This window comes from Paraglaciecola sp. QJM3NY_14, from assembly GCF_056173245.1.
Map to the genome: position 1 here is coordinate 2,191,515 of NZ_CM149664.1, position 115,343 is coordinate 2,306,857.

General features: G+C 43.0%; 92 protein-coding genes, 1 tRNA gene and 7 pseudogenes (2 of these 100 cut by a window edge). 62 read left to right on the forward strand and 38 right to left on the reverse strand.

Features of this window, described 5'->3' with window-relative positions; translation table 11 throughout:
* A protein-coding gene (locus tag AC0VYA_RS09220) for a 3-keto-disaccharide hydrolase (protein WP_475490803.1) crosses the window boundary here: on the forward strand, positions 1-515 show its 3' portion. It extends 400 nt beyond the left edge of the window; only the last 515 of its 915 coding nucleotides appear in the window; the start codon falls outside the window, past its left edge; the stop codon is at positions 513-515.
* A gap of 332 nt (positions 516-847) precedes the next feature.
* On the opposite strand, the gene AC0VYA_RS09225 is transcribed toward AC0VYA_RS09220, so the two are convergent.
* From AC0VYA_RS09225 to pedF, 6 genes and pseudogenes are all read right to left on the reverse strand, one after another.
* Positions 848-2,764 (reverse strand): sialate O-acetylesterase, encoded by a 1,917-nt coding sequence (locus tag AC0VYA_RS09225; protein ID WP_475490804.1) that lies wholly within the window; start codon positions 2,762-2,764, stop codon positions 848-850.
* 135 nt (positions 2,765-2,899) lie between these two features.
* Positions 2,900-3,368 (reverse strand): annotated as a pseudogene (locus AC0VYA_RS09230) (DUF3291 domain-containing protein).
* A 70-nt stretch (positions 3,369-3,438) separates the two neighbouring features.
* Positions 3,439-3,729 carry a YciI-like protein gene (locus tag AC0VYA_RS09235; protein ID WP_475490805.1) on the reverse strand — a complete coding sequence of 97 codons (291 nt, stop codon included), beginning with the start codon at positions 3,727-3,729 and terminating at the stop codon, positions 3,439-3,441.
* Positions 3,730-4,038: 309 nt separating this feature from the next.
* Positions 4,039-5,802 carry a PQQ-dependent methanol/ethanol family dehydrogenase gene (locus AC0VYA_RS09240; RefSeq protein ID WP_475490806.1) on the reverse strand — a complete coding sequence of 588 codons (1,764 nt, stop codon included), beginning with the start codon at positions 5,800-5,802 and terminating at the stop codon, positions 4,039-4,041.
* A gap of 197 nt (positions 5,803-5,999) precedes the next feature.
* Positions 6,000-6,884, reverse strand: a complete 885-nt coding sequence (locus AC0VYA_RS09245) for a substrate-binding periplasmic protein (RefSeq protein WP_475490807.1) — start codon at positions 6,882-6,884, stop codon at positions 6,000-6,002.
* Positions 6,871-7,311, reverse strand: coding sequence for a cytochrome c-550 PedF (gene pedF / locus AC0VYA_RS09250; protein ID WP_011574675.1), 441 nt, complete (start codon positions 7,309-7,311; stop codon positions 6,871-6,873). The genes AC0VYA_RS09245 and pedF overlap by 14 nt, the downstream gene beginning before the upstream one ends.
* 299 nt (positions 7,312-7,610) lie before the next feature.
* Between pedF and AC0VYA_RS09255 the strand changes: the two genes are divergently transcribed.
* The 13 genes from AC0VYA_RS09255 (at position 7,611) to AC0VYA_RS09315 (ending at position 22,934) form a co-directional block, all read left to right on the forward strand.
* Entirely contained in the window at positions 7,611-8,828 is a 1,218-nt protein-coding gene (locus tag AC0VYA_RS09255; RefSeq protein WP_475490808.1) for an ABC transporter substrate-binding protein, read from the forward strand.
* Between the two features lie 26 nt (positions 8,829-8,854).
* Positions 8,855-9,844, forward strand: coding sequence for a YVTN family beta-propeller repeat protein (locus tag AC0VYA_RS09260; RefSeq protein WP_475490809.1), 990 nt, complete (start codon positions 8,855-8,857; stop codon positions 9,842-9,844).
* Positions 9,841-10,698 carry an ABC transporter ATP-binding protein gene (locus AC0VYA_RS09265; protein WP_475490810.1) on the forward strand — a complete coding sequence of 286 codons (858 nt, stop codon included), beginning with the start codon at positions 9,841-9,843 and terminating at the stop codon, positions 10,696-10,698. Before AC0VYA_RS09260 ends, AC0VYA_RS09265 begins: the two co-directional genes overlap by 4 nt.
* Positions 10,695-11,471 carry an ABC transporter permease gene (locus AC0VYA_RS09270; protein WP_475490811.1) on the forward strand — a complete coding sequence of 259 codons (777 nt, stop codon included), beginning with the start codon at positions 10,695-10,697 and terminating at the stop codon, positions 11,469-11,471. Before AC0VYA_RS09265 ends, AC0VYA_RS09270 begins: the two co-directional genes overlap by 4 nt.
* Positions 11,472-11,675: 204 nt before the next feature.
* A complete protein-coding gene (locus AC0VYA_RS09275; protein ID WP_475490812.1) occupies positions 11,676-13,988 on the forward strand; it encodes a TonB-dependent receptor in 2,313 nt (770 codons plus the stop codon).
* Positions 13,988-16,333 (forward strand): TonB-dependent receptor, encoded by a 2,346-nt coding sequence (locus tag AC0VYA_RS09280; RefSeq protein ID WP_475490813.1) that lies wholly within the window; start codon positions 13,988-13,990, stop codon positions 16,331-16,333. The genes AC0VYA_RS09275 and AC0VYA_RS09280 overlap by 1 nt, the downstream gene beginning before the upstream one ends.
* Positions 16,334-16,426: 93 nt before the next feature.
* On the forward strand, positions 16,427-17,467 hold the full coding sequence (locus tag AC0VYA_RS09285) for an ABC transporter substrate-binding protein (RefSeq protein WP_475490814.1): 1,041 nt from the start codon (positions 16,427-16,429) through the stop codon (positions 17,465-17,467).
* A 52-nt stretch (positions 17,468-17,519) separates the two neighbouring features.
* Complete coding sequence (locus AC0VYA_RS09290) at positions 17,520-18,290, forward strand: ABC transporter permease (RefSeq protein WP_475491052.1); 771 nt, start codon at positions 17,520-17,522, stop codon at positions 18,288-18,290.
* Positions 18,283-19,023 (forward strand): ABC transporter ATP-binding protein, encoded by a 741-nt coding sequence (locus AC0VYA_RS09295; RefSeq protein WP_475490815.1) that lies wholly within the window; start codon positions 18,283-18,285, stop codon positions 19,021-19,023. Before AC0VYA_RS09290 ends, AC0VYA_RS09295 begins: the two co-directional genes overlap by 8 nt.
* A gap of 35 nt (positions 19,024-19,058) precedes the next feature.
* Positions 19,059-20,441 (forward strand): DUF3422 family protein, encoded by a 1,383-nt coding sequence (locus AC0VYA_RS09300; protein WP_475490816.1) that lies wholly within the window; start codon positions 19,059-19,061, stop codon positions 20,439-20,441.
* A 185-nt stretch (positions 20,442-20,626) separates the two neighbouring features.
* Entirely contained in the window at positions 20,627-21,784 is a 1,158-nt protein-coding gene (locus tag AC0VYA_RS09305) for a porin (protein WP_475490817.1), read from the forward strand.
* Between the two features lie 36 nt (positions 21,785-21,820).
* A complete protein-coding gene (locus AC0VYA_RS09310; RefSeq protein WP_011574687.1) occupies positions 21,821-22,141 on the forward strand; it encodes an EthD family reductase in 321 nt (106 codons plus the stop codon).
* Between the two features lie 136 nt (positions 22,142-22,277).
* Positions 22,278-22,934, forward strand: coding sequence for a response regulator (locus AC0VYA_RS09315; RefSeq protein WP_475490818.1), 657 nt, complete (start codon positions 22,278-22,280; stop codon positions 22,932-22,934).
* On the opposite strand, the gene AC0VYA_RS09320 is transcribed toward AC0VYA_RS09315, so the two are convergent.
* From AC0VYA_RS09320 to AC0VYA_RS09340, 5 genes are all read right to left on the reverse strand, one after another.
* The gene (locus AC0VYA_RS09320; RefSeq protein ID WP_475490819.1) at positions 22,931-25,501 is read right to left on the reverse strand and encodes a hybrid sensor histidine kinase/response regulator; all 2,571 of its coding nucleotides are present in this window, start codon (positions 25,499-25,501) and stop codon (positions 22,931-22,933) included. The genes AC0VYA_RS09315 and AC0VYA_RS09320 overlap by 4 nt on opposite strands.
* Positions 25,498-26,643 carry a nitric oxide-sensing protein NosP gene (nosP, locus tag AC0VYA_RS09325; protein ID WP_475490820.1) on the reverse strand — a complete coding sequence of 382 codons (1,146 nt, stop codon included), beginning with the start codon at positions 26,641-26,643 and terminating at the stop codon, positions 25,498-25,500. The genes AC0VYA_RS09320 and nosP overlap by 4 nt, the downstream gene beginning before the upstream one ends.
* Before the next feature lie 212 nt (positions 26,644-26,855).
* On the reverse strand, positions 26,856-28,934 hold the full coding sequence (locus AC0VYA_RS09330) for a 4Fe-4S binding protein (RefSeq protein ID WP_475490821.1): 2,079 nt from the start codon (positions 28,932-28,934) through the stop codon (positions 26,856-26,858).
* A 66-nt stretch (positions 28,935-29,000) separates the two neighbouring features.
* A complete protein-coding gene (gene exaC / locus AC0VYA_RS09335) occupies positions 29,001-30,521 on the reverse strand; it encodes an acetaldehyde dehydrogenase ExaC (RefSeq protein WP_475490822.1) in 1,521 nt (506 codons plus the stop codon).
* 295 nt (positions 30,522-30,816) lie between these two features.
* Positions 30,817-31,452: an SDR family oxidoreductase gene (locus tag AC0VYA_RS09340; protein WP_475490823.1), complete on the reverse strand. Its 636-nt coding sequence runs from the start codon at positions 31,450-31,452 to the stop codon at positions 30,817-30,819.
* Positions 31,453-31,846: 394 nt separating this feature from the next.
* On the opposite strand from AC0VYA_RS09340, the gene hpf reads away from it, so the two are divergent.
* Entirely contained in the window at positions 31,847-32,203 is a 357-nt protein-coding gene (gene hpf, locus AC0VYA_RS09345; protein WP_006993757.1) for a ribosome hibernation-promoting factor, HPF/YfiA family, read from the forward strand.
* Positions 32,204-32,404: 201 nt separating this feature from the next.
* Positions 32,405-32,635, forward strand: a complete 231-nt coding sequence (locus AC0VYA_RS09350; protein ID WP_011574694.1) for a hypothetical protein — start codon at positions 32,405-32,407, stop codon at positions 32,633-32,635.
* Between the two features lie 107 nt (positions 32,636-32,742).
* Here AC0VYA_RS09350 and AC0VYA_RS09355 read toward each other — a convergent pair whose 3' ends face one another.
* Positions 32,743-33,660 (reverse strand): LysR family transcriptional regulator, encoded by a 918-nt coding sequence (locus tag AC0VYA_RS09355; protein ID WP_011574695.1) that lies wholly within the window; start codon positions 33,658-33,660, stop codon positions 32,743-32,745.
* 237 nt (positions 33,661-33,897) lie between these two features.
* Positions 33,898-35,295: an asparagine--tRNA ligase gene (gene asnS, locus AC0VYA_RS09360; protein WP_011574696.1), complete on the reverse strand. Its 1,398-nt coding sequence runs from the start codon at positions 35,293-35,295 to the stop codon at positions 33,898-33,900.
* A 257-nt stretch (positions 35,296-35,552) separates the two neighbouring features.
* Here asnS and AC0VYA_RS09365 point away from each other — a divergent pair, with 257 nt between their 5' ends.
* Both AC0VYA_RS09365 and AC0VYA_RS09370 read left to right on the forward strand, forming a co-directional pair.
* Positions 35,553-35,939 (forward strand): hypothetical protein, encoded by a 387-nt coding sequence (locus AC0VYA_RS09365; RefSeq protein WP_011574697.1) that lies wholly within the window; start codon positions 35,553-35,555, stop codon positions 35,937-35,939.
* A gap of 189 nt (positions 35,940-36,128) precedes the next feature.
* Positions 36,129-36,440 carry a hypothetical protein gene (locus tag AC0VYA_RS09370; RefSeq protein ID WP_011574698.1) on the forward strand — a complete coding sequence of 104 codons (312 nt, stop codon included), beginning with the start codon at positions 36,129-36,131 and terminating at the stop codon, positions 36,438-36,440.
* 143 nt (positions 36,441-36,583) lie between these two features.
* Here the strand turns inward: AC0VYA_RS09370 and cysK are convergent, their stop codons facing one another.
* Positions 36,584-37,615: a cysteine synthase A gene (cysK, locus tag AC0VYA_RS09375; protein ID WP_475490824.1), complete on the reverse strand. Its 1,032-nt coding sequence runs from the start codon at positions 37,613-37,615 to the stop codon at positions 36,584-36,586.
* A gap of 141 nt (positions 37,616-37,756) precedes the next feature.
* Here cysK and AC0VYA_RS09380 point away from each other — a divergent pair, with 141 nt between their 5' ends.
* The 3 genes from AC0VYA_RS09380 to ggt all read left to right on the forward strand — a co-directional run bounded on the left by AC0VYA_RS09380 (position 37,757) and on the right by ggt (position 41,556).
* Complete coding sequence (locus AC0VYA_RS09380) at positions 37,757-38,209, forward strand: Lrp/AsnC family transcriptional regulator (protein WP_475490825.1); 453 nt, start codon at positions 37,757-37,759, stop codon at positions 38,207-38,209.
* Between the two features lie 165 nt (positions 38,210-38,374).
* Complete coding sequence (locus AC0VYA_RS09385; protein ID WP_011574701.1) at positions 38,375-39,748, forward strand: Na+/H+ antiporter NhaC family protein; 1,374 nt, start codon at positions 38,375-38,377, stop codon at positions 39,746-39,748.
* A 104-nt stretch (positions 39,749-39,852) separates the two neighbouring features.
* Positions 39,853-41,556: a gamma-glutamyltransferase gene (gene ggt, locus AC0VYA_RS09390; protein ID WP_475490826.1), complete on the forward strand. Its 1,704-nt coding sequence runs from the start codon at positions 39,853-39,855 to the stop codon at positions 41,554-41,556.
* Positions 41,557-41,613: 57 nt separating this feature from the next.
* Here the strand turns inward: ggt and lpxH are convergent, their stop codons facing one another.
* Together lpxH and ppiB are read right to left on the reverse strand one after the other, a co-directional pair.
* Positions 41,614-42,387: a UDP-2,3-diacylglucosamine diphosphatase gene (gene lpxH, locus AC0VYA_RS09395; RefSeq protein ID WP_475490827.1), complete on the reverse strand. Its 774-nt coding sequence runs from the start codon at positions 42,385-42,387 to the stop codon at positions 41,614-41,616.
* Between the two features lie 53 nt (positions 42,388-42,440).
* Positions 42,441-42,935, reverse strand: a complete 495-nt coding sequence (gene ppiB, locus AC0VYA_RS09400) for a peptidylprolyl isomerase B (RefSeq protein WP_033187010.1) — start codon at positions 42,933-42,935, stop codon at positions 42,441-42,443.
* Between the two features lie 186 nt (positions 42,936-43,121).
* Between ppiB and cysS the strand changes: the two genes are divergently transcribed.
* Positions 43,122-44,516, forward strand: coding sequence for a cysteine--tRNA ligase (gene cysS, locus AC0VYA_RS09405; protein ID WP_475490828.1), 1,395 nt, complete (start codon positions 43,122-43,124; stop codon positions 44,514-44,516).
* A gap of 464 nt (positions 44,517-44,980) precedes the next feature.
* A complete protein-coding gene (locus AC0VYA_RS09410) occupies positions 44,981-45,625 on the forward strand; it encodes a hypothetical protein (RefSeq protein ID WP_475490829.1) in 645 nt (214 codons plus the stop codon).
* A gap of 64 nt (positions 45,626-45,689) precedes the next feature.
* Here the strand turns inward: AC0VYA_RS09410 and AC0VYA_RS09415 are convergent, their stop codons facing one another.
* Positions 45,690-46,898, reverse strand: coding sequence for an IS4-like element ISPat1 family transposase (locus AC0VYA_RS09415; RefSeq protein WP_475488912.1), 1,209 nt, complete (start codon positions 46,896-46,898; stop codon positions 45,690-45,692).
* A gap of 135 nt (positions 46,899-47,033) precedes the next feature.
* On the opposite strand from AC0VYA_RS09415, the gene AC0VYA_RS09420 reads away from it, so the two are divergent.
* The gene (locus AC0VYA_RS09420; RefSeq protein ID WP_011575428.1) at positions 47,034-47,294 is read left to right on the forward strand and encodes a hypothetical protein; all 261 of its coding nucleotides are present in this window, start codon (positions 47,034-47,036) and stop codon (positions 47,292-47,294) included.
* Positions 47,295-48,098: 804 nt separating this feature from the next.
* On the opposite strand, the pseudogene AC0VYA_RS09425 reads toward AC0VYA_RS09420, so the two are convergent.
* Positions 48,099-49,325: pseudogene (locus AC0VYA_RS09425) on the reverse strand (transposase).
* 294 nt (positions 49,326-49,619) lie between these two features.
* On the opposite strand from AC0VYA_RS09425, the gene AC0VYA_RS09430 reads away from it, so the two are divergent.
* Positions 49,620-49,772, forward strand: coding sequence for a hypothetical protein (locus tag AC0VYA_RS09430; protein ID WP_198136264.1), 153 nt, complete (start codon positions 49,620-49,622; stop codon positions 49,770-49,772).
* A gap of 640 nt (positions 49,773-50,412) precedes the next feature.
* Positions 50,413-50,913: a VOC family protein gene (locus AC0VYA_RS09435; RefSeq protein WP_475490830.1), complete on the forward strand. Its 501-nt coding sequence runs from the start codon at positions 50,413-50,415 to the stop codon at positions 50,911-50,913.
* Positions 50,914-51,170: 257 nt separating this feature from the next.
* On the opposite strand, the gene AC0VYA_RS09440 is transcribed toward AC0VYA_RS09435, so the two are convergent.
* On the reverse strand, positions 51,171-52,832 hold the full coding sequence (locus AC0VYA_RS09440; RefSeq protein ID WP_475490831.1) for a LysM peptidoglycan-binding domain-containing protein: 1,662 nt from the start codon (positions 52,830-52,832) through the stop codon (positions 51,171-51,173).
* Between the two features lie 28 nt (positions 52,833-52,860).
* Positions 52,861-53,634, reverse strand: coding sequence for a hydroxyacylglutathione hydrolase (gloB, locus tag AC0VYA_RS09445; protein ID WP_011574711.1), 774 nt, complete (start codon positions 53,632-53,634; stop codon positions 52,861-52,863).
* A 157-nt stretch (positions 53,635-53,791) separates the two neighbouring features.
* Between gloB and AC0VYA_RS09450 the strand changes: the two genes are divergently transcribed.
* The gene (locus AC0VYA_RS09450) at positions 53,792-54,541 is read left to right on the forward strand and encodes a methyltransferase domain-containing protein (protein WP_475490832.1); all 750 of its coding nucleotides are present in this window, start codon (positions 53,792-53,794) and stop codon (positions 54,539-54,541) included.
* Between the two features lie 96 nt (positions 54,542-54,637).
* On the opposite strand, the gene metG is transcribed toward AC0VYA_RS09450, so the two are convergent.
* Positions 54,638-56,665: a methionine--tRNA ligase gene (gene metG / locus AC0VYA_RS09455; RefSeq protein ID WP_475490833.1), complete on the reverse strand. Its 2,028-nt coding sequence runs from the start codon at positions 56,663-56,665 to the stop codon at positions 54,638-54,640.
* Positions 56,666-56,783: 118 nt separating this feature from the next.
* Between metG and apbC the strand changes: the two genes are divergently transcribed.
* Both apbC and dcd read left to right on the forward strand, forming a co-directional pair.
* The gene (apbC, locus tag AC0VYA_RS09460) at positions 56,784-57,848 is read left to right on the forward strand and encodes an iron-sulfur cluster carrier protein ApbC (protein ID WP_475490834.1); all 1,065 of its coding nucleotides are present in this window, start codon (positions 56,784-56,786) and stop codon (positions 57,846-57,848) included.
* A gap of 105 nt (positions 57,849-57,953) precedes the next feature.
* On the forward strand, positions 57,954-58,553 hold the full coding sequence (gene dcd / locus AC0VYA_RS09465) for a dCTP deaminase (RefSeq protein ID WP_011574715.1): 600 nt from the start codon (positions 57,954-57,956) through the stop codon (positions 58,551-58,553).
* A 97-nt stretch (positions 58,554-58,650) separates the two neighbouring features.
* Here dcd and AC0VYA_RS09470 read toward each other — a convergent pair whose 3' ends face one another.
* Entirely contained in the window at positions 58,651-59,601 is a 951-nt protein-coding gene (locus tag AC0VYA_RS09470) for an AraC family transcriptional regulator (protein WP_475490835.1), read from the reverse strand.
* A gap of 114 nt (positions 59,602-59,715) precedes the next feature.
* On the opposite strand from AC0VYA_RS09470, the gene AC0VYA_RS09475 reads away from it, so the two are divergent.
* The 5 genes from AC0VYA_RS09475 (at position 59,716) to AC0VYA_RS09495 (ending at position 63,172) form a co-directional block, all read left to right on the forward strand.
* Positions 59,716-60,183: a YHS domain-containing (seleno)protein gene (locus AC0VYA_RS09475; RefSeq protein WP_473480233.1), complete on the forward strand. Its 468-nt coding sequence runs from the start codon at positions 59,716-59,718 to the stop codon at positions 60,181-60,183.
* Positions 60,184-60,477: 294 nt separating this feature from the next.
* Positions 60,478-60,630 (forward strand): hypothetical protein, encoded by a 153-nt coding sequence (locus AC0VYA_RS09480; RefSeq protein WP_475490836.1) that lies wholly within the window; start codon positions 60,478-60,480, stop codon positions 60,628-60,630.
* Between the two features lie 131 nt (positions 60,631-60,761).
* Positions 60,762-60,838 (forward strand) — tRNA-Pro (locus tag AC0VYA_RS09485).
* A gap of 247 nt (positions 60,839-61,085) precedes the next feature.
* A complete protein-coding gene (locus AC0VYA_RS09490) occupies positions 61,086-61,487 on the forward strand; it encodes a hypothetical protein (RefSeq protein WP_475490837.1) in 402 nt (133 codons plus the stop codon).
* Positions 61,488-61,870: 383 nt separating this feature from the next.
* Entirely contained in the window at positions 61,871-63,172 is a 1,302-nt protein-coding gene (locus AC0VYA_RS09495) for a hypothetical protein (RefSeq protein WP_475490838.1), read from the forward strand.
* Positions 63,173-63,494: 322 nt separating this feature from the next.
* On the opposite strand, the gene AC0VYA_RS09500 is transcribed toward AC0VYA_RS09495, so the two are convergent.
* Positions 63,495-63,647: a hypothetical protein gene (locus tag AC0VYA_RS09500; protein ID WP_475491111.1), complete on the reverse strand. Its 153-nt coding sequence runs from the start codon at positions 63,645-63,647 to the stop codon at positions 63,495-63,497.
* A gap of 95 nt (positions 63,648-63,742) precedes the next feature.
* Between AC0VYA_RS09500 and AC0VYA_RS09505 the strand changes: the two genes are divergently transcribed.
* From AC0VYA_RS09505 to AC0VYA_RS09515, 3 genes are all read left to right on the forward strand, one after another.
* Positions 63,743-64,573 (forward strand): hypothetical protein, encoded by an 831-nt coding sequence (locus AC0VYA_RS09505; protein ID WP_475490839.1) that lies wholly within the window; start codon positions 63,743-63,745, stop codon positions 64,571-64,573.
* Between the two features lie 93 nt (positions 64,574-64,666).
* Positions 64,667-65,050 (forward strand): hypothetical protein, encoded by a 384-nt coding sequence (locus tag AC0VYA_RS09510; RefSeq protein ID WP_475490840.1) that lies wholly within the window; start codon positions 64,667-64,669, stop codon positions 65,048-65,050.
* A 111-nt stretch (positions 65,051-65,161) separates the two neighbouring features.
* A complete protein-coding gene (locus AC0VYA_RS09515; RefSeq protein WP_475490841.1) occupies positions 65,162-66,019 on the forward strand; it encodes a DUF2971 domain-containing protein in 858 nt (285 codons plus the stop codon).
* A 424-nt stretch (positions 66,020-66,443) separates the two neighbouring features.
* On the opposite strand, the gene AC0VYA_RS09520 is transcribed toward AC0VYA_RS09515, so the two are convergent.
* The gene (locus tag AC0VYA_RS09520; RefSeq protein WP_475490842.1) at positions 66,444-66,749 is read right to left on the reverse strand and encodes a reverse transcriptase domain-containing protein; all 306 of its coding nucleotides are present in this window, start codon (positions 66,747-66,749) and stop codon (positions 66,444-66,446) included.
* Between the two features lie 485 nt (positions 66,750-67,234).
* Between AC0VYA_RS09520 and AC0VYA_RS09525 the strand changes: the two genes are divergently transcribed.
* Positions 67,235-67,513, forward strand: a complete 279-nt coding sequence (locus tag AC0VYA_RS09525) for a hypothetical protein (RefSeq protein ID WP_475490843.1) — start codon at positions 67,235-67,237, stop codon at positions 67,511-67,513.
* Positions 67,514-67,620: 107 nt separating this feature from the next.
* On the forward strand, positions 67,621-68,238 hold the full coding sequence (locus AC0VYA_RS09530; RefSeq protein ID WP_475490844.1) for a hypothetical protein: 618 nt from the start codon (positions 67,621-67,623) through the stop codon (positions 68,236-68,238).
* 267 nt (positions 68,239-68,505) lie between these two features.
* Here AC0VYA_RS09530 and AC0VYA_RS09535 read toward each other — a convergent pair whose 3' ends face one another.
* A complete protein-coding gene (locus AC0VYA_RS09535; protein WP_475490845.1) occupies positions 68,506-69,372 on the reverse strand; it encodes a DUF6236 family protein in 867 nt (288 codons plus the stop codon).
* Between the two features lie 247 nt (positions 69,373-69,619).
* Here AC0VYA_RS09535 and AC0VYA_RS09540 point away from each other — a divergent pair.
* A pseudogene (locus AC0VYA_RS09540) lies at positions 69,620-70,799 on the forward strand (IS3 family transposase).
* 638 nt (positions 70,800-71,437) lie between these two features.
* Here the strand turns inward: AC0VYA_RS09540 and AC0VYA_RS09545 are convergent.
* Positions 71,438-71,839 carry an SOS response-associated peptidase family protein gene (locus AC0VYA_RS09545; RefSeq protein ID WP_475491053.1) on the reverse strand — a complete coding sequence of 134 codons (402 nt, stop codon included), beginning with the start codon at positions 71,837-71,839 and terminating at the stop codon, positions 71,438-71,440.
* Between the two features lie 33 nt (positions 71,840-71,872).
* Positions 71,873-72,139 carry a hypothetical protein gene (locus AC0VYA_RS09550; RefSeq protein ID WP_475490846.1) on the reverse strand — a complete coding sequence of 89 codons (267 nt, stop codon included), beginning with the start codon at positions 72,137-72,139 and terminating at the stop codon, positions 71,873-71,875.
* A gap of 66 nt (positions 72,140-72,205) precedes the next feature.
* Here AC0VYA_RS09550 and AC0VYA_RS09555 point away from each other — a divergent pair, with 66 nt between their 5' ends.
* The 6 genes from AC0VYA_RS09555 to AC0VYA_RS09580 all read left to right on the forward strand — a co-directional run bounded on the left by AC0VYA_RS09555 (position 72,206) and on the right by AC0VYA_RS09580 (position 78,789).
* The gene (locus tag AC0VYA_RS09555) at positions 72,206-72,610 is read left to right on the forward strand and encodes a LexA family protein (protein WP_006991666.1); all 405 of its coding nucleotides are present in this window, start codon (positions 72,206-72,208) and stop codon (positions 72,608-72,610) included.
* The gene (locus AC0VYA_RS09560; protein WP_475490847.1) at positions 72,610-73,875 is read left to right on the forward strand and encodes a Y-family DNA polymerase; all 1,266 of its coding nucleotides are present in this window, start codon (positions 72,610-72,612) and stop codon (positions 73,873-73,875) included. Before AC0VYA_RS09555 ends, AC0VYA_RS09560 begins: the two co-directional genes overlap by 1 nt.
* Positions 73,876-74,986: 1,111 nt before the next feature.
* Entirely contained in the window at positions 74,987-75,901 is a 915-nt protein-coding gene (locus AC0VYA_RS09565) for a hypothetical protein (protein ID WP_475490848.1), read from the forward strand.
* Between the two features lie 583 nt (positions 75,902-76,484).
* Entirely contained in the window at positions 76,485-77,630 is a 1,146-nt protein-coding gene (locus AC0VYA_RS09570) for a RelA/SpoT domain-containing protein (protein WP_475490849.1), read from the forward strand.
* Positions 77,631-78,188: 558 nt separating this feature from the next.
* Positions 78,189-78,596, forward strand: a complete 408-nt coding sequence (locus tag AC0VYA_RS09575) for a hypothetical protein (protein ID WP_475490850.1) — start codon at positions 78,189-78,191, stop codon at positions 78,594-78,596.
* Positions 78,586-78,789: a helix-turn-helix transcriptional regulator gene (locus AC0VYA_RS09580; RefSeq protein ID WP_039986700.1), complete on the forward strand. Its 204-nt coding sequence runs from the start codon at positions 78,586-78,588 to the stop codon at positions 78,787-78,789. The genes AC0VYA_RS09575 and AC0VYA_RS09580 overlap by 11 nt, the downstream gene beginning before the upstream one ends.
* Positions 78,790-80,022: 1,233 nt before the next feature.
* Here the strand turns inward: AC0VYA_RS09580 and AC0VYA_RS09585 are convergent.
* Positions 80,023-80,997, reverse strand: a complete 975-nt coding sequence (locus AC0VYA_RS09585; protein ID WP_475490851.1) for a hypothetical protein — start codon at positions 80,995-80,997, stop codon at positions 80,023-80,025.
* A gap of 666 nt (positions 80,998-81,663) precedes the next feature.
* Here AC0VYA_RS09585 and AC0VYA_RS09590 point away from each other — a divergent pair.
* The 4 genes from AC0VYA_RS09590 to AC0VYA_RS09605 all read left to right on the forward strand — a co-directional run bounded on the left by AC0VYA_RS09590 (position 81,664) and on the right by AC0VYA_RS09605 (position 90,479).
* Positions 81,664-87,525: a DUF4011 domain-containing protein gene (locus AC0VYA_RS09590; RefSeq protein ID WP_475490852.1), complete on the forward strand. Its 5,862-nt coding sequence runs from the start codon at positions 81,664-81,666 to the stop codon at positions 87,523-87,525.
* 1,043 nt (positions 87,526-88,568) lie between these two features.
* Positions 88,569-88,916 carry a hypothetical protein gene (locus AC0VYA_RS09595; RefSeq protein WP_475490853.1) on the forward strand — a complete coding sequence of 116 codons (348 nt, stop codon included), beginning with the start codon at positions 88,569-88,571 and terminating at the stop codon, positions 88,914-88,916.
* 82 nt (positions 88,917-88,998) lie between these two features.
* Positions 88,999-89,211, forward strand: coding sequence for a helix-turn-helix domain-containing protein (locus AC0VYA_RS09600; RefSeq protein ID WP_475490854.1), 213 nt, complete (start codon positions 88,999-89,001; stop codon positions 89,209-89,211).
* Positions 89,211-90,479 (forward strand): site-specific integrase, encoded by a 1,269-nt coding sequence (locus AC0VYA_RS09605; RefSeq protein WP_475490855.1) that lies wholly within the window; start codon positions 89,211-89,213, stop codon positions 90,477-90,479. The genes AC0VYA_RS09600 and AC0VYA_RS09605 overlap by 1 nt, the downstream gene beginning before the upstream one ends.
* A 1,090-nt stretch (positions 90,480-91,569) precedes the next feature.
* Here AC0VYA_RS09605 and AC0VYA_RS09610 read toward each other — a convergent pair.
* Together AC0VYA_RS09610 and AC0VYA_RS09615 are read right to left on the reverse strand one after the other, a co-directional pair.
* Positions 91,570-92,677, reverse strand: a pseudogene (locus tag AC0VYA_RS09610) (transposase).
* A gap of 85 nt (positions 92,678-92,762) precedes the next feature.
* The gene (locus AC0VYA_RS09615; protein WP_475490856.1) at positions 92,763-93,059 is read right to left on the reverse strand and encodes a transposase family protein; all 297 of its coding nucleotides are present in this window, start codon (positions 93,057-93,059) and stop codon (positions 92,763-92,765) included.
* Between the two features lie 247 nt (positions 93,060-93,306).
* Here AC0VYA_RS09615 and AC0VYA_RS09620 point away from each other — a divergent pair, with 247 nt between their 5' ends.
* The 3 genes from AC0VYA_RS09620 (at position 93,307) to AC0VYA_RS09630 (ending at position 95,824) form a co-directional block, all read left to right on the forward strand.
* Positions 93,307-93,771, forward strand: coding sequence for a hypothetical protein (locus AC0VYA_RS09620; RefSeq protein WP_475490857.1), 465 nt, complete (start codon positions 93,307-93,309; stop codon positions 93,769-93,771).
* Positions 93,771-94,403, forward strand: a complete 633-nt coding sequence (locus AC0VYA_RS09625) for a hypothetical protein (RefSeq protein ID WP_475490858.1) — start codon at positions 93,771-93,773, stop codon at positions 94,401-94,403. Before AC0VYA_RS09620 ends, AC0VYA_RS09625 begins: the two co-directional genes overlap by 1 nt.
* A 356-nt stretch (positions 94,404-94,759) precedes the next feature.
* Positions 94,760-95,824: a hypothetical protein gene (locus tag AC0VYA_RS09630; protein WP_475490859.1), complete on the forward strand. Its 1,065-nt coding sequence runs from the start codon at positions 94,760-94,762 to the stop codon at positions 95,822-95,824.
* Positions 95,825-95,869: 45 nt separating this feature from the next.
* On the opposite strand, the pseudogene AC0VYA_RS09635 reads toward AC0VYA_RS09630, so the two are convergent.
* Positions 95,870-95,992, reverse strand: a pseudogene (locus tag AC0VYA_RS09635) (IS30 family transposase); the annotation flags it as partial.
* 233 nt (positions 95,993-96,225) lie between these two features.
* A pseudogene (locus AC0VYA_RS09640) lies at positions 96,226-96,408 on the reverse strand (transposase); the annotation flags it as partial.
* A gap of 613 nt (positions 96,409-97,021) precedes the next feature.
* Between AC0VYA_RS09640 and AC0VYA_RS09645 the strand changes: the two are divergent.
* The gene (locus AC0VYA_RS09645) at positions 97,022-98,206 is read left to right on the forward strand and encodes a hypothetical protein (RefSeq protein ID WP_475490860.1); all 1,185 of its coding nucleotides are present in this window, start codon (positions 97,022-97,024) and stop codon (positions 98,204-98,206) included.
* 23 nt (positions 98,207-98,229) lie between these two features.
* Positions 98,230-99,087: a hypothetical protein gene (locus AC0VYA_RS09650; RefSeq protein WP_475490861.1), complete on the forward strand. Its 858-nt coding sequence runs from the start codon at positions 98,230-98,232 to the stop codon at positions 99,085-99,087.
* A 285-nt stretch (positions 99,088-99,372) separates the two neighbouring features.
* Here the strand turns inward: AC0VYA_RS09650 and AC0VYA_RS09655 are convergent.
* Positions 99,373-99,889 (reverse strand): annotated as a pseudogene (locus AC0VYA_RS09655) (hypothetical protein); the annotation flags it as partial.
* A 114-nt stretch (positions 99,890-100,003) separates the two neighbouring features.
* Here AC0VYA_RS09655 and AC0VYA_RS09660 point away from each other — a divergent pair.
* The 4 genes from AC0VYA_RS09660 to AC0VYA_RS09675 all read left to right on the forward strand — a co-directional run bounded on the left by AC0VYA_RS09660 (position 100,004) and on the right by AC0VYA_RS09675 (position 103,795).
* Complete coding sequence (locus AC0VYA_RS09660; RefSeq protein ID WP_475490862.1) at positions 100,004-101,113, forward strand: serine hydrolase domain-containing protein; 1,110 nt, start codon at positions 100,004-100,006, stop codon at positions 101,111-101,113.
* Positions 101,114-101,613: 500 nt separating this feature from the next.
* A complete protein-coding gene (locus AC0VYA_RS09665) occupies positions 101,614-101,799 on the forward strand; it encodes a hypothetical protein (protein ID WP_475490863.1) in 186 nt (61 codons plus the stop codon).
* A gap of 270 nt (positions 101,800-102,069) precedes the next feature.
* The gene (locus AC0VYA_RS09670; protein ID WP_475490864.1) at positions 102,070-102,399 is read left to right on the forward strand and encodes a thioredoxin family protein; all 330 of its coding nucleotides are present in this window, start codon (positions 102,070-102,072) and stop codon (positions 102,397-102,399) included.
* Positions 102,400-102,463: 64 nt separating this feature from the next.
* A complete protein-coding gene (locus AC0VYA_RS09675; protein WP_475490865.1) occupies positions 102,464-103,795 on the forward strand; it encodes a DUF4932 domain-containing protein in 1,332 nt (443 codons plus the stop codon).
* A 125-nt stretch (positions 103,796-103,920) separates the two neighbouring features.
* On the opposite strand, the gene AC0VYA_RS09680 is transcribed toward AC0VYA_RS09675, so the two are convergent.
* Positions 103,921-104,712 carry an AraC family transcriptional regulator gene (locus AC0VYA_RS09680; protein WP_475490866.1) on the reverse strand — a complete coding sequence of 264 codons (792 nt, stop codon included), beginning with the start codon at positions 104,710-104,712 and terminating at the stop codon, positions 103,921-103,923.
* Positions 104,713-104,952: 240 nt separating this feature from the next.
* Between AC0VYA_RS09680 and AC0VYA_RS09685 the strand changes: the two genes are divergently transcribed.
* The gene (locus AC0VYA_RS09685; protein WP_475490867.1) at positions 104,953-106,272 is read left to right on the forward strand and encodes an MFS transporter; all 1,320 of its coding nucleotides are present in this window, start codon (positions 104,953-104,955) and stop codon (positions 106,270-106,272) included.
* A gap of 277 nt (positions 106,273-106,549) precedes the next feature.
* On the forward strand, positions 106,550-107,926 hold the full coding sequence (locus tag AC0VYA_RS09690; protein WP_011574725.1) for an NAD-dependent succinate-semialdehyde dehydrogenase: 1,377 nt from the start codon (positions 106,550-106,552) through the stop codon (positions 107,924-107,926).
* 207 nt (positions 107,927-108,133) lie between these two features.
* Here AC0VYA_RS09690 and AC0VYA_RS09695 read toward each other — a convergent pair whose 3' ends face one another.
* The 4 genes from AC0VYA_RS09695 to AC0VYA_RS09710 all read right to left on the reverse strand — a co-directional run bounded on the left by AC0VYA_RS09695 (position 108,134) and on the right by AC0VYA_RS09710 (position 114,391).
* Positions 108,134-110,725 (reverse strand): M1 family metallopeptidase, encoded by a 2,592-nt coding sequence (locus AC0VYA_RS09695; protein ID WP_475490868.1) that lies wholly within the window; start codon positions 110,723-110,725, stop codon positions 108,134-108,136.
* 236 nt (positions 110,726-110,961) lie between these two features.
* On the reverse strand, positions 110,962-112,611 hold the full coding sequence (locus AC0VYA_RS09700) for a long-chain-fatty-acid--CoA ligase (protein ID WP_475490869.1): 1,650 nt from the start codon (positions 112,609-112,611) through the stop codon (positions 110,962-110,964).
* Between the two features lie 77 nt (positions 112,612-112,688).
* On the reverse strand, positions 112,689-113,456 hold the full coding sequence (locus tag AC0VYA_RS09705) for a glucose 1-dehydrogenase (RefSeq protein ID WP_473480255.1): 768 nt from the start codon (positions 113,454-113,456) through the stop codon (positions 112,689-112,691).
* Between the two features lie 14 nt (positions 113,457-113,470).
* Positions 113,471-114,391 carry a haloalkane dehalogenase gene (locus tag AC0VYA_RS09710; RefSeq protein ID WP_475490870.1) on the reverse strand — a complete coding sequence of 307 codons (921 nt, stop codon included), beginning with the start codon at positions 114,389-114,391 and terminating at the stop codon, positions 113,471-113,473.
* A gap of 263 nt (positions 114,392-114,654) precedes the next feature.
* On the opposite strand from AC0VYA_RS09710, the gene AC0VYA_RS09715 reads away from it, so the two are divergent.
* A protein-coding gene (locus AC0VYA_RS09715) for a 3-hydroxyacyl-CoA dehydrogenase NAD-binding domain-containing protein (protein ID WP_011574730.1) crosses the window boundary here: on the forward strand, positions 114,655-115,343 show its 5' end (the start). 1,420 nt of this gene lie beyond the right edge of the window; only the first 689 of its 2,109 coding nucleotides appear in the window; its start codon is at positions 114,655-114,657; its stop codon lies beyond the right edge, outside the window.

The following is a 115,343-nucleotide window of genomic DNA, read 5'->3' on the forward strand; positions in this document are numbered from 1 at the left end:
ACCTTAAATTTGACGTGAAATGGGGCGATAAGAAATGGCCGCCCAGAGAAAACTTACCCCGTGATAGCGGTGTATTGTATTTTGCGGTAGGAGAGGCTGGCGCATCGATGAATCACTGGATGCGTAGCCACGAAATGCAAATTCAAGTAGGCGATAGCGGTGATTATCATAGTCTTGATGGTGTTTTAATTGATACTCATTGCGGCGATGCAAATGACGGAGACTGGCATTTCTACCGCTACGATCCGGATATGCCACTGTGTAAAGACATCGCTAACCGTGTATTGAAGTTAGGCGAGTTTGAGAATTCGATCGGCCAGTGGGACTCCATGGAAGTTATTGCAGATGACACTATGGTTATTCATAAAATTAACGGCCACGAGGTGTTTCGTGGTTATCAGTCAAGGCAAGTGATTGATGGGGAACACGTGCCGCTCACAAAAGGAAGAATTGAATTTCAATCAGAGGGAGCAGAAGTCTTTTATCGTGATATTCGCATAAAGCAAAACCCTTAAGCTATTGCATCAAAGCAAGGTCGGCTGCGGTTAAAATCGCAAATTTAGTTTATCAATAAATACCGCTACGTTGATAGCTAAGCAGCATTATTTATCGTCGCTGAGCTTAAAGTTAACTAAGTTTCAGCGATTTGGCGCTTATCGCTTTGTGCTATTTCGATTGAATGCTCTAGTTGTCGGTTATGCAGTGTCAGCGTTTAGCTCAAAAGCGCGCATCCAGTCTTAACTCAGCGCCATCAGTGTCAAGTGCTGTGCCGCATGCCCTAATCATCATCCGAACGCTAAGTCTCAACACTTAATCTTGAACGCTAAATACTTAACAAAACGCAGTGCTATTTTGCGCTGACATCACCTTCAAGCCAGTCGTCTGTTCTAAAGGGCACCGCAGGTAAGTTTTCATTATTTGTAAGGTTGGCAATAGGGTTATTGGCCCAGGCGTAACGCACTGCAACGGGCTTGTTAATCTCTGGGTGAGAAACAATGACAGCTGAGCCTTCAATGTGCGCAAGCGCCTTACGAAATACTTTGTTAGCGCCGGCAATAATAAAGCCTTTTAATGGGGTATTGTCAGTCGTACTCAGTCTTTCAGCGTTGTTAAATTCAAGCTCAACTTTGCCTTGTTTAGCACTTAACCCGACAAAGTCGGGGCCACTTGTCACTAGGCTATGCCCGTATATCTTAAATGCGGCTTGGCGCCACAAACGCTCTGCGACTTGGCGTTTTTGCTTGGGGTGTAAATCGTCAGCACTGCCAACGTCTATCGACACTGCCATCCCGGTATTGGGTATGGATAAGGTTTGTCGCTGGGCATCTCGCAGGTAAGCCCATTTGCTATCAGGCTGCAATTCACTTGGTGGAAGATAAGCGGATATTTGTACGAAAAAGAATGGCAATTCAGGAGCTTGAGCTCGCTCACGCCAGTTAACTATTAAGTTGCTAAAAAGGGTGTGGTAATACTCGTGCTTGTTGATGTTGCTTTCACCTTGATACCACATCACGCCTTGGGTGGTAAAAGGCAGTAATGGGTAGATCATCGCATTGTACACAAAGCCTGGGGTAAAGCTGTAATTGGTCACTTTAGGCATCGGAGCTTCGATGCTGTTATTGCACCGCCAATGTGAAGAGAGGTCGATTTTAGAGCCGTCTATGTCTAAAAATATTTGCCCTTTTTTACCGACAATCACTCGATTATCCCAGTCGCTATTAACACGCAGCGTGATAATGTTTGTGCCTTGTCGCAACAATGCTGTGGGTATAGCGTGAACTGACTCATGGGTCTTCCAGTCTTCGCTCGCTAAGTGTTGGCCGTTAATAAAAATAAAAGCGTTCTGCACGATATCGCCGAAACTTAACGTGATGGGAGAGTCGGGTAGATTAGTCAACGTGAACTCTTTGCGTAGCCAAACGAAATGATGCAATGGCGTTTTGTTGGGCAATTCTATGTTTTGCCAATGGCTATCGTCATAATTTAATCCGTTAGCTTCTTGTCGCTTTGCCCCTTCGAGATCGTTTATCCGTTGCCATTTTTTTACGTTCTTCGCTTTGTTATCAGCAAGTATTTTGGGCCAGTTGTGCTGTGCTTTAACCTTAGCACTCTTTTCGGCATACCCTGGCGTGGCAGCGACAACGTCCAAATCAATCCAAGATTCAGCCGGTGTGCCGCCCCAATTGCTCTCGATAATGCCCACAGCAACATCTTCTTGCTGTTGTAGTTTTCGAGCAAAAAACCAGGCAACCGCGGAAAAATAACCAACGGTGTGGGGCGAAGCGACCTGCCAATGGCTATCAGGTAAGTGCCGCTGTTTAGTGGCAGCAACTGTATCGGGTATATCGAAGAAGCGAATGAGAGGTCGATTGGCCGTAATGATTTCTTGTTGATTGCCAACAACATCTCCTTTTAACTTCCACTCCATGTTGGATTGTCCGCTGGCTATCCATACTTCGCCGTAATACACATCATCTAGGGTTTTTGATTCATCAGCTTCAACTGTTAGCGTAAAAGGCCCGGCTTTTTCGTGCGCTGGCAACACGATTTCCCAATCACCATTGCGATCCGATTGGGTAAGGTAGTGTTGCCCCAATAAACTAACTGTGATTTTTTGGGCTGCAGGTGCTTCGCCCCAAATTCGAACGGGTTTTTCTCGCTGCAATACCATATGGTCTGAGAATAACGGCGATATTGTCAATGCATTGACCTTGCTATTCATGCCTAGATAAAAAAGAAGTCCTAAAAGAATAAGGTGTCTCATTGCCGCTCCGTTATGACGTGAATAGACTCACTGTTGAACTTCTTGGTGTGATATTGCTGTTTTACGGCGAAATAGGCGCCGTTCATTTATGATATTTGCTTCTAAAAATAAAGCGACTAGCGCTAAATCGGATACTTACATGGCATGGTGATTAAGTGAGAGAAATTCATCTTCACTGAATTGACGTTTGAACGTGAATGCACTTGGCGATTCACCGTTATCGCGCAAAAGAGTAAGCTTGCTGATAGCTTCATCAAGGCTGGGCGCATATCCTTGTGGGATCCACCACAACACATAGGTGTCGACGTCACTGTGTTGAAACCACTCTTTTTTACGGCGCATAAAATCTCTGTGATGTGTCTTAAACATAAAAGCCTTTAAGGCATCAATTGATTCCCACACTGACATATTCACAATCATGTTCGGATCATCAAAAGCAGGGATGTGCGTGGCATCTCCGCTGTCATCTTGTAAGCGCCAAATAAAACCTGCGCTTGCCTCTGCTATGGCATTAATAGGCGCTAAATTATTCACAAAATCAGCCATTTCAGGTGCGTCAATTGGGTATTAAAGTGGTGGCAATATTTAATTGGGCTAACGGCATCAGGGTTCCTAGTGAGTAATCGACGTCAAGTTTGTCAGTAACATCAAGTTTTTAGTTTTAAATTCTTGGGTTAGATAGGCTCAATGCCTGCACCTATGACAATCGCCCATTCATTCACATGCCAGTTTTTAACTAGCCCGTGGCGCACATAAGGGTCATTTTTTGCAAACTCTTCGGCGACGTTAGGTGAGGGACCTTCGAATACCAAAGCCGCGCCTAACGTAGGTTCGGTGAGTGCGCCGCCTAAACGCAGCTCACCCCGTTCGCAGGCTGCTTGGGCCAGCTTCAAGTGCTCATCTCGGTACGCTTCACGCCTTTTTAGATAGTCAGGCTCAACATCGTACGTCAGCAGATAATACATCTCGTTCCCTATCCTTTTTATAAATTCGCAGTGTACATCTTAAAGTAGATTTCAACGTACACAGCATAGTTATGAGAAATAGTAGCAAGGAAATAAAGCAGAGTGTGCAAGCAGGTGTCAGTCATTATATAAATAAGGTTAATAGTGAAATGTGCAGATAAAACGTAGCTGCTGTTTACTGGCATTAAAGCGTCGTATGATGCTATCGAGTTGCCAAAAAAAGACCAGCTAGGCTGGTCTTGATTTTTTTGACACTTTCGTTAGCGCTATTTTTAACAGCATAGGAATAACGAGTAGGTCGGTCGCGGACTATTTAGGAAGTTTAAAAGTCCAGACGCTGCCACCTTGGTTAAAGTGTTTAACGCGCTGTGCTACATCACCACCCCAAAGTGGAACGGCGCCCCCCCAGCCAGATAACACTGAAATGTACTGTTCTCCGTCCATTTCCCACGTAACGGGTGAGCCAACTATGCCTGAGCCGGTATTGAACTTGTATTTTATTTCTCCCGTTTTAGCATCAAACGCGAGTAAATAACCTTCAGGGTTACCCATAAACACTAAGTTACCTGCGGTGGCTAAAACGCCTCCCCATAATGGCGCGTAGTTTTGGTAGCGCCACACTTCTTTGCCTGTTTTAGGGTCGATTGCTTTTAATACGCCTATATATCCCTCGTTGATGGGTTTAATAGTAAAACCAGCACCTAGGTAAGCAGCGCCCTTTTTATAGGCGGTAGGTTCATTCCATATGTCCATTTCCCACTCGTTGGATGGTACATAAAACAATTCGGTGTCCTTGCTGTAGGCCATAGGCATCCAGTTTTTAGCACCCAAGAAAGCAGGTGCAGACACCACGGATGTGCCTTGCGTGCCGTCTTTTGACTCCGATGGATCGCCAGGGCGGTTGCTATCCACGAAGATAGGGCGCCCATTTTTGTCTAATCCGGAAGCCCATGTGATTTTATCAGCAAACGGGAAGCCTCGAATGTAATCACCGTTCTCACGATTCAAAACATAGAAGAAGCCGTTTCTATCCGCAGAGCCTGCCGCTTTAATGGTTTTGCCATTTTCTTTGTAATCAAAAGAAATCAGTTCATTTACGCCATCAAAATCCCAACCATCGTGCGGAGTCGATTGAAAGTGCCACACTATTTTACCTGTGTCTGGGTCAATGGCTAAACGAGACGAAGAAAATAAATTGTCACCCGGGCGAAGGTGAGAGTTCCACGGGGCAGGGTTACCTGTGCCGAAGAAGAGTAAATCTACATCAGGATCATAAGTGCCGCCTAACCAAGGCGCAGCGCCACCGGATTTCCATAAATCGCCAGGCCACGTTTGGCCGGGCTTACCACCCGATATGCCGTTCTCGGTTTTCTTTCCATCTTTCCATATGTAACCCATATGGCCTTCAACGGTAGGGCGCTCCCACACGAGTTGGCCATTGACTGCATCGTAAGCACGCACTTTACCGACTACGCCAAATTCACCGCCGGCTACACCAGTAATGATCTTGCCTTTAACGATAATAGGGGCTGCGGTGATAGAGTAACCGGCTTTATAATCTTCGACTTTTTTCTTCCAAACCACTTTACCTGTGTCTTTATTCAAAGCGACTAATTTGGCGTCTAACGTACCGAAAATAACGAGCTCACCATACAGGGCTACACCGCGATTGATCACATCGCAACAGGGCATAATACCGTCAGGCAAACGGGCATCGTATTGCCAAAGTTCGTCACCCGTGTTGGCGTCAATGGCATAAACCCGAGAATACGAACCCGTGACGTACATAACGCCATCTTTAATTAAAGGTTGTGACTCTTGCCCTCGCTGCTTTTCGCCACCTAATGAAAATGCCCAAACGGGACGTATCTCTTGCACCGTGTCGCCGTTAATTTTTGACAGGGGGCTGTAGCGTTGACCTTTAAGGCCCATGCCATACGACACCACATCATCTGTGGTCGCTTGGTCATTTAAAATATCTTTGTCTGTAACGTTTGCGGATACCGCAGGGGACAGTGCAATGGATATGAGCACTGATAATGACAATACTGCTTTCATACCTTTATTGTTCATCGTTATTTCCTCATGAAATTTTAGTTTTTTGCGTGTTTGAATTCAGGGTCTAATTAAGGTCATTGCTGTCTATTTCATATCGTTAAAACGGAACCTTTATTAGGGTAGATGCATAGTATTCTGTGCGTTTAATTGGCTCTATGACTCAGGCGTAGGATATTTATTCATCACTTAGTAGGAGAGCTTAAGGCGTACGTTCAGGGAGAATAATATTCAGGGATTTCATATGTAATCTGGTAATCCTCAAATATCTTTCTCATGGTGCCGTCTTTCGTCATTTGCTCAACAATATCGCCTATGGCATAACCCAACTGGCGATAATCCGCCTTGACGGCCATGCCGATGTCCCACTTTTGTTTGCCAATATTCGGGAAACCGTTTTGTGCCAAAGGATAGCGCTGGTCATTTAAATGGCTTTGGTAGTAACTGATTTGACTGCGCATGCCCATCACTGCATCCACTTCTTTTGCTTGCATTGCTTGTATCGCCAAAGGGATGGTGACAAATTGCTTGCTTCTGTCGCGCATGCGGCCAGCAAAGGCTGACATCAAATAAAACTGAGGGATAGAATCGTTTTCAACGCCTATATCGTGGTATTGGAAAACCGCAATTGTTGGCACAGACTCAATCGCTGATTGGTCAAACATTATCTGCCAAGATTCCACGTGGTAAGGCGCAAACATATGCACTTGGCCGTTCACCAATTCACCTATGTCATCGCGTTTCAAGCTGTATTTTTTATCGTAGGGGACCCGCAGCATTAGGTCTGCCACGGTGCGATCGAGGAAATGCCCCTTCCAGATATTATTACGTAGGTCATCTTCCACGGACTCATCCGCAGTGGCCCATTTTAACTTGAGCTTTACGCCTAGTTGCTGGGCAATATGCTTGGCTATTTCCACATCAATGCCCAGATCTTGGCCGTTTTGTTGAAACGAAAAAGGCACGAAATCGCGATAAACCGCTACCGTGATAAAGTCGGTTTGTATGATGTCATCGAAAGGGCGGGCCAGACTTGTTTGGCAGATAAACAGCGCGTAAGCCGCCCATATAACCCGATGTAAGGTTTTACTGGGTGTCACTGACAGACTCTAACCAGCTGCGAATGGCCCACAATGCTTCTTGATTGAGGTGTTCGGTCATCTTAGGCATGTAAACAGCACCGTTTCGGACAGCCCCATTTTGCACGCGATATACGTACCATTCGTCGCCATCGTAGTCAGGGGCTAGCATGCGTAAATCCGGTGCTATACCACCAGAGACACCGCCTAAGCCATGACATCGCGCACAGTTCTGATTGTAAGCTGATGAGCCAACTCGCAAAATTTCGTCCCGGTCGTGACCTTCTACGTCACGGTACGGATTTGTGTCAGACCATTCTTCGCCTAACTCGGGTATGGTTGAGGTATCAACACTCTGCGGCGTCACAGAGCCATGTGCAGCCAAACCAAAAGAACAAGTCGTTATGGCTGCTATAAAAATGCTGCGGCTTAATGTATGTCTAATCATCACCGTTTATCCTCTTTGTATGTAACTGGTTAGTCATTTAATCAACGAGGGTCAGCTTACCCATCTACGGGGCATTCACACATTGCACTTTAGCTAGATTAAATCTCATCCTTTAGGATGATTTTTAACAAAGTTTCTCAGTGAAAATGCACTTAACTCTTTAAATTCAGATGGTTAGCGGATGTGGCCTAGAATTTCCAACAGGGGTGTTCTTCTATATGCTGATGTTAAAAGTCGTTTTAGCATGAACTGTAGTGTGCAAAGTAGTGTGAAATTTAGCGTAAGGAGAAGAGCGGACTATGAACACGCAAACAAGCCGTTTAAAGAAGCAGAAAATAAGCGTTATTAACCGTCTCACTTGGGTTTTGTCTACGGTTTGTATTTTGCTATGGAATGGCCATTCGGTCGCTAAAAATGTTCCCCTTAGCTATGAGGTGAATTATTTGAAGCTATTGAACGCGCCCGTGGCAACGTTCAGCAATATCAATCTGTTACCTGAAAACAGTGGTTTGCCTGGCGCGCAGTTAGCGGTGGCTGATGCTAACTCAACAGGTAAATTCATTGGTCAATCTTTCACATTATCTCAGTTTGAGTTGCACGCTCCTCAAGAAGTGCTCAAGCGTATTGATCAGCAGTTTAAAAAGGGTGTGTTTGTATTTCTTGTCAGTGCTGACAGCGGTGTGTTTGAAACCATAGACAAATGGGCGAAAAATAAACCTGTGTTGGTGTTTAATGTCAGTGAGCCGGCGGATGATATGCGCCACACCTTGTGTTTGTCATCTGTGTTACACACAGTCCCAAGTTACCGAATGAAGTCAGACGCATTGGCACAATGGCTTGTGGCAAAACGGTTATCTAAAATATTGTTGATCAAAGGCAAGGGAGTGGCCGATGAGCATATAGCATATGCGTTTTCTCTTGCAGCGAAACGTTTTGGATTAAACATTATCGAACAAAAAGTGTGGGACTTTAACACTGACTTGCGCCGCAGTACTCAGCAAGAAATTCCGCTATTTACCCAAACCTCGCGCCCCTATGATGTGGTCTTTGTCGCTGATGCTCATAAGGACTTCGCCGAATTCATTCCTTACAACACATATTTGCCAAGGCCAGTTATCGGTTCAGCCGGGCTAGAAGCACTGGCATGGCATCGAGTGATAGAGCAGTGGGGGGCGGCGCAATTGCAAAGTCGTTTTCGCAAAATGGCGGCAAGAGACATGAATGAATTAGATTTCAGTGCTTATTTGGCAGTGCGAAGTGTCGCTCAAGCGGCCCAGCAAACAGGTTCAGGTAAACCGGCAGAGTTGATTGATTATATTCATTCTGATGACTTTGAATTGGCTGCATATAAAGGGCGTAAGCTCAGCTTTCGTTCATGGAATGGTCAGTTAAGAATGCCTTTGGCGTTGGTGCAACCCAACGCTTTTGTGTCTGAATCGCCCCAAGCGGGCATGCTACATCCCACAAACGAACTTGATACCTTGGGTTTTGATGCACGCGAAATGCGCTGCGAATGAGCCGCCAATATCACCAGAGGTCACATATGAAAAAGAACGTTTTGAATATATCGCTAATGCTGGGGATGTTGCTTGGCTGCAATGTAATCACTTTGGTACACGCCCAAGAACTCGCTTACGTTTCCAATGAAAAGGACAACACGATTTCGGTCATCAATCTTGCACAGCACAAAGTGCTGCGAGAGTTTGACGTTGGTCAACGACCCAGAGGGTTGGTACTGAGCCATGATGGCACTATTGCTTATCTGTGTGCCAGTGATTCTGACAGTATTCAGATCATTGATTTAGTTAATGAAACCGTTATAGGAGACTTACCGTCAGGAGAAGACCCCGAAACCATTGCGCTGCACCCTAATGGCAAAATCATTTATACCTCGAACGAAGATGATGCCCTGCTCACGGTAATTGATATAGCATCGAGACAAGTGATTACACAAATCGATGTGGGTGTAGAGCCCGAGGGGCTAGCTGTCAGCCCCGACGGTAAACTGGTTGTGGTTACCTCGGAAACAACCAATATGGTGCACTGGATAGACACAGAAACCTACGAAAACATCGATAATTCATTAGTCGGCGCACGCCCCAGATCGGCAAAGTTTTCACAAGATGGCAAGCAGCTCTGGGTTAGCTCTGAAATTGGTGGCACCTTGAGCGTGTTTGACGTTAATACCCGTCAGGTTATTCATGAATTTACCTTCGCTATTTCAGGGGTGCATAGGGACAAAGTACAGCCAGTAGGAGTGGAGTTGAGCGGTGACGGAAAAACAGCATTCGTTGCACTGGGCCCAGCCAATCATGTGGCGGTCATTGATGTGCCTAGCATGAATATCGAAGAATATTTACTGGTAGGCAGACGGGTTTGGCAACTGGCGTTTAATCAAGACCAAAGCAAGCTGTTAACCACCAATGGTGTTAGCGGGGATGTGTCGGTAATCGATATTGCAAAGCGTAAGGTCACGCATTCTATCAAAGTAGGGCGTTACCCATGGGGCGTAGTTGTGCGTGGTGCGCAATGAACAAGCCATCAGACGCGAAGCTTAACCCGGTTGGGCAAAAAATTTCGAACAACAACCAACCCAGTCATAAAATAACCCACTCCAGTATCGAGGTGCGAAATTTGTCATACCGCTATGGCAAAAAGCGCGTGCTTGATTGCGTAAATTTAACCCTACCACAGGGTATCAATATTCTGCTTGGACCAAACGGTGCGGGTAAAAGTACCTTATTTTCTTTGCTTACCGGTTTAAAGTCTGCCCCGGGAGCTAACGCAAGCGCCAACAAACGCCTTGCAGACGATGAGGCCAATAGTGACATCAAAGTATGTGGTTTGAGCCTGCAAAGCGCCCGCAAAGACATCATGCGCTCAATGGGAGTGGTGTTTCAACAAAGCACATTGGACCTAGATTTAACCGTTCAACAAAACTTGTTGTACCACGCATCGCTGCACGGTATTTCATCGGCGAATGCTCTGAGTAATATTGGTGACATACTGTTGGGATTATCCCTCAATGATAAGCTGGCTGTGAAAGTCAGAGCCTTGAATGGGGGCCATCGCCGGCGGGTAGAAATAGCCCGAGCCCTGTTACATCAGCCTAAGGTGCTATTACTTGATGAACCTACCGTAGGGCTTGATATAGAGAGCCGCGCGCTGATCATCAAATACGTGCGCACCTTAACCCAGCAACAAGGCCTTTGTGTGTTGTGGGCGACGCACTTGATGGATGAAGTCAGTGCACAAGACAGCTTGGTTGTGCTTAATAGTGGGCAAGTTAAAGCGCAAGGGGTTACCCGAGATTTATGTGCCCAATTCGATGTCGATGATGTGCCTCAGCTTTACCGTACGTTAACCGCCAGCATGGAGGCACTATGAACCCTGCAACGTACTTATACTGCATGAATGGCATTGTTAAGCGAGAGGTATTGCGCTTCTTACAACAAAGGACCCGCTTATTGAGCGTATTGGTGCGACCATTGTTGTGGCTGGTCGTGTTTGCGGCTGGGTTTCGATCTGCGCTGGGGATCTCAATAATGGAACCTTACAGTACCTACATCACCTATCAGCAATATATTACGCCCGGGCTTGGCGGCATGATCATCTTGTTTCATTGCATGCAAAGCTCGTTGTCTATGGTGTATGACCGAGAGATGGGCAGTATGAAAGTCTTACTTATGAGCCCAATGCCTCGGCCCTTTTTGCTTTTTAGTAAGCTCGTGGCCGGTGCTATTTTGTCGACCTTTCAAGTGCTTATATTTTTGTTCATCACCCGATTAGTGGGAGTCGATATTGAATTTACCGGATATTTATATGCTGTACCTGCTATTTTCTTGATAGCGTTTTTCCTCAGCGCGCTGGGATTAATGCTCGCGAATCTTATTACTCAGCTAGAGAACTTTGCAGGCGTGATGAACTTTGTCATTTTCCCGATGTTTTTCTTGTCCAGTGCACTGTATCCCTTATGGAAAATGCAAGAAGCAAGCGCCGTGTTGTTTTGGATCTGCCAGTTTAACCCCTTTACGCACTGTGTCGAGTTATTGCGATTTGCGCTGTACGGGCAAGTTAATGAACTTGCTTTTACCGTGGTTTTTAGCAGCGCCTTGGTGACTTGCGTTATTGCCCTAGTGACGTTTCGAGGTCGTGGATAATGTCTCCCTGCTTTACAAGCAGTAATGTGCGCTGACTTTGGCAGGAATGGCCTCCTACTTTAGAAGGAGGCTTAAGAATGACTTTTAGTTAACGTTATGAAATATATAGATTATTTTGGTTCTTTCTTTTCTTGGCGTAAGTTGTAGCAAAGGCATCTATCCGTTAATTTCCTTGTTGAAGTGATAACTAACGCAATGGAATTGATGATGAGATATGTAGTCGCAGTCGGTGTAATGTTAAGTTTTGAGGGCATGGCAAGTGAAATCGCCAGTCTTGAAACAATCAGTGTGTTTGGCCAAAATCCTCTTTTTAGTGAACACAACACCACCAGTATCATTGGCAGTATACAAACCATTAGCACAGAGGAGTTAGCGCAAAGCAATGCGCTCTCGCTGTCGCAACACATGAAAAATCGCTTAAACAGTGTGCATATCAACGATGTACAGAACAATCCTTTTCAACCTGACGTGCAGTACCGCGGATTTACGGCGTCGCCTTTGCTTGGGTTACCACAAGGTATTTCTTTATACCTCAACGGTATTCGATTTAACGAACCATTTGGCGATACCGTCAACTGGGATCTTATTCCTTTTGCTGCCCTTGATAGCGTCGCGTTGTACTCGGGCTCGAACCCTAGTTTTGGGCAAAATACCTTAGGCGGTGCATTAGACATGCGGGTCAAAAATGGTTTCACCTTCGCGCGCAATGAACTGGACCTACAAATAGCCAGCTTCGGTCAACGCCAAGCGACGGTGCAAAGCGGCGGAAACAATGGCCGTTGGGGCTATTATGTGGCAATTAACCGTTTGAGCGAAGACGGCTGGCGGGACTTTTCAAGCAGTGATTTGAAGCAGGTGCTAGGCACACTAACCTACCAAGGGGATATTCATCACCTTGAGTTATTCGCCGCGGCTAATGACAACGCCCTGACCGGCAATGGCGCTGTGCCCGAGGGATTACAAGTCGCCCAGGGGTATGACGCTATTTACACCTACCCAGATAAAACTGAAAACGATCACCGCATGTTTGCGCTTAGTAGCGAGTCAGCGTTAGGTAATGGTTTTACAATGCAAGCAAACAGCTATTACAGACGCAACAATATTGACACTACTAACGGTGATGACAGCGACTACGAAGAATGTGAGTTTAATAATGTTGTTACCTTGTGTGAGGAAGAAGATGACGACGTTGAGCGTGTCGAATTTGTGGGTTATGCCCCAGAGGTAAGCTTCAGTGACATTTCTGATTTGGACGCTGACGATATAGACGGCACGTTGAACCAAAGCGCTACTGAAAACAAAAGTTATGGCTTAGCTTTGCAGCTTATGCACAGTAAAAAAACTCAGCATGCAGAGCATGAGTGGGTCATTGGTGGCGGAATCGATCAAGCTGATATCGATTTTATCAGTGATACCGAGTTTGGTATTTTGCATAACAGCACACCAGAGGATGACCGTTCAGTATCACCCACAGGATTTTTTGATAGTGAGTCCCAAGTGAGACTAGGGGTAAAAACTTACGAGCACTACCTCTACTCAGGTTACTCAGTGCGCTTTGATGAGCGCTGGTTACTCAGTGTCTCTGGGCGCTATAACGACAGTAAAATATCGATGCACGACAGGATAGATGTTGGTGACGGCTCATTAAACGGCGAGCACCATTTCAATCGTTTCAACCCAGCGTTAGGCGTTCAGTATTCTGTTTCCCAAAAATGGGATATATCACTGAGTTACAGCGAGTCGTCACGTATGCCAAGCCCAGCAGAGCTAAGTTGTGCCGATGAAGATGACCCGTGTAAATTACCCAATGGTTTTGTGGCCGATCCGCCATTGAATAAAGTCGTTGCGAAAACCATTGAGGCGTCAGTTGATTATCACACTGATGCTAATACGCTAACGGCCACTTTGTATCGCACCAAAAGCGTGGATGACATTATTTTTCAACAAGCGGGTGTGACGCAGTCTGAGGGCTACTTTATCAATGTTGATAAAACCAATCGCCAAGGGGCAGAACTGTCTTTCTTGCATCAGCGAGAAAACCTTAGCTTTGGTGCCAATTACAGCTACTTAGACGCTACTTTTGAATCAGAATTTGTCACATTTAGTCCGAATAATCCCTTAGGAGGAGGTCGTCAAGTGGAAGCTGGAGACACGATCCCTGGCCAGCCTCAGCATCAAGTGAAAATGCACACCGATTGGGCACTGAACGAAGCACTGAGTGTAGGCGCCGAGTGGTTGTTCTCATCGTCATCGTATTACCGCGGGGATGAAGCAAATGAGAATAAAAAAATATCGTCTTACGCGATTGCCAATGTGTATGCCAAGTATCAAGTAAGTGAGTCTGTGCAGCTTTCAGCGCGGATCGATAACGCCTTTGACCGCCAATACCATACCTTTGGTACCTATGGTGAGCCAGACGAGGTGTTAGAGGATGTATACCCTGAAATTGATGAGGCTTTTTTTGTTGGCCCAGGCAGTCCAAGACGAGTAACGGCCAATGTGCAGGTACAGTTTTAATGACTAAGCATGCTGACATTCATCGAAAATGCCGTCTTTCTGCCTTAATTGACGAGAGTAGTCATACTAAAGGAGGAAAGAATAAAAACCAGGTGAGCAATAGCATAAAACATACATTATCGAATACTTTGAGAACTGTGATGTTTCGAGAGTCAGTTAAAAAAAGAATCCCCGTTTTTCAGCTTTCCATGCTGGCTGTTACCAGCTTGGTTGCAGCGAGTATCGCCGAAGCCAAAGCTGCCGAGGCAAATACTGCCAAAGCCAGTATGTTCAAAGAAGACCTGTCTGAGTCACAGGTTACAACGACTGATATACCTGATGTCATTGTTGTGACAGGCACGCGTCAAGCGGAAAACCTATTAACACTGACTGGTAATTTGGCGCGCATCAATCGCCAAGATATTCAAACAGTAAGCTCGGTTTATCCAAGCGATCTACTTAATCGCGCGAGTGGAGTGTATGTACAAGCCAATAATGGCATGGAGTCTTTGCCTTCTTTGCGCTCTCCCGTACTAACCGGACCGGGTGCAGGGGGGGCTTTTTTAATTCTAGAAGATGGCATTGCAACACGTGCAGCAGGTTTTGCAAATAACAATGGCTTATCAGAGCTTAACTTAGCACAAGCACAAGAAGTGGATATCGTACGTGGCCCAGCAAGCGCGATTTATGGGTCAAATGCGGTTCACGGTGTGGTGAATGTGATTAATCAAGCGGTACGTGACGGCGGGGACGTATCTTTGTTACTTGGGCCAAACGAGCACTATCAAGTGCAAGGTACTCTGGGCAATGATTTTGGTGCACACGGTTTAAGCATTAATACGCAATTAATAGACAATGGCGGCTACCAAGACGACAGTGATTTCACGTCAGCCAAAGTGGGGCTGCGTCATGAATACCGTGATGAGCTCAACGCGATAACGACCAGTGTTGCGGGCTTCTTACTTGACCAAAATACCGCGGGTTTTATTGCCTCTGGCGACAATGGGGAAGGTTGCTTTGAATCTACTTACGCAGATGACCGCTTGTTTAAAGACACCCAAGCAATGGAAAAAAACTGCGAAGACGACGCCTACCGAAAATGGTCATCAATGCGTGTTGCGAGTAAGTGGCAACGTACTTTGTCTGATGACAGATATTTTGTGCTTACGCCTTACGTTCGAACGAATGATATGGAGTTTCGCCAGCATTACTTACCCTCTGAAGCGATAGAAGAAAATAGCCACTCCAGTTTTGGATTGACCAGTAGTTATCATTGGCAATTTGACCCGCGTCTCGCCCTTGTTATGGGGGCTGATGCAGAGTGGACTTCAGGCGAGCTCACTGAAACCCAACAAAAGGCCAGTACCTTTAGCTTTGGTAAAGCGCGCCAGCAAGGTGTGCATTACGACTATGAGGTTGATGTGTTGACGTTGGCTCCTTATGTTCAAGCCGACTGGCAATACAGTCACGCGTTGAGAATGTCTGCCAGTGTGCGTTTTGATAGTACCCATTACGATTACAAAAACCGGCTTGCTGATGGAACCACACAGGCTGACGGCAGCCCATGTGTTAATGGTAACAATGAGCCTGTGGCATGTTTGTATCAACGCCCAGCTGACAGCAAAGATGATTTCGATAACGTCAGCAGCAAGATAGGGTTTAATTATTTGATGAATGAGAGCGTCGCGCTTTTTGCTGATTGGTCTCAGGGATTCAGAGCGCCGCAGACGACCGACTTGTACCGAATTCAAAACCAGCAAGTAGCAGGACAAATTGAATCAGAAGAAATTCGGAGCCAAGAGGTTGGGGTAAGAGGCTTAGCACTTAATATGAACTTTGAGCTGGTGGCTTTTTATATGACTAAAGATCACTTCTTCTTCAGAGATGATGATGGCCTGAATGTGACTGATGCTGAAACGTCTCACAAAGGCGTGGAAGTGGGGCTTGATTATCCAATACTTAGCAATGTATCTATTGCGGTTAATTACACCTACGCGATTCACCAATACGAATCAGAACATGCCAGTAGCGGTGTACTGAAAGGGAACGACATTGATACGGCTCCACGTCAGTTGGGCAATGTGCGTCTCGCTTGGCAGCCCACTAAAGACTCATCGTTGGAGCTCGAATGGGCGCACGTGGGTCGTTACTACCTAGATCCATCGAATGAACATGAATACCAAGGGCACAATTTGTTGCAACTTCGTGGTCAATTTTCGCTGACTGATAAAGTGCGTCTTTTGGCGCGACTAGAGAATGTACTAGACGAGCGATATGCCAGTCGCGCAGATTATGCGTTTGGCTCTTATCGCTACTTTGGAGGCCAACCCAGAGCGATTCATTTGGGCATTGAAGCCAGATTTTAATGCTTGAATTACATGTCAGCTATTAAAAAGCGGGTACAGATTTAAACAAGTCTAGTCAGCAATTGGGGCGATTAAGCGTAAGAGGAGTAGTCAATGTTCAAGGGCGCAGAAATACGACGTTTACTGATATTTAGCGTGGTTGTGATCGTGATGGCTATGAGTATGAAAGCCTTTGCACAGACGACGCCGAACGTGCGCCTGGGGGTGTTGAAATACGGCACGGTTAATTGGGAAGTGGATGTAATTAAACACCACAAGCTGGATAAAAAATACGGATTCACGTTAGACGTATTATCTTTGGGCAGTAAAAATGCTTCAGCAGTGGCTTTGCAAAGTAATGCAGTGGACATCATTCTAACTGATTGGCTATGGGTAAATCGCCAACGCGCTAACAATAAAGACATTACACTTTTCCCCACTTCTATTGCTACCGGGGGCTTGTATGTTCCAAAAGATTCATCTGCTAAGGATGTTCGCGATTTAGCGAATAAAAAAGTCGGTATTGCTGGTGGCGAGGTGGATAAAAACTGGTTGTTACTGCAGGCATATGCAAAAGCTCAATATGGATTTGATATAAAAAACAAAACCGCGCCGAGTTTTATGTCTCCTGTTCTACTTAACGTCCTTATGCTCAGAGGCGAGCTTGATGCGGGGATCAACTTTTGGCACTACGGTGCACGCTTAAAAGCCAAAGGGTATCGACTATTGGTCACGGTGCCAGAAATATTACACGCCCTTCACATTGAAAACGATGTGCCTCTGCTGGGCTGGGCATTCAAAAAACCTTGGGCTGATCAGCATGCGAAGAGCATCAAAGGTTTCTTGCGAGCATCATTGGCCGCAAAGCAAATTCTTTACTCATCAGATGATGAATGGGCGCGAATTCGCCATTTAACTAAGGCTGAAAATGATGAGGTGTTTACGGGGTTACAAACCGAATATCGAAGGGGCTTATTGCATCGGTTTGGTCCTGAGGAATTAATGGCAACGAAAGACATATTTACTGTGTTGGCGGAGCAAGGTGGACACAACTTGGTAGGCAATGCCACATCCCTTGATGAGCATACGTTCTATGCGTTTGACCAGCGTTTATTGACCTGGAACCCTGTGGTTGAAGATGAAAGCGCTCAATGACATTCCTTCTCGTCGCGCAAACCTGCCTGCTATTGTTGCCTGCTTGTCCTCAATGTCATTTTTGAGCCAGGCTACGCGTCGCTGGTTGTTTATCCGTATAGGGACATTCTTGCTCGTTGGGGCGACCTGGGAAGCGGCTGCGTGGTTTGTGGCCAGCCCTGATTTCCCTAGCTGCATTGGGGTGCTCAGCAGCATTCATTTTCATCTCACCCAAGGAGATATGCTTTTAAATCTATGGGTCACGCTCAAGCGTGTGGCCATCAGTTTTGTTATTTCAATGCTCATTGGTGTCGTCATAGGCGTGCTGATGGGAACGTATTCAAAGCTCAATCGATTGACTGATACGGCGTTGATCATCGCTTTAAATGTACCTGCTTTGGTAACCATTTTGCTGTGTTATATTTGGTTCGGTTTGGTGGAAAGTGCTGCGATTGCCGCGGTGGTGCTAAACAAAATCCCTACGGTTGTGGTGATGATCCGCGAAGGCGCGCGGGTCGTGGATCACGATTTGCTGGCTGTGGCTAAAATCTATCGATTGTCACCCAGGCGTACCTTTTTCAAGGTGTTTTTGCCGCAATTGTATCCGTTTATCATGGCATCAGCTCGCTCTGGGCTGTCATTGATCTGGAAAATTGTCCTCGTTGTTGAGTTACTTGGGCGCAGTGACGGAGTGGGCTTTGCGCTAAATACCCAATTTCAGTTCTTTGATATCACTGGTATTTTGGCTTACACATGTGCCTTTATCAGCATCATACTGTGTATTGAAGCCGTTGTTTTTCGTCCACTTGATAGGTTAATCGCTCGGGGAAGTGTGCATGGCTGAACTTACCGTTCGCATCGAAAATAAACAGTACATACAAGGCACGAATGTACTCGATAATATCGAATTTGATTTAGGGGCAGGGGAGTTCGTTGCTATCATTGGCCCTTCGGGCTGCGGTAAAACAACCTTGCTCAATTTAATAAGTGGCCTCGAACCAAGCGAGGCGGGCAATATTGTATTTGATGGCGAGCCTTTGAACGAACAAATGTGTCCTCCAATTGGATACATCTTTCAACAACCCAGATTAATGCCTTGGTTAACGGTTGAGCAAAACTTGAGGTTAGTACAGCCAAACAGCCACCCGGACACTATCGATGAATTACTGTCGAGTGTTGGGCTAGAAGGCAAACAAAACTGCTACCCTCGCACGTTGTCTGGAGGTATGCAGCGCAGAGTCAGTATCGCCCGTGCTTTTCTTATTAACCCCAAGTTGTTGCTACTCGATGAGCCGTTTAATTCACTTGATGCCCCTACGGCAGCTCGTCTGCGTTTATTGCTTATTAAATTTTGTCAGCGGCAAGGGTGCAGTGTGATTTTTGTGACGCACGATTTGCAAGAGGCAGTGTACTTAGCCGATCGAATTCTATTCTTGAGTCAGTCGCCGAGTCGTATCGTACATCAAGAATCCGTTGCTCTAACGCGTCCGCGCACAGAATCTGGCGTTGCTGAACTTAGCTGGCAAGCCGCTTTATTAGCAAAATACCCGAGCTTGCTTGCAGGCAGTGTTATTTGATGTGCGCTGACTAGCAAAATGATGAAGTCATCAGAATGACAATACAACTTAATAGAGAAGCTAATAGAGAAGCTAATAGGGAAGTTAATAGCGAAGCTAATAGGGAAGTTAATAGCGAAGCTGTGACCGACGTTATTAAAAATAGACCTCGTCTTTGGGTATCAGAAACACGGCAAAGCTTGAGTCAAGAATTGCATAACCGGCCCAGTGTCCAAATGGCGACTTGTTCCACTGTTAGCCACATTGCTGTGCGAATTAACCAAGACCAGAGAGAGAAAGAGTTTCAGCAACTATGCACCTTGTGTGCACATTATAATGCGCCACCTCCAGAGTCGGATGCGTGTTGCTATTATCAGCATTTTACGGGTTTCGAGATCCGCTGGGAACGACACTTAGAATTCTCCAGTTACACCTTTATCAGAAAGGGCGTCAGTGAGGCATTATTTGACAGTTTTGCTATTGAATTTGTGCCCCAGCAATGGTTTGACTCACTAGTGGGTGAGCTTGTTAGTGCGGTTAACTTGGTATTGAGTGATGAGCCCTTCAGCGATACATCACTCTTTCAAGCGTTTGAAAACTATCAAGTGTTCGGTAGCACGGTAGCCAGTGGGCGAGCCAACGTGTTCACCTCCTTTCGAGTTCACAGCGATGGTTTTTCCCGGGTTTATATTCAGTCATCGGCATTGAATACCTATCAAGCAGGTCGCTTAGTGCAGCGTTTGCTGGAAATTGAAACATATCAAATGATGGCGCTGTTAAGTTTGCCCATTGCTAAAGCGTTGTCTGCTGATGTAGCACAAATAGAGCAGCGCTTAGTGGGAATAAATCAAAGTATGGCGAGCACTAAGGATGCTGATGATGGAGAAATGCTCAGCGCTTTATCGCATTTAGCCAATCAAACAGAGCAAATACTGGCTGATATTAGCTATCGATTTAGTGCCACGGATGCCTACTACGAACTTGTGTGCTCACGCGTTACTCAGCTCAAAGAGCAAGAGCTAAACCACAAAGAACGCTTAAGTGAGTTTGTCACTCGAAGGCTTGGCCCTGGTGTTAAAACGTGTCAGGCGTTAACGCGCCGATTAGACGCGTTAACCTGTCGCATCGAACGGGCAAGTGGTTTACTGCGAACACGTGTTGATTTATCGATTGAACAACAGAACCAAAAATTGCTCGCTGCGATCAATCGAAGGGGGGAAGTGCAGTTACGCTTGCAACAAATAGTGGAAGGTGTGTCTATTGTGGCGATTGTGTATTACTCCATGAGTCTGCTGGATTACGTACTAAATGCGCTCGCATCGGTTGATTTAGCGCTGGATAAAACCTTAGTGAAGGGCATTTCTGTTCCTGTACTTCTACTTTCTACTTGGCTAGCGATGCGCTTGCTCTTACGGGCTATCAAAAAACACACTCACTGACTTATTTATTCGATTTTGCTCGGCCACTACTGACGGTTGTGTTTGCAAAATGCGTCCCTCCTTAAGTACTAGTTCTTTTTCGTCATACTAAATAACGCGTGATTTCGTTATCTCGTTCAATTCTTTACCCAGTCTGGTGTTTATATGATCCCGTTGAACGATAACAAAAAACGGGAAACACAATCATGAACACATTAACGAAATTTGGCCTCTTGTCAGTGGCGATCGCTTCTTCTTTCAGTGCTGCGGCTAAAATAGACATATACGAAAACGACGGTTTGAGCTTCAGCGCTGACGGCTTGGTCAATGCTTTCTATTCCAATAGTTCAATTGAAACCACCGATGCAGGCGGGGTCGGTACTGACAGAGATCAATCTCGAGTACGTATGGGGTTTTTACCGAATAATGTAGGCTTTAACTTTTCAAATCAGTTATCAGACATGAAGATTGAAATGCGCTCTTCTTTTTGGGTGTCCATAAACGATTCTGATAATAATCGAGACGCCTCTCCCGCTGATTTAGGGACCGGCTCGTTGATTGACGTTCGCCAATTTTATGCAACAGTCAAAGCCGATTGGGGGGAAGTGCTTATCGGTAAAGACTTCGGTCTGTTTAACCGCGCCAATATTTTAAACGATGAATTGCTCTTGGGCTTTGGCCAAACCTCTGACTTTTTTGGTCTAGTCGATGGCGGTAACGTGACATTCGGTAACATTAGTACTGGCTATACGTATCCTTTCCCTAAGGCGCAGATCACTTATAGGTCGCCTGAATTCAATGGTTTCAAAATTGCGGTGGGCCTGATGGACCCTAACAAAGTGTCATCTGATTCTTCTGAAGACTTACCGCGTTTTGAGGCCGAATTAATGTACAACTCCACCTTTGACAGTGGCTCATTTATGGCGTGGTTAAGTGGTGTTAGCCAATCCAGTGAAGTTGATGGAATAGAACAAGATCAATCAGGCGTGGGCTATGGTGCGAAAGTAAAGTTTGCGGGCTTGGCACTGAGTGCGTCGGGGTATAGCGCTAAAGGCTTAGGGCATGTTGCAGGGCTAGATCAGTTGGTTGGCCCTGAGGTGATCGAGACTGACGGTATGTTATTTCAAGCGTCTTATACCCTGCACGACCATAGATTTGTGGTCACCCACGGCAGAACTGAAGTGGAAAACACTGACAGTGTATTGGATGCCGAACATACCAATACGGGTTTGGCTTATTTCAATACGCTGTGCCCGGGACTCACCGCCGTTTTCGAATACAACCACACTGAAGCAGACGTAACGAATTCTTTAGCAGGGGAGGACAATGACACGGTTTCTGTTGGTGCCGTGGTGACATTTTAAGCTGAATGAAAAGCAACAAACACAGGAGTTAGCATAATGCAAAGCGTAAAATTAATGGTGCTGTATCCACAACCAAAAGACAAAGTACAGTTTGAGGGGGACTATGTTTTGCATTTAGCCATGCTTCATCAGGCATTACACATTCCTAAAACGGACGAGCTACCTTACACAGTGACTAAGTTTACTGCTGTCGGGGATGAAATACCCAAGTACTATCAGATGTTTAGTATGCTGTTTAGCTCGATAAATGCATTGCAAAAAACACTGGCAAGCGAAGAAATGCAAAGGGTGGCAAACGATGCTGTTCGCATATCATCTGGGGGAACGCCGAGTATTTTAATTGGAGTTGATGATTAATCGGAAAGTTTTATTACCTGATGCAGTAAAACACCCCGTTTTACTGCATTTTTGTGTTAAAAAACTGTTAATTTCGGGTGGGTTAGAAGCGCTAAATAAGGTAGAATATTTTATTTAAAACATAGTGTTAAGCATCATGTATAAAATTCTAGTTGCTGATGATCACCCTTTATTTCGTGAAGCGATAATCAATACGATCAGTTCTGCGTTTCCTGGCTCTACTACCTACGAAACAGAAGACATTGAATCAACGCTTGAGTTAGTCAAAAGCAATGACGAAATAGACCTGATCTTGCTCGATTTGAACATGCCCGGCATGACGGGGCTTAACGGTTTACTGGATGTTCGCAATGAATGCCCCACCACGCCAGTGGTTATTGTTTCGGCTGAAACTGAAAAGCAAAAGATATTGCAGACCCTTTCCTATGGTGCTGTTGGCTTCATTGCTAAGTCTTCCTCAAAGCAGGTGATTGGCGAGGCTATTCAGAGTGTGTTTGCTGGAAATGTGTATTTACCGCCTAATATTATGCGCAGTCAGGCTGTTGCTAATCAGACCAATGAATGTGAAATTCCTCCCGAAAAAATATCACTCTTGACTCGCCGTGAACTCATTGTGCTAAAACATTTAACGAAAGGTGAGGCCAATAAACAGATTGCTTATAATCTGCATATTTCAGAGACGACCATTAAATCTCATGTGTCATCTATCCTTAAAAAGTTGGGCGCTACAAACCGTGTGAAAGTGGTGGTGGGTTGCGGCGATATCGACTTTAATCAATATTTAAAACGCTAAGCTTTACGCAACAAATAGAGCATGGATGTTTTCAGTTTCATGGGTTTTACCGGTTTATTAAGCAACAATATTTTGCTGTTCTTGATTTCGCTTTTGAGTGACTGGCTATAGTTGGCTGTGATCATAATAGTCGGGAGGGCGCTTCGCCGAGTTTGATTAATATGGTGTGCCACATCTACGCCCAGTTCACCATCGTTTAAGTGGTAATCGACCATTAGAATATCCACCTCATCGTGAGCAATATTTACCTTTTCCTTTAACGCCTCTAAGCTCACCGCGGTAACCGTATGACAGCCCCAACCTGAGAGTAAATGCGACATTCCTTCGCAAACACTGATGTCGTTATCGACTAACCAAATTCGGCAATGTGAAAAGTCTGTTGGGCTAACGAACGTCTGTACGTTGGCCAAGTGTTTTGGCAGCTCCTGCTTCGCAGATATGGGTACGGTAACGGAAAACACAGAACCTTTGCCCAACTCAGAATTGACGGTGATTTTATGGCCTAACACATGAGCAATTTTATCGACTATGGCCAGCCCTAAGCCTAGGCCATTGCCAAAGGCGCTTTGCGATGATTTTAAGCGTTTAAATTCTTTAAAAATTTCGGTGAGTTGATCTTGTGCAATGCCGGAGCCGGTATCCCATATTTCTATTGCCACGTGATCTCCCCTGCGTTTACACCCTAGCAATACCTTACCTTGAGCGGCATATCGAAACGCGTTCGACATAAAATTACGTAGAATGCGTGCAAGTAATACGCTGTCGCTATACACCATGATGTTTGATGGCACATAGCGCAATTCGATATTGTATTGGCCGGTGGCTTGCCGGTATTCATTGGCTAAGTTATCCAGTAGCTCTGAGAGTTTAAATATTCCTTTATCTGCTTTGACTACGCCGGCATCTAGCTTGGAGATGTCTATTAGCGTACTGATCAAATTTTCTAAATCATCTAGGGAATTGGTTAATGAGTTGACCAGCGGGAGGGACTCCGCATTAACGAGCGTTTCGCCTAATGAGCTGGTGAAAAGTTGGGCTGCGTTAAGCGGCTGCAGTAAGTCATGACTGACTGCGGCAAGAAACTTTGTTTTTGAAATGTTGGCAAACTCAGCTTCACGTTTAGCCGTGGTGAGGTTGACCTGTGCAAGCCTGCGCTCTTCTGCCTCAATAATGAGTTCATCATTGAGGCTTTTGAGCTGGGACGTGCGCTCAGCCACACGAATTTCAAGCTGGTCGTGGGCTTTTTGCAAGGCGACAGCGTTGCGTCTACGTTCTGTTACGTCTCTGACTAAGACAAAAAATCCTTGTACATTACCGTCACTACTGCGATTAGGTACGTAGGACTTTAACAAATACCGAGATTCACCAGCGTGATTTTTTTCCGCTATCTCAAAGCTGACACTCTCCCCTTTTAGGGCACGTTCAATATAGGGACGAAGCTGGCGATAATCAGAATCTACCCGACTATCTTTGATTGATTCACCATCTAAACTGCCTTGGGGCCAACCGTACCAATCCACATAGACTTGGTTGGTAAATTGAAATTTTAAATCGCTGCCAATATACGCGATCATGGCGGGTACGTTATCTGTGATGAGTCGTAGCCAACGTTCGCTTTTCTCCAGAGATTCCGCATAGCGATGTCGCACTGTGATATCCGTATAGGTTTTGATTAATTTACCGTTGAGTAATCTGTGGTCGCGTATTTCTAATACGGTGCCGTTTGAGAGGGTTTGTACATAGTAACCGTCTTTATTTCGAGGTCGTTCGCCAAGTTCCAATTCGGTTAAATTGGTTAAATGCTGAAAGTAAGGCATGGAGCGCAATTGATTAGGGGAGAGCTGACTCATTTGCACAAACCGGTTATTCCATACCTCAATCTGGTTGGCGCTACTGATCATGACAACCCCTTGGGATAAGTTGTCTATTAGGCCTTGTAGCAACATGGACTTTTGGATCATGCCTTGTTCGTAGCGGGCGGTTTCGGCTACCTTAACTTCTGTGATGTCAGTGTACAACATCACCCAACCACCTTCGCTTGTGCGCCGCTCGTTGAGTTGAAACCAACGTCCATCGGCTAATTGATACACAGGACTGCTTTGTTCGCCACCTGGGCTTGCACGCCTGATCATACCGCTGGATTTTGCTCTATCTTTCAAATCGTTGAAGTTAGCACCTTCTTGAATGGCCAACCCTGTTTTACCCCAGAACGTGGCAAAGTTAGAATTTTGCAGCAGTATCAAACCGTCACTATCGAGCAGTACGAAGGCTTCAGAGATACTCTCTATGGCATCGATAAAACGCTGTTTAAAGATATTCGCATCTTCATTGGCTTGCTTTAATGCGCGATGACTATGCTCAACCTCGGCCAAGGTTTCATTTAAAATTTGGGTCTTTTCTCTGACTTGTTCGGCTAAATGTACAGAATGTTCAAACGCCGCGTAGGGCGCATATTGATTACCGCCGCCTTGTTCAACTCTAGATATGAGTGCATCGTTAATTTTTTTAAGCTTCGTGTTTTCAGCCCTTAACTGGGCCAACTCTTGCTGCAGGTCTTGCCCACTCATTCGTTACCCCCGGCAATGAAAACGCCGGTGAACGTTTGATTTAAATGCGTGCCATCAATATGTTCTCCATAGGTGTTGAAACCACGTATGTTGTATCTCTGTTGCAATTCCTTAGCTTGCTTGAGTTGCTGGCGCTGCTCTATTTCGAGGCGGCGTAAGAAGCAATCGCAAGTCAATACCAATTCAGGCTCCCCATATTGGGAGGTCATGCGGCTCAACTCGCTGCTAAGGGATGCGAAAATATCATCCATCACCACAGTGCTCAGCACAATACCTACATCTACAGCGCAGTAGAAGGTCAGGCTCAAATCAGCTTCATTCACTTTTTGAATAGAACGAATATAGTATTGTCCTCCGACTTTAACTGCCAAGGGGTACAGAGCAAATAACTCTGGGCTAAGCTCACCTACGGTGACATTTAATAACCTTGCATACTCGAGTGCGGCAGGTTCAGCATTTAACTCAAACACAGTACGACTGTCAGCATCCGCTGCGGTGACGACGACTTTACTTGTGGGGTGTTTGATATGGTTACAACTGAAGACTTCAAAAGCACATGTGGTATTTACCATCAAAACGATAGCCGCGTTTTCGTAGAAGGACCCTTGGTAAAACACATGCGTTGTGGCTAAATGTATGTCGTCTCCCGCAGAGCCGCCAAAATGAGGTATGCCGCCTGACGCAGAATTAAGAGTCACCAAGAATTGCTCCTCGTCGGCGGATAAACCATCGAGTAACGTCAATAAAAATGAATGATTTTTGATCGTAGTAAGTTTTTTGACATAGCAATTTTCGGTTAGCTTGTTAATGGTTTCCTGAGCATCTATTAACGTGAAGTTCTCCATTGATTCGACGATTTGCGCGCTAATAGCAAAATGAGAAGCACTAAAGCCAATGGCGATAATGGAGTGCTGTTCGTAGCCATTAGGGGTAATTTCACCGGCGGTGGTGCAACCGACTAAATCAACACCGTCAAAAGCGGACGCCATATTGGATGCTAAGCGCTGTAATGAATACACAGATGAGCAATAGAAAAGTACAAACGTAATATGTGGGGCTGATAGTTGTTGACGTAATTCTTGGGCAGCAATCGCTGGGTCAATGGAGCGGGTGATGGCTGTTATTGTTTTTATATTGGACATTTTTAAAGCCTTTATTTTTTGTTGTGAGCCGAAATCTAGCGTCACGTTGCGACTGCTTTTTGACTGATCATACTGCTCTTTAACTCATCATATAGTGCAAAATACGTTTACCAAAGCAGATGAGTAGGGTAAAAGCCTAGCTTTAGCTTATGTTGCAATCACACTGATATTGCACACGTTGTGCACCAACTAGGCTGATTTTCTGCTCAGCGTTATTTTACTTCTCGTACTCTTATTGATTTTTTATTGTATTTGTCCACCACACATAGTCGCGGACTCTCAATGGTAACAAGACACTCAAGGCATTGAATACACTCATTATAATCAATGTTACCAGTGGGTTTTATGGCGTCGATCGCACATTTTTTATTGCGACAAAGCTGACAAGGGCTACCACATTCTTTGCGGCGCGTTAGCCACTTAAACAACGGGTAACGTCCTAGTACTGCTAAGCCAGCACCTAATGGGCATAAATAGCGACAGTACACTTTGTGAATCTTTAAACTCAAAGCCAGCAATATCAGAGCATAAAGAACGAAAGGCCAGTAGCGCACGAAATTCAATGTAATTGATGTTTTAAATGGCTCAATTTCGGCTAGCTTTTCTGCCAATGTCAGGGAATAGAATGAACATGCCACTAGCCCGAGAAGCACTAAGTATTTTATCTTTTGGGCAAACTTGTGATGTTTCGGTGAAATTTTTAGTTGGCGAATACGCAGCCTCATTGCCAGCATGCCCATAAATTCTTGCAGTGCGCCAAAAGGGCATAGCCAGCCGCAAAACACCCCCCGACCCCATAAAAATAGGGTTACAAACACAAACACCCATAAGATAAAAATAACCGGGTCGAGCAGGAAAACCGTAATATTAAAGTCGCTTCCTAGGGCAAGGAGTAGGGTGTATATATTCACCACGGAGAGTTGGCCTTGGGCGTAGAAACCGACAAAAAATAATACAAATATTAAACTGGCAAAACGCAGTCGATGTACTTTGGTTTGGCTTTTCGCTAGGGAGTGTTGCGTGACGAACACCCATAAAACGAACAGTAGATAGAGCAGGGTGAGACCAATTTGCACTGGGCGATCTAGCCATATTTTCTGCCATAATGGACGCTGACTGACTTGACTTAAAGCATCAGGTGTTTCTTCAAACAAGTCTGGGTTTGGCGTGATCGTAAAAGGAAATGCATGCTCTTGTTGATTCAAGAATGACGAGTGATAGCTTACTGATAAGTTCAAATTGAATGGTTGGCTTATATCAAACCCAGATTGAGATTTAATGCGGAACACACGCTGATCATCAAACTTTGGTAACTGCATAGCAAAGCTTGGTGGGTAGAAGCTGTAAAAATCTATATCTCGAACGTCTACCGGAAACCCACCTTGCTCAGCGTTTAACCGGCTCGAGGTTGTTTGGGGAATAAACTCTTCACTGATAAAGGAGTATTGTCCCTTATTGAATAGCATTAACGCGTGCTCGCCGGGCGACAGCTCTTCTATAAGTCGCTTATATTCTTGGTCGCCCAACAGGTTTCTGCCAATCATAGGGATGTTGACGAACGCCACATAGATATCAATAAAGTCATCGTGGCCATCCGCTAAGCGTTTCACTTTCTGCGCTAACTTGGGCGAAATGTTCATTGCCTCTTTGGTGCTTACCACCCAATGATGGATATACTTTTTTTCGAGCAGTTGTTTAAAGGTCAATGAATGATAGAAATCTTTCTTAATCTGATGAGGATGCGCCGCTAAGAATCCGTCAAGTTTTTGCCTAGCGACTTTAAGCGCCGATGCGATGATGGTGTCATTGATAACAAGCACGGAAATTGTCGCTCGGGTTACGCCATCAAAGTAGGTATTATCAGCTGAGTGTTGTTCACGGCTATTGATGATGAAACGTTCTTTGATTGAGTGCCCAGGGTATTGTGCGATAAAACTGAACATGGCTTCTTCGCCTAGGCCATGCAAAAAAATCGGTTCATTATGATTAAGGACCTTAATACCAGTGATGATACCTTTGGTATCCAAACCGATGAGAAGGTTGATTGTTTGCCCCGAAAAACCAATGAATTGTGTGAAATCGTCAGATTCAAAGGTATAGCCAAGTAACTCGTTCAATTGGTATACAGGCGTAACAGCAACATCCTCAAGGGGGGCCTCGATCCGGGTTGCGCTTGGAAATATATGTGCGATGTTCGCCGGAACAGTATCGGCGTGACTGACCAATGAAAAAAGGGTCAACAATGTGCCAATAATCAAGGCTAGGTAATTCAGTTGGTAAGATAAACGCATGTTGGATCAGCGAATAAATGTACATACCGCCTGCGGACAGAATCAGGCGGCATGTACTTCTTCAGCTTAGAAGAAACCTAGTGGAGCAGTGTCATAACTCACCAACAAGTTCTTGGTTTGTTGATAATGATCTAACATCATTTTGTGCGTTTCGCGGCCTATGCCAGATTTTTTGTATCCACCAAAAGCTGCGTGAGCAGGGTACAGGTGATAACAATTGGTCCATACGCGACCTGATTCTATTGCCCGCCCCATCTTGTGCGCTAAATTAGCGTCTCGGGTCCAAACGCCTGCACCTAAACCGTAAGCGGTGTCATTAGCGATAGCGACCGCTTCTTCTGGCGTTTTGAACGTAGTGACTGAAATAACAGGCCCAAAAATTTCTTCTTGGAAAACACGCATTGAGTTGTCGCCTTTGAGGATAGTAGGCTGAATGTAGTACCCATCATCAATTGCCGGTGCAGATTCTTCAGAGAACCCTCCAGTTAACACTGAAGCGCCTTCTTCACGGCCAATGTCAATGTAACCCATAATTTTATCGAACTGAATTTTCGATACCTGAGCACCTACCATAGTGCTGTCATCAAGAGGATTGCCACGAATGATTTTTTTCGTTTTTTCTAGAACACGCTCCATAAACTCATCGAAGATATCTTCTTGCACTAAGGCACGTGAAGGGCACGTACAGACTTCCCCTTGGTTGAAGAAACCCAAAGCAAAACCTTCAGCGCATTTATCGAGGTAATCATCTTCAAAGTTGGTAATGTCTTTGAAGAAAATATTCGGGGATTTACCACCAAGTTCTACCGTAGAGGGAATGAGATTTTCAGCTGCACATTTTAAAATGTGGCCGCCTACCGCAGTTGAACCAGTAAAAGCAATTTTTGCAATGCGTGTACTTGTTGCTAAAGCTTCACCGGCTTCTTTGCCGAAACCGTTAACGATATTAAGCACGCCCGCAGGTAGGATATCCGCAATCAATTCGGCCAACACAAGGATACTTGCAGGTGTTTGCTCAGCAGGTTTAAGCACGATGCAATTACCTGCTGCGAGTGCTGGCGCTAATTTCCATGCTGCCATTAAAATTGGGAAGTTCCATGGGATAATTTGCCCTACAACGCCCATTGGCTCATGAAAGTGATAGGCAACTGTGTTGTCATCAATTTGCGAGAGTGTACCTTCTTGGGCTCTTATGCAGCCAGCGTAATACCGGAAGTGGTCGACGGCTAATGGAATATCTGCGCCCATGGTCTCTCTGATGGGTTTACCATTGTCCCAAGTTTCTGCAACAGCGAGTTTGGTCAGGTTTTCTTCCAAGCGGTCCGCTATTTTTAAAAGGATATTTGAGCGCTCTTGCACTGAGGTTTTACCCCATGCATCTTTTGCGGCATGAGCTGCATCAATCGCCAATTCAATATCTTCTGCACTAGAGCGAGGGATCTCACAAAATTCTTCGCCAGTAACAGGGGTTAGATTATTAAAGTAAACACCTTTAACTGGCGCTACCCATTCACCGCCGATAAAGTTTTCATACTTAGCTTTAAAATTGATTACAGCATCAGCGCTGCCTGGGTTTGCATAGATCATAATGTACCTCGTATCATTGACTGGAAAATTCAGCGTATGTTTGGTTCAAAGGATTTACCCTTAAGGGATGAAGCCAATGTGCTAGTTCGGGTACTAGAATAGGCGGCAAGCGTTGCTCAGCACCATGCTTCCTTTGCACAAAAAAACTCATACTTTAGAAGTAGGATATAGGTCTATAGCGGGATACAGCGGGTTTAGAAGGAAGACTTCGGTTGTTAATAGCTAAGTAGTAGGGATAAAAAAGCCCTCAGTGTGAAGAGGGCCGGTTTCTATGAACTAATGATGGTACAGCGCTTTAAGCGAAAGCTTGCTCAAGGGATTGGTTACCATTAAACAACTCGTACGTGCTGTTGTTTACATTTTGGTTGCCTAGCACGAATACCAACGCTTCGGCGACGTCTTCTCGGGTGATGATCATCTTTTCTTTACTGTCGGGTTTAGCCGTTTGGAAACCGCCTTTGGCATCTTCATCTTTTAAACTACCCGGACGTAAAACAGTGTAATTGAGACCGCTATTTATCAAATGCTCGTCGGCCATGTGCTTGGCGACTAAATAGGGCTTCATTTTATCTGAGCCTTGCGCTGGGTCATCGGCGCCGATAGAGCTGATCATAACGAATTGAGACACATTTGCTGCTTTAGCATAATCTACCGCCTTGCACGCAGACCATAAATCGATAAGCATGGTTTTATCCGCGCCGGTACTACCGCCAGAACCCGCTGCGAATATGACTCTATCGCAACCTTTAAATGCATGACTAAAATCTTGTTCTAAATCACCTTCCACTACTTCTAAGTTCTCGCTCTTGATATCGCTCAATTTAGACTTGTCTCTTACTAGCCCAACAACCGTTGCGCCATCGTCAAGTAGCTTCTGTGTGGTCATTTTGCCGATCTGTCCGCTTGCACCTATTATTAGTGTCTTGCTCATTTTATTTCTCCTAAAGTCTAGTATTCCTCGCGTAAATAAACCGCTTATGATGGCGGTGTTGGTTTAATAAGGCTGAGCATATCTTTGCTCATGGCCTAATAACACTGGGGTCTTATTTATTGATTTCAATGAATAAGAGGTTATTAGCATTCGTACGACGATCTATGCGATAAAGACCATAGGGAGGGAATAAGAAAAACAATTCGCACGCAAAATGTACATGTTGTACGTAAGTTCAGCGAATGATAGCCAATAAAAGCAATTAAATGTGAAATGACGCGTGGAGTGCTTGTTTTTTAAAACGCAGCCCCAAGGTCTATTACTAGCAACAAGAAGACGTACAGTAAGAAATACAGTACAACAAAGAAGTAACGTTAATCCAAAAGGAAAACCTATGAAAATAAATCTTTCAGGTCACCATGTAGAATTAAGCGATACCGTAAAAGAACATGTAAACGAAAAATTTTCTAAGCTAGCCAGCCATTTTCCAACTTTAATCGCCCTTGATATCATTATTTCCAAAGAGCATGGCGAGTTCGATGTAGAAATCAGCACCCAATATGAGGGCTCACGTATTTCGGCCTCAGCAGAGAATCCGGTTATGTATCCTGCTATTTCTAAGGCAGCCAAAAAGCTAGATGCTGCGCTCAAGCACCGCAAAGGTCAGTTGAAAGGGGATTTACACAAAAAACCTGAATGCACCACCCCTGATATCGCCCATGAAATTATTCAAGAGATGGATTTGCGTTAAAATACATCATCTTTCTTCTTAGATTACCTAGCCGCTCTTTGAAGCGGCTTTTTTATGGAAAACGCTAAGGGTGAAGGGGGGACGAGAAAATACCACCCTAGACAGCTAACATAACCTTTATTACTATGCGCGGCTGCAAAGTCGCTCTTTGCAGAATGCGCCGCACGCCACCATAGCCTAATTATATAATGTGAGAACACAGTGTTGATCAGCGAACTTCAATTTCAATTTAGTGACGCCCAAGTGGCCAACCGATTTCTTAATGAGTTGACGCATTGGACGTCATCATCGGGCAATGTGGCTGTTAAAGCCAAACTGTCCAAAGGTTCTGATACCGTGAGTGTTAAATACCAATTCGACGGTAAAGGGTTTGATTACACCTGCTCTGAACTTGACGATTTGGCCAATCAGTATGGCGGGGAAGAGGTTTAAAAAGCGGCTTTAAAGTGAGTGTGAGAAGCGAGAAGTCATAAAAGAAAAGATTAAACGCCCAAGCATAAAGCACATGGGCGTGATTCAATGAAAACGTATAATAGTCGTTATGAGACTGACACACTGGGATGAAACGTCGTGACAACTTCAGCGATTTGTTCGCGAAGCCACATATGCGCGTGATCATGATCCGCACTCACATGCCAGTACAAAAAGTATTCTACTGGAGCCAATTCAAAAGGTAATTCGTATATTGAGCAATCATAATGCTTAGCAAGATGATATGGCACACATGCGATTAAATCGGTCTTTACAATCACCGCAGGCACGGTCAAAAAGTGTTGGCCACGCATTACCACGCGCCGTTTTAAATTGAGTTTGTCCAGCGCAACATCAATTGGACCCGCACCCGTGCGGCGCTGAGAAATATTGATGTGTCCAAGCTGTAAGAAAGTGTCTAAATTTAACCCTTGGCTTAGTGCTGGGTGATTGCGCCGTGCGATGACAACAAACCTATCTTCTGCAATTTTCTGTTTACACAAATGTGGATCAACAAATGCCGAGGAGGCATCCGCGTAAAAATCTAAACTACCACTTGCCATCGCAGACACAATATTGCTGCGCGAAATATCGTAATTGGTGAGTGTTATGTTTGGCGCTACGTTCTGCAGCTGAGCGGTGAGCCTCGGCATAATACTCGCTTCGAGTAAGTCTCTGGCAGCGAAGTTGTAGCTTATTTCTGCTGTAGCGGGATCGAATGTATGACTTTCCTGCACACTTTTACGCAATAAGCCCAGCGCTTCGCGAGCGGGACCGATGATATTCTGCGCCGCTGGAGTCGGCGTCATGCTGTGGCCTGTGCGCACAAACAGCGGGTCGTTCAACATTTCTCGTAGGCGTGCGAGTGAGTTACTGACCGCTGGTTGTGTGATACACAATACGTCTGCCGCTTTCGTCAAACTACCCGCGGTATATATCGCATCGAATACGGCAAAAAGATTAAGATCTATTCTATTTAAATTCATAGTATTTTCACTTTACGCTCTAATTAGGCTTAGGGTAGCCTAAATAATCCATCATTTGAGGTAATGTTGGATTATACAGAACATTCATTAAATTAATAGAATGAGAATGACGCTTGGATGTAAGAAATTGTAATAAAGTGCTTTAATTCAAGCATATAGCTGAAAATAGAGGGCTTTTGTTACTGACTGGTATAAAAAAGCCACCCAAGTAGGTGGCTTATATTGAAGGGGACAGATTTAGTAGTTTGCATTACCCGGTGTACGTGGGAAAGCAATTACGTCTCGAACGTTTTGCATGCCAGTGACATAAGCAACTAACCGTTCGAAACCGAGACCAAAACCAGAGTGGGGCACTGTGCCATAGCGACGTAGGTCACGGTACCAACTGTAATCTTCCTGATCTAATCCCATTTCAGCTAAGCGACGGTCGAATACGTCAAGGCGTTCTTCACGTTGTGAACCACCAATGATCTCTCCGATCCCAGGGGCGAGTACATCCATAGCGGCAACAGTTTTATTGTCGTCGTTAATACGCATATAAAACGCTTTTATGTCTTTTGGATAGTTCTGCATGATAATTGGCGCGCCTACATGCTCTTCTGCCAAATAACGCTCGTGCTCTGACGACAAGTCAACGCCCCAAGAAACTGGGAACTCGAACTTCTTGCCACAATTTTGCAAAATCTCAATGGCGTCGGTGTAGTCCATGCGCACGAAGTCTTGCTCGATGACTTTTTCTAACCGCGTTATCGCATCCTTGTTGATCCGCTGCGCGAAGAAGGCCATGTCATCAGCGCGTTCAGCCAGTACTGCTTTAAACACATATTTAAGCAAATCTTCAGACAATTGAGCGATATCGCTCAGATCGGCAAACGCCACTTCAGGCTCAATCATCCAAAATTCAGCTAAGTGACGGCTGGTGTTTGAATTTTCTGCACGAAACGTTGGACCAAACGTATAGATTTTTGACATCGCTGTCGCGTATGTCTCACCGTTTAATTGCCCTGATACCGTTAGGAAGGTTTCTTTCCCAAAAAAGTCTTGGCTGAAATCAACTTGACCTTGTTCGGTTGTTGGTACATTCATCATGTCTAGAGTAGACACGCGAAACATTTCGCCTGCGCCTTCGGTATCGCTGGCGGTTAAGATAGGTGTGCTCACCCAGCAATAGCCGTTTTCATGGAAAAAGCGATGAATTGCTTGAGACAAACAGTTTCTTACACGGGTCACTGCGCCAATCACGTTTGTTCTTGGGCGCAAATGAGCGTGCTCGCGAAGGTATTCTAAACTATGGCGCTTCGGGGCCATAGGGTAGGTATCTGGGTTTTCTACCCAGCCAACGATTTCAATCTCATCGGCTTCTATTTCAAGCGATTGGCCTTGGCCTTGCGATTCCTTAAGCACGCCAGTGGCGATGATGGAGCAGCTAGTGGTTAACCGTTGAATGTCGGCATAATTATTCAGGGTATTCAGGGCGATGACCTGAATAGGGTCAAAGCAACTTCCGTCATGCAAAGCAACGAAGGATAAACCAGCTTTCGAGTCACGGCGGGTTCTCACCCAACCTTTTACGGTGACCTGCTGACCTACTGAATATTTACCGGCAAAAATATCTGCCACTGGGGCTTGCGCCATGTTTTCTCTCCAAACCACTTTGGGTATTTAGTAAAATTTAGCAATGCTAAATTATGTCATTCTTTTAGGGGGAAGTGCCATGATAACGCTGTATATTCGGTTAAAATAGCTAATCTTCGGTACATAACGATCCAATTTGTGTGAAATTTAGGCGCTGATGGCTATTATTTTACGTCTGTTTGTTGGCTAATTTCACAAGGTGTGTAATCTTACTCAGGTGGCGCTTAGACTCAAGAAAAATCGGATGCGAGCAGACAATGGAAATAGACAAGCAAAGTTGGCAAGGCGAAAACCGTCGTAAAACACGGGTAGAGAACGATAAATTATTTCAAACCATGGTTGGGGTGAATGTTGTGGGCTGGGTGGTCTTCCTGGCTGCCTTAATCGTGTTTCATTATGCCCGCCCGGAATTCGTGACAGGTGTGCAAGATTTTTGGGGGGTCACTGGCCGCGAACAATGGTCGTCTTCTTTAAGTACCTATTTAGTCGCTTTGCTATTTGCCTGCGTAGCGTTGAGTTTGACGGTTTTACTAATGAAGCGTAAGCGAACTAGAAGAAAGAACGACAATTTCGGTATCAATGGATTGGTATTGTTGTTGGTCGCGTCTTTAAGCCTTGCGGCGTTATTTTTCGAATTTAATTAATGTGTAGTGCCCATTTATGTATTGGGCGAGTTTTATTTACCGTAAAATTGATACGCCTCATTTTACGTTCAATATTCCCTCAAAATCAGTTTGATAGCCCTCACTTTGATGGCTATATTGTAGTGGTCTTGCATACGAAAGTGCATTAGGGACAAGTCACACAAAAAGGAATTTTTAGAGGAACTAATAATGTCTAATAATAAAACACTTGTATCACTTCTATTTGCCGTCGCTGTTCTTGCCATCGTTATAACTGCTTTTTTGCCTTTGGCGAATATCCCACAACAGACCTCTGGTGCCTTATTTTTTATGGCCGCAATTTTATTGTTTAAAGTTGCCGGTGCTATTTCAGCGGGTATCTTGGTGATGCTCTTTGTCAGTGATAGACCGTGGCGCAAGCTGCGTCATATTGACGACATCAACTTTGCCCAAGGCAATCAACAAAATGAGGGAAAACGACAGCCGTTTAATCATGCCTATAACGGCCATTCGCCAAAATAACGCGCTGCTCCATAGATCATTCGTAAAAGCGCGTTAGCACATTGGCGGCGATAAAAAGGCGCTAAAACATTAGCGCCAAAATCGGGATGGTGATAGAAGGTTTTCGGCTCACCGATATCTGCGTATCGTCATGAGCATTCACGTTACTCCTGAGCAAATAAGTCAGTACTGAAATAACGCTCTGCGGTATCCGCTAAGATAGTCACAATATTTTTGCCCGTAAGCTCTGCTCGCTGAGCGACTTGAACAGCCGCGTATGCCGCTGCGCCGGATGAAATACCCACCGGTAAACTCTCTACGCGAGCAAGTTCCCTCGCATAAGCAATAGCGTCTTCGTTACTCACGGTCATGATTTCATCTAACAAACTGACATCTAATACGTCAGGCACGTGCCCTGAACTTAGTCCTTGAATTTTGTGCACACCGCCACGACCCTCACTCAACACAGGGCAAGATGCCGGCTCTACCGCAATGATTTTTATTTTAGGGTTACGAATTTTAAGTGCTTTGGCGATACCAGTGATGGTGCCGCCTGTGCCGACGCCAGCGATCAGCACGTCAACTTCTCCATTGGTGTCGCGCCAAATTTCCTGTGCGGTACTGTTAAAATGCATATCAGGATTCGCTTGGTTGCCAAACTGATCAAGCATCACAGCGCCTTGTGTTTCTGCTACCAAGGCTTTTGCCTTATCGATAGCGCCCTTAGTGCCTAAGTCTTTTGGTGTGGTGACCACTTTCGCGCCATAGTGCTTAATCAGTTTTTGACGTTCAATCGACATATGCTCAGGGATCACTATGGTCAAAGGAATGCCTTTCATGGCACATATCCATGCGCAGGCAACGCCGTTGTTGCCTGAGGTTGCTTCAATAATCTGAGTAGTTTCATCAAATGAATCTGAAAGCATGAGTGCATTGATCATGGCCAGTGCAGGGCGGTCTTTAATTGAACCTGCAGGATTAAAGTATTCCACTTTAGCGAGTATTTCACCAAGCGTATTGTACTTCTTGCCCAAACGACTCAAGCGTACCAGAGGGGTATTACCAATGGTTTGAGTGATATCTTCATAAATACGCCCTCTGGTGAAGGTTGCTGAAGCGTTTTTAGGGTCAGCTGGTAGATTGTGGTTGTCATCATGCGTGTTGTTTACAGCAATTGATAGGGCTTCGGTCGACATGCTTGGTATTCCATTGATTGAAGAAAAATCTACTAAATACTATGCCATGAGCGCGAAGGAATAAATTTCTAACAATTGCGTTTGTTTGACTATTTTTGTAAATTAATTCCTATAATTTTGGTAATTGTGGAAATAATTTTTATGGATAGGCTAGATAAAGAAATTTTAAGGCTATTGCAAGATGATGCCACCCTATCTGTTAACGATATTGCTGAGCGCATCGGTTTGAGTACAACGCCTTGTTGGCGGCGTATTCAAAACCTAGAAAAACAGGGGGTGATTAAGAAACGTGTGGCCTTATTAGATGCAGACAAATTAAACCTAGGAATGACCGTCTTTGTGCAAGTCAAAGCTGGGCAACATGATATTAATTGGTTGAGCCGATTTGCTGAGTACGCCGCCGGAATGGAAGAAATTGTTGAATTTTACCGTATGAGTGGCGAGTACGACTATATGCTAAAAGTGGTGGTCGCTGATATGAAGGCCTTCGATGTGTTTTATAAAAAACTGGTAGGGGGCGTTGAGTTGTCGGATGTCACATCCAGTTTTGCCATGGAACAAATTAAGTACACCACGGCTCTAGCAATTCAATAGTATTTAAAACCTTACGAAAAATAGTGTAATGTTGCTGACGAGTACCTCCAAAGCGTGATAATTTATTCAAATACTTACTCGTTAAGAGTAAATATTTATTTGAGGCAACACTCCCCGTTCAACACACAATAATAATAGCGCACTGGCGCATATATAAGGTTCTATATGGAATGGTATTCTATCCTGCCGCCGATTATCGCAATCGTGGTGGTTTTTTGGCGCAAAGAAGTCATCTTGGCATTGATTCTCGCCATTTTCTCAGCTGAAGCATTGCTGGCCTATCGAAACGGTAGTGAGTTTTTATTCAACGGCATTATTGGCTCGATTGAGCGAGTCATTGAAATAGCGAGTTCCGCTGGTAATACACGCATTCTCATATTCAGTGTGTTAATTGGTGCTTTGCTAGCCTACATTCGCAACTCGGGTGGGGTAACCGCTACAGTTGAAATGTTGATCAATAAAGGCGTGGCTAAAAGTAAGCGGCAAGTGGGTTTGTTGACCATGTTTACTGGCATAGTGGTGTTTATTGAGTCCAACTTGAGTGTATTAGCGTCGGGCATTTTATCTCGCGGATTATACGATAAATTTAAAATGAGTCGCGCACGGTTAGCGTATGTTATCGACAGTACCAGCGCACCTGTTTGTATCTTAATTTTACTTAATGGCTGGGGGGCGTTCGTCCTTGGTTTACTAAGTAATTACGAATTAGAAGAGTCTCCAGTCTCCATTTTATGGGGCACTATTCCGTTTAATTTCTACGCTATTATTGCGTTACTTATCGTCACCTACACTATCGTCACAGACAAAGTACACGGGCCCTTGCGCGAAGCCGAGCGCGAGATGCAGCAGAATAACGATGTCAGTTTGCCCATCCCCCCTAGTAAAGCGCGTTTCATGCTTGTTCCTCTGGGTACCATGATATTCGGTATGATTGGCTTTATGTTGTGGACGGGGGATGGAGATATTGCCGCAGGAAGTGGTAGCAAATCTGTGCTGTATGCAACTGTGCTGGCGTGTATGGTCGCGTATTTATTATTAATAAGCGCGAAAAAATACACCCATAAAGAGTTAGTAGACGAAGGGTTCAAAGGGATGGGTGAAATTTTACCACTAGTCACTATTGTGCTGTTTTCACTGACGTTAGGCGGCAGCCTCAAAGAACTGGGAACAGGTATTTTTGTCGCTAATCTAGTGGGTGATTATTTGCCACTGTCGTTGATAGTCCCTGTGTTGTTTTTAGCGGGAGGGATCATGTCTTTCACCACGGGAACAAGTTGGGGTACTTTCGCCATTCTTATTCCTATTGGTGTGCCACTGATTCAAACCTTAGGTTTACCCCCTTCGCTAGTACTTGCCGCAATTTTAGGCGGCGGGGTATTCGGCGATCACTGTTCGCCGATATCTGACACCACAGCCGTATCGTCGATTGCATCAGGGTGTGATTTGCTCACGCACGTTCGCACGCAAATGCCCTACGCCTTATTTGGCGGTGCCTTGGCATTTATTGCGTACTTTATTGCCAGCTTGATCATGCTATAAGCGTTATTGCTCGTGCATCACTTTTGTGCTTTTGTTGATAACAAAAATTACGCTGACAAAAGTGATGTACTGAACGTTTTAAACAGTCACTATTAGGAAGTCTGATGAAATTTTCACTCGTGTTATTTTCAATTTGTATGCTCAGCGCTTGTGGTGCTCAGCAAGAGCAGGGCGCAGCAAAAACACAAAGCCAGCATGACGCCTCAGCTGCGCAGCAGCAAAAAGCGGCAGTCGCTATGCCCGATGCCTTTAGTGCGGACGTGGCAAAGCAGATCATGCAAGAAGGTGGAAACGCGGTTGATGCCGCAATAGCTGCACAATTTGTGCTTGCGGTCACATTACCTGAAGCAGGCAACATTGGCGGTGGTGGTTTCATGCTGGTGTACAAAGACAAGGAGTCTGACTTTATCGACTATCGCGAGCAAGCGCCACTTGCTGCCCATCGTGATATGTACCTTGATGCACAGGGTAATGTGGTGCCATATCAATCAGTGATTGGCATTTTATCATCAGGCGTACCCGGCACAGTGGCGGGCATGTGGCTAGCCCATGAAAAGTACGGTACATTGCCGTGGAAAGACCTAGTCGACCCTGCTGTTAAATTAGCGAAGGATGGCTTCGTCATGCCCGAAAAACTCGCTGGTTACATTGGCCGTTATAGCAAGCGGTTAAAAGACAAAGGCTTTGAGGTCAATTTTGATGATTATTTCGCGTCTGCCAAAACAGGGGAAGTGTTTAAACAAGCTGAGCTTGGTGCAACGTTAGCGCTTATTCGCGATCAAGGACGTGATGGTTTCTATAAGGGTAAAACAGCAAAAATCATCGCTGATTTTATGGCTAACCATAAAGGCCTGATCACAGAACAAGATTTAGCAGAGTATGAAGCTAAAGCTCGCCAACCTATCAGTGCAAAATGGCGTGAATACGATGTGCTCACCTCACCACCACCGAGCTCAGGCGGTATCGCGATAATTCAGTGGTTAACCATGTATGACCAGCTCACCAAGGGCAAAGACAAGCTCGAGCATAATTCTGCGCCCTACATACATTTATTAGCAGAGGCAGGTAAACGCGTGTTTGCCGATAGAGCTGAGTATTTAGGGGACCCAGATTTTGTTCAAGTGCCGGTATCTGAGCTAATTGACCCAGATTACATTGCTAAGCGCGGCGCTGATATCAGCTTGGACAGCATCTCAGTCACTGAGTTAATCAAGCCCGGTTTGAAAGAAAGCGAAGAAACCACGCATTTTTCGATTGTGGATAAATGGGGCAATGCAGTGTCAAACACCACCACGATCAACTTGGGGTTTGGCAGTGGTGTGGTGGTAGAAGGCGCAGGCTTTTTATTAAACGATGAAATGGATGACTTCAGTGCTAAGCCAGGGGTAGCAAATGTGTTTGGTGCAGTTGGCGGCGAAGCAAACGAAATTCATCCTAAAAAGCGCATGCTCTCTTCAATGACCCCCACCATCGTACTCAAAGACGGTGAGGTGAGTGTAGTGACGGGCTCACCCGGTGGCACCACGATTATTAGCTCGGTTTATACGTCTATTTTGAACGCGCTAGAGTTTAATATGAGCGCCCAAGACACCGTGGATGCACCGCGTTTTCATCACCAATTATTGCCTAAAGATGTTATTCGCCACCATGATGGGATTGCACCAGAAGTGATTACATCATTAGAAGATATGGGCTACACCATGGAAGCTCGCCGGTTTGGTGATTTACACACGATCATCAATCGTGGTGGGGAGCTACAAGCCGGCTCTGAGTCCCATGGTAGAGGCAAATCAATGGTGTTCGAGTAGGGCACCGTTTTTTTTGCGTTGAATAATGTTGTCTGTTTAGACAAGATACATGCACTATTAACTGGAAGCGTTATCAGTCCCATAAGGGCTGCTTACGCTTTGCGTAAAGAAGGGATGTGCCGTTAACGAGAGCGAGTCTTTTGTCACTTTCAAAATACTGCCTTGATCGTACCAATCGCCTAGGACGATGCGCTTGGCTGGTTGGCCGTTGACAGTGAGTTCGTGAATGGCTGGGCGATGAGTATGACCATGTATTAAGCGTTGTACATTATAGCGCGCCATAGTGTCGATCACTTCTTGCTCCGTCACATCCATGATGTCATTGGTGAGCTGCTTTTGGTTTTCTTTACTGGCTGCTCGGCCGTTATCAGCAATTTTTTGTCGTGTTTTCAAGGGTAAGCACAATACTAACCTTGGCCACCACCAACCACGGGCTTTTTTACGGAATTTTTGATAGGCCACGTCTTTCGTGCACAGTTCATCACCATGGGTGATCAAGGTGGGTGTGCCGTATAAATCAATCACCACTTGTTCTGGCAATAAGGTAAAGCCAGCTTGTTTCGCGAAGCGTTCGCGGATCAAGAAATCGCGATTGCCATGAATAAAAAAGACCTCCACTCCAGCCTCTGCCACCTGTTTGAACGCGCTGGCGACCTGCTGATTGAATGGGGTTTGATTGTCATCGCCAATCCAGGCTTCGAACAAATCGCCTAACACATAAAGTGCATCTGCTTGTCGTGCGTCGTGCGCAAGAAACTGAAATAAACAATGGCTAATATCTTCGCGCTCAGCAGATAGATGTAAATCGGCAATAAAGTAGGTAAAAGACATGGGGGAGACTCGATAAAAGGCCTGTTCAGAATAAACAGGCCTCGAAAAATAGATTATTCGCTAACTTCAACTTTCTGAATAACCACATCTTCTACAGGCACATCTTGGTGATAACCAGAGTTGCCCGTTTTAACGTCTTTGATCTTGTTGACCACGTCCATGCCGTCGGTCACTTTAGCAAACACGCAGTAACCCCAACCATCGCCAGATTCGCTGCGGAAGTTCAAGAAGCTGTTGTTAGCCACGTTGATGAAAAACTGTGAGCTAGCAGAGTGCGGCTCATTTGTACGTGCCATAGCCAATGTGCCTACTTCGTTGGCAAGGCCATTGTTAGCTTCATTTTTAATGGTCGCTTTAGTTGCTTTTTGCTCCATGCCCGGCTCGAAACCACCGCCTTGTACCATGAAACCATCGATAACACGGTGAAAGATTGTGTTGTCGTAAAACCCTTCTTTGGCATAACTCAAAAAGTTAGCAACTGTCTCAGGCGCTTTGTCTGCGAAAAGCTCTATGTTAATGACGCCGTAGTTAGTATGAATTGTGACCATTTTAATGCCCTCAGGTGAATCATAAAAAATAAAAGTTCGCCATTCTAACGTAAAGCGACGCGCTTTTTAAGCAGTTGATTCATATTGATTAATGCGAGGGGAGTGACACAGTGATAGAATCGGCGCTCTGGGCACCTTTGCTCACCTTTTTACGTTACTGAACTTTTATTTATAGGAAAACGGTTAATGCTACACATATACAATACCCTGACTCGACAAAAAGAGCTCTTTACACCTTTACATGAATCAAAGGTGGGGTTGTACGTGTGCGGTATTACAGTGTATGACCTGTCGCACATGGGGCACGCACGCACGTACTTGAGTTTTGATTTAATGGTGCGCTACTTACGCCACAAAGGCTATGACGTGAATTATGTGCGAAACATCACGGATATTGATGACAAAATCATTCAACGTGCGAATGAAAATGGCGAAACGACCAGTGAGTTAACTGAGCGCACCATCGCCATGATGCATGAAGATTTCGCCGCGATAGGCTTACTTGAGCCAGACATTGAACCCCGCGTGACGACCCACATGCCTGAAATTATCGCGATTATCGAGCGCCTCATTCAGCGCGGCCACGCTTATCAGGCTAAATCAGGAGATGTGTTGTTTGATGTGAGCAGCTATGCGGATTACGGCAAACTAAGTAAACAAGACCTAGACCAACTGAACATGGGCTCGCGGGTTGATGTTGACAGCGACAAAGACGACCCAATGGATTTCGTTTTATGGAAAACCGTAAAACCTGGTGAGCCAAGCTGGCAATCCCCATGGGGAGACGGGCGCCCTGGCTGGCATATTGAGTGTTCAGCCATGAATCAAAAACATTTGGGTGAGCATTTCGATATTCACGGCGGTGGCTCTGATTTGATTTTCCCTCATCATGAAAATGAAGTGGCGCAATCATGCTGCGCTTATGACACCCCGTATGTAAATTACTGGGTGCATGCGGGTATGGTGCAAGTCGACAGTGAGAAAATGTCTAAATCGTTAGGCAACTTCTTCACATTAAGGGATGTGTTACAGCAACATGATGCTGAAACATTGCGTTATTTCTTGATGTCAGCTCACTATCGAAGTCAATTGAGTTATTCACAAAGTAATATTACCCAAGCGCGCAGTGCACTTGAGCGCTTGTATACGTCTCTTAGGGACGTAAAAGCAAATACCCAAGTCGATATGCACAGTGCTGATTACCTCACTCGCTTTGATAAAGCCATGGATGATGACTTCAACACACCTGAGGCCATGGCAGTGTTGTTCGACGTAGCCAAAGAGCTCAACCGAGCCAAAGCTGAAGGGCAAGAAGGGCATGAGCGAGCCAGTGATTTGGCCGGCGTGCTGATTAATTTAGGCAAGGTGCTAGGCATTTTACAACGCAGCCCAAGTGAATATTTGCAAGGCGAGCAGCAAGATGATGATGAAGTGGCAGAAATCGAAGGGTTAATCAAAGCGCGTAACGATGCCCGTGCCGCCAAAGACTGGGCCGCAGCCGATGCCGCGCGAGATGGCTTAAATGCCCTGAATATTATTCTTGAAGATGGACCCAGCGGCACAACGTGGCGCAAGGGTTAGTCTTTTTCGGGTTTTAAAAGAGACATTCAAGGCCAGCTGATTAGCTGGCCTTTTTATTGCGACGGCTTTAGTCAGCCTCCTCCTTGGCGAGTGGCTGCGCAAGAATGTAAAACAAGAATGCAAAACAAGAATATCCCAACGAGCCACCATAAAGTTCAGACCAAAGCTCGCGCTTCTCGCCTCAATAAAAAATGCCATTAAATACAAATGTGGGTAGGAGTTTGTTGCTGTGTTTATATACAAGTTGGTTGCTTATTCCAGTAAACAGCAGGATCACGGAATTTTTCCATGTTTCCACAACCAAAAAACATAAAGATGGAAAAATTTTAACCTGTACAACAAGTTACAGTGTATGCTAACAAAGACAGATGGAGAAAGGCGGAAAACTTCCGTGTTTAATATGCGGATGCAATCACGGAACTTTTCAGGCTATTAATATTGTTATAAATCATTAAGGAGATTTGGTGCGTAATTTTATAATAGGGATATTAATTATTCTGATTTCAGGATGTAATGCGACTGAGAGACGAGGTGCCACACAGGCACCAGAGAACGTATTAATTCCTATTCCATTTCAAGCTCCAGCAGACCAGATTTCATATAACGCTTATATTCCTGAATGTACGAAAAGCTGTAATGTGAAATTAATGATGGATATTAGAGAAACCTCAAGTTCATTTAATTATTTTCCTTTTGTTGCTTTTGCAATTCAAGATGAAAAGCAAGAGCTTTCTGCTCGAGTACAAGTGGAGTATGCTCCGAGTAAAGGCATATTTGAATATTCCATCGTAACTCGTCACAAAGATGTTGTTGTCGATAAAAAATTACTATCAGAGCATAGGTTACCCGATATGTTCCAATTTTCGGTACAGTGGACGAACGATCGTTTTACTGTAACACCATATATCAAAGAGGTTGGTGATGGTTGGTTCAGGCACGTACCATCTAAAATTACATTAATAACCAATCTGCAATTTACGCCTTATTCTTATGCGTATTTAGCTTCTGGCTCTCAAGGGCGATTCATATTATTTTCGGGAGAGCAAAATATATTAAGTTTAAATAAACAATCAGTTAATGTTAAACCTATTAAGAAAAATGATTTATAACAAACAAATTAGGGCTGACGCGCAAACAGCGCGCGCCGCCTATTCGAAACGCTGGGGGATCCCCTCATAGAATTGGTCTTCCTTCTTTGTGAACCCAGGTAATATATTGGGCGATAGCCCATGTCATTTGAGCTGAGTTCATCCTGTAATCTTTTGCCCTTTTCCTGACTTCTCTGCCTAGCCTAATAATGGATAACACGCGCCGATGACGGATGGTGTTTGCTTGAAATGCTCTTTCCCAGTTTTGCTTCACGGCGATGATACCGAGTAGCCGTAATAGCCATTCTGCGAGCATCGCTATCAGCAGTAATATGTCGAATCGTTTGGTACAGCGACTGTTGCTGTGGCGCAGTCCCATTCCGTATTGAGGGCTTTTAATATCGCGGAAGGTTTCTTCTATTTGCATCCGTCTTGCATAAAGGGAAACCAGCTGTTTTGAGTTAAGTTTATCGTTCTCGGGAAGATTAGTGGCGAGTAGCCAAGGCTCTTTGCTACCCGCACGATAGCTTTGCTGGGCGGTGTGGTTTCGCCCTGCCTTTGAAGAACGGTTGTCCTTTCGATGTTTGGCCTTTGCTTTGTACAAATGCAGGTGTGCATGAAGCGGGCTTTTACGCCCTAATTGCCCACACCCAAGGTATTTGGCCCGAGAATTTGCACTGGGATAAAACGACTTATTACTTTGCCATGATGCTTGCCCATCACGCTTAAATCCCACATCACCGCGCACTCGGCCTAGCCAGAACCATCCATGCTTTTCGACTTCACGAAACCAAGGGTTACGATAGCCTGCATCGGTCACAATCAACGGGCAACAACCCGACGGCAGGATACTCGCCAACTCCCGTAAAAACGGATTATGACTAACAGGTGAATTGTATTCACCGAATGAAAATACGCGCTCATAAAGCGTGACAGAGCGCCCCTGAACACTGACCGATGCACGTAAGGTTAAATGCCTGAGCTGCTCACGCACATCAGACCAATCCACAAGGACAACGGGCATGGGGTTAGCACCGCAAAGCAAGCGAGCGTGCCAACGATAGATGTCGAGCCGTTCATTATGTAGGTTGTTATTACCAAGCAGCCTGTCGATGCGTTTAATGTTGTGTTTCGGGGCCACTGATCCTGAGATATTTCGTCCCAATTCGGTCAACGACAGTTGCTGACCATCTAGCAAAGATTGGGTGGCAACCATCAAAGAGGAAAGACGTTTGGCATGTAGATTAGGGCATTGCTTTTTAAGCAAATCGTGTAAGATATGAATATCACGCATGGTGTTGTTATCTGGTTGGTTTTTGGCGAAATTTATTAGATCAAATGGCGCTATGCGTGTCTATATTATTGTTTCTGCTCATAATTATGAGGGGATTCGTTAGTTCGAAACGTTATATGTACATTGGGGTTTTAAATGTCATTAATTTCTAAACTGGGCAAAGGCCTTAAAGGCGCAATGAACGCTGTTAATTCTGATGAGTATCAAATTAATGGTGTAAAGGCTAAATGTATTCACTGCGGTCATAGTCATTTCGAATTGGGAAGTGCTCAATTAAATACTGCTGGTATGACTTTTCTCAATTTAGATTGGGCAAATGACAGTGCATCATTGTTATCATGTAAGGGTTGTAGCTTCATAATGTGGTTTGCAGCAGAACCAAAGAAATTAATTTAACAAAGTACATATAACAAGTGAATAATGTCGTTCGTAAACTCACTGGGACAAATACTCGCTGGCCTTCGGCCAAAGCGCTCGCATTCGCCCCAGATTCAAAGCGTTATAGGCTACCGAGGTTTAGGTGAAATACATTATTCTTTTTTTATTAATTTCTTTAATTAGCTTTCAGCCAAATCTATTGAGGAAAAGCAATATCAAATTGATACACTTGAAAAACAAGAAGTTGTGTTAAATGAGATCGTATTTCTATATCAACTGTGGAAAATCAGAAAAATCGCTTTTAACGAAAGTAGTTTTGAGACAATAAAAAAAATCGACGAAATTATCTTACTAACCATTAGTGATGATTTAATTTATCAACGAGAATTAAATAAAGAGCTCGCAGTTCAAGTAATCGAATTTCTTCAAAGTGCCAAGTATTATAAATTTACTTGGTCTGCTAGCTCTCACGAAAAATTGGTTAACGCATTAAAAGGCGTTGAAAGGTAGCATATAACAATCGCATTAAATTGACGCCTAACAGTTGGCTGGGACAATTAAATAGACACCCATCGTAATTTCCAGGTAACAATACTTAAATAGACAGCCATCTTAAGAACCGTGTAAAAAACTCTCCTGCTTAGAACGGAAAATACCCCTCAACAGGCGTCAAAGTACTTTTGGTCTAAATCGTTGGGGATTATTACTGGAAAAGTGAGCGTAGAGGAAGGAAACTGCGCGTAAGGTCAATTTTTAGGCAAAGTAGTAGGCTACAGGGTTTGCAGGGGATGTAACATTCGAAATTGATTAGTTGCAGTCGTTTTAAGCGCGCCTTAACAACTCTCTCGCTTTGGTCATTCCTCGCAAACGTTGATGATGGGTATGGCGTTTAAATGCATTCATCATTTGCTCCGCACCGGCTGCGTAGCAGAAGTGTTTTTCGAACTCAGTGGTTAAGGTTAACCATTGAGCAGCATCTAAGTCTAATCTTTGTAGAATAGGGCTGTGAGTGTTATCAATATGACCGGCCTTATCATCTCGAATGCATCGGCCTGTCGTGTCGACCAATTCACAATAGTCTTTGAGCGAATATGCGATACCTCTGGGCATATTTTCACGAGGATTACCTACAAACGGCATTAAAGCACTCGGTTGTGGTTGTTGGTTTTTAATGGCGTGAATGCGCTTTTTGATACTGGTGTGTTTTGACGTTTCGGGTGTTTTTGCCATTTTTGCACGAATAGGATTTAAATCCACATAGGCCATACACGCTAGAAGGGCACTCTCATCTAACAGGGCTTGTGATTTAAATCGACCCTCCCACTAATTTATCAGGAGTAAATTAGAACAGCTTTAGCTGGCCCGCAGGGAGAGCGCCAAGGATGGCGGCGAATAAAAACGACCGGTGCAACCATCCTCTTTGTTAGCTTCGCGAGCAATATATTCATTCAAGTCACGCATTAATCAACTCATGTCGTAAAGGCGTTTTCGGTAGGTTTCAACGGTCTCATCAAAAGTGATTAGCTCGCCTTGGCTTAGCGCATCGCCATTCATAAATTTCTGAGTCAGCAATGTACCTCTGTGCAGCTTGTGATAACGCCTCAACACTTCATCGTTAGCCCAATGAGCAGCCATCGTTTTATCCACACATAGCACCACGTGCGTCTACTTTAGGCATCCTGCCTTACGCCCTTCGGGCCAGCTAAAGCTGTTGTAAAATGTTCCCGACATTTTTACTGATTATTCATAACCGCATAAGCATAAATACGGTAGCCGCTATCTATGGCGAATACCGTAGATAAAAACAATAAACGCTCCTCTACCCAAGCTCGACGATGCTCGTAACTCTGGCCAGAGTATTTATCAACAGCGCGGCTGCCGTACCACACAAGAAAGAACGCCGTACACACCGGGAAACGCAATGACAAATTTATCGGGAATAAAATTTGAACAGCTTTAGCTGGCTTCGAAGAAGTGAACGACATGGATGTTGTGAATAAAATAAGGGGTATCGACTAAACTAATTTGGCTTTTTCGAGGTTGAGGCATAATCCATCTACTGACAGAATGAAACACAAATTAAGTCTAGTTCAGCCCTGAAAATTGACCATTTTTATCATGGGTGTCTTTATATTTTTTTTTATATTTTTTATATTTTCTTTATATTTTCATGCAAAGTGGTGGCAGTTTTGAATTTAATTCATACAAAAAGCTCAATCAGAAAATCACTCGCTGGCCCTCGGCCAAAGCACTTCGTGTTTTCTGTTTAACTAAGCGTTATATTACCAAAGAGGGTTAGAGTTTCATTTTCATTAATGCGCAATGTCATAGAGGAATAACATTATGGAAGATTTAGGATTTATATTTGGGATCATAGGCATGTCAATGGGTATGTCAGCGTTTACTTTTGCCATCATAACAATGAAAAAGGTGGACAAACTTGAGAGTAAACTTAAAGAGCTTGATGTTTTAAGCTCGGATTTTAAGTCTAGTTAATAATCTATTCCCTATTTGTGTTACACCAATACAACAAGTAACTCAAATGGGGCTGCTAAGAGTTTGCTCTGTTTCGCTTCACATTTTAGCAAGCTATTACTCATCGTTTAGCAAAGCACTGGCGATCCCCTCACAGAATAGATCTCCCTTTTTTGTGAACCCAAGTAATAGTGATGCTGTTAAAGAAAGTAGGGCCCATGCAATTTGGGCCAGCCTTACATTCTGTCATCGGTTGCTTGTTGCATTTTGTTCGTTTCCCGACTTCTCTGCCTAATCTTATGATTGATAATACGCGCCGGTGTTGAGTCCGATTGGCTTGAAATGCACGCTCGCCATTTTTTAGCAACACTTACGCATTCACTCATAAAGTGCCACTTACACATTCACTCATAAAATGAAGCTTACTTGGACATGCAGAATAAAAAGGCCGCACTGTTTCTCTCTGGTTTTATGACGGAATTATCACAAATAAGCGTTATGGTACTTTTGAACTGGCTGGTGTAATGAGCCCTTCTAGGGAGCAATAGGCGTGAAATAAAAGGCGTAACTAAGTCAGCGGAAGTCATGTATCGATGAAAGATAGTATTGAGCATCCCGTTCTGTTCATTTGAATATTAACTATCCGAAGAGAAGAGTATTAATGAAGCGATTTTTATTATCGGTTGGGCTGGGCGTAATGTTTTCAGCAACCACGTTAGTGCATGCACAGGCACCCAAGCAGATACAAGCGCAAGAACAAAGCGTTCAAGGCGTTGATCACGTCGGGCTAGCGGTGAGTGACTTGCAGGCATCAGAGCGATTTTTTACCCAGTATGCAGGGTTTCATGTACTGAGCCGTGATGAAAAGTACCCATCTGTGTTTCTATCAAATAACAGTGTTGTTATTACGTTGTGGCGCGTGACTGACCCTAGTGCGGCTGTGGCATTTGATCGCAAAAATAATGTTGGGTTGCATCACTTGGCACTTAGAGTCAGCAGTGAGGCAACCTTGAATGCGCTGCATGACACTTTCTTGCAAGACAAGCAGGTAAAGATAGAGTTTGCGCCTGAGCAAGCGGGTAATGGGCCGAACAAGCATATGATGGTGTATGAGCCTAGCGGCAATCGGATTGAGTTTATGTATCGAGCGGCAGCGCGCTAGTTCGCAGGGCGCTTTTTTGCCCGGGCACTCTCTTGGCCAAGCCCTTTATTAGCTAAGCACTTTCCTAGCTAGGCATCCGATAACGGTCCTTTAGGGTTGCAGGGGCTTGGCTAAAGGGGCATTTAGCAAAAGGAAAGATTGGTTAAACAAGAAAGGCTGGCTAATGAAAAAGAGGGGCAAATACCTTGACCCAAGAGAACTCGGGTCAAGAGAAACCAAAAGAGCTAGCTTCTCTTGATTAAGTAAACCACTCGCACTTAGGTGCGAGTGACATCCACTTTGATTTTAAGCTTCTGGCCTGGTTGTAGGTATTTTTGGGTACTTATTTGATTCCATGCGACCAAGTCTGACACATTGACCTTAAATTTTTGCGCGATTCTGGCCAATGAGTCACCGCCGCGCACAGTGTAGGTGAGGGTGCGTATTACCGCATCACTGTGTTTTTTGCTGTCCTTGCCTTTTAGCCATACCACTAGCTCTTTACCTGGGCGCAACATGTCTGTAGGGGCCATACCATTCCACTTGGCTAAGCTGCGCATGTTGACTTTATATTTACGACTGATGTCCCACATGGTGTCGCCATTTTTGACTCTGTGCTTGACCTGATACGTCCCGCTTTTGTGCTTAGACTGCGTATCCGCTAAGCGCTGCTCTTGAGAGAGTGAATAAAAGTCCAGTGATTTTAATGCCACAGGTATAACCAAGTATTCCCCAGCGCGGATCACATTGCCTTTTAACTCATTTACTTGGCTAATTATGTCTGTGGTGGTGTGATATTTGTGCGCTAGTTTCAACAGACTGTCGCCGCTCTTAATTTTGTGGCGAACCCAGTTTAAACGCTCTTTGGTTTCGGTTGCCGCAATAGCGTCGCTAAAGGTATCTGCTTTATCCACTGGCACAAGTAGCTTAAACGGCCCTTCGGGGTCGGTAGCCCAGCGATTATAACCTGGGTTTAAGGCATGCAGCTCTTCAACCGTAAGACCTGCCATATCAGCAGCAAGGGCCAAATCAATTTGCGAGCCGACATCGACTTCTTCAGTCACTTTGATATTTTCGATAACAGGCCATTTGAACGCATAAGTTTCTGCGTTTCTAAGTATGTCTGCCAAGGCCAATAATTTGGGGACGTAAGCGCGGGTCTCTCTGGGCAAATCTAGGGCCCAGTATTCTGTGCTTTTACCCGCTTTTTTATTCTTTTTAATGGCGCGCATAACACGGCCTTCACCGCTGTTGTAAGCTGCAAGGGCGTGTAGCCAGTTGCCGTCGAACATTTCATTCAAGTACTTCAAGTAAGCGATTGCGCCATCAGTTGACGCCATGACATCACGGCGTCCGTCATACCACCATGTTTGCTTCATGCCAAAACGTTTGCCCGTTGCCGGTACGAATTGCCACATACCCGCAGCGCGGCCATGTGAATAGGCGAAAGGGTCAAAGGCGCTTTCTACTATGGGTAAAAGCGCTAGTTCCATAGGCATATTTTCACTTTCAAGGCGCTCTACAATCAGGTACAAAAATGGCTTAGCGCGCTTTGCAACACGTTGCATGTAGCTAGGGTGTTTTAGGTACCAGTTGCGTTGACTAGCAATGCGTTTGTTGTCTTCAAAGTCCAAAGCGAGGTGTTGACCCACGTATTGCCATACGTCGACTGCAGCAACGTCTTGCGGGATGGGCTCTGGTTCAATTGTGACCTCGACCTCTTCTTCTGGGTGGGTGACAGGTATAATACCTTCATCCGCCGCTTCACAGTCGAATGCCTGATCAGCTAACTCACCGGATTGTCCACATGTCGTGGCAATTTCTTGCGCTATTTCGTGCTCTTGGTCTATCTGTTCAGCTATGTCTGAATGAGGCTCCATCATCTGACAGGCCGGTAAAATAGACACTAGCGATAGGCATAGTAGGGTATGTAAGCGCACTAGGCGTTCCTTTTATGTTTATTCTGTTTTAAAAATTATCTTTCCATGCACGAAGCGCAGTAAACACTGATTCAGGTGTTGCGAGTGTTCTACCGGCGTAATGCTCAGCATGTTGTATGACTTCCTTGCTACTCGCGCGCAAAAACGGATTAATCGCTTTTTGCTGGCCTATTGTTGAGGGCAAGGTAGGTTTTAAATCAACCCTTTGAGATTCTGCCCAACCTTTATAGTTCAATAGTGCTTCATTATTTGGTTCAGCAGCTTGAGCAAATTTAATATTGGCTAAGGTATATTCGTGTGTACAGTACACTTTCGTGTCGTCAGCCAAAGCCGTTAGTTGCCCTAAAGATTGATACATCTGCTGTGGCGTTCCTTCGAACAGTCTGCCACAACCAGCAGAAAAGAGCGTATCACCACAGAATAATCCGCATGAACCTACATACGCAATATGATCAAGCGTATGGCCGGGCACTTCTAGTACCTTAAATTCAACATCTAGTGATGGTAGTTGAACGGTGTCGCCAGCCTGTAAGCGCTGAGTAATCGATTGGATTTGTGGGTTTTGTGGGCCATAAACGTTGACGTTTTCGAAGGCTTGTAGCAAGTCATTTACACCACCTGTGTGGTCGCTATGATGATGGGTGATCAGTATGTCTGTTAACGTTAAATTGTTGCGGCTGCAGAATTTAATGACGGGTTTAGCGTCACCTGGGTCAACCACTGTGCAGGTTTCACCGTTGATTAGGCACCAAATATAATTATCCTCGAATGCTTTAATTGGTCTTATTTTCAGGGATGACATAATAATCTCCAGTGACAACAATAATGAAACAGGTGTAAAGTAATCCGACATTATACATATTCAAAATCCATGTGCATGTACTAGTCTGCAATATGTTGACTACTAAATGTGTAATATGTTGCTACATTTTCGGTAAAAATAGGTTTGTATTGTATTGATGAAGCCAGCGTTACTTGACAAAAAACCACGTTACCCCCGCTCATGGTCGACGCTACCCAATGGGGCAGAGCGTAAAGCCATTGTAGAAAGCGAACTCGATATCATCACTCAACAGTTTTTTGGTTACCACTTGGTTAAGGTGGGTAATTTAAGCAGTGAGTTAACTTTAAGTAAGTGCTCAATTAAGCATTGTGTCAACATGGTTGCAAAAGAGCATGAGTCGGCTGGCATGCGCTCGTTGTCTCGCGACATGGCGTTAAAAGAAAGCAGTGTAGACGGGTTTGTATTAGCCCATGAATTGGACTTTGCCCAAGACCCTCATCAAATTTTACGGGAAGTAGACAGAGCCATTATGCCTGATGGCGATTTGGTGATTGTGGGCTTTAACCCGCTCAGCTTAACTGGCTTGCGAAAGTTAGTCTGGTTTAACCGCCAGAGTATTTTGCAAGAAGCGCGTTTTTTTAGCGTCCCGCGTATTAAAGACTGGTTGCATTTATTGGGGTTTGAAGTGACTCAAGTTACTTACCGGCCGTACTCAAAATTTTTTATCACTAAACCGAATAATATCATCACCCGTTGGTGCAAGCGGTTTTTACCTCAGTTGGCTAGCATGTACGTTATCGTCGCGAAAAAGCGCACGGTGCCTTTGTCGCCCATCAAGCCTAAATGGCAGCTTAAGCCAAAATTCAGTGCGGTAGGGGCGAGTATTCGTGCAGGTAATGTTAACAGTGAAAAGCCGCAAAGCTGACATCAGCGAGCAGGTGTTGCACACATAAAAAAGCCCACTTAGGAGTTGTCCTAAGCGGGCTTATTGGCTATTTAGTTAATTGGCTGAAGGAAGGTGTTACTTCACTTTCATGCCAGGTTGTGCGCCTTCGTGTGGCTCCATGATCCACAAGTCTTTGCCGCCAGGACCTGCTGCTAGCACCATGCCTTCAGACATGCCAAACCGCATTTTACGCGGCGCTAGGTTTGCCACCATAACCGTTAACTTACCCACCAAATCTTCTGGTTGGTAAGCAGATTTAATGCCTGCGAATACTTGGCGGGTCTCACCGCCTAAATCAAGCTCTAAACGCAATAACTTGTCCGCTTTTTCGACGTGCTCAGCGACCACTATTTTAGCAATACGCAGGTCTATTTTAGCGAAGTCATCAAACTCGATGGTGTCACTGATAGGGTCTTTCGCCAACGGGCTGTTTGGGTCTAGCGTTACCGTCGGTGCTAGGTTTTCTTTTGAGTCATCCACCATGGCGTTCACCTTGTCCATATCTACTCGTTGCATTAATGCTTTGAATTTATTGATTTCATGGCCAGTTAGTACACTTTGGGCGCTGCTCCAGCTTAAGTCATCGTTCAAGAAGGCTTCGGCTTGCTCGGCTAACTTGGGCACAACGGGTTTTAAATACACCATTAACAGGCGGAACAAGTTTATACCCAATGAACATACATCGTGAGTGAAGGCTTGTTTGCTTTCATCTTTGATGGTGACCCAAGGGGCGTTGGCATCAATGAACTGATTAGCTTTGTCCGCTAGTGCCATAATTTCGCGAATGGCTTTGTGATATTGGCGCTCTTCAAATGCTTGGGCGATGCTCGCTTGTGCATGTTGAAATTCAGCTACTAACGCAGGCTCAAGCACGTTGTCTGACAGCTTGCCGTCGAAACGCTTGGTGATAAAGCTGGCACAACGACTGGCGATGTTAACGACTTTTCCTACTAAGTCTGAATTGACTTTCTGTGCGAAATCTTCAAAGTTAAGGTCGATATCTGTCACGTTCGCGCCCAGTTTAGAGGCGAAGTAATAACGCAGATACTCGGGGTTTAAATGTTCTAAATAAGTCCGGCCCTTAATAAAAGTACCTTTAGACTTAGACATTTTGGCACCGTTAACGGTGACAAAACCGTGCACGTTAACGCCCGTAGGCTTTCTGAAACCGGCGCCTTCAAGCATGGCTGGCCAGAATAGACAGTGAAAATAGGTAATGTCTTTACCGATAAAATGGTATAGCTCAGCGTCAGAGTCAGCGCCCCAGTATTCATCGAAGTTAATGCCGCTGCGGTCACACAAGTTTTTAAAGCTCGCCATGTAACCGACGGGTGCATCAACCCATACATAAAAGAATTTGTTGGGTGCACCGGGAATTTCAAACCCGAAGTAAGGTGCGTCGCGACTGATATCCCACTGTTGTAGGCCTTTTTCAAACCATTCTTCAAGCTTGTTGCTGATTTCGCTTTGCAAGGCATCGCTTTTCAGCCAGTTTTGCAGCATGTCTGAAAATTGCGGTAAGTCGAAGAAGAAATGCTCTGAGTCTTTTAAAACCGGCGTCGCGCCTGAAACCACTGAGCGTGGGTTCTTCATTTCTGTGGGGTCGTAAGTCGCACCGCAGTTATCACAGCTATCGCCGTTTTGATCTTCAGCACCACAGCTAGGGCAAGTGCCTTTTACAAAGCGATCCGGCAAAAACATGTTCTTTTCAGGGTCAAACAACTGGCTGATAGTGCGCTTTGAAATATATCCCGCATCGTTTAAGCGGTTGTAAATCAGTTCAGACAGCTCTTTGTTTTCGTCACTGTGGGTAACGTGGTAGTTGTCATATTCTACGAAGAAGTCGAGCAAATCTTGATGATGCTCTTCACGGGTACGCGCCACCATTTCCTCTGGCGTAATACCTAGCTCTTGGGCTTTGAGCATAACGGGCGTACCATGTGCATCGTCGGCACATACACTGTATATTTCGTGGCCACACATTCGTTGAAAACGCGTCCAGATATCCGTTTGGATATGCTCTAAAAGGTGACCCAAGTGAATGGAGCCATTTGCATAGGGAAGGGCGCTGGTAACAAGAATTTTACGTGGTTGTGACGACATGTTTATTTCGGTTTCTTCGTTTAATTAAAAAGGCCGCAAATGGTATCGAAAATAAGCCGCCATTGCATTAGCTAATAGCTACCTAGGGCCAAAATCATCGTTATTAAGTAGGAGTGTCATGTTATTTAGCCGGTCAACACCAGAGCAAAAACGTCAGTCATTGGTTTCAAAGCAACTCGCGGCGCAATTCGAACTCACTGATAAGCACGTCGGTACATGGGTGACGGTCTCCGGTGAAGATGTTCTCATCACTTTACCTTTTGCTGCCGCAGCACTTCATGATGTGCTAGTAGCGCGTATTAAAAAAGTAGCGGACGAGCAAAAGCTACCTATAAAGAACATAGTCATCGAAACAGACATTCAAGCATCGCCCACGAAAGTAGCTAAAGTCCCTAACATTAAAAACATTATTGCCGTTGCTTCAGGTAAAGGCGGGGTGGGTAAGTCGACCACCAGTGTGAACATCGCCTATGCATTGATGGCACAAGGGGCAAAAGTGGGGTTATTAGATGCTGACATTTATGGCCCTTCAATCCCAATCATGTTGGGAAATACCGATTCAACGCCTGCCTCTCGAGATGATAAAACCATAATACCCTTTGCGGCCCACGGCTTGGTTGCAAGCTCTATTGGTTATTTTGTGCCAGCTGAGAACGCGACAGTGTGGCGAGGGCCGATGGCCAGTAAAGCCCTTCAACAATTATTGCGTGAAACCGACTGGTCAGCGTTAGATTACTTAATTGTTGATATGCCGCCGGGCACGGGGGACATTCAATTAACGCTCGCTCAACAAATGCCAGTCAGTGCTGCGGTGATCGTGACCACCCCACAAGATTTAGCGATAGCAGATGCCAGTAAAGGCATTGCGATGTTTAATAAGGTCGATGTGCCGGTGCTGGGCTTAATTGAAAACATGAGCTTGTACATTTGCCCCAAGTGCGGTCATCAAGAGCATATCTTTGCTCAAGACGGCGGAGTGGAATTGGCCAAGCGTAATAAGGTGCCTTTACTCGGTCAATTACCATTAAACATTAAAATTCGTCAACATACCGATGAAGGTACGCCTTTGTTGGTGGCAGAGCCAAACGACCCCCTAAGCCACACCTACCTAAAATGTGCAGCAGCTGTTTCAAAACAGCTTTATATGAATGGTTTGATGGACTTGCGCATACAAAATATTTAAAAACGTTGAACATAGCCTCTTAGCTACGCATAATTGCGCGGCTAAGCGGCTGTCATCTTTTATGATTGGCCAAATACCCAAAACCTATTTACTGAGTTAAACATTATGCGTTTGTGCGACAAAGACATTCTGACCCATCTTCAAGAAGGCAAGATATCGATTACCCCTGAGCCTGATTATGCTGAGATCAGTGGCGTAACCGTCGACATTCGATTAGGCAACAAATTTCGTGTGTTCACTGAGCACCAAGCGCCATACATTGATTTAAGCGGCCCTAAGGCGCAGGTTCAAGAAGCACTAAACACTGTGATGAGTGATGAAATCAGCGTTGGGCAGGACAAGTCATTCTATTTACACCCAGGTGAGTTAGCGCTCGCAGTGACACTAGAGTCAGTGACCTTGCCCGGCAATATTGTTGGTTGGTTAGATGGTCGCTCGTCACTGGCGCGGTTGGGGCTGATGGTGCATGTTACGGCGCATCGCATTGATCCCGGTTGGTCAGGCAACATAGTGCTAGAGTTTTTCAACAGCGGTAAATTGCCCTTGGCCTTAAAGCCAGGCATGAAAATAGGTGCGCTGAGCTTTGAAGTGATGTCAGATTTTGCAGAAAAGCCCTATAACGCGCGTGTTGATGCCAAATACAAAAACCAAGAAGGCGCTATTGCCAGCCGCATTAGTGGCGATGACAAAACAAGCACTCAGTAAAGGCTTTGTTATTTAACATTGCATGTGCCTATTAAATTGCACGCGCCTATTAAAACGGTTGGGAATGACACGCCAACCGTTTTGCTTCCATTTTATGCTACTGCTGTTCACTTAAAGCCCGTACCGCACCGGGGCTAACACCAAGTACCCGCTTGAACGCTTTTGAAAATGACGACTCATTTTCGTAGCCACTAGCAAGCGCCGCATGCAAGGTCGTCACGTTTTCATCGGCTAACATCCTGTAGGCTAGGCCTAAACGCCACTGCGTAACATATTCCATCGGGGATTGGTGCAGCACAGACTTGAATAATTCGTTAAAACCCGCTCGCGACATAAAGCACTGCTGGGCGAGCATTTCCACGGTCCATTTTTTGTCAGGCTCCCTGTGAATAGCTGCCATAGCGGCTCCCAGTTTTGGGTGAGCCGTGGCCGCAAGCACGCCATTGTCCGCTGGCAAATGTTCCCGAAAAATGATGGCTAGAATCGCCTCGGCTATGCGCCCCATAATTAGAGCTGAGCCTTTAGTAGGCTGCTTTGATTCATCTAGCAGGGCATCAAGTAAGTAGTTTAACCCCGACGCACTGGTGCTGACTGTTTGGTGTTTTATGATGATAACGCTGGGTAAATGGTTTGTAACACTAGCGACAAGCGGATGGTGATGGCTGAAATAACCACAGACTAACCCGGTAGCACTGGGATGGATGCCACTTGCATAGTTCTGAGAAGCCGCGGTATTGACCACTGCCGACGATCCTAAATCGCCACTGATGACGTGCTCGCTATCGCGGGGGAACAACACGACATCGCCCTGTACCAATTCGATAACGGTGTTTTGCTTTTGGTCGCATTCGCTGTGTTTATCACCTACATGTTCACTCTCACGTTTAACGCTAGGCAAGGTCAAAAAACACGTGCCGTGGCTGACAACATGAAAGTTCATGTAATGTGTGCCCGAGGTATTGATGGCCCAACTGCCACAGTATTGCCCGTTGTGGAAGACGTTTGCAGAGACTTTAAAGGTCGCGAATAACTGATTTAATACATCCATAGACGTTGTGACATAACCTCTGGTTTTATAGACATAGTGGCAATACTCACCACTGTTTACACTATTCCTCGTTGACTGCTTCAATTTTTGAACATCTAAACCGAGGACATAAAAATGAAAAAACTATTTACCCTTAAATCACTCTTTACTGCTGTTGCCATTACGGTATCAAGCTTCAGTTTCGCCGGCGTTGATACCCAAACCGATAGCAACGACGTTATTTTAGCCGGTCATGACGCCGTTGCTTACTTTACGCAAAACAAACCTGTGCTAGGTAAAGCGGAATATACTGCTGTGCATAATGATGCCATTTATCGTTTTAGCAGTGCTGCGAACCGAGATGCATTTAATGGCAACCCAGATAAATATGCTCCTGCATATGGCGGTTTCTGTGCCTTTGGTGCTACCTTCGGTAAAAAATTCGACATCGACGGCAAAGCTTTTGAAATCGTTGATGGCACCTTGTATGTAAACAAAAACCCTGACGTGTACAAAGCGTGGAAAGAAGACATTCCTAAGCATTTGGGTGAAGCCAACGAACAATGGCCAAGCATTGAGTTCACGCCGAGTAACGAGCTTTAATCTTATCGACTAGTATGGGCTCTCGCTAAGGATGCCCTTACTAGCGGCGCACTCATTCGCTATGCCATGGTTCGTAAAGCATGATTCGCAAAGCATGGCTAGTGCGTCTTTACTGCCAATGAGTGAATGAGTAAGCGCAGCACAAAAACATAACCCCACACGTTGGGGTTTGTTCGTTACTTTGTCGGGTAGTGTCACATCAGACCGGAGCGACATTGGTATTCATTCACTTTGATTGACCTTAAAGCCGCACACTGTTGAGTGAATACAGTATCGTTGGAAATCAGTTTTATTATGTGCGATACGAAGACGGGTAGGGTGCTAAGGCTTGGGCAAGTGATTAATCGAGACACACTGCGCGCAACGTCAGGCGCCAGAGACGTTCGAGCTGGTAGAACGCCAGAATATGCACAATGGCAAATGAAAGTGACGGATAAAAAAGAGTGAAGAACGTGACAGAAAAACGGTCAAACCGATCGAATAAGCTGCAGTTTGAACAACAAATAAGCGAACGAACAAGGTAAAGCATATTTCTCATTGCAAAAACGCCAGATTTCCGTATTATGCGCGTCTTCGGTCGGTGTGTAGCGCAGCTTGGTAGCGCACTGTCATGGGGTGTCAGGGGTCGGAGGTTCAAATCCTCTCACACCGACCAATCTATTCCTTATTTTATCAATGATCCACCCCGTTCATTGAATGCTCCTCTAAACTCGCGTCCCATAATCGTCCCATAATTGTCACAATATACAGTTCTTGTTGCTTGGCTTTTAGTTACGTATTTTTGTTGAACAGAACGACATTGTTTCTCTCTGTCAATATTGAGTTGTTAACTGACTTGAAGTGATAAATTTCTCTAGGCTTGAAACTAGTTATTCCTGAGGTTTACTAAACAGGACTTAACTATGAGACAAAAGACAAGTCAGCGTGATCTGCAAATCACTTTTATTCATCAATTTAAGAGAGCAACAAGAACAGAATGGCATGATAAATTTCGTGTGTGCTGGTACTTCAATCAAGAAACACTCGATTATATCTATGAGCATAAAGACGAAAAATTTGTCACGAATGGGTTTGTACTCTCAAGCGCGCTCTATCAGCAACTCCCTGAAGAGTTCAGGAAGAAGTATTTCGAGCCTCATGAAAGGTGTTTACTTTTCATAATCTTTGAGCTTGAGATTGTTGATTTTATCAACTCAGATAAAGTTAGTGATACTGAGTTTGAAAATGTGTTCGGGGTAACGAAGACTCGTTATTTTTCTGATGAAGCGATTAATGAATGGACTGATCAGATCGATTTACTCTAGGGCTGCTTTGCAGCCCTTTTTCTTAGAATTATAGTAGTAGGCGGGTGTTTTATATACTTAATATATATGCAGGCACGATACTATGATCTAATGACTACTTAACTGATCTTCCCCTAGCTTCGTAGGCAATTAACTTGCCTGTGAATATGTATTTTCATATTCATCTAGGGATAGATCTAAAAATAAGTAATAGGCTAGGTGGTAATATAGTGCACAACCTATTCCTAGATAAAAAATGAACTCTTTGAGACGCGGCAACCTTCAAGCCCTTCGAGACAAGGGGCAGCTTTGGGCGGATTAGAAATAAGTGCAGAACCATACTAAGCTTATATTAGCGTCACTATGTAATCCCCCCATAAAGTTGATAAAAAGGAATTTTTCAAATGGTGTTTTTAATAATAAAAGGGTTGCTTTTTATATTTTTATCTTCACTGATACTATTTCTAATTTATCACGTGATCACCGTCAGTTACGCTCTTTATCCTCATGCTAATCTTGAAAGTTACTATTTAACTCCTCCCCAGACACGTCCATTTAGGTCGCTCGAAAACGATCTTAAAAAACCTAATCTAGTCAAAAAAGCTAAAAAAACATGGAAAGTCTCGTTTACTGGCTTAGATGCGGTTTCTCGCAGGAAAAGCCTTCTACCATTTGACTCGTATGAAGAAAAAATTATCAAAAATTTAGTACCAAGTTTTCTAGAAATTGATCACTACTTAAGGTTTGCGGAATTATCACGGTCACCTACTCGAATAACAGAAGTAATCTCACCGAAATATCAAAGCTCTAAGGACTATAGAAAAATATATAAGGGACTGAAGAATAAATATGACAAAAAAAGGAGCTTAGAAGAACTTATAACAATAATGGAGGAGGATTTTAATTTGATTAAGGCTGAGCGAACCAATTTGTGGGGTGAGGTAGTACAAGAACTACCTTACACTCGAAAACTAAATGACTTTATGCCTAATTGGTATAATCACACTTTGGCTAGTAATCTTAGATTATATTATCAGCCTACTATACGTTATGTGCTAGGTGAGAAACCTTTTGAGTACAGCACAAGTTCAATAAGTCTTGAACAAGAGGAAATATTACCGAGGTTAAAAAAATACACTATTAAGATTAATGCTAATGACTTTAAATGGGAATATATTAAAAAACGTTTTTTCTACATGTGCGGAAAAGATATTAGATGTCAACCCTCTTCATTTCCCCAATTAGTAGTAGTGTTTACAACTACAAATGCACAGTGGTCAAGAATCCTCGTGAATGAGATTGAAATTAACCATTTTCCGGTTGAAATGGAGACTAGAGATAAAATGGTTTTCATGTGGCCTGAACAACAGACTGATGTGATTACGTTTCTAGTAAAAGGAGAGCCCCCTAGCGACATTTTATACTATAATAGTTCTACACGTGTAGGACTTTCATTTGGTATTGTGTTTCCTGAATTAGGCGTAATCTTTCCTGTTTCTGGCAGTAAATGGATCGATAGGTTTAAGATAGAGTGGTCGTTTTTCGAAAGGGTTGAAAAAGCCCTGAAGCCAACCGCTGAGAATTTGATAGCCCTATCAATCATCTTTTCTGCTCTGCTATTGTGGAGCTACATTGGTTATCTCCTTTTTACGAAAAGAACGTTTAAACTCAAAAGGCTCTTAATGAGGCGCTTTGAACCAAGATAATTATATTTGGTGAATGCTCCGATTACCTATCATATTTTTTTCGTCCCTATATTCTTACCAAGTGGTTGTCGTGGTGCGTTCCAAGTTGATTTAGGCCTACGAGAATAGCGTTTTATTCGGAATACGCTATGTCAGCGTATCGCATATTGGCCTGGCCCGTATTACTGAATAACTTTGCCTCATCACTCAGAATGAATGCTCGTTAGTACTCTTTCTGATTTCTTCCTTTAAGCGCCGCTATTGATGAACAACAACCGCTAGTGAACTCCGCCGATGAATTAATGGGTAGAAAAGCAGTTATTTTTTTGAGACATGGCAGGGGTTATTGGAACGATGCGCAAGGGAATTTAGAACGACGTGTTGCATGTAGATTGGGGCATAAATTTTTAAGCAAATCGTGTAAGATATGAATATCACGCATGGTGTTGTTATCTGGTTGATTTTTGGCGAAATCTTCTTTCTCGATAAAAGACATTTAATAGCACCATGCGTGTCTATATTATTGTTTCCGCTTAATATTGTGAGGGGATTCATTAGACGCGGGCGTTATAACTTTGATCGGACTTTGAGATGGATCTAAAAAAACAGTATGAATTGCTGATGAGAAACGAGTTAAAAGTTTTCGGATGTAATAAGCAGTTCACTGATGAGCAACTTAAGAAAATGGATAGAAGAGATAATTATTCTAAGAATAGTAATGACTATGAGCTGTCCCTTCTATCTAATTTATTCTACTCAGTTGTTCATCGACTATTCAAAAAAAAGCCAAGACAAGTATTTAAATATCAGGGATTCGATGACAAAGGAAACTCAGCTGGAATCCAAAACCTAGAGCTAAAAATTGCAAGTGGAGAGTCCTTAGTCCCTCACCTCAGTAGATATATATTCGATATTGATCAAGAAAAAAAAAACGACCCAATGTTAAATGAGTGGTCTATCTACCATTTTCATATTCCTCCATTGGATGGGGATGGCTCGTTTGTCACCAGAAGCAAGGATTTGCTGTTTGCATTAGTTACAGATGAACAGTTCATATTTATAGATGTTCAGCCTCATAGGGATAGCACAGGCACCTATGAGCCTTGGGTTGATGTTGGGATCATCGAAAAGATTGAAGAACATTATCCTGATCTACTAGAGCAGTATTATGTTGGAGATGGAAGTACACCGCTTACACCTGAACAACGAAAGAACTTAAGATCTAGAAATGCTAATACCAACATTATTACAACTAATGGCAAAGAGTATCTTATTCCTGGCTGCGGAACTGTTACAGCCGGACTTCCCGTAAACTCTATTATTAAAGGTGACGTTGCTAACGCATTTATAGAAAGCCTTTGTGGGGATTCTTTTTTGAGGCTTGCTTTCGATGCAAACTTCAATTTAGTGATAGAGAGCTAATTGTTATAATAAGGCGCTGCTACGGAAAATTTACTTGCTGGTGCTCATGAATCTCCGCAGAGCGCAGCGTTATATTTCATAGGGATTGTAAGGATGACGACAATAATTCTCTTAGTAATAGCGATAGTTAGGGGGACATTAAATCTCTGGCAAATTAGCAAAAAACCACAAAAGCTAATTATGGTATCTGACAGACAAAAGCCGTGCTTAGACATGCTTGTTGGTATCGACCATGAGTTACCTATTTTTTGCCCCGAAATATTTCAAGGTCACACCTTAGTGTCTCTCTCCTTATATGGGAGCAGAAAATTCACTCAAGAGTTTTCAGGTTGCTTTTATGATAGCCACTCGGATAACATCGATTACTCTAAGATTCCAGAAATGGTGCAGTTTCTAACCTCCACAGGTAGCGAAAGCACTTACTTTTACAAGCCTATTGGTGAAAACAGCCTAGTGGTTTATGGTTTGAGTAAGTGAAATATAACAAGATTATCCATACAAAAACATCATGGTGGGACTTTTTACTCGCTGAAAAAGTGCTCCTAAAATTCCCATATATTAAGCATTAGATTTTTTTGGAAAGTATGAATGTACAAATATATTTCGAATGAGTTGCCACAATTCTTCGAAAATGGGATGTTAAGGTTTACTCAACCAGGACACTTTAATGACCCATTCGAACTTCTACCTCGTTATGTCGACTTTATGGGCACAAATACTAAACAGTATGTACTTGACAATATCGAAGTTTGGGAAAAAGAAAAGCGCCAAACTGAACCGTGGTATAAGAATTTAATCCCAATATCAGTAAAGACGTTTGCGATAAGGCTTCTTCTAAGTAGCAAAAATAAATACGTGAATAAAGTAGTAAATGAATTTGATACAATGGGTCTAAGTGTCGCAAATGGGCAATATAGAGACATAATTGATCAATCTAATGGAATTCTTTGCTTATCCGAAACAGAAGATAATCTCTTGATGTGGTCGCACTATGGGAATAGTCATAAAGGTTATGTCATAGAGTTTGACACATCACACGAATTTTTCAATCAAGCAATTCCCAACGAAAAAACTGGCGGAGTGCTCGACTATGCAGGTAGACCTTTAAAGGTTACCTATACCAAGCAGAGAAAAACAATATCGTTTTGGCAAAAGTCTATGTCAGAGGTCTTTCTAACTAAAGGAAATGACTGGGAGTACGAAGAAGAATATCGAATGATATTACCTCTTGAGTATTCTACTGAAGTAGTAAATGAAAATATTCATCTATTCAAAATACCATTTCATGCTGTAAAAAGCATATTATTCGGCGCTAAATGTGAGGATGAATTTATCCAGAATAGCATTGAAAAAATCCATCATTGGGGTCTTAAACATCAAGACTTTGAACTATTTCAGTTCAAGTTATCTGATAAAGATTTCGAGCTTGTACGAGAGAAAATCTAATTGGGTAGCCGGAGGTTTCTAACCTCCAGCCCCCACAACACTCTGCATGCGGCTCCGCACAGGGCGTTTCACTTAGGATAGTGAAGCGCAACCCAACCATCACATAACGAATAAAGCCCTTCGGATTTTAAGTAATCAAGTGACAAAGCCTGATTAATCCCAGGGGATTTCGCACTGCGCCATGGTCCTTTGCTGATGATGCCACAGGCAACTGCTGCTTAAATGCCTTCAACGTCTCCGGGTGCCATTTAATGCGACCTCCCTTGAAGGTGAATCCAAGAAATTTGCTTTCACTAGTTTTAACTACGTGACTTTTGGTCGTGTTAACGACCAATTTCAAGCTGTGACTCAGATATCTGCTGATACTACCAAGGACACGTTTACCCGCACGGGGACTGTTGACCAATAAGGTAAAGTCATCCGCTTAACGAGCAAACTTGTGACCTCGCTTCTCAAGCTCTTTGTCCAAAGGATCAAGCATGATGTTTGCCAGTAGCGTCGATAATGGCTCGCCTTGTGGAACACCTTCTCGACTTTTACTATAGAGCTCGTTTTCGATAGCCCCAGCTCGCAAGTATCGTTTAATCAATTTAAGCAGACGCTTATCCTTCACTTTATAGCCAAGGTAGGTCATTAGTAAATCGTGCTCACCGCGGTCAAAGAACTTAGACAGATCGACATCAACGCTAAAACGGCGTCCTGATTTAATGATCCCTTGTACCTGTTTCACTGCTTGTTGCCCATTTCGATGTGGCCTAAACCCTTACGATGGGTGTTTGGCTACTATGCCACCTGCTGATTTCTGCTTAATCATCAACAACGTTACTCCTGTTGACGCTGTAGGTTTTTATCTCCTCTGCTCGTTTGAGTCTATGACATTCAAAAGCCAAGACACTTATATACCAAATTCTTATTGGTTAATTACCGATCGCTTGTTAAGCAGATCTCCGGAGGGCCGTTCCCACCCAGATAAGGGCATGAACTGTCTCTGCACTGCTGCATCAGCTCGCAGATTTGCGTCCGGCTTCCTCCAGACCAAACCTCGCGGTTTGGGCCTTGCCATTCGCTAGTAGTTAACGTTTAATAACAGTGAGTTAAGTAAACGGTGATCTTCCTACAGAGGACTTTCACCTCATTAGTTCATGTCCATGCTGGGCGTAATCTAGGTGAGGACTGCGGCGCACCTGATTTAGGCGTTAGGTGCCAAGAGTGAATATGGAAATACCACAATATTTGGAAACACTGAGACAAACGTATCTGGAAAACCCATCAGATTATTCTTTGCCAAATGAAAGTACTGTTCTGGTTGGCGGTAATAGCTACAATCAGAACATTTGGCAAGATCAATTTTCTGATTCAGCCTTAGTAATATTTGAACTTTCATCTAATGGACTACTCGTCTCAAAACATTTTTTTGTAGGCGTTACATATAGTACAAAAGGTTCAAAGGAACTTCTGTCCAATGAACAACTTTGGAAAATTGGAATTCCGTAATATGAGAACCTACAAAAAGATCATGGCGGGAATTTTACTCGCTGAAAAAGCGCTCCTAGAATCCCCATATGTCAAACGTATCCTTTCAAATTGGAGATAAAAAGTAAATGATAGGCCCAACTAAAATTGGTCGGATATTCAATGCAAAAATCTCTGATTATACTAGCCAGTATTTTTTTAAAACACATACCCACTTAGAGGCCTATGTAAAAAGAATTTTGCTAATCGCGCTTAGATTGAAAGGTGTACAGTACGAAAGTAGTGTTAAAATAGTCGAAAGTACATATATAAATACGTCTAGTTTAATAGACAAAGTCCTGATGCTTTTAGATACGACCAACAGAAAACAAGTTGATGTTCTAGCTGACTTAAAAAAAGAATATCTAGAGTTTTTTATTTGCAAAGATTTGGTTTTAACCTTTTCTTCTGTTTACAGAAATAGATTAGCTCATGGAACGATATCTGAGCTAAAAGATCTTGAATTAGTTAAACTTCTTTGCATCTCAAACGTTGCATTTTTTAAATCATTTGAACAATTATTAATGGATAAGTATTCTCATTCGGCACTCGAGAAACCGGGTTTATGGGGGGCAAAAAGGGGAAGGCATGAAGCAATTGAAGTTACTATTAAGCACTTAAAACTAGGTAGTATAGTAAAAGAACCAAAATCAAAATCAGATGTTCACACTCTTCTTAAGTCAACTTCATATGGTAGTGCGCTATAATAAGTAAATTCAACGGACGCATAAATACACGGCTGCTTTACGCGTCAATGTCCGCTTTAGGGTGACAGTCCAATTAAAATCTGAATGTCCCCAACGACTGCAATTGGCACAAACTTCTCATACAAATTTGAACCACGTATGTCCGCTATCTCATTTAAACCAGCAATAGTTGTGAATGTCATCGACAGTCTCTCGAGCGCTCTCATAGTCGACTATCAAGCTTGATCTAAATCCAATTAAAAAACTTGAGATTGAGTTAGGACTAATTCATCTCAATTCTGTTCTAATAGATTTAAGATATTGATATGGCTGGTTATGTTTCCGATACGAGCTAGCTGATTTTGATCTCATAGTCATTGCTATTCCAGCACTTGCGCACCCAGCTATCAGTGGGCTGACGCCTAAAGCACTAGACGCACCAATTCCCCCCAATGTAAAGCTTGCGATACTGCCAAAATCGAGAGCAATTAAACTACGAAATGAAGTAATAGTCTTTCTAATTCCTAGCCCGCTCATTGACTTGTCGAGATCCCTTAATGCGTTCTCAAGTCTAACTATCTCTGCATTTTTGGCCCTAACAATGTCACCAGAAGAGGCAATTTTAAGGTAAACGTCATTGAAATGCGCCCTAAATGCGAATAGTTCATCACTATGCTTCTCTTTAAATTCTAAAATATCGTTTAAAGGTATGCCATTATGAGGCACTGGAATCATATTGAATAGTTCGAGTTCAACGGAAGGTAAATGATGCCTTAAATCAAGCTTCGGGTTGTTATTGGGTTCAAGCATAGTCCAAACCCCCGGCTCATTTTTTTCATGCATATCAAAGGTTTGTTCAATAGAGTTATATGTCATAATCTCAGCTAAGGAACATATCTCCCCAGGGCCAGCGGAGCCGAAAGTATGATCAATTCTTGTTCGTTGCAAAACACCTACAGATTCCAAATATTGTAAACTTAATTGGATGGGATGATCATGCATAGTGAGGCCCGTAAGTGGAAAATCTAGTTTATCCCAATAAAGTAAGAACTTTCTCAATTCAAATTCAGACAATCGTACCAATGAGTTGCATCCCTTTAATCCCCTTACCATCGTCTCGAATGAGTCGCCAATAACAATCCCTCTTTTTTGCATAAATAAAACTCCGTCTTAAGTTAATCAATTTCTGGGCGCACAATCATTTATCTACGAGTAGAGATAATTGGACGTAATTTAACATGGACTTTATACATATTTGAAAACGATATAAATCACAATGTTCTATGAAAGATACCACTATAAGGTTTAACCCTATATTTAAATTACTCAGGGTGTAGTGGCATAGTTAATTTGGCCACCTAATGCGGTTATTATTGATTTCATAGCAGCTTTAGGTGCCAAGATTAAGAAGAGAACACGTAAGTCATTCAGTCCTGAATTTAGACTAGAAACGGCTCAGTTAGTGGTTGATTAAAATTACACCCAAGAAGAAACGGCCGAGGCGTTGGGTGTTGGTAAATCGACTATCAGTAAGTGGGTTAGGCAAGTCCCCTAAAGCCATGTCGATGATGCCGGAACAGCTTGAAATACAGGAATTGAAAAAGCGCATTGAACGGATAGAGCTGGAGAAAGGGATTTTAAAAAAAGGCTACGGATCTGTTGATGTCCGACTCTCTGAACAGCTTTCGTTAGTCGAGAAACTCCATCAGAGCCAGCCTAAGCGTTATACTGTTACCTTGTTGTGTAAGGTATTTGACGTACATCGCAGTACCTATAAATACTGGCTAGCCAGAAGTAATGAAGTTTGCTCTGAGTGTGTTCGTTTACTCAGCGATATCAAGCAGATACACAATGAGAGTAACGGCTCTGCGGGAGCCAGAATCATTGCCGAGGTTGTGACGCAGCGCGACTCATGAAACAACTTGAGTTGCCAAATTCCGCAACATGCTTACAAAAAGACGACAAATGAGCATGTAGAGATACCCAAGTTACTGAATAGACAATTTGCCACCACCGAGCCTAATCAAGTGTGGTGTGGCGACCTGACCTATATTTGGACTGGCAATCGCTGGGCTTATTCAGCCGTTGTGATGGATTTATTTTCTAGAAAACCCGTGGGCTGAGCGATTTAGATATCCCCTGATAGTACATTGACCATGCAAGCTTTAACCCTGGCCTATGATCGCATAGGAAAGCGTAAAAACGTCATGTTTCATAGTCACCAAGGTAGCCATTATACGAGCAGGATGTTTAGACAATTAATTTGGCGTTACCAACTGACTCAAAGCATGAGTCACCGAGGAAATTGTTGGGACAACAGTCCAAAGGAGCGGTTTTTTAGAAGTTTATAAACGGGGTGGATACCCAGTACAGGTTGCAGGAGTTTTACCGACGCGGAGAGTCATATAACGGATTATATTGTTGGCTATTAGAGCCAGATTCGGCCACATAAGTACAATGCTGGCTTAAGCCCAAACGAGTCAGAGAAAAGATTCTGGCTTTACTTTAAAACTGTGGTCAATATTACGAGAACACTACACTCTTCTCATATTTCAAACAGGAAAATATTTTTAGAGGATTGATGCAGCATTACAGTTTTCACCTTTATTGATTTGAGTGAACGACCGCTCCTTGTCTTCAGCAGACCGTCAAACGAACTATGCTGAATGACCGCTTTTCGCTCGAACCGGCCTGTATACTGATGTAATGTAGCAAGGCAGACGAGTAATTTTCAAGACCTTCAATTGTTGCCTCAGCGTGATAAAAGCGCTTGTGAGTGCCGGAAGGAATGGTTCTGAGGTGTAAAAAGCGCTGAATACGCTATATTTGCTAAACGGCAGTGACGGAAAGGTCGATGATAAGTCAGTAAAGTTAATCATAGACACTGAGCACTTAAAACAAGAGGCTTTATTGGAGTGATAACGTTGTATGTGATTTGTAGAATTTCTTTACTGTTTGTGGGTGCTGTAGTGGGTACAGCGCACGTGTCCTATCGCAAACATATGACTCAGAAAAAAATGTCTAAATCCATTACATGACAAACGGCTCGTCTAAACTTTAAATCAACGGCAATGTGAGTCAAATGAGGCGACGTTAAAGATGTCCGTTCATTGGAGATTGTCAGATTTAATGAAGCTTTATTTACACAAAAGTTACTGGGTAATGAAAAGGATCCAACCCTTACTATTCACGCCACTTCATATAATGTTAAATCTAAAACTCAATCTTTCGCTATACGAAAGGGCCTTGAAATGGGGTGATGTTGGCTGGGTTTATCTATTTCTATTGCCTCTAAGTCGTTTCTTATCGCTGCAGCCAACAAATGTGTAAAGCTATCGACATTCTGATTATCTGAGTCGAGCCAACTATCTACTGTAGCGTCTTGAGGCAGCATTAACGGGCTGGCTTTAGTGTGTATATCTGCAAATTTAAGGTGGGGCGGTAAGGTAATAACAGAGCAACCGATGGTGACTTCCCCCGTTTCCTTATTCACGTATTCTTTGCACAATCCACCAAAGGCAATTGCCCCATTGACTGCGACTAAGTCGTGATAGTGCTTGGGTATCTTCTTTCTTCCATGTTGTTCAAATTCTGTTTCACCAAACCCTCTTGCTGGAAAAATGCAACGGGACGTTCTAAAAGGACGATAGCCCGCCTAACGAGGTACATTGAGCTTATCGTATCGTGAATTAAAACTGGTGTACTTAGGCGGTTTAAGGCCTGCTGTAGTGGATTCGAGCAATAACCACCAAACGGCTTTTTGCATCACTCGTCTTCCTTCAACCTCTCTAATGATTTGCACTTCACTCGCTGCCCTTACAAATCGATTGGGGATGATAGGCGTAAGATTTAAGTTAATACCTAATGAGATGCACAGCCCTCTTACAAACTCATCATCCGTTACGTTTAGTCTTCCACACATATTTCACCTAAAAAAGTATAACGAGGTTAATTTTAAATAGATTGATACTGTATATAATAACAGTATATGTTGAAATTTATTCCTATTAAAGCGTCTGCGGGTATCGTTGGTTTCGAGTCACCTGCGGCAGAATACACACAACTTAGCCTAGATTTAGACCAGCTACTGATTGACCACCCCTCAGCAACCTACATTGGTGTTGCCCAGGGCGAGTCGATGAAAGGTGATGGTATTTTTTCAGGTGACTTGTTGATTGTAGACCGCGCTCAGGAAATTAAAGACCAAGACGTGGTGGTGGCTAACCTCAACGGTGTATTCGTGTGCAAGAAAATCGATAAAGTGCAGCGCTGTTTACTGTCTTCCAGTAAGCGATTTCCACCATATTTTTTGCAAGAAGGTGACGACTTTCAGATAGAGGGGGTGGTGACGCGCTCTATTCGCTTACATCGACCCTTTAAGAAGCAACTCTGATGTTCGCCTTGTGTGATGCCAACAGCATGTATGCCAGTTGCGAGAAGGTCTTTGACCCCAGAATTCGCAATAAGCCTGTGGTGGTACTGACAAACAACGACGGCTGTATCTGTGCGGCTTGTGGCATTGCTAAGCGCTTAGGTGTGGGTAAGAAGTTCGTGCCGTACTTTCAGGTCAAGAAAGAGCTTGAGGCAGCAGGAGTCGTTATTCGCTCTAGCAACTACGAACTCTATGCTGATTTAAGTCAGCGGATGATGGATACCTGCGCACGTTTCGCCCCTGATATCAATGTGTACTCTATCGATGAGTGTTTTTTGTACTACGGAAAAGAAGCAGCGCCGCCTCAAGAGGGCTGGGCAACGCTCGCCAGTCGAATTAGAAAAACCGTTTGGCGCGAGGTTAGGCTGCCCATTTGCGTGGGTATCGGCCCAACGCCCACATTAGCCAAGGTGGCGAACCATGCAGCTAAAAAAGTAGAAGGCTTTAAAGGCGTGGCGGTACTCGACACTCAAGCAACCCGTAAATACGTGTTATCAAAAATGGAGGTAACGGAAGTGTGGGGCATTGGTAAACGATTAGGTTTGCGACTAAACGCATTAGGAATTGATACCGCATGGCAGCTAGCTAATCGAGACCCGTCGCAAATTCGCAAGGAGTTTTCAATAATTGTCGAAAATACGGTGCGAGAGTTAAACGGTGAGGTACGTCATACTTGGGATAGTGTGCGTGCTGCTAAAAAAGAGATATACAGCACGAGAAGCTTTGGTAATCGGATTACAGAATTCAACGAGCTACGCAGTGCGTTAGCTAGCCATGCTGAGACGGTCGCGATAAAGCTGCGCAAGCAAAAGAGTCTGACCGCAAGCATGACGCTATTTGCGACGAGTTCTCCCCATGATACAGAAGGGTATTTTCGCCGCTCACACTTTCATCGCTTCACTGTGCCGACTAACGACACTCGCAACATCGTTAAAGTGATTGAAAGCGCCATGATGCAGCTTTATCAATCAGGTGTTCGTTATTACAAATGCGGTGTGGGGCTATTGGACTTGCACGATGAGGGGCTGTTTCAATACGACTTATTCAGCCCACCAAATGACAACGCTAAGCTCATGTCTTGTATGGATAATATTAACGCTAAATACGGACGTTCCACAGTTCAAATGGCCGCCAAAGGCTTCGAGCAAAAGTTCGCTATGCGACGAGAGTTCCTTTCCCCTCAATACACCACCAAGTGGAGTGATATCCCTAAAATCATTTGTTAGAGAAGAGACTCAAACCATTAAGCATAAAGGTTTAGTCTTTTTATTCATTGCCAGGTGATGATTTTCTAGGATAGCGAATAACCAACATGGTGCCGACAATTAGTATCGCCAGTGGGACAAGTAAAATAAGGTCTTCGTACATGAGATGCTCCTAATCGGTGAGGGCTGTTACCAATTTTTTTTTACTAACAATATTGGTCAATCCCCATCAAAAATTCAATGTGTTTAAAAGAAGCGTAGTCAGATGAGCAAGGTTCGACGAATATCAGGAAATGAATTACCAATTTCTAGTTGGCCCTGTGATAATGACAAATTGCCGCTGAGAGGTAAGTCTACAGCGTGATGAATGAAGCTTTTATGAGAACAATATGAAAACTAACACTATTTTGACCAGCTCCGCGCTAGCTGTACTTTTTAGCTTGAGCGCATGTGGTCAGTCTGACATTGCAGCTCAAGCATCCCCAATGGTAAAACAGTCAACTTCTGGTATATGCCACGATAAAACGAGTTCATCTTATCATCGTACGAAAAATTTCGTGGCGTTCGATTCTGTCACCGCATCAAGCGACTTTAAACCGTCAAAAAGGGGCTAAAGGACTTGATGAGTGGCTTCCACCTAACCATCCATACCGATGTGAATATATAAAACGTTTTAACCGCGTGATGACAAAGTATGCATTGGTATTCATACCATCTGAGCAGCGTATCGTTGACAGAATGGTCAAGGCTTGTAGTCAGAGTGATTGATATCTCCAACGAAACGTACTGATATTTGTTGATTTAGGGAACAACCTATCATCTGAAACAGCTTTACTTGTTGATGCTTTTTTATCCAATAATATGCAGTTTTTACAATTATATATTTCAGATATAAAAGCATTTAAAGCGAACTTTACTTGGGTTGCTGTTAACCTCAAGTCTTCATGTACCGACTCGGTTGAGTATGCTCCCAATAACATTTTTTACGTTACCTCGACTGCATGAGGTAAATATGTGTCAGCCAACGCAGTCAATGCATTGGTAATAACTGAGTTAGTCTTGCTTTCCTTGCTTTAATACGGATTAAAACTAATCTGAATGGGTGTAAACTCAAAATGGATATTTAAGTTTTATGATTAATTCAGTTGAAGAATTTGAAGCACGTTTTGGTGAGATTAAAGTAAAAACAATCTTCGCAAGTGAAGATGCACGGATGAAGCGATACAACGCAAGATTCGACGAATACGCTCGGAATTCTAAGCACTTTACAGAGATTCTTGAACAGAGTATCAAAAGCGCATTGGATTCAGAGTCAGAAGGCTCGGTCGCTTGGCCTTTTCGCGAGCTATTAGACAAAGTTAGATATATTAATCAAATGACTTCATTTCGGTTATTAAGTAACGCATCAACAATCAGTCAACTTTTATCGTTAACGCGCCAAAATATCTTGTTGTCATTCCACCAAGGCTTTATTGCTGACATAAATGCTAACACTGAGGCTGTTAATGGGGCGTTGGAAAATTACCTCAATAAAAAAGCAATTGAAAAAGTTACCAATAAAAACCAGTCCAAAGAAGCACTGTTACGTGGCAAAGCCCTTTTTGGCATAACGATAGAGGTCCTGGACGAATCTGAAATACTGTCAAGTGTGCATGAAAATTTGCTTGTACAATTTATTGAGTTACACATACAAGAAGTTGAAAATAGCGACCTATTGACCAGAACTAAGCATATGTTGATTGAGGCACAAACGCGGTTAAATGAAGCAACAACTCCTTTAAACCTTATGGGGGAGTTGGTTGAAATGGTGGCGAGTGTTCCTATGATTAAGCCAATTTTACATTTGGCTAAAGCATATCTAGAAAATAGAGAGAAACACCCATTGCATTCGGTAGAGCCAACAAAAAATAGTTACGAGCAAGGCATAATGTTCCTAAATTCTGAATTAGAAACAATCGAAAATAGAATGAATGCAAACTTGGAATTTATCAACAAAGCTCATCAAACTGTGAAAGAAGTAGTTGAACAAGGCTATCTTTCCATTTAAATACTAACCATTACATGACTCCCATTAACATCCGATGAACGCGATCACATACCAACGACCTTGTCAGGCTTTTGTAAGTCAAATTGGGTTGCTCTATGATTCATGTCCGGAAGGTTTGTTAAGTTGATTACACTTGAATTCTAAGGTACTTCGGTCAGGAAAATTTGGTATTACATCAACATGCCAATAGCGGTCGTTAAGGCTCTAGGATATTAATGACAGCTCTGTACGTAAAGCGGAAGTTGGCACTAGAAAAATTGACTGACGTCAATGAGCGATCAGGAGTCCCTCGACTGATTCTACCCTTCTGCATTCAGTAAAATAGCTGACTAAAATATTTTTGATTATTTAGGCGTAACCCCTGTTTGGATATACAAGTTAAAGGGCTTTCCCATATATTCAGGAAAACGACCCAATCGCTCGTTTTTGTTCTTATCATTTTATCCAGATCGCCAGTTTTCCTTTATGTAGCAATATGATAGTTAGTTTGGTATTAATAGCGGAAGTATCAAAGTGAGGATGCGTCGGCAGAAAAACGCGCTATATTAAATTGTTAGTTTTCTTTGAACAAACGGAGGTTGTTTTGGAGTTAGAAAAATTTTTAGTTGAAAACAATATTAAAAAAGATGACTGGTTAGCGGCTGATTTAGATTTAGACCTTCTTGTTGAGATAAAAAAAGATTACGAAGACCAGATGGGTAATCTGAACGAAGCGGCCGAGTTGATAGCGAAAATTCTTCAGAAAAGTGAAGAAGTACACTCCGTAAGATGGAGAGTGAAAGAGCCAAGCCATGTTTTAGAAAAAATAGTAAGGAAACGCGCTAGTGGCGCAGAAAAATATAAGAGCATCTCAATATCGAACTATACAGATCTAATTACTGATCTTGTAGGTGTTAGGGTATTACACCTTTTCAAGCACGACTGGTTAAATATCCATCATTACATCACAAGAATTTGGGAACCTGTCGAGGAAGTGATTGCTTATATTCGAGAGGGAGATGAAGGGCCGGTAGTTACTAGTTATTCGAAAAATGATTGTCGAGCAGAGGCACATCCAGCTGGTTATCGCTCTATACATTATGTAATCGCCACTCAACCTACTATTAGAAAGATATTTTCAGAGATACAGGTTCGGACAATATTTGAAGAAGGTTGGAGCGAGATAGACCATAAAATTCGATATCCTAATTTTTCAGATAATGAGCTAGTTGCATATTTTTTAACGATCTTTAATAGAATGGCAGGCAGTGCTGACGAAATGGGTACTTTTGTAAAGCAGTTATCAGCCGAAATTGCGCTTCATGATACAAACCGCATCGATGCGCAAAAAAAAATGGAAGAACACTTATCGAAAATTGAAGATCTCGCAGACGAACTTAACGAGGAAAAGGAACAAAATAAAAGTAACTCAAATCACCTCGAAGAGTTGAAGGATGAAATAAGAGAATTACGCGTAAGAAACAAATCAGCGAGTTATTTGAGTCAATTTAACGCAATTGAATTGGGTGCAATAGACAGTTCAAACAATATTGCAGCAACACTTGCCAATTTTGACGCTCAGAGGATTCTTTCAAGCGATGTAATGGAAAGTTACAACAATATACTCTCGGATCAAACGGCAAGTTCAATCCTTAGCAGCTTTAAAGAACACCAAACAATTCCCGCTAGTTTGCTAGAGGGAGTACAGAAAATTAGCAAGCTTAGTAGCAGTAGTGACGACGAAAACTAACAAACGCACTAACACTCGCTGCGCTCGCTAGGGACAAAAACACTTAGGCTCCCTGCGCTTCGCTTGGTATTGTAGCCTACGTGTTTTTGCCCGTTATGCGGGCCGTTGAATGTCCGCTCTTTGTCTAGAGCGGACTACTATCACAGTTTCGCCAATGACCGCTTTTCGCTCATTGCAGAACTTGAGTTATCTTATCGCCAGCGACCGCCGCTTCACATACGAAGCTGCCTAACAGCGAGCACTGATGGGCATCAATAGACAAATAGCTGACGTTTAAACTTGCTCACCGCTGCTCCAGGTCTGTGCACAAGTACAGATCGCCGTTTCCTAATTGCTCATATAGCGCGTTCATCGTCCTGCTGACGCTGACTTATAGTCATTAAGTTCTCTTAAAAATATCTTTTAATATTTCACAAAATGTAATACATACCTATCTTATTGTCAGGTTTGCTTGACTACTTAGTGTGTCACATGTAATGCTAGCCTTACACTATGTCAATATATTGTGACAAAATTACAATATGTTGAGAGAATAAGGTAACTTCAGGAGAGCTAAATATGAGTAATGAATTAGGTAAAAAGGAACAGAAGTTTTTGGTCAAATTTATGTTGCATATTGCAATGTTTTTAGCGGTTTTAGCGTTATCAGTGGTATTGAATGAGACCAATGATTTGTCTATATACAGCACGGGATTCCTTGCAATGTCACCTGTGATTCCGGTGATATTTTTATTACAGCTTGTAGTAAATCATTATCGGTCATTGGATGAATACATCCAGAGGGTAATGGGTGAAAGTTTGCTTTGGGCTGTAGGGGTTGTTGGTTGTGCGGCAATGGCTTATGGTTTGCTCTCAGAAATGGTTGAAGTGCCGACTATTAGTCCAGCATTTATGTTGCCAGCAATCGCAGTTATCTTTGGTGTAGCGCAGTCTATTAAACTAGCGAGCGATATCCATGAAGAATAGGTTGCGGGTACTTCGTGCAGAAAATAGATGGTCTCAAGCAGCTCTTGCTGAAAAGTTAGGAGTGTCACGTCAAGCCGTGAATGCCATAGAAACAGGAAAACATGATCCTTCTTTAACTCTTGCTTTTGCTCTTGCAGAGACTTTTGGAAAAAGCATTGAAGAAATATTTTGTCCTAAAGAGCAAAACAACTAGAAAATATGTGTTTTCTTTGTGCTTTGTCTAATACTTATTGCTACGCTACGGCAACTAAGCATCTTTTAGAGCAATTCTACCATAATTATGTGAACTACCCATAGCCTCCAGAGCGGGGCTTGATTTTATTTCGTCCGCTCTACGTACACAGCAGCGGTTGAAATTTTTAAAACCAAACGACCGCTAATGGCACGAACAAGCCATCGACCGATCGTAAAGTTTGAGCGAGAAGTAGCACTTCAAATAATCTCTAATTCTTTAGACTGGTATGAATTATTGGTTGATAATTTTACGGATATTTCTACTTAAAACTTCTCTGACTTTATGGGGGGATTACGGACCCGTTATGGGTACTTTAAGATTTGTCTACTCCGAAGTTGAGGGAGGGGTAAAGCACTTGAGTTTTGTCAATACGAAAGAAAGCCAGCTTATCGCTGGCTTAGGTTTTTTTTTACCGAATATCTACGTCATATTTAGCGAAAAATTCTGCAATTGATACACCAAAAAATTTGATGAATAGTTCCAACGACCCTTTATCGTTATGGTAAAGCTCAACCTTACTCCTGAACATCTTAATCTCTTGGTATTGCTCGGGAAAAACTATGTTTGACCCGAGTGGATTAGAGCTTTCGCACGTATGAACTAGACTCGGTGACAGCAATATATACTCAGTATTCAGAGTACTATTACGATTAACTATAATTCGCTCTACCATGTCATCGGACTCAAATAACGTAAACGTCTCATCAGATTCGGTATCACTGATTTTCATTTTTCTTCTCCTGCGATTAGACCTCACAGGTAAGTAGTAATTCGGCAGGGAAAAATTTAACGTTTATCATTCAACAAGTGCCGAAATCATTAATATCTCTTCTTAATCTTGGTCGTCGATGAATCCTTTTAATACGACAACGTAGAGCTGCTTGTGAAACTATTTTCATGTTGAAGTTGAGCGTGTTTTGCATGAAAACTGGTATTTTGCGGCACGTCAGCCTATGTAATGATAAGCAGAGCCACAGATTTTCTTTCTCTATGCTGTCTATTCCTATGGTTGAAACAGTGGATAATATTGAAAGTACGGTAAACCTCACCTGTGCTTTTGCCTGGTTCGCTGCATACGGAGGTGTATGTGGTAGGTAATTGATATAGATCAATGAGATTTGTGTCAGTTAACGAAGCTACAGGGCATAAGAGAAGGGAGCCATTAGGCTCCCTCGAGGACATAATTAAAACTTAATCAAGTAGGCCGCACACTTTCCCAGCTTCTTTGAAGCCATCAAGTCTGATCTCAATTATTCTGTCACCAGTATCTTTTGCCAGTGCCTCAAGTTCTGTGAGTTGACGTAAATAGTCACTCTTTTTTATAAGCTCTATATTGCTCTTGCTAAGTTGCCTATTACTATTAAACATGAGCTCGTAAATCGTATGACATTCCGATGCTTTGAACTTTATGCTGTTAGATAGTAGGTGTTGTTGTGCTTCTGAAAATTGCTGAGAATCGCGAGCGAAGATTTTTGCGTGTGTTTTCTCGATCTGTGTTAGAAACCTCTGGCGATGACTATACATATAAATATGCCTGTATAGCCCATTTTTATTTTCGAATTCCTCTAAGTATTTTGACAGGATTTTTCTTCTTAATTCTCCGTTAGCTTTATTCTTAGCATTAGATGTTTCCATCTCTATGCCAATCCATTCGCCAGAGGCTGAATCAACAACTAGAGCGTCAACCAACCTAGGATCATTAGCTCTGTCTTCCAGTTGTATCGCTAAGTCACGCTCGGTAGCGAAACCACTAATTTTTTTTGCTTTAAGGAGGCCAAGGACAACTATTTGGACAGAAAGATCGTGTATGAGGTTTCGCTCATTAACGCGGCTAACGTCCGAACGAAGGTGTAACTCTCGGTTTAATAAAAACTCAGCTTCCCTTATTCCATGGGCTGTCAGCATAATGAAGTTCTTATCCGTGTTTGAGAACGTGGGATGTACGTTGATAAGTTGTTTTTTCTTCATGCGATTAATTAGTTTATTCACGCCTTCGCGACTGAGGCTTAATTGTCTTTGAATAACTGTTTTACTGGTAACACCAAATGCACCAGTTATTGCGATTACGGCATTTTCTCTTAATAGTCCCAATGTTCCTGGATCGTTTACATTTGTTATGTTCAGGTGCACAAGCGATGTGGATATAGCTCTATTTATATAATTCATACTTTCTCCTTGGTTAGAATTCAAAAGTAGATAGGCGCAAGAAGAGCAGAATTTTTGAGGGCATAGCAGTTTGCTATGCATACTGCTATGGCTTCGCCACACTTAGCGCCCTGCTAAGTGAATCTGTATTTTGTGACAAAATACAGACCAACTTCGTTGCAGGAAATGTTCTGCAAGCCAGAGCTAACGCGACTCGTCGCTGCTCAGGCACTCGCCACTTCGTGACTTCGACAGAACGTTTCCTAGGAGTCAGCTACCGCTGATTAACCCATATTTCCCCTCTTTACTGCTCGGGGGAAGCATCGCGGCCAAGGCACCGCTCGCAGTACTCTCACCTCTGGTGCTCGGGTTGCAAGTAGTGGCTGCGCCACATACTCACAAGTTTGCTAAAGCAAACGAAAATATGGGTTAATCTGCGATGCTGACTCCTGCTTCGCGATTAATAGTGTTTCACACAATCAATCACTACGCCGTTATTGTTGAGCGTTGCTCAAGCTGTTTTACAAACTCGTACCGAGCTTGTTGTTAAGCTTCCTTGAAGACTAAGTCGTTCAATTCTATTGAATTGTTCAATCTACAGAAATTAAATTCGTATTGGACTTAAGTATTAGAAAAGCGTAAAACTAACAATCTTAGCACTTTGCTGTAGCTCGGAAGGAACCGGAAATGAATGATTCAATTATCGTAAACAAAATCATTAGTAGCATCGAATTAAAGTTGGACATTATTCCGACCTTTTCGCTTGCTGCGCAGCAAAATTCTTATGCGGTGCTGAAATCCATCCGAATTAGTTACCCAAAAAGTGAAGAGCAAGAACTCCCTTGTTTCAGCTCACTTCAGCTAAAGTTAGCTGGAATAAGTGATTGGCTAAGTTCAGAAACTTGGCATTTAGACAGGCTCGAGCCTGGTCAGTCAATTAATCTAAAAATAAAAGAATTAATATTTCCGTTCGATAAGTTGTTCGGTATTACCGAAGAAGTAAGCCATCTACTAAATTTTTCATTGCTTGATGATGAGAATCAAATACTTGTAGAGCACCAATCAAAAATTAACGTATTACCCGCTAATTATTGGGGCGGTGAACAAAGACAACCCGCCTTGCTAGCAGCATTTGTTAAACCAAATGGTATCTATGTAGAATCTATTGTCAGAAAGGTGGCACTTGCTTTAGAGAAGGGCGGGTATGGCCGTTCAGTAGATGGCTATCAATCGAATACTCGAGATAAACCATACTTGATGCTTGCAGCATTGTGGAATGTTATTTTTCAAGAGAAGCTAGCGTATGTGAGTCCTCCCCAAGGATTTGCGAATCAGGGGCAGCGAATAAGGCTTGCAGCAGATATCAGTCAGTCCAGAATGGTGGCATGTTTGGATTCGTCGCTGCTTTTTGCAGGCTGCATTGAGGCTATGGGTTTAAATCCAGTTGTAGCCGTCACTAAAGGTCATGCTTTTGCCGGAGCGTGGCTTATAGATGAAAAGCTGCCAATCCTGACTAACGACGATCCACAAGATATTCGTAAACGTGTTGATAATAGAGATCTGGTACTGTTTGAAACGACGTTAGTAACGAACGATTCTCCTGTTACTTTCGAGCAATCAAAAGATCATGCAAGAGAACTGCTAGCGGAAGATCGCGAATCTGAGTTCGTTATGGTTATTGATGTTGCGCAGGCGAGAGCACAATCGATAAAGCCTCTATCTACGGTTGAAGAAAAAAAGGAAGAAAAGACACCGACTGAAGAAGGTATTTCACTCGAGTTACCAGTAGTTCCACCATTACCTCCCGTACGAAGAGAGGAGCAGATTTTAGAAGATAACCCTGAAACTAGAATAGAAACATGGTCCCGAAAACTACTTGATCTATCCAAGAAGAATAGCTTGCTCAATTTCAGTGATAGGGCTGTCGCAATTAAACTTTATTGCCCAAATATCGCTGAAATGGAAGATATGTTAGCTGATGGTACTAAGTTTAAGTTTCAATCTGCGCAGGAAAGCCCCTACTTTGACGCCACTCGAGACAGTGAAATGTTTAGATTGCAGACGGGATCTGATGTTCATCGAGAATATGCATTACATCAAATCCAAAACAAAGTGCTTATCGCTAACCAACCAGCTAAAAAACTAGAAAAAAACTCGGTTGAGCTTTTCAGGAAAGCAAAGAATGATCTTGAAGAGGGGGGCTCAAATACACTATTCCTCGCGTTAGGTTTTTTAAGGTGGAAAGAAAACCCTGAGGATTCTCGTAGCTACAAAGCGCCTATACTTCTCATCCCTGTGAAACTTACCAGGCGTAGTGCAAGAGCTCCTGTTTATGTAGAGCAATTCCAAGATGAGGAGCCAATATTCAATCTTACACTTATTGAGTTTTTGCAATCGGAACATGATATTAATTTAAGCGAGTTTAAGGAAGAACTTCCTGAAGATGACAGCGGGGTCGATGTTCCATATATATGGCAGCGTCTGAGAGAAGCAGTTAAAGAGCAGGTGGGCTTTGAATTGGTCGAGGAATTGGTCCTAGGGTCATTTTCCTTTGCCAAGTATCTAATGTGGAAAGACCTCAGAGACAGATTGGAAGACTTAAAGAAAAACTCTTTCGTGAAACATTTGGTAGATAACCCACGAGAACCTTATCCACAGAAAAGTACGTTTATAGAGCGGGAGGACATAGACGAAAAACTTGATCCTGCGACAATTTACACACCGTTAAATTGCGATAGCTCACAACTAGTTGCAGTAGATGCATCTGCTCGTGCTCAAGATTTTGTTTTAGAAGGCCCTCCTGGGACAGGTAAGTCCGAAACAATTGCCAATATCATTGCACACAACATCGGCCTTGGTAGAAAGGTACTTTTTGTTGCAGAGAAAATGGCAGCGCTAAACGTCGTTTACCGACGCCTGAAAAAAGTAGATTTAGACCATTTATGCTTAGAGCTTCATAGTAATAAAACAAATAAGAGAGCAGTACTAGATCAACTAAACAAAGCATGGCAAAAGCGTGAGGGTCTAGACCCTAAAACATGGTTAACGAATGTTACTGAGCTGAAAGAAAAGAAAGCTCAGCTAAATAATTATGTACGTGCTTTGCATGAAAGGTCCATTTTCGGTCTTTCCGCAAGAGATGCAATTTCAACAATCGCGTCAAAAGGCGAATTATCAAAAGTAAGTCTCGATTGGCAACCTGATATTGCTACCTCTCCAATCTCGTCAGAGGTAGAGCTAGATAAAATCAAAGAATTAGTTCGACAGTTAGCTTTATCATTTTCTGATGTAAGCAGTTTAAAGTTAGATGTATTTGAGATTGTCACTGCTGAGAATTGGTCAAATACTTGGCAGAGTAAACTACTCACCGCAATAGTTGACTGGCAAGAAAGCTTCAGTAATGTAGAAGATACTTTTGCTTTAATTACTTCCTATTTTTCTTTAGATACAAAAGAAAGAACTACGAATAATCTAGCGGCTATTGGACGTATCAATCAGCTTATCAACCTATCCTGCAAACAAGATATAGCTTTTGCTGTAGATAAAGGTGCGAAGGAGCGTCTAGAAGTTATTAGAGAACTTGCAATCTTAAAAGAAGAATTTGATAAAGAGTTAGAAGAGTTATCACACGGTATAACAAGTAATAACGTTTCTAAAATACCAGTTAAACAGTGGGATAAACTTGCTCAGGAAGCCAATGCAAGCTGGTTTAAGGCATTTTTCAGAAAGCGCCGAATTAACATTGAAGCAAAAGCGCTCGGTTTGTCAAAAATCGAAGATATGAAAGTTATTGAAAGGATAGCCAATTGTCAAAAATTGAAGACGAGCATAGAAATTAAACTGAATAAAATTGAGCAATATTCTATCTGGACTGATTGGACTTCAACTCCTGAAAGATTAGTTAGATTCGCTAATGTTGGAGATGAAGTCCGTGGATGTGTTTCAGAATTAGTCAGTTTATCTGATGATCCGACAGAGATTCTAATCCCAATTAAAAAATGGTTAATAGATGGTCGTGAATTTTTAGAGGAATCAAAAGTCAGGTCTGCCGCAACTCATTATGATGATGCATTGAAAAAATTTAATGATTCGAATAAAGAACTTCATAGTTTGGGAATACTAATCTCTGAGGATATCGAATTATCTGTTGTTGCTGATAATCTTAATGAAATAACTTCATATTCAGCAAAATTGAAGAGTTGGTGTGAGTGGCAAAATGCAAAACAAAAATCGAAGTCCCTCTATCTCGATACACTCAGTCACGCGCTTGAATCGGGTACTGTTCATCCGGAAGAGTTGGACGAGCAGTTTAGGGTTGCATTCTGTTATTGGCTTGCGCCAATACTTATTGATGCAAATGATGAGCTTCGTGAATTCAAAGCTTCGACACATGAGCAGACGATTGAAGTTTTCAAAGAGCTAGACGAACGCGTTGCGAAAATTACTAGTGAATATATTGTTGCATTAGTTTCTGAATCAAAACCTGTTCAAGGAGCTAGTGACAACCCTAAACAATTTGGTGTTCTCGCAAAAGAGTTGCAGAAAAAGACAAGACACATTCCAATAAGATCTCTTATTAATCAATTAGGTGACTCATTATTAGACCTTTGTCCATGTTTAATGATGTCACCACTATCTGTTGCGCAGTTTTTACCATCTGACTTTAAAGGGTTTGATTTGGTTGTTTTTGATGAAGCTTCGCAAATGACAACTTGGGACTCAGTGGGGGCAATAGCGAGAGGAAATAACGTAATAATTGTCGGCGATCCAAAACAAATGCCTCCAACTAACTTTTTCTCAGCTGGAGGTAGTTCAGATGATCCTGATGAAGAAGATTTAGAGTCTATTTTAGATCAAGCCCTTGCCGCCAGATTACCGCTTAAGCGATTAATGGGTCACTACCGTAGTAAACATGAAACTCTCATAGCATTTTCTAACAGCAAGTACTATGAGAATTCGCTTGTTACATACCCCTCCTCAGAAACAAAAGAGTCTGCGGTATCCCTACACCGTGTAGATGGCATTTACGCAAAAGGTAAAGGCCGGAATAATGCTGTAGAGGCAAAAGCAGTTGTGGCTGAGATTGTTAGACGGCTTCTTGATAAAAATGAGTGTGAAAAATCAATTGGCGTAGTCACTCTAAATTCCGACCAACAAAGGACTATTGAAGATCTTCTTGATGATGCTAGAAGACAAAACCCCTCCATTGAACAATATTTCCAAGAGGGGGTGGATAAGGAGCCGGTTTTTGTTAAAAACTTGGAATCAGTGCAAGGAGATGAGAGAGACATAATTATGCTTAGTTTAGCTTATGGGCCGACAGAACCAGGTGCTAAAACAATGAGTATGAATTTTGGACCTCTTAATAAGAGTGGTGGAGAACGGCGTTTAAACGTTGCTATCACACGTGCTACAACTGAGGTAGTTGTATTTAGTAGTTTCGATGCGTCAATGATCGATCTTAGTCGTACAAACTCTGTAGCGGTTGAGCACCTTAAGCACTTTTTGGAATTTGCAGACAAGGGCCCAATTGCTTTAGCTGAGATCGCATTAGCTGACCATGGAATTGATCAGTTCGACAGTGACTTTGAAGAGGCAGTAGCGAAAGCGTTACGGGACAAAGGATGGAAAATTCAGACTCAAGTTGGTGTAAGTAAGTTCAGAGTAGACTTAGGAATACTACATCCTGATAAGCCTGGAAAATATATTGCAGGGGTTGAGTGTGATGGGGCAACATATCATGGCTCTCCCGCAGCCCGAGATAGAGATAGAGTGAGACAAATAATTCTCGAAAGTTTGGGATGGAATATTGTCAGGCTGTGGTCGACAGATTTTTTTGTGGATTCTGAATCTGCCATTCAGAAAGTTGATGCAAAACTTAAAGAAATACTTGAAGCGGAAAGAGAATTGACAACACTGCCAGAAGCAGAAGCAGAAGCAGAAGCAGAAGCAGAAGCAGAAGCAGAAGCAGAAGCAGAAGCAGAAGCAGAAGCATCTATTTTAGCTAAGGCTCCAATTATCCACTCCGATTTTAATGAAGAAGAGCTAGGCGAAGGAGTTTCGCAAATATTAGATTCAGCAGACTACTTTAGGCCTCAATATATTGAAAAACTGACACAATTAGTAAAAGAGATTCTGTCTGAACGTCCAGGTATCACTTTGTACTCTTTGTCTTTCGAATTGGCTAACTTGCATGGCCTATCAAGAACGAGCAAAAAACAAATAGATTATATTCGTCAAATCGTTGAAAAGTTTGCTGGTATAAATGAGAACAAAGGGTATTCACCAACACTTTGGATTTCACCAAGTGATAAATTGGATCTAATCGAATGGCGCGGTCTTGATGCATTCGGTTACGAGAGAAAATGGAGTGAGTTAGCTTTTGAAGAAGCACTTGGCTTAGCGCAATTTGCCATGAACAAAAATTCAACGACTCCGGTAGATGTTATGTGCGATGAACTGCGATTGAAGCGACGTCATGAAACTACGCTTACACAATTCAATGAGTGGATAGATCAACTCAATCAACGAGAACAACTTAGCATTTAAAGACCAGAATGAAATAGGAATTAGTTGACCACTACAAAATGACCGGTTGATATTTTGTGTTCTTATGTACAAAAAAGAAGAGCACCCTAAGGTGCTCTAGTCATATTCGATTTTTAGTCAAAAATTCGCCTTTTGGCGATATCACACAATAGTCCTAGTAAATAAGTTGCAATGATAACTAACCAGCCTTGCATACCTAAGAATGGGTAAGAAGGATGAACCTCGAAATCGGTGATTAGTTGGATTACGAAAACGGCGAACAAAATATCACCAATAATTATGCAACAGCGCGTGATCCCTAATAAGATCATCTTTATACATTGTCGATTTGAGTTCATGTTTCTCCTTTTTAAATTTAATGACCTCAAACTTAATTAGGGACAGAGAAGGGGAGAAAGAGCAGTTTTGACATATCATTATTGTAGAGTTGAGATAGAGAAGCTCTGGTGCACTAAGAAGTATTCGGGACAGAGCTCTTACTAGACATTCGATGAATTGTTTAATTAATGCACATGTCAGTAGCAAGTTTGGGGGATAATTAGTCATATCAAGTAGTATTGAATGATGAAGGTAATGAGTAGACCGTTACAATTCGCGAAATATTAATCATTAGTACTTATCTGAAATGAAGCCTCAGTTGGCTTTCATAATACCGTTTAAACTACTATCGCATACCTCGCTAAAACTCGGGTTTACAATATTGTGGTGCAGTAGCAAATTTCTTAATTACTCAGTTGATACTAAATTTACTCATCGTATTGAATATCTCTTTCTCTGTATGCATTCAATCCTTGGAGGGGGGGATTACAGTGCCTTCTAAATAAGTTGTTCGGCGTTTCTGTTTTAGTGAACGGAGTTTTGAATTCTCAGCATAGCTTTGTGATGGAAAAAGGGGAATTTCAGAGAATGTAGTACATATTAGCTTCATGAGAGTATGAACAGAGTTGCAATTTCATTGTTGCTGACTATGCAGTCAATGAAATTGAAAATGCCATGAATTTCCTTATATTTCAAGTGGGTAAATAGAATTTTAAGGGGATATTATGACTATATTAAGCAGAGTGCTATTCGGCCATTGTGATGCTGATGTAAAGGTGCCTACAACTGCAGAAAAAGCAGATGATGTGCAACGGTACATACAAAACTTAGATTTTACCATTGTCAACAATAGTGGTGTTGATGATTTTGTTACTTGTTGTCACATTGCCTCTGAACATCTATTTGATTCATCCGTTGCTAAAGATGCCTGCAGTCGCCCGAGTCTGCTTGCAACCTTGGAGATTAAGGCCTCTCAATATTGTTCGGTTACGATTTCTTTAGTGAAGATTTCACATAAAACACTTCAATTTCGGGTGAATAAATTTCGCTATAAAAAATCACGATATTTTTAAAAGTATGCATAATCCCAATTATCGGAAAATTTAATTTTTTTTATATCATGCCTTTAGTTTAACAACCAAGGTAACTTGTTTTATGAAAAAAATCCGTGTCGCTAAATATATCAACGAATACCTGTCAGATGATCCTGTGTCGTCGCAAACAATCATCAATTGGATCAAAAATGGTGAATTGAAAGGCGCTAAACGAGGGGGGATCTGGCTTGTGTACGTTGATGAGTTTAACGAATCGATGACTTATGAATCCCCAAAGGACGCTTGTCTTAGTTTGTTGATGGGGGCTAACTAATGGTTAAAAAACAAATGGGACGTAAACGCAAAATTAACAACGCCGAACTTCCGCTAGGCCTTTACTCTCGTATGGTGCGAGGAAAGCTACGTTTTTACTATCGGAACTCAGCTGGTAAAGATACTTATTTTCCGGAAAATTGTCCGCTCAGTGCAATTAAGGAATCTGTTATCGAGTTCAACGAAAAAAATAGAAGCAGTGGTGAGCGTATAAAGTCACGAGTGGATAAGTATAACGTTCGAATAGTTAACGTATGGTCTGAGATTAAACGCAATCTTGATGAGGAAAATGAAGGTAAAGCGAAAAGTACATTGGAAACATTCGAGAATGACTGCAAACGATTTATTGAGTTTTTTGGTAATTACTTAACAAAGGAAGTTACCTTGGAAGAGGTCAATGAGTATCTGCAAACATATCATAGTGATGCATCTTTCAATGTGCGCAACAGAAAGATTCGATTCCTACAAGCGGTATTTTCTGAGTTTACTGATATGAGTTACATGTCGCGGAATTGTGCCAATGATAAAAAAATCAAAAAGAAGTTGAAAAAAGCGAAAGTCAAAGCTCCAGTTAGGATTTCTAGGTATGCTTTGATGATGATGCTGAATAAAGCAGAGCCTTTTATGAAAACGGCAATCAAGTTGTCATTACAGACTTGTCATGCAGTAAATGAAATAGTTAATCTCAAATATTCCGATTGCCACTATTTCTCAGAGCCTAAGGTCTATTGTGCTGATACTGATACATACTTTGACGCGGATGAAACTACATCACCAGATTTGCTCGTTCACGGCATGATCTGGATTTCGAGAGAGAAAAACCAACATAGTGCAGCATCGAACGTAGAAATTCCAATTACAAATGAAATGATGGGAACTATTCAGTCGTCAGTAGGAGACTTGGGAGAGACATTTATAAAAGGTGTTGAGCCAAGTTGCCCATACATCATCCATAAAAAAAAGCGCTACCACAATATTAATAATTCAAATGAATTCGAGCACCCGTGGCAGCTCAAGTCGGACTACTTAAGTAAACAGTTTTCGAAACTACGGGATTTGATGGATTTTTACCTTGATATTGAAGATCGAAAGCAACGCCCTGGATTTCACGGAATTCGCTCGCTAGCTATTTTTCTGCACGATAAGCAATCCAAAGACGAAAAATCTACAATGAACAGAGCGGCACACTCCGATTTAAGGATGACTAACCGCTACAAGGAAGGCCATGAAAAATTCAAACGAGTACCTCCATCCACCGTCACACTCTAATAATGAAAACCGCCGATTTAAGGCGGTTTTTTTATGCATGAAGTACAGTGAATGCTCGTCCCAAAATACAGTAGTAAGTTTTTAATAAGTTATTGTTTTTGCGGAATTAATTACTTTTGGGGTTTTTAGGTCTTTTGAGATGGATTTTGAGTTAAGTCGGATATTTAAGTTTATGATTTTAAAGGATATATTCCAATTTTTAGGCTCTCAGACCCCAAAAATGGGGTGTCAGGGGTCGTAGGTTCAAATCCTATCACACCGACCAATTCAACTGCCCTCAAATTCCTATACCAAGAATTCCTACTCTATCAAATATCTCTGAACCTATGACATGAGCGCGAAGCGATCACAGTCGTGTTTTTAGCTGTTTACTTAATAGAAGGCCGGGAACAATTTTGAACGTGCGCAGCACGGCCCGCAGGGCGAAGCACAGGATGTGCGGAGTAAATCCTATCACACCGACCAATCTATCTCTTATTTTTCAATGATTTACCCCATTCATTGAATGCATCCCTAAATTAGCGTCCCATAATTGTCACAATATACAGTTCTTGTATCTTGGTTTTCAGTTGCATATTTTGTTCACCAAAATGACATCGTGACTCTGGGTCTTAATTTGGATTGTTATCGAATTTGAAGTGATAAATTTCTCTAGGCTTGAAACTAGTTATTCCTGAGGTTTACTAAACAGGACTTAACTATGAGCAACAAAACAAGTCAGCGTGATCTGCAAATCACTTTTATTCATCAATTTAAAAGAGCAACAAGCCCCCACATCGCCCATTGATGCGCGAATGCCATATCCTTTTAGTAACGTTCTAAAATGCTTGCTCGTATATCAATTACATAGACACCTATCAATTACATAGACACCCAATTACATAGACACCCATCTTTAGAATCGTATCAAAAACTCTTCTGCTTAGAAGGGGGGATACCCCTCAACAAGCGTTAAAATACTTTGGAGTTTAATGATTGGGGATTTTTACTGGAAAAGTGAGCGAAGAGGAAGGAAACGGCGCGTAAGGTCAATTTTCGGGCAAGGGATTAGGCTACAAGATATGCATGATATGTAATGTTCGAAATTGATTTATGCGCGCCTTAACAACTCTCTCGCTTTGGTCATTCCCCGCAGCCGTTGATGATGAGTGTGGCGCTTGAATGCATTCATCATTTGCTCCGCACCTGCTGCGTAGCAGAAGTGTTTTTCAAACTCGGTCGTTAATGTTAACCATTGAGCAGCATCTAAGCCTAATCTTTGTAGAATAGGGCTGTGAGTGTTATCAATATGACCGGCCTTATCATCACGAATGCATCGGCCTGTCGTGTCTACCAATTCACAATAGTCTTTGAGTGAGTAAGCGATACCTCGAGGGATATTTTCACGAGGATTTCCGACAAAGGGCAGTAAAACACTGGGTTGTGACTGTTGGTTTTTAGCGGCATGAATGCGCTTTTTGATACTGGTGTGCTTTGACGTTTCAGGTGTTTCTGCTATTTTTGCGCGAATGGGGTTTAAATCTACATAGGCCATGCACGCTAGCACCGCACTTTCATCGAGTAGTGCTTGTGATTTAAATCGACCCTCCCACTAATTTATCAGGAGTAAATTAGAACAGCTATAGCTGGCCCGCAGGGAGAGCGCCAAGGATGGCGGCGAATAAAAACGCCCAGTGCAGCCATCCTCTTTATTGGCTTCACGAGCAATGTACTCATTCAAGTCACGCATAAACCAGCTTATGTCGTATAAACGTTGTCGATAGGTTTCAACGGTTTCATCAAAGGTGATTAGCTCGCCTTGGCTTAGCGCATCGCCATTCATAAATTTCTGAGTCAGCAATGTACCTCTGTGCAGCTTGTGATAACGTCTCAACACTTCATCGTTAGCCCAATGAGCAGCCATAGTTTTATCCACACAAAGCACCACATGATTCTACTTCAGGCATTCTGCCTTGCGCCCTTCGGGCAAGCTAAAGCTGTTGTAAAATGCTCCCTACATTTTACTGATTATTAATGACGGCATAGGCGCAAATACGTTAGCCGCGCTATAGATGGCAAACACCGTTGATAAAAACAACATACGCTCTTCTACCCAACCTCGGTGATACTTGTAACTCTGGCCAAAAAAATATCAACAGCGCGGCTGCCGTACCACACAAGAAAGAACGCCGAACACAGCGAGAAACACAATGACAAATTTATCGGGAATAAAATTTGAACAGCTTTAGCTGGCTTCGAAGAAGTGAACGACATGGATGTTGTGAATAAAATAGGGTGGTTCGATTAAATTAATTTGGTTTTATGAGGTTGACGCATAATACATCTATCTGACAAATATGAGACACAAAATACGTTTGGTTTGGGGTGAAAAATCAACCATTTTGAGGGTATTGTTATAACTAAATGAAACCATTCAATGTGGCCATCTGTATAATCGTGGATCCCGCTCCAACCTCCGGCTCCAGCGACAACAACACAATAAGTAATAAGCAAATTATCCACAAATGGATAGGTAACGTTGGAGAGTTGACGGATGTCAGATAATTGGTCTACGAGTGCTGCGAAGGGCTCGTTATACATGCTTTACTCACTAGAAAATATGAAATTACGACAAAGCTTGATCGTTAAATAACTCATTGAAGATTCGAACTTGTCATAAATTTTAACGAAATCCCCCCGGATAGCTTGCGCACATCAGATTGAAATTTGATATTTAGACGACGTAATATAGAGTTACATTATGTCGAGGGGTTCTGGAACGACGAAATTTACACCTGTACTTACGAGTTAATTGAGATTTAAATTCAATCATGAACAAGGACGCCAAATGAGAAGCGAGAAAGTATACACGATAGAAGAGATAATCAGTGCTTCAAAACAACGACTTGAGTATAAAGCAACTGGTGATATATCTAAAAGACTGTCCTTTCACACTAAGATGAATACACATTTGGAGTATGAGGACATTCCTAAAATTGAGCGAGTCATTGGATACATAGAAAAAAAGTACCACGTGAAATTAAAAATTGTTGGTGGTGGGTATGGTTGCACGAAAATAAATTTTAAGGTTGAAAACAACAGCGAGGCTTTAGATCTTGCAAAAAAGTTACTTAAGGATGAGGAATTTATTCTTTTAGCAAAAGATATTGATCTGGATGTCATTGTTGTTCCTGATGAAAATCTGACTTTCAAAGTCTTTGATTTGGTTGAAAAAAAGGTTAAACCAGAGGAAGACTCTGATGGGGGAAGAGTGTCAGCTGATGGCACAATACAGAAAACAGGGAATGAATAATGTTAAAATGGAGTTCTCAGAACGGTTTAGCAAACAATAGGATGGTTAAAACTTCTGGTATCTGGTTTGTGTTGGTACCAGTCATTGCAAAGATATTGTCGAGCTTCGACGGCTCTATCTCGATAGAGCTATATGACAAGAAATATGAACTATTGCTTTCATTACCATTCAGTTGGCAAGCATTGTTTTTTGCTGCATTTTTCTTTATGAATGCCAGCATAATTTACCAAGTATGTTGTAAGGAAATAGTTAAAAAATACGTTTCTTATTCTCAATTTAAAGAAGAGGGAAATTCCAGACTTCAAATTAACCAACATTTAAAAAGTGTTGTTTGGGATAACGGTAATGGAAGAATATTGGAAGAGTATAAAGATGTGTTAAACGTCTATTTGAAAAGTTACACATCTATTTTATTAGAAAATCTGAATAACAGTGTAGATTACCTAAATGCACTTGACGACTTATCTTACGCCAAAGGGTTGGACAGCAATGCTTTTTATTTTGTATACAACACTGCCGATAAAAGTAGTCAAAAATTTATTAAAGTATCAATAGCATTTTACAGCTTAGGGTTCTGCTGCTTGATAGTAATTGTGGTTTTGAATGTTTTGTTTGTTTCAAAGACATTTTGACTTTCTTTAATTTAATTACCTTTAAGGCTGGTAGTGAATTTCAACCAATTCTAACGTTACAAAATTACTAAGAAATATAGGGGCGGTCGCAATTTATATTCTTATATACATTAGTCAATTGTGGCTAATATTGTCTTTATAGGAATAGATGCTTTAGGGAGATTGTAATAAGTTACTTCTGCTTGAAATGTGGGCATTGATCAACCTTATTTTCCCGTAATGATACTGTTGGTGTAAGGTAATTATCTTCTAAATATTTATCTTGCAATAAATAGGGAAATGCTTCGAAATTTAATCGTACGAAAATTTACTGTACTTAATTTAACTTTGAAGGGTATATTTTAAAAGGAATAATTATGAAGAGATTATCATACATGCTATTTATTTTTATACTTTTTTCTGTTGCATCATATTCAAATGAGGAACTTAATTCTTTTGGTAATTTAATATCATCATTTCTCTATTTATTAGCAAATATATACATATTTAAAATTTTGTATTCAAAAGTATTTGAATCGAAACAAACATTACTTGGTTTTAGCCTGTATCTTGTAGTTCCAATTATATTGAGTGCAATATATGCATTTTATTTTGATGACGATATCGGATATATGTTAAGTGGCGCTAATAGTACATTATGGACTTTCATGTTTTTTTTATTAGCGATCCACCTTTATAAAAATAAAGAGAAAATCAATCTTTTTAAAGAGCAAGAGGAATCAATAGATGGTTTAGAGCTTGCTATTTCTTTATTAAGACGACGAGCAAATGAATTGAAGCAAACAGCAGCAATGTTTTTAGCGCTGGTTATGGTCTTACTTGTTACAGCTGGACTGACGATTGTATATGCTAGTGTCATTACGGATGTAGATAAAGAATCAGCGAATAGTATTGAGAATGCGATAAAAAATACTAAAGATAGCTTTGAAAACCTACAATCTGCTAAGAAAGACCTTGCTGATTTTGATGATAGTGCTAAATTGCCACCAACCAAGAGTAGTCGAAATCAACAGAGCAGGTCAGATTTAATTGACGTAGTTGAGCGGCGAGTGTCTTTATATAATTTTTATAGCGAAAAAGAATCAAGATTACTGACTGAATATCAGAGTTCAGCTGAGCTTAACGCGTTCGAAGACAAACAATTTCTCTCCATATTGACTATTAGGTTTGGAGTAACAATCATTATTCTTTTCTTTGTCCAAGTTTTGGTTAATTTATATAGGTACAATATCCGTCTCGCAGGTTATTACGATGGTAAAGCAGATGCTTTAATCTTGTCAAAAGATGATTTTAATAATTTTGAAATGATTTCAAAAAATTTGTCACCAGACGAGTTGAATTTTGGCAGTGCACCTAACACTCCATTAGAAAAGATAATTGACATGGCGGCAAAAATTGGCGGAGGTAGTAAAAATAATTAGAATGCTAAAGCGCGAACTCAACTCCGAAGTGCACCACTCGCTAAACTAAGCTGCGCGGCGTAGTTCATTGAAGACAACTAAGGGCTGTCTGTACCCAAGACATTTTCTTGGCCTCAGGTTAAGTGCACGTTGCGCGTCAGCGACCTGTTCGTTTGTAACGGTCCTTACTAACGAAGACAGCCATCTTTAGAATCGTATAAAAACTCTCCTGCTTAGAACGGAAAATATGCCTGAACAAGCGTTAAAGTAATTTTGAGTTTAGTGACTGGGGATTTTCACTGGAAATGTGAGCGTTGAGGATGGAAACGACGTACAAGGTCAATTTTTAGGCAAAGGTCAACGCTACATGAGATGCATTAGATGTGTTAGTTGTAATGTTTTATGCGCGTTTTAAAACGCTTTCGCTTTCGATAGGTTTCAACGGTTTCATCAAAGGTGATTAGCTCTCCTTGGCTCAGCGTATCGCCGTTCATGCTTTTCTGAGTCAGCAATGTGCCTCTGTGCAGCTTGTGGTAGCGCCTCAACACTTCATCGTTACCCCAATTATCAGCCAACGCTTTATCCACACGTAGCACTACATGCGTCTACTTCAGGCATCCTGCCTTACGCCCTTCGGGCCAGCTAAAGCTGTTGTAAAATGTTCCCGACATTTTTACTGATTATTCATGACCGCATTGGCACAAATGCGGTAGCCGCGATGTGGATGCCAATACAGTAGAGAAAAACGATTAGCGCTCTTCTACTCAGCCTCGGGGATGCGCGTAAGTTTTTTCAGAATATTCATCGACCCATAAAAATCAAGTGTATTTGAGCCCCGTAAATCACTCAGTTTTAAGATGAGCATTATCACTAATTGTTAAATACATATGAAATTTTGCTAATTGTTGACAATTTATTGTTAATAAATATATCATTTTGTCGTGAAAAAAATTAACCCGTTTATTAACCCAAAAATAACGGGTTAATGAATGGGTAATGTATCGCTAGTCTGCGGCCATTGGTAATAGCTTGTTCGAATTACTATGAAAAAATAATGGCAACATGGATATTTTATTACGACACAACATTTAAGCCTTCTTACTCAGTGTTGATTTTTGTTGAGTACTCAACGCTATATTTTACGTTGCTACAACGCAAAATGATAAACGCGACATTTGGTAAGTTATCGAAATAAGAAATGGTAAGGTAAAATTTATAATGATAAAAAAATACAATAATAAATGGTCTCTACAAAAAGTCGCTGTAACGCTTTTGCTTACAACGACTTCCAACAGTTTTAACATTGTTCATGCAGCGGAAAATAAAGTTTCTGTTGATGTTAATTTAGACACTAAACATCGTATAGGTAATATTGAGCGCTTTAACCGTGAAAAATTCATCTCATTGCATTCGGCCCCAACAGAAAATGAATGGGATCATGATAACAAAGGTAACAACGCCAAATCAGATCTAATTGGTAGCTTTATTAATGGTTATGATGTGTATTTTGGCCGTGATACGGGATACATGAAAAATCAATTATTTGCTCAAAAGCAAGATGGTAATCGTTTAGGCTTTATTGATGAATCTGTTTTAACTACGAAGGGCAATGCCGCGATTAACTCGTTTGAAAACAGTAACGCTACTCGGTTTGTTAACGCCAGACGCTTTAAAAATAGATCTAAAGATATGGTTGTTGGTGGGCAAGTACATCCTTATTATCCTGACGGAACTAATATTGGTAATAGTAATTGGTCATTCTCACAAAAAAACACTGACCAAGAGCCTATTGGTACCGCCACAGGCCATTACATGGGGCAGTTTCTACAAAAATATTTTGCGCAAACGAACACAGCTACAGGTGCGCCTAAACCTGCTTATTTGGAAGTTGTAAATGAACCTTTGTATGATCTAAATATTGCACCTAAAGACGGACGAGATAAGGCACCTATAGCTGATATCTTCAAATACCATAAAAGTGTCGCGCAAGAAATTCGTAAAACTAATAATCAAACATTAAACAAAAATATTAAGGTTGCAGGCTATACCGTTGCCTTTCCTAACTATGATTGGGATAATTTTGAACGCTGGGAAAGCAATGACAAATTTTTCATTGATACGGCAGGTGCCGATATGGACGTATTTTCTATTCATCTGTATGACTTTCCAACTCACCCTCGAGGAGAGGAATATCGACGAGGCAGTAATGTCGAAGCAACACTCGATATGCTAGAGCAATATTCAAATATTAAATTCGGTCGTACTAAACCATTATTAATTTCAGAATATGGTGCATCTGTACATGCTTTGCGAAACAAACCATGGTCACAGGTAAGAGATGCTGAAAAGTTACGCGGTTATAATGCACTATTAACGCATTTTCTAGAACGTCCTGACGTATAGCTAAAGCAATTCCTTTTATTCCCGTGAAAGCTGAATGGGGTCGTCATGGCGACACCGGCTATCCTTATGAAAATAGATTAATGAGACAACAATTTGAAAAAGCAGGGCAAACAGGAACCGATTGGATCTACACTGACTTAGTAAAGTTCTTCGAATTGTGGTCTGAGGTTAAAGGTATACATGTAGACAGTTGGGCATCTGATCTTGATATCATGGTCGATGCATATGTACAGAATAATAAAGCACATATCATAATGACGAGTTTAGAGTTTCAAGATACTGATGTTGCATTAAAAGCACTTGGGATCGATGGAAATACGATCAAATCAGTCCAAGTAAAAACCTTGTCTTATGATAATAACAACCATGCAAAATTGGCTACTAAAACAATGTCATCGGTACCTGAAAGCGTTTCTTTGCCGAAAGAAAGTACCCAAATCATGACAATTACTTACCACAATAAAATTAACATTGATAAGGTGAATCAACAGAACAAATATTATGCCACTACCTATAAGCAGCCTATAAAAGCGAACGTGGATATGTATTTTAATATCAAAGATGTGGAGGTAGGAGCACAAGGCGAAGCCGTTTTACGTTTAGGTATTGGTCGAGAACACGGTAAATCGCTCACACCGACAGTAAACGTGAATAACGTACCAGTTGAAGTGCCTACTGACTTCAGAGGGTATGACCAGAAACAAGGTAAAACTCGTAACGGACGCGCAAGTTTCTTTGGCGTCATTGAAATACCTGTGTCACATGATCTACTACAAGGCAGCAATTGGATACGTATCAACTTTGATGAAGCCGGCGGATTTGTAACAAGCGCAGCTTTGCAGGTTGTTAACAGTAGTGACGAGATTACGCGATCACTTTAAAAAATCAAAGGACGCGAACCTGACACAACACATTTGGTCTAGATTTATAGTTTGTTGCTCATTGAGCTAATGACTATGTCTAGACCGCTTCGAGTGGATTATAAAATGTGCTTTATCATGTAATGAATTGTGAAAGAGAGTGTGAAAATAGCTTTTGAGTGATAACGACGTTAAGCCTTTTCTATACTGCATAGCGTAGGCATCGTTTCGATTCAATATTGAAGCGGAGTCACATTTTTTAATCAAAAAACACATGGAAAAATATACACATACCCCATGCACAATAATGAGTTCCCCATGGCTCAATGCTTTGCCTCTTATAAATTTTTGAGTCAACAAGGTATCCTTGCGTAATTTGTCATAACACTTCAACACTTCGTTAACGGCTCAGTTAACTGCCAACGCATTATCAACACAAAGTGCCACAAGAGTCTGCTTCAAGCATCCTGCCATACACCCTTAGGGCCAGCTAAAGCTGTTGTAAAATGCTCCTGACATTTTTACTGATTATTCATAACCGCACAGGCACAAATACGGTAGCCGCGCTATCGATGGTAAACACCGTTGATAAAAACAACATACGCTCTTCTACCCAACCACGGCGATGCTCGTGACTTTGACCAGAATATTTATTAATGCCGGATAAATATGACTGGCGAACGCAGCGAGAAACACAATGACAAATTTATCGGGAAAAATTTGAGCAGCTTTAGCTGGCTTCGAAGAAGTGAACGACATGGATGTTGTGAATAAAATAAGGCGTGTCGATTAAACTAATTTGGCTTTTTCGAGGTTGAGGCATTATCCATCTACCTGACAAAAATGAGACGCAAATCTAGTCTAGTTTAGCCCTGAAAATTGACCATTTTTATCATGGGTGTCATTATAACGAGCTTGTATTTAAAAAAGGATTTTCATGCTCATAAAATTACTAGGTCAGTTTCTTATTCTCGTGTGTATTAGCCATTTTTGTTTTGCAGAACAAACAAGTTTTGTATCACAAAAAATTAATAAGCATATTGGGAAATATGTTGAGGAAGAAGATTTTAAAGGGGTCGTATTAGTTGCTAAAGAAGGGAAGGTGATCTTTAAATCTGCATATGGAAATGCTGATGAAAATAATAGTATACCCAACACAGTGGATCACAAGTTCTTGATAGGTTCATTAACAAAATCATTTACCGCTGTTACCGTGATGAAATTAGTTGATAAAGGTAAATTGAATTTAACCGCCCCGATATCTACCTACATACCGAATTTACGTAAAAATATTGGCCAAGACTTAACGTTACACCTGTTACTAAAGCATCAGTCAGGTCTTCCTCAGCATTTAGAAAGACTAGCGAGTTTTGAAGATAAAGATGTTTCTTCAGACGAGATATTGGCCATTATCAATACTGCGAGTTTGGCCTTTGTGCCTGGAACACAATATCAATATTCAAATTTAAATTATCACCTAGCCGCCATTGCAATAGAGAACGTGACGGGCAAGACGTATGCTCAAGTTCTTCAAGATGAGATTTTTTCTCCCTTGAAAATGGGCAGCTCAGGCGTTGAACGTTTGAATAATGTCCCTGTTAATAGAGCAAATGGTTACCGCAAAGGATTTTTGGGTACCAACAGGGCAGAAAACATTGTGTCTTATGCGTTGGGCTCTGGAGATATTTATTCTACAGTGGATGATTTACTCACTTGGGAACAATCACTATACAACAACCAACTTTTATCAGAAAAGAGCCAAAGGTTGTTGTTTGCCGGTGAGAACAATGATTTTGGAGATTATGGCTATGGGTTTAGGGTGCAGCAATATCAAAGAGCCGCTGGCAAAAATAATGGTACCTTAACAAGACATGGCGGGTCGATGGATGGCTTTTTAACAAATTTACACCGTTATACAGATGACAAGCTTACTGTTATTATCTTAGCGAATATCCGTAACTTTCCTATCAGGAATTTAACCTTCGAGATTAAGGAAATCGCAATGGGCCTTGCCGTTGGTGATCGTAACCGAGCGGAATTTGAGTGAATTTTGATAACTAGCTTAAAAGGACATAACAGCAGTTTATTGGGCCTTTAGCACTCAAGTTAGCTGCTTTGGTTCGTGCAAGGATCCTGCTTTTAAAAAGAGAAGTGAGCACAGTCAATCAATGTTTTAATTAATTAGCCAGCGCAGCTTAAATGAGTCAGTGGTGCACCTCAAAGTTACGTTCGCGCCGTGTATTAAAAGTGACTTCGATGCACTAAAAATGACGAAGAAACGATTAGTTGTTTCGATAGGAAAGGGGAGCAAACTGCAAATAGAATTGAAGTTGTTGCAGGTTCAGCTTTCGCTTAGGCGATAATGGTTTTAACGACAGCGCTAGTAATCTATCATTGCTAGTTTTTCCTCAAGCTTACAATGCCGCATTGGTAAATCGTTACTTCCATCATGCTATATGCACTTATCCTAAGCTTATTCTAAGTTGATTCACCCAGTTTAGCGCTGAATTAAACGCACATTAGATTTCGCGCATAAGGAAATACCGAATGAGAAAAGTCGTTATGTTTTCTAAGACCAAAAAATGGTGGCATGAAAGCCCTGATCTAACGTTGTTAAATACCCAGATTAGTGAGATGGAAAAAGAGGGGTGGGTTATTGTGTCTGTTTCAGCAAACACAAATTTTTTAGGATTTATCTCTTCATACACAATTTTAATAGAGTCGCCTGATTGACCGCTCTCAACAAAGTATAAATAACGCATCCGCTTTAATTCATCTGCCTAGATGCTGATGATTGCTCCGGTGCTTGAACACATTCATCATTTGCTGTGTACCTGATGCGCATTTTTGTAGGGCTATATGCTGGCCATCCACATTTTAGTATCTCTGAGTACCGAATTTACGTTAACCTTCCTCATAACGAACGTACTAATAGCCGCTGTTTACAGACATCAGCAGTGCTTCACTTAGTGATGGATAAATTCATAGTGGGGAGTAAACGATATGAATGTTAAAGATATTGGATTTAACTCTGAATACGCAGAAGAGGCGTTTACCTTTGATGAAATAAACGAGCTGAACGGTGATACTTTACTGGATTTTGGCGCGCCTTGGTGCGGCCATTGTCAGGCAGCACGACCAGCCATAGAAAAAGTCGTTTCAGAACACGCTGGACTGCGGCATGTAAAAATCTATGATGGAAAGGGTAAACCTCTGGGTCGTGCATTTAAGGTAAAAATGTGGCCGACTTTGATACTGCTGCGCGCAGGGAATGAAGTTGCTCGACTTGTTAGACCGTTAGGGCCAGATGAAGTTCGCCAACTGGTTTCGTAGATCGGTTAGCGACTAATAACCCGCTAATAACATTCGTTACACAACTACAAAGGGAGGTTTTGGATTGAAATACGCGTTTTTTGCCTTGGTTATTTTCATCGGCTTGAGAGCGCATGCCGCTGAGCACTATATAGCGCTGGAAAAGCCAGAGGTTGAATTAATCACCGACCGCTTTTTTAGTCAGGCGCTGGACTTCAACTCGTTAGCTGAAACCAAAATGGTTAATTTGACCTATTGGGGAAGCACACCCCAAGCTGAAATTAATTATAACGCTAGTAGCTTACTTGTGCGTGGAAAAGAAAATGAGTTGCAGCGAGTGCATTTGCAGTTTGGGCAAAAAGTTAAAACCATCGTTTTCAACATGCAGGCTCAGCCCGCCGAATATAATCAAGAATATACCCAAATGCATGAGGGCAAAGTTAGCATTGAAACGCCTGAAGTTTACGAGCTTAACAATATTATCCTTGCGCTAGCTGATAAATTTCATTCAGCGAATTACAAAATGTATTCGCAAGGAAAGTACTATTCGGATGTACTGGCGTGGTTTTCTCCTTATCGTCATCACCCGATTTTTAGCGCTATCATAGGAGTGGATTATTACTCGTTAGTTGAAAACGGCCCAGCATATTCTTTTGATGGGGATAAAATAGCGCGTTCGACTGTATACCAGGGTTTTAGGGCGGCTGATGCTATCAAAGACAATAAGGCTTTATTAGAGGATTTTGCGAGAAAGAGTGACTTTAGGAAGTTCTACCAACGACACCGTGGATATTACTCACAATTGAGTAAGGTATTCGAGCTAGGCGCTCAGCCAAAAACGATTTGGCAATGGTTAGAATCTCACTTTCCGGCGAGATATCAAAGCTATCGAATCTTTTTTTCACCATTGGGGCCTGGCAATAATAGCTCTCGCATGTTTGATGACAATGATTTTAAAGAATCAATTATGTTTGTCAGTGCGCCTAATCGCTATGAGAGTGAGCACGAAGCATCTGCTATTCAGTCAATAAAGTTCACACGCTCATTTTTTACCGAAATAGATCATACCTATGTTAATCCAATCTCCGATCGGTATATCGACGATATTAACGCTGCTTTTATAGATTTAGCACCTTGGTACAAAGGTGGGGGATATAACAAACCTTATCTAGTATTTAATGAGTACATGACGTGGTCGATATTTTCTCTGTACGCGAGGGAGCATTATTCAGCTGATGATTACGCTTTTATAAAAAACTACATCGAACACTTCATGGTTGAAAAAAGAGGGTTTTATAAGTTCAAAGGTTTCAACGAAGAATTTATTCGGCTGTATGTCAACAGACCCATCGACGATAAAATCACTGATCTCTATCCCAAGATGATAAGTTGGATAACAGATAACGATGACCATTAGTGCCCAAAAAAATTCGAGTTCAAGTTCCATTTTTCGGCATGACACTGGGCGACTAGAGCAAACCGCTTTGACTAGATAAAGCACATGCTAACGGTTTGCTGAAATATTTAACCGATTTATCATGACTAATCAACTCGCTGCTTTATATATCGCTTTGGCGATTCCCCTAGAATATTTTTGAACATAGTAATAAAGGCACTGACAGAGCTGTAACCTAAGTATTCAGACACTCTTTGTACGGTCATGTTGGTCATCAGTTTTTGCACGGCAATGATCACGTGTATTTGAGCTCGCCAGTGGCCGAAGGTCATGCCTGTTTCGCGCTTTATTAGTCGTGCTAGCGTTCGTTCAGACATAGCGAAGTAGCTCGCCCATTGGGGAAGCGTTTTTCTGTCATCGGGATAAGACAAAAGCTGCTGAGCTAGCTTAGCCACCGTGGGGTGACTGGGTAAAGGTAAATTCATAGGTTGTTGGGGGGATTCACTGACGACGTCTATCAGAACCTGAGCTAATCTGTTTGTCGGGCTAAAGTGTGGGTAATGCTGATCTTGCTTGGCAAAATGACAAATCAGTTCTTTTGCCAATACGCTTAACGCGAATGTACAGGTTTTGTCAGGCATGCGCAGTTCGCCAGGTTGAATAAACACGTGGCACAGCTCAGCATGATCAGATGCGCGATTACTGTGAAGAGTGTGAGGAGGTATCCAAATTGCGCTCTGGGTTGGTACCATCCACATTTTCCCCTGTACTTCACAGGTGACATGCCCGTGCAGCGCGAGTATCAATTGCCCCTTCGAATGGGTGTGCAGCGGCAATTCATGACTGCTACTCACCTTCTCAATACGCGCGACCACGGGCTGGGGCATCACCTCAAATTGCTGCAAATCATCCCACTGTAAAAAATTCAATAAACTCATTTGTCAGTATTTAGCTATATGTTGTCTCTATTTGTAAATTATAAGGGCTGACGACCTTTTATAATACCCACAGTATTACAACGCCATGCCAGGTTTGCGCCTTAGTTGAAAATAGGCGATGAAGATAGTGGCTGGGAATGTGACGACTATCGATGCAAATCAGATTGACGTTGGTGTAAGCCGCGCCTGTTTCACTCATTCAACGCTTGGCAAGAGCGCAATAAATCAAAGAGAGCAAAAGTGGGAACTATAAGCGGGTTAGGGCGGTTAATCCCCAATAAAATCGCGACATCTTCTGCTGTGTTGATCGCAGGCATTCTTTTGGTCGCGGCAAACTTGCGCGCGCCCATTACCGGTATCGCCCCCATTCTTGAGCAGATCATTCACACTTTCACATTGAGTAGTACACAAGCCGGAATGTTAACCACTTTACCGCTCATTGCATTCGCGGTCGCCTCGCCAATGGCTGCGTCACTCGCCCGAAAAATAGGCATTGAAAGCGCTGTCTTCATCGCACTTATCTTTATAGCCGCAGGTATAGCCTTGAGGTTAATCGATTCGGTATGGATGCTTTATATTGCCACAGCGGTGATAGGCGTAGGGATCGCCATAGGCAATGTGTTATTACCAAGTTTAATTAAGCGTGACTTCCCAGCAATGGTCGCGATGATGACCTCTTGCTACGTATTGGCAATGGGCATTTTCTCTGGCGGTTTTTCCGCCCTAGTGACACCCCTTGCCAGTATGAAATGGCTTCAGTGGCAAGGTGCGTTAGGGGTATTCGGCCTCGTTACTTTGGTCAGCATTGTGCTGTGGCTGCCGAGGTTAAAAACGAGAACGATGCCGGATGCTGCTTTAACGAACCCGACTGAGCAAACTAACGCTGGCTCTGCTGGCATTGACTCGGCTGACAGCGAACAGGCTAATGGCGCTGTGGCTAATGGCGCTGCGGCCAATAGAGTGCCGCCTCATACAGCAAAACCAAGCAGGGTATGGCATTTTTCGCTGGCGTGGCAGGTGACGATTTACCTTGGTCTTAATTCCTTTATGACCTACGTATTGATTGGTTGGCTACCCAATATATTGGTTGAAGCGGGGTATTCTCAGGTCTACGCGGGCGTGCTTCACGGTTGGTTGCAGTTTGCATCGGCTGTTCCCGGTTTTGTACTCATACCTATTTTGGCGCGATTGAAAGACCAGCGTGTACCGGCTGTAGTCATATCCCTGTTAGGGGCAATTAGCTTGCTAGGCTTGTTGTATGCTCCCCAGTTTGCATTTTTGTGGACCGTGCTTGTGGGCTTTAGCTCGGGGGGATGTTTCATTTTGGGGCTGTCATTTATTAGCTTTCGCAGCCAGAACGCGCTTCAGGCCGCATCATTATCTGGCATGGCTCAGGCTTTTGGTTACTGCTTAGCCGCTGTTGGGCCGATGTTGGCTGGCTATCTTTATTCGTCTTTGGGCAATTGGTCTGGCAGTTTATGGATGTGCGCATTAGCCAGTGCATGCTGCGCGCTTGTCGGTTTAGGTTGCGGGCGAAATAGAGTACTGCCACACTTTTAATACAAAGCTGGGAAGGGGCACGCCAGCAAGGCTGGGCCTAAAGACTTTACAGTGAGGCCTTGTAACATTTACTGCCATCATTCGTTTTACGCCGTTACTGCTGTGCACCGGCTATTCAGATTTTTTCAATACACATTTTATTACGTTTGCTCTAGCGCATTAACGGCGCAGCCTCGCGGCCTTCTATTAAATTACACACTCGTGCAAAATCCTTCTTGGCGTTGCATTTGCTCCCTTGGTCTTCGACTCCACATCCATTCATTTTAGGAGAGAGATTATGTCAAACACAGTTAAAACGATTAACCCAACTACCGAAGAGCAGCTAAAAGAATACACGCTGCTATCTACCGATGAAGCGATTAAAGCTGTCGATAATGCGGATGAGGCATTCCAACAGTGGAAGCTCACCAGCAGCGAAGAACGTGCAACACTGCTAAACAAAATGGCTGATGTGATTGACGCCAATAAAGACGAGCTTGTTACCCTAATGATAGATGAAATGGGTAAAGTAAAAGAGCAGGGCTATCAAGAGGTCGAATTGTGCGCCTCAATTTGCCGCTACAGCGCAGAACAAGGGCCGGAAATACTCGCCGATGAAGAGCGCGAGTACGAGCAAGGCAAAGCGATTGTTAGTTATCGCCCAATCGGGGTGGTGCTAGGCATTCAGCCATGGAATTTCCCGTTATATCAAGTCATCCGCTACAGCGCATCTAATTTGATGGCAGGTAACGTCACTGTACTGAAGCATGCTGCTAACGTCTTTGGCATGGCGGTTAAAATACAAGAGATGTACGAAGAAGCCGGTTTCCCTAAAGATGTCTACCAATCCTTATTGATTGATGGCGAAGCAGCAAGCGAGTTGATTAAACACCCGAAAGTACGTGGTGTGTCTTTCACTGGCAGTGATGGCGTCGGTAAAAAGGTTGGCGCGTCTGCTGCTGAAAACGTGAAGATTTCGGTACTAGAACTGGGCAGCAATGACGCCTACGTGGTGTTAGATGATGCAGATATCAAAGTGGCCGTTGAGGCGTGTGTAATGGGCCGTGTTATCAATAACGGTGAAACGTGTGTATCGGCTAAACGTTTTATTGTGACACAGAAAAACTACGACGCGTTCAAAGAAGCATTCGTTGATGCTATGAAAAACATCAAAATGGATGACCCCAACCTTGAAGGCACTGACATTGGCCCCATGGCACGGGAAGACTTGCGTGACAAGTTACATGACCAAGTGACAGAATCAATCAAAGCGGGCGCGACGTGTTTAACCGGCGGTGAAGTACCAGATCGTAAAGGTTATTTCTACCCAGCCACTGTGCTTGAGAACGTTGAGCCAGGCTCACCCGCATATGATGATGAGTTGTTCGGCCCGGTCGCATCATTGATCAAAGCCAAAGACGATGAAGACGCGATGCGTATCGCTAATGACTCGCGCTATGGTTTGGGGGGCGGTATCTTTAGCCAGGACGAAGACAAAGCCATTCAGCTCGCTCGTGATGTGTTCGATACGGGCATGATCAATATCAATGGTTACGGCTTAGCGCACCCAAATCTGCCATTTGGCGGGGTAAAAGACAGCGGGTACGGTCGTGAACACGGTGGCTTTGGTATCAAAGAATTTGTTAATGTTAAAGCCATCATGGTGACCCAATAAACCGCTTTTTCGATGAGAGCGTATGATAATCAAAACGACGTTGATATGCACTCACTGATGACAAAGGGATTTAAAGCGATGATAGAAGGAATTTAAGGGGTTTAACAAGCGCAATATGAAGCGCAATATAAAAAGGCAGCCAGATTATTCTGGCTGCCTTTTTAGTTTCTGCTCGCCAATAGGGTATGTATTCAAGCGCGAGCCGCCTTAAAAGTAAGCAGTCGCTCCTTGCAGATACTGATTGAACGCGCCCTGATTGGCTTGTTTCAACTTGGCACACTGCTTTGACTCATCTTGCGCTACGTCATAGCTACGGGCCATACCATCGTATTTGTCCATGTGCTTTTGATAAAAGCGCTGGGCTAAATCAATGTTGTGGTCGCTACAACTAGATGACACATATTCAGGCATACGCGCCACATGATAGGCCGGCATTTTCGCAGTCACTTGTTCCATGTTTTCATCTAACCATTGATACAATACATCCTGATCTTCTCTGGCTTGACTGGCCGTTGCAATAAACCCGAGTACATTGGCAGGGCTAACGGCATCATTTAATGCCATATCAAGTACTTTACGCACAGTCACTGCCTCAGGGAATAACATGCCAAAGCGGATTGCGCTCTGGGTGTTAGCATCATTAGTGGCTAAATACGCCGCTTGATACTTGTCAAACCAGCGCTTGTCGCCATTAATCGCGAGGCTGCGCATAGCATTTGCGGCAATCGCTCGGCCAGTACTGGTGCTGTCATGCAGAAATTTTTCGGTGATGCGTTTGCTCTGTGCAATGACGTTGTCATTTTGAGTGTAGCGGCTAAGAAGGCCAAACACAGCATTACGCAGTCGACTCTGATCGTTGCTATCATTTTTGCCCTCGACGGTGCCCAAACGCGCAAACCAATGGCCCAATTTACTGTTTAAGAAATTAGCAAAAAGGGTTTTGTTGTCGTTATCGACTAAATAGGTGAGGTCGTTCAATGACGCTACCACAGAGCGTGCAACAACAGGATCTTTGTCCGTCGCTAGGGCATCAAGTACTGCCATATGTTGGTCTAAAGTGATTTTGTCAGCGTTGAGCAAAGCATCTGAGTTATACAGCAGCGATTTTTTCTCTCTGGCATTCAGCGCTTGCGTGTCTTCAAGTAGCGCATGCAATTGCGATGCAGGGATCTGCCAACGCATATAACCCATGGCATTATCGTTAGGGTAAATCCACTGGGCTGCGGCTAACTCAGGTAGATTCGTGTTGGCCTTATCTAAAAACAAGCGTGTGCGAACGATTTTGTCGTTTTTCTTGTACGTGATTGTAAGGGGCACTATCCAGGTCTGTGGGGTTACCTCGGCACCGGCTAAATGGTAACGGCTTTGGCTGATATCGCCGTTTTTAGCAAAGCTAACAAGAGGGTAAGCGGGTTGTTCTAAATACGTTTTCATTAACGCAGGCACATCAAAATCTGCGACAGTCGAGAGTACTTCCCACAAGTCATCTGCTTGGGCATTACCCCAGGCATGTTTTTTCATGTAGCTTTGCACGCCTTTTTGAAACGGGGCTTCGCCCACTAACGCTTCGATCGTTTGTAGCACCGACTCGCCCTTGCTGTAATTTAGGCCTAGGCCGTCCATAACGTCGGTTTGGCTGCGTACCTCTTTTTTTACTGCACGTGTTGTCGGGCTCGCATCGGCTGCAAATGCACCTTCTTGCACCAGTTGTGCTTGGGTATTTTGCTCTGGGTAAAGCGCCATGGTTATCTTGCTTTCCATCCAAGATGCAAACGCTTCGTTTAACCATAAATCATCCCACCACGCCATGGTGACTAAATTGCCGTACCACATGTGCGCAAGCTCATGGGCGATCGTTTTCGTTGGCCCGCTCTGTTCCGTTAAGCGCGGCTCATCGTCAAGCAGTAATAAGCTACTGCGATAGGTGACTAAGCCGGCGTTTTCCATTGCGCCGTGGGTAAAATTAGGCACGGCGATAAAATCGAGTTTTTCATAGGGGTAGGGTGTGCCGAAGTAATCTTCTAAGGCATCCAAAATTTTCGGTGTTTGCGCCACCGCGAATTTTGTACGGTGGGCTTGGCCTTTGGGGGTGTAAATCCTACCGGGCACGGATAATCCCGTGATTTCAGCTGAATCCATTTCGCCTACGGCAAAGGCGACCAAATAGCTCGGCATGGGTTTGGTCTTTTTAAATACGACGGTTTGCCACCCGTCAGCTTGGGTTCTTGATTCCACTGGGGTATTGGAAATCACCGTGTTGACCACAGGCGAAGTGATTGTCATTTTGTACGGAATTTTATAACTTGGCTCGTCAAACCCTGGAAATGCACGGCGAGCGTGCATGTCTTCAAACTGGGTGAAAATGTAGTTTTTGCCCTCAAACGCGGATAAATACATACCGTCTGAGGTGGTATTTACCTTGCCGGTAAATTGCATATGCAACTGATAGGTTTTGGCGGGCAATACGTCTGGCGCCTTACCGAGCTGTATATCATAGGATTGGCTTTCGACCGACAACGGGATATGCCGCGCGCCGTCAATTATCTCGGCTTTATGCACGTCTAAATCACGTTGATAAAAGCGCACTTCATCGGTGGCCTTCTCTATTGTCACTGTGATGGTGGTTTCACCGCTAAAGGTCGCTTGGTTTGGATCGATCTTCAACATAATTTGTTGAAAGCTAGGTGTTACGTTATTGCCTAGGCGATAGGCCTCTTTATCGTCGTGCCCTTCGCTGGCAAACGCCTGTGTCATTAAAAACATGCTAAAGGCGGCTAGGCATCGTTGCATCAAACTCATAGTAAATCCCTGTTATTAATTGTTTTTAACTAAATGCAATGGCTTAGTGTGTTAAGCGCTTTGACTGCATTTGTTTGACGCGCAGATTAGGTGAAAACAGCAAAAATGCAACTAACAAAAAGTTAATACTTGTTTCGAAGAATAAGACGATGAGAACAGATGAGGAAAGCAAAAAGGCTCATTGCTGAGCCTTTTTGCGTGATGGTGACATTGAATTTCCAAAATAGATTAGAAAATTAACCCGCTTCAGGAAACTCATAATCTTCGAAGGATTTACGCAGTGCCAGCTTGTTCAATTTACCTGTGGCAGTGTGGGGCAGTTCATCTACAAATACCACATCATCAGGCAAAGACCATTTATGCAATTTGTCGGTTAGGAAACTCAATATTTCAGCACTTGTGGCCTGTGAATCTGGGTTTCGCACGGCAATCAATAACGGGCGTTCTGTCCACTTAGGATGATAACGACCAATGGCCGCAGCTTCTGCGATAGCGGGATGGCCAACGGCTGCATTTTCAATATCGATAGAGCTTACCCATTCGCCGCCAGATTTAATCACGTCTTTGGTGCGATCGGTAATTTGCATATACCCATCGGCATTAATTGTTGCTACGTCACCGGTATCAAACCAGCCTTTATCATCTACCGGGCAGCCTTCTTCGCCCGGTGTTTGCGACATGCCGTAATAGCCACTTATCACCCATGGGCCTCGAACTTTTAAGGCGCCAAACGCGACACCATCCCAAGGTAATTCTTTATTGTCTTCATCGACGATACGCATTTCGATACCAAATACACCGCGGCCCTGTAGGGTTTGTAAGTCAGTGATTTGCTCATCTGTGTAGTCTTCCATACCGGGTTGTAAACCAAAGAACGTTCCCAGAGGGCTTGTCTCTGTCATACCCCAACCCTGATACACCATAGTGTCATGGTTGTCTTTGAAACGCTCAATGATGGCGCGAGGACAAGCCGCGCCGCCTACCGTTACTCGGCTAAGAGAAGGTATTTTTTTACCACTTTTATCTAAATAGGTCAGTAGAGCCAACCATATAGTGGGTACACCAGAACTAAACGTGACTTTCTCAGTTTCAATCAGGTCGTGGAGTGTCTCGCCATCACCCATTTTAGGACCAGGCATCACCAATTTAGCACCAGTCATAATGGTAGCGTAGGGCAAACCCCAGGCATTGACGTGAAACATGGGGACCACTGGTAACACGGTTTCTCGACCTGATGCATTAGTTACATCAGGTAGCGCCCCAGCATAAGCGTGCAGTAATGTTGAACGATGGCTGTACACCACGCCTTTAGGGTTACCTGTGGTGCCTGATGTGTAACACATCCCGCTGGCGGTGTTTTCATCAAACTCAGGCCATGTAAAATCACTAGACTGGTCAGCAATGAGTTCTTCATAGCAAAACACATTTTCAAGCGTGGTATCAGGCATATTGGCTTTACTGGTCAACACGATAAACGCTTCTACTTTGGGCAGATGAGGGGCAAGGGCCTCGACTAATGGCATGACCAACACGTCAACAAAAATGAATCTGTCTTCTGCGTGATTAATGATGTAGTTAACCTGCTCTGGAAACAATTTAGGGTTGATGGTGTGGCACACCATACCACTGCCTGACACGGCATAATAAAGCTCCAAGTGGCGGTAGTCGTTCCATGCCAGCGTGCCGATGCGATCTCCAAACTTAGCACCCAATGACGCAAGCGCGTTGGCTAACTTACGGGTACGCGTCGCTAAATCTTTGTAGGTATAACGGTGGCGAGGATTGTCTGAGGTAACAGAGACGATTTCACGCTTTGGATAGTTCCTCTCAGCGTGTTTTAAAATGTTTGAAATCATCAACTGTGAGTTCATCATTAGAGCTTGCATTTACGGTTCCTTATTCACATCAAAGGGCAATTAGATTGCCCCTTTTAATACATTAGTTAATAGCTAGTTTTTCGTTACTACCAAGCAGTCACACCACCATCAAGGGCGATAGATTGACCTGTCATGTAGGTGTTGCCGGGTGAAAGCACTAATAGCATGGCGTTAACAATTTCTTGGGGCGTAGCAAGGCGCTTCATCGGGCAACCTACTGCTAATTGATTAATGCCTTCTTGCGATATTTCACCGTCAATATTCAATATATTGGTTGGAGTATAGAAAGGACATATTGAGTTTGCGCGGATACCTTTGCGTGCATATTCAATCGCCGCCGTTTTGGTTAACCCGATAACCGCGTGTTTTGCTGCTGAGTAAGCAGCGCCTTTCGGTGCACCACCCAGACCAGCAAGTGAACTCACGTTTAGAATATGACCGCTACCTTGTTTAAGCATGACTTCAATTTGGTACTTCATGCCGAACATAACGCCTTTGACGTTCACGTCCATTTGTTTGTCCATGGTCGCTTCATCAAGGGTGTGCATAGGTGCCATGCTGTGAGCGATGCCTGCGTTGTTGACGCCAATGTCCACTCGACCAAATTTGTCCATCGCGCTGTCAACCATGGCTTTGCAATCAGCTTCTTTTGATACATCGCAATGCTGGGCGACAATGCTATCTGCAAATTCACTCAGGCCTTCAACTGTTTCGGCTAAACCTTTTGGGTCGATATCGCTGATCACCAACTTACAACCACGCTCAGCTAACCCTTTTGACAATAAACGACCGAAGCCACTGCCTGCACCCGTAATTAATGCCACTTGACCGCTAAAATCTAATAATGAATCCATGTTGATACTCGCTTTTAATCTGTTGAAATGGGGTTGTCGTTAATAAATTGCAGTAATACTTTCGCTAACTGCTGTGGTTGATCTTCTTGCAAAAAATGCCCGCCCTGCGTGATCGTGGTGTGAGACTGACCTTGAGTGCCAGGGATCAGTTTTTGCATTATTTTATCGCCGCCAGCGGTAACCGGGTCGCTATCGCTGAACGCCGTGATAAAAGGCTTGTTAAATTGCTGTAGAACTTGCCACGCTTTGCGATTGTTCTGCGTTTGTGGGTCGTCTGTTGTCGCAGGCACCAATAAAGGGAATTGGCGCACGCCTGCTTTGTGCTCTTCAGTAGGAAAGGGCGCATCGTAAGCGTTTAGTACGTCAGTGGATAACGCTGTCACTGTGGCGCCTTTTATAATCCCTGCAACCGGAAATTCAGGTACTTCTTGTGAAAAAGCGCGCCACTTCATAAAGGCTTCACCTGGGGGATGATCGCCGGTGGGTAGCATAGTGTTTGCTGCTAATACACGTGCAAACAACTCTTGGTGCTCAGCCACTAAACGCAACCCGAGCAAGCCGCCCCAATCTTGGCAGACTAATGTGACTTGCTTTAAATTAAGTTGTGTAAGGATGTTACGGATCCAATCGAGATGCCGCTGGTAGGTATAGTCGCAGCGCTGGGTGGGTTTATCAGAACGTCCAAAACCAATTAAGTCAGGTGCAATGACCCGATAGCCTTTATCGGCAATGGGTTTGATCATATCTCTGTATAAATAACTCCACGATGGTTCACCATGAAGCATTAAGACCACTTCACCTTCTTTGCTACCTTCATCTAGGTAGTGCATGCGTAAGTTGCCGCCTTCAAAATCGTCTACTTCTATATACTGAGGCGCGAACGAGTAACCCGACAAACCTTCGAAACAGTCGTCTGAGGTGCGTAAATATTGCATTAATGACTTCCTAACGTTGTGCAAATAACGGTGTGTAAGTGCTTTGTTAATTTTGTAAACGGAGTATTAGAAAATCATTTGGCTCATCAAAAGTCAACTCGCCTAAATTAATGCAGAAGTATGAATTTAATGAATAATATGTGTCAGTTGAATTTTTCTACGTTATTACCTCTAATTATTAATCAATATAAAACCAATAAATTTGGATGATTCAACTCCCTGACCTAGTATTCATTTACTAATTTATCTGGTAAGAGGTGTTTATGAGTCAAGCAGTGATAGCTGAAGTACAAGGAAATGTCGCGGTTTTGTATATGCAGAGCCCACCGGTCAATGCGTTATCTAAGTCAGTTCGTGTTGGCTTAATTGAAAACATTAACCAAGCGCTGGACAACGATCAGGTCGAAGCAATTGTAATCTCATCTAAGTTAGCATTGTTCTCTGGCGGTGCTGATATCAGTGAATTTTCTGGCGGTAATTTAGAGCCGCATCTACCTACCGTTTTAGATGTTATCGAAAATGCAAGTAAGCCAGTTATTGCCGTACTCAATGGCCCTGCTTTTGGTGGTGGTCTAGAAGTGGCGCTTTCATGTCATTATCGCGTTACGTTTGCCAGTAACAAGGTTGGCTTGCCAGAAGTGAATTTAGGTATATTACCAGGCGCGGGCGGTACTCAGCGCCTTCCTCGTTTGGCAGGCGTGGCAAAAGCACTCGATATGATAGTGTCGGGACGCCCAGAAAAAGCCAGCAAGTTAGCAGGTGTATTTGACTTAATAGTTGAAGACCCAACAAATTTACTCAGTGAAGCAATGGCATTTGTCCAAAAGGTGGTTGCTGAGGGCGCGAAAGTGCGCAAAACCTCTGATGTGGCTATTGATAAAGCTAGCGCGCCTGATGAGCTATTTGCTCAATATCGTCAAGGCCTTAAAAAGCAAGCTCGCGGATTTTTTGC

Bases quoted from the DNA above. Each gene is read 5' to 3' on its own strand.
- AC0VYA_RS09475 (WP_473480233.1), top strand. From the start codon at position 59,716: ATGAAAAAACTATTTACCCTTAAATCACTCTTTACTGCTGTTGCCATT.
- AC0VYA_RS09315 (WP_475490818.1), top strand. From the start codon at position 22,278: ATGTATAAAATTCTAGTTGCTGATGATCACCCTTTATTTCGTGAAGCG.
- AC0VYA_RS09615 (WP_475490856.1), bottom strand. From the start codon at position 93,059: ATGTATAACGAGCCCTTCGCAGCACTCGTAGACCAATTATCTGACATC.
- AC0VYA_RS09480 (WP_475490836.1), top strand. From the start codon at position 60,478: ATGTGCGATACGAAGACGGGTAGGGTGCTAAGGCTTGGGCAAGTGATT.
- AC0VYA_RS09290 (WP_475491052.1), top strand. From the start codon at position 17,520: ATGTCATTTTTGAGCCAGGCTACGCGTCGCTGGTTGTTTATCCGTATA.
- AC0VYA_RS09295 (WP_475490815.1), top strand. From the start codon at position 18,283: ATGGCTGAACTTACCGTTCGCATCGAAAATAAACAGTACATACAAGGC.
- AC0VYA_RS09535 (WP_475490845.1), bottom strand. From the start codon at position 69,372: ATGCAAAAAAGAGGGATTGTTATTGGCGACTCATTCGAGACGATGGTA.
- nosP (WP_475490820.1), bottom strand. From the start codon at position 26,643: ATGTCCAATATAAAAACAATAACAGCCATCACCCGCTCCATTGACCCA.
- gloB (WP_011574711.1), bottom strand. From the start codon at position 53,634: ATGTCATCCCTGAAAATAAGACCAATTAAAGCATTCGAGGATAATTAT.
- AC0VYA_RS09300 (WP_475490816.1), top strand. From the start codon at position 19,059: ATGACAATACAACTTAATAGAGAAGCTAATAGAGAAGCTAATAGGGAA.
- AC0VYA_RS09575 (WP_475490850.1), top strand. From the start codon at position 78,189: ATGAGTAATGAATTAGGTAAAAAGGAACAGAAGTTTTTGGTCAAATTT.
- AC0VYA_RS09225 (WP_475490804.1), bottom strand. From the start codon at position 2,764: ATGAGACACCTTATTCTTTTAGGACTTCTTTTTTATCTAGGCATGAAT.
- AC0VYA_RS09560 (WP_475490847.1), top strand. From the start codon at position 72,610: ATGTTCGCCTTGTGTGATGCCAACAGCATGTATGCCAGTTGCGAGAAG.
- AC0VYA_RS09285 (WP_475490814.1), top strand. From the start codon at position 16,427: ATGTTCAAGGGCGCAGAAATACGACGTTTACTGATATTTAGCGTGGTT.
- AC0VYA_RS09430 (WP_198136264.1), top strand. From the start codon at position 49,620: ATGGAAGATTTAGGATTTATATTTGGGATCATAGGCATGTCAATGGGT.
- dcd (WP_011574715.1), top strand. From the start codon at position 57,954: ATGCGTTTGTGCGACAAAGACATTCTGACCCATCTTCAAGAAGGCAAG.
- AC0VYA_RS09275 (WP_475490812.1), top strand. From the start codon at position 11,676: ATGATGAGATATGTAGTCGCAGTCGGTGTAATGTTAAGTTTTGAGGGC.
- AC0VYA_RS09240 (WP_475490806.1), bottom strand. From the start codon at position 5,802: ATGAACAATAAAGGTATGAAAGCAGTATTGTCATTATCAGTGCTCATA.
- AC0VYA_RS09260 (WP_475490809.1), top strand. From the start codon at position 8,855: ATGAAAAAGAACGTTTTGAATATATCGCTAATGCTGGGGATGTTGCTT.
- AC0VYA_RS09695 (WP_475490868.1), bottom strand. From the start codon at position 110,725: ATGAGTTTGATGCAACGATGCCTAGCCGCCTTTAGCATGTTTTTAATG.
- AC0VYA_RS09710 (WP_475490870.1), bottom strand. From the start codon at position 114,391: ATGCAATATTTACGCACCTCAGACGACTGTTTCGAAGGTTTGTCGGGT.
- AC0VYA_RS09625 (WP_475490858.1), top strand. From the start codon at position 93,771: ATGTTAAAATGGAGTTCTCAGAACGGTTTAGCAAACAATAGGATGGTT.
- AC0VYA_RS09550 (WP_475490846.1), bottom strand. From the start codon at position 72,139: ATGTGTGGAAGACTAAACGTAACGGATGATGAGTTTGTAAGAGGGCTG.
- pedF (WP_011574675.1), bottom strand. From the start codon at position 7,311: ATGATTAGACATACATTAAGCCGCAGCATTTTTATAGCAGCCATAACG.
- AC0VYA_RS09470 (WP_475490835.1), bottom strand. From the start codon at position 59,601: ATGGATGTATTAAATCAGTTATTCGCGACCTTTAAAGTCTCTGCAAAC.
- apbC (WP_475490834.1), top strand. From the start codon at position 56,784: ATGTTATTTAGCCGGTCAACACCAGAGCAAAAACGTCAGTCATTGGTT.
- metG (WP_475490833.1), bottom strand. From the start codon at position 56,665: ATGTCGTCACAACCACGTAAAATTCTTGTTACCAGCGCCCTTCCCTAT.
- AC0VYA_RS09385 (WP_011574701.1), top strand. From the start codon at position 38,375: ATGGAATGGTATTCTATCCTGCCGCCGATTATCGCAATCGTGGTGGTT.
- AC0VYA_RS09630 (WP_475490859.1), top strand. From the start codon at position 94,760: ATGAAGAGATTATCATACATGCTATTTATTTTTATACTTTTTTCTGTT.
- AC0VYA_RS09265 (WP_475490810.1), top strand. From the start codon at position 9,841: ATGAACAAGCCATCAGACGCGAAGCTTAACCCGGTTGGGCAAAAAATT.
- AC0VYA_RS09415 (WP_475488912.1), bottom strand. From the start codon at position 46,898: ATGCGTGATATTCATATCTTACACGATTTGCTTAAAAAGCAATGCCCT.
- AC0VYA_RS09555 (WP_006991666.1), top strand. From the start codon at position 72,206: ATGTTGAAATTTATTCCTATTAAAGCGTCTGCGGGTATCGTTGGTTTC.
- AC0VYA_RS09305 (WP_475490817.1), top strand. From the start codon at position 20,627: ATGAACACATTAACGAAATTTGGCCTCTTGTCAGTGGCGATCGCTTCT.
- AC0VYA_RS09450 (WP_475490832.1), top strand. From the start codon at position 53,792: ATGAAGCCAGCGTTACTTGACAAAAAACCACGTTACCCCCGCTCATGG.
- AC0VYA_RS09585 (WP_475490851.1), bottom strand. From the start codon at position 80,997: ATGAATTATATAAATAGAGCTATATCCACATCGCTTGTGCACCTGAAC.
- AC0VYA_RS09620 (WP_475490857.1), top strand. From the start codon at position 93,307: ATGAGAAGCGAGAAAGTATACACGATAGAAGAGATAATCAGTGCTTCA.
- AC0VYA_RS09310 (WP_011574687.1), top strand. From the start codon at position 21,821: ATGCAAAGCGTAAAATTAATGGTGCTGTATCCACAACCAAAAGACAAA.
- AC0VYA_RS09645 (WP_475490860.1), top strand. From the start codon at position 97,022: ATGATAAAAAAATACAATAATAAATGGTCTCTACAAAAAGTCGCTGTA.
- AC0VYA_RS09690 (WP_011574725.1), top strand. From the start codon at position 106,550: ATGTCAAACACAGTTAAAACGATTAACCCAACTACCGAAGAGCAGCTA.
- AC0VYA_RS09515 (WP_475490841.1), top strand. From the start codon at position 65,162: ATGTACAAATATATTTCGAATGAGTTGCCACAATTCTTCGAAAATGGG.
- AC0VYA_RS09255 (WP_475490808.1), top strand. From the start codon at position 7,611: ATGAACACGCAAACAAGCCGTTTAAAGAAGCAGAAAATAAGCGTTATT.
- AC0VYA_RS09365 (WP_011574697.1), top strand. From the start codon at position 35,553: ATGGAAATAGACAAGCAAAGTTGGCAAGGCGAAAACCGTCGTAAAACA.
- lpxH (WP_475490827.1), bottom strand. From the start codon at position 42,387: ATGTCTTTTACCTACTTTATTGCCGATTTACATCTATCTGCTGAGCGC.
- cysS (WP_475490828.1), top strand. From the start codon at position 43,122: ATGCTACACATATACAATACCCTGACTCGACAAAAAGAGCTCTTTACA.
- asnS (WP_011574696.1), bottom strand. From the start codon at position 35,295: ATGGCGCAAGCCCCAGTGGCAGATATTTTTGCCGGTAAATATTCAGTA.
- AC0VYA_RS09340 (WP_475490823.1), bottom strand. From the start codon at position 31,452: ATGAGCAAGACACTAATAATAGGTGCAAGCGGACAGATCGGCAAAATG.
- AC0VYA_RS09605 (WP_475490855.1), top strand. From the start codon at position 89,211: ATGGTTAAAAAACAAATGGGACGTAAACGCAAAATTAACAACGCCGAA.
- AC0VYA_RS09330 (WP_475490821.1), bottom strand. From the start codon at position 28,934: ATGCGTTTATCTTACCAACTGAATTACCTAGCCTTGATTATTGGCACA.
- cysK (WP_475490824.1), bottom strand. From the start codon at position 37,615: ATGTCGACCGAAGCCCTATCAATTGCTGTAAACAACACGCATGATGAC.
- AC0VYA_RS09705 (WP_473480255.1), bottom strand. From the start codon at position 113,456: ATGGATTCATTATTAGATTTTAGCGGTCAAGTGGCATTAATTACGGGT.
- AC0VYA_RS09530 (WP_475490844.1), top strand. From the start codon at position 67,621: ATGATAGGCCCAACTAAAATTGGTCGGATATTCAATGCAAAAATCTCT.
- exaC (WP_475490822.1), bottom strand. From the start codon at position 30,521: ATGATCTATGCAAACCCAGGCAGCGCTGATGCTGTAATCAATTTTAAA.
- AC0VYA_RS09565 (WP_475490848.1), top strand. From the start codon at position 74,987: ATGATTAATTCAGTTGAAGAATTTGAAGCACGTTTTGGTGAGATTAAA.
- AC0VYA_RS09280 (WP_475490813.1), top strand. From the start codon at position 13,988: ATGACTAAGCATGCTGACATTCATCGAAAATGCCGTCTTTCTGCCTTA.
- AC0VYA_RS09670 (WP_475490864.1), top strand. From the start codon at position 102,070: ATGAATGTTAAAGATATTGGATTTAACTCTGAATACGCAGAAGAGGCG.
- AC0VYA_RS09580 (WP_039986700.1), top strand. From the start codon at position 78,586: ATGAAGAATAGGTTGCGGGTACTTCGTGCAGAAAATAGATGGTCTCAA.
- AC0VYA_RS09600 (WP_475490854.1), top strand. From the start codon at position 88,999: ATGAAAAAAATCCGTGTCGCTAAATATATCAACGAATACCTGTCAGAT.
- hpf (WP_006993757.1), top strand. From the start codon at position 31,847: ATGAAAATAAATCTTTCAGGTCACCATGTAGAATTAAGCGATACCGTA.
- AC0VYA_RS09505 (WP_475490839.1), top strand. From the start codon at position 63,743: ATGGATCTAAAAAAACAGTATGAATTGCTGATGAGAAACGAGTTAAAA.
- AC0VYA_RS09320 (WP_475490819.1), bottom strand. From the start codon at position 25,501: ATGAGTGGGCAAGACCTGCAGCAAGAGTTGGCCCAGTTAAGGGCTGAA.
- AC0VYA_RS09665 (WP_475490863.1), top strand. From the start codon at position 101,614: ATGAGAAAAGTCGTTATGTTTTCTAAGACCAAAAAATGGTGGCATGAA.
- ggt (WP_475490826.1), top strand. From the start codon at position 39,853: ATGAAATTTTCACTCGTGTTATTTTCAATTTGTATGCTCAGCGCTTGT.
- AC0VYA_RS09490 (WP_475490837.1), top strand. From the start codon at position 61,086: ATGAGACAAAAGACAAGTCAGCGTGATCTGCAAATCACTTTTATTCAT.
- AC0VYA_RS09270 (WP_475490811.1), top strand. From the start codon at position 10,695: ATGAACCCTGCAACGTACTTATACTGCATGAATGGCATTGTTAAGCGA.
- AC0VYA_RS09525 (WP_475490843.1), top strand. From the start codon at position 67,235: ATGGAAATACCACAATATTTGGAAACACTGAGACAAACGTATCTGGAA.
- AC0VYA_RS09420 (WP_011575428.1), top strand. From the start codon at position 47,034: ATGTCATTAATTTCTAAACTGGGCAAAGGCCTTAAAGGCGCAATGAAC.
- AC0VYA_RS09680 (WP_475490866.1), bottom strand. From the start codon at position 104,712: ATGAGTTTATTGAATTTTTTACAGTGGGATGATTTGCAGCAATTTGAG.
- AC0VYA_RS09495 (WP_475490838.1), top strand. From the start codon at position 61,871: ATGGTGTTTTTAATAATAAAAGGGTTGCTTTTTATATTTTTATCTTCA.
- AC0VYA_RS09595 (WP_475490853.1), top strand. From the start codon at position 88,569: ATGACTATATTAAGCAGAGTGCTATTCGGCCATTGTGATGCTGATGTA.
- AC0VYA_RS09380 (WP_475490825.1), top strand. From the start codon at position 37,757: ATGGATAGGCTAGATAAAGAAATTTTAAGGCTATTGCAAGATGATGCC.
- AC0VYA_RS09355 (WP_011574695.1), bottom strand. From the start codon at position 33,660: ATGAATTTAAATAGAATAGATCTTAATCTTTTTGCCGTATTCGATGCG.
- AC0VYA_RS09590 (WP_475490852.1), top strand. From the start codon at position 81,664: ATGAATGATTCAATTATCGTAAACAAAATCATTAGTAGCATCGAATTA.
- AC0VYA_RS09370 (WP_011574698.1), top strand. From the start codon at position 36,129: ATGTCTAATAATAAAACACTTGTATCACTTCTATTTGCCGTCGCTGTT.
- AC0VYA_RS09660 (WP_475490862.1), top strand. From the start codon at position 100,004: ATGCTCATAAAATTACTAGGTCAGTTTCTTATTCTCGTGTGTATTAGC.
- ppiB (WP_033187010.1), bottom strand. From the start codon at position 42,935: ATGGTCACAATTCATACTAACTACGGCGTCATTAACATAGAGCTTTTC.
- AC0VYA_RS09700 (WP_475490869.1), bottom strand. From the start codon at position 112,611: ATGCAAGCTCTAATGATGAACTCACAGTTGATGATTTCAAACATTTTA.
- AC0VYA_RS09235 (WP_475490805.1), bottom strand. From the start codon at position 3,729: ATGTATTATCTGCTGACGTACGATGTTGAGCCTGACTATCTAAAAAGG.
- AC0VYA_RS09435 (WP_475490830.1), top strand. From the start codon at position 50,413: ATGAAGCGATTTTTATTATCGGTTGGGCTGGGCGTAATGTTTTCAGCA.
- AC0VYA_RS09510 (WP_475490840.1), top strand. From the start codon at position 64,667: ATGACGACAATAATTCTCTTAGTAATAGCGATAGTTAGGGGGACATTA.
- AC0VYA_RS09500 (WP_475491111.1), bottom strand. From the start codon at position 63,647: ATGTCTTTTATCGAGAAAGAAGATTTCGCCAAAAATCAACCAGATAAC.